General features: G+C 38.8%; 81 protein-coding genes and 17 pseudogenes (1 of these 98 running past the window's edge). 46 read left to right on the top strand and 52 right to left on the bottom strand.

Annotated elements, in window-relative coordinates; genetic code table 11:
• Positions 1-41 precede the first annotated feature (41 nt).
• Positions 42-623 (bottom strand): UpxY family transcription antiterminator, encoded by a 582-nt coding sequence (locus tag JCM17102_RS07045; protein ID WP_025074567.1) that lies wholly within the window; start codon positions 621-623, stop codon positions 42-44.
• A gap of 297 nt (positions 624-920) precedes the next feature.
• Positions 921-1,874 (bottom strand): tyrosine-type DNA invertase cluster 3b, encoded by a 954-nt coding sequence (locus JCM17102_RS07050; protein WP_025074568.1) that lies wholly within the window; start codon positions 1,872-1,874, stop codon positions 921-923.
• Positions 1,875-2,000: 126 nt separating this feature from the next.
• On the opposite strand from JCM17102_RS07050, the gene JCM17102_RS07055 reads away from it, so the two are divergent.
• The 3 genes from JCM17102_RS07055 to JCM17102_RS07065 all read left to right on the top strand — a co-directional run bounded on the left by JCM17102_RS07055 (position 2,001) and on the right by JCM17102_RS07065 (position 3,782).
• Positions 2,001-2,414, top strand: coding sequence for a DUF4119 family protein (locus JCM17102_RS07055; protein WP_025074569.1), 414 nt, complete (start codon positions 2,001-2,003; stop codon positions 2,412-2,414).
• Between the two features lie 221 nt (positions 2,415-2,635).
• A complete protein-coding gene (locus tag JCM17102_RS07060; RefSeq protein WP_025074570.1) occupies positions 2,636-2,980 on the top strand; it encodes an SH3 beta-barrel fold-containing protein in 345 nt (114 codons plus the stop codon).
• Positions 2,981-3,002: 22 nt separating this feature from the next.
• On the top strand, positions 3,003-3,782 hold the full coding sequence (locus tag JCM17102_RS07065; RefSeq protein ID WP_025074571.1) for a DUF4373 domain-containing protein: 780 nt from the start codon (positions 3,003-3,005) through the stop codon (positions 3,780-3,782).
• A gap of 96 nt (positions 3,783-3,878) precedes the next feature.
• On the opposite strand, the gene JCM17102_RS07070 is transcribed toward JCM17102_RS07065, so the two are convergent.
• Entirely contained in the window at positions 3,879-4,850 is a 972-nt protein-coding gene (locus JCM17102_RS07070) for a type I phosphomannose isomerase catalytic subunit (RefSeq protein ID WP_025074572.1), read from the bottom strand.
• 282 nt (positions 4,851-5,132) lie between these two features.
• Here JCM17102_RS07070 and JCM17102_RS07075 point away from each other — a divergent pair, with 282 nt between their 5' ends.
• The 3 genes from JCM17102_RS07075 to galK are packed head-to-tail and all read left to right on the top strand — an operon-like array spanning position 5,133 to position 8,795.
• Positions 5,133-6,230 carry an aldose epimerase family protein gene (locus tag JCM17102_RS07075; protein WP_025074573.1) on the top strand — a complete coding sequence of 366 codons (1,098 nt, stop codon included), beginning with the start codon at positions 5,133-5,135 and terminating at the stop codon, positions 6,228-6,230.
• 52 nt (positions 6,231-6,282) lie between these two features.
• Positions 6,283-7,602 (top strand): MFS transporter, encoded by a 1,320-nt coding sequence (locus JCM17102_RS07080; RefSeq protein WP_025074574.1) that lies wholly within the window; start codon positions 6,283-6,285, stop codon positions 7,600-7,602.
• Between the two features lie 38 nt (positions 7,603-7,640).
• Positions 7,641-8,795 (top strand): galactokinase, encoded by a 1,155-nt coding sequence (galK, locus tag JCM17102_RS07085; protein ID WP_025074575.1) that lies wholly within the window; start codon positions 7,641-7,643, stop codon positions 8,793-8,795.
• Positions 8,796-8,816: 21 nt separating this feature from the next.
• Here galK and JCM17102_RS32605 read toward each other — a convergent pair.
• Both JCM17102_RS32605 and JCM17102_RS07095 read right to left on the bottom strand, forming a co-directional pair.
• A pseudogene (locus JCM17102_RS32605) lies at positions 8,817-9,208 on the bottom strand (transposase); the annotation flags it as partial.
• 69 nt (positions 9,209-9,277) lie between these two features.
• Positions 9,278-10,324 (bottom strand): HEPN domain-containing protein, encoded by a 1,047-nt coding sequence (locus tag JCM17102_RS07095; protein WP_025074577.1) that lies wholly within the window; start codon positions 10,322-10,324, stop codon positions 9,278-9,280.
• 224 nt (positions 10,325-10,548) lie between these two features.
• Here JCM17102_RS07095 and JCM17102_RS07100 point away from each other — a divergent pair, with 224 nt between their 5' ends.
• The 5 genes and pseudogenes from JCM17102_RS07100 (at position 10,549) to rpiB (ending at position 16,158) form a co-directional block, all read left to right on the top strand.
• Positions 10,549-11,685: an aldose epimerase family protein gene (locus JCM17102_RS07100; protein WP_025074578.1), complete on the top strand. Its 1,137-nt coding sequence runs from the start codon at positions 10,549-10,551 to the stop codon at positions 11,683-11,685.
• A 52-nt stretch (positions 11,686-11,737) separates the two neighbouring features.
• Positions 11,738-11,998 (top strand): annotated as a pseudogene (locus tag JCM17102_RS26570) (NrtR DNA-binding winged helix domain-containing protein); the annotation flags it as partial.
• A 10-nt stretch (positions 11,999-12,008) separates the two neighbouring features.
• Positions 12,009-13,553: an alpha-N-arabinofuranosidase gene (locus tag JCM17102_RS07110; protein WP_025074579.1), complete on the top strand. Its 1,545-nt coding sequence runs from the start codon at positions 12,009-12,011 to the stop codon at positions 13,551-13,553.
• Positions 13,554-13,714: 161 nt separating this feature from the next.
• The gene (locus JCM17102_RS07115; RefSeq protein ID WP_025074580.1) at positions 13,715-15,724 is read left to right on the top strand and encodes a transketolase family protein; all 2,010 of its coding nucleotides are present in this window, start codon (positions 13,715-13,717) and stop codon (positions 15,722-15,724) included.
• Positions 15,724-16,158: a ribose 5-phosphate isomerase B gene (gene rpiB, locus JCM17102_RS07120; RefSeq protein WP_025074581.1), complete on the top strand. Its 435-nt coding sequence runs from the start codon at positions 15,724-15,726 to the stop codon at positions 16,156-16,158. Before JCM17102_RS07115 ends, rpiB begins: the two co-directional genes overlap by 1 nt.
• Positions 16,159-16,249: 91 nt before the next feature.
• On the opposite strand, the gene JCM17102_RS32365 is transcribed toward rpiB, so the two are convergent.
• Both JCM17102_RS32365 and JCM17102_RS32370 read right to left on the bottom strand, forming a co-directional pair.
• Complete coding sequence (locus JCM17102_RS32365; RefSeq protein WP_245798487.1) at positions 16,250-18,523, bottom strand: alpha-L-arabinofuranosidase family protein; 2,274 nt, start codon at positions 18,521-18,523, stop codon at positions 16,250-16,252.
• 78 nt (positions 18,524-18,601) lie between these two features.
• Positions 18,602-20,688 (bottom strand): annotated as a pseudogene (locus tag JCM17102_RS32370) (glycoside hydrolase family 127 protein); the annotation flags it as partial.
• A gap of 292 nt (positions 20,689-20,980) precedes the next feature.
• Here JCM17102_RS32370 and JCM17102_RS07135 point away from each other — a divergent pair.
• On the top strand, positions 20,981-21,958 hold the full coding sequence (locus JCM17102_RS07135) for a GntR family transcriptional regulator (protein WP_025074582.1): 978 nt from the start codon (positions 20,981-20,983) through the stop codon (positions 21,956-21,958).
• Between the two features lie 91 nt (positions 21,959-22,049).
• Here JCM17102_RS07135 and JCM17102_RS07140 read toward each other — a convergent pair whose 3' ends face one another.
• The 3 genes and pseudogenes from JCM17102_RS07140 to JCM17102_RS26580 form a co-directional block, all read right to left on the bottom strand.
• Positions 22,050-22,532: a DUF456 domain-containing protein gene (locus JCM17102_RS07140; RefSeq protein ID WP_025074583.1), complete on the bottom strand. Its 483-nt coding sequence runs from the start codon at positions 22,530-22,532 to the stop codon at positions 22,050-22,052.
• A 34-nt stretch (positions 22,533-22,566) separates the two neighbouring features.
• Entirely contained in the window at positions 22,567-24,006 is a 1,440-nt protein-coding gene (locus JCM17102_RS07145; RefSeq protein ID WP_025074584.1) for a vWA domain-containing protein, read from the bottom strand.
• Positions 23,999-25,542: pseudogene (locus JCM17102_RS26580) on the bottom strand (AAA family ATPase). The gene JCM17102_RS07145 and the pseudogene JCM17102_RS26580 overlap by 8 nt, the downstream one beginning before the upstream one ends.
• 380 nt (positions 25,543-25,922) lie before the next feature.
• Between JCM17102_RS26580 and JCM17102_RS07155 the strand changes: the two are divergent.
• The 17 genes and pseudogenes from JCM17102_RS07155 (at position 25,923) to prmA (ending at position 43,340) form a co-directional block, all read left to right on the top strand.
• Entirely contained in the window at positions 25,923-26,807 is an 885-nt protein-coding gene (locus tag JCM17102_RS07155; RefSeq protein ID WP_025074585.1) for a sugar phosphate isomerase/epimerase family protein, read from the top strand.
• Positions 26,808-26,826: 19 nt separating this feature from the next.
• A pseudogene (locus JCM17102_RS26585) lies at positions 26,827-28,081 on the top strand (Gfo/Idh/MocA family oxidoreductase).
• Between the two features lie 23 nt (positions 28,082-28,104).
• A complete protein-coding gene (locus JCM17102_RS07165; protein WP_025074586.1) occupies positions 28,105-31,581 on the top strand; it encodes a DUF1080 domain-containing protein in 3,477 nt (1,158 codons plus the stop codon).
• A 166-nt stretch (positions 31,582-31,747) separates the two neighbouring features.
• Positions 31,748-32,029, top strand: a complete 282-nt coding sequence (locus JCM17102_RS07170; RefSeq protein WP_025074587.1) for a tetratricopeptide repeat protein — start codon at positions 31,748-31,750, stop codon at positions 32,027-32,029.
• A 34-nt stretch (positions 32,030-32,063) separates the two neighbouring features.
• Entirely contained in the window at positions 32,064-32,291 is a 228-nt protein-coding gene (locus JCM17102_RS22525; protein WP_033886607.1) for a 4Fe-4S dicluster domain-containing protein, read from the top strand.
• A gap of 11 nt (positions 32,292-32,302) precedes the next feature.
• On the top strand, positions 32,303-33,385 hold the full coding sequence (locus tag JCM17102_RS07175; protein WP_025074588.1) for a 3-methyl-2-oxobutanoate dehydrogenase subunit VorB: 1,083 nt from the start codon (positions 32,303-32,305) through the stop codon (positions 33,383-33,385).
• 193 nt (positions 33,386-33,578) lie between these two features.
• Positions 33,579-34,343, top strand: a complete 765-nt coding sequence (locus JCM17102_RS07180; protein WP_025074589.1) for a thiamine pyrophosphate-dependent enzyme — start codon at positions 33,579-33,581, stop codon at positions 34,341-34,343.
• A gap of 20 nt (positions 34,344-34,363) precedes the next feature.
• On the top strand, positions 34,364-34,906 hold the full coding sequence (locus JCM17102_RS07185; protein WP_025074590.1) for a 2-oxoacid:ferredoxin oxidoreductase subunit gamma family protein: 543 nt from the start codon (positions 34,364-34,366) through the stop codon (positions 34,904-34,906).
• A gap of 121 nt (positions 34,907-35,027) precedes the next feature.
• Positions 35,028-37,070, top strand: coding sequence for a putative porin (locus JCM17102_RS07190; protein ID WP_025074591.1), 2,043 nt, complete (start codon positions 35,028-35,030; stop codon positions 37,068-37,070).
• Positions 37,071-37,084: 14 nt separating this feature from the next.
• Positions 37,085-37,918 (top strand): transporter substrate-binding domain-containing protein, encoded by an 834-nt coding sequence (locus JCM17102_RS07195; protein ID WP_025074592.1) that lies wholly within the window; start codon positions 37,085-37,087, stop codon positions 37,916-37,918.
• A 96-nt stretch (positions 37,919-38,014) separates the two neighbouring features.
• Positions 38,015-39,001, top strand: coding sequence for a Gfo/Idh/MocA family protein (locus JCM17102_RS07200; protein ID WP_025074593.1), 987 nt, complete (start codon positions 38,015-38,017; stop codon positions 38,999-39,001).
• 300 nt (positions 39,002-39,301) lie between these two features.
• Positions 39,302-39,823 (top strand): GFO_1088 family ECF-type sigma factor, encoded by a 522-nt coding sequence (locus JCM17102_RS07205; RefSeq protein WP_025074594.1) that lies wholly within the window; start codon positions 39,302-39,304, stop codon positions 39,821-39,823.
• Positions 39,820-40,259: pseudogene (locus tag JCM17102_RS26590) on the top strand (PG0215 family putative anti-sigma factor). Before JCM17102_RS07205 ends, JCM17102_RS26590 begins: the two are co-directional and overlap by 4 nt.
• Before the next feature lie 21 nt (positions 40,260-40,280).
• On the top strand, positions 40,281-40,727 hold the full coding sequence (locus JCM17102_RS07215; protein WP_025074595.1) for a DUF6108 family protein: 447 nt from the start codon (positions 40,281-40,283) through the stop codon (positions 40,725-40,727).
• Positions 40,728-40,749: 22 nt separating this feature from the next.
• On the top strand, positions 40,750-41,661 hold the full coding sequence (locus tag JCM17102_RS07220) for an outer membrane beta-barrel protein (protein WP_025074596.1): 912 nt from the start codon (positions 40,750-40,752) through the stop codon (positions 41,659-41,661).
• 101 nt (positions 41,662-41,762) lie between these two features.
• Positions 41,763-42,233, top strand: a complete 471-nt coding sequence (locus tag JCM17102_RS07225) for a nucleoside deaminase (protein WP_025074597.1) — start codon at positions 41,763-41,765, stop codon at positions 42,231-42,233.
• Between the two features lie 255 nt (positions 42,234-42,488).
• Complete coding sequence (gene prmA, locus JCM17102_RS07230; RefSeq protein WP_025074598.1) at positions 42,489-43,340, top strand: 50S ribosomal protein L11 methyltransferase; 852 nt, start codon at positions 42,489-42,491, stop codon at positions 43,338-43,340.
• Between the two features lie 120 nt (positions 43,341-43,460).
• Here prmA and JCM17102_RS07235 read toward each other — a convergent pair whose 3' ends face one another.
• The 11 genes and pseudogenes from JCM17102_RS07235 to JCM17102_RS07280 all read right to left on the bottom strand — a co-directional run bounded on the left by JCM17102_RS07235 (position 43,461) and on the right by JCM17102_RS07280 (position 58,301).
• Entirely contained in the window at positions 43,461-43,967 is a 507-nt protein-coding gene (locus JCM17102_RS07235; protein ID WP_025074599.1) for a flavodoxin, read from the bottom strand.
• A gap of 11 nt (positions 43,968-43,978) precedes the next feature.
• On the bottom strand, positions 43,979-46,012 hold the full coding sequence (locus JCM17102_RS07240) for an alpha-ketoacid dehydrogenase subunit alpha/beta (protein WP_025074600.1): 2,034 nt from the start codon (positions 46,010-46,012) through the stop codon (positions 43,979-43,981).
• A gap of 36 nt (positions 46,013-46,048) precedes the next feature.
• Positions 46,049-47,037: pseudogene (locus tag JCM17102_RS26595) on the bottom strand (dihydrolipoamide acetyltransferase family protein); the annotation flags it as partial.
• Between the two features lie 243 nt (positions 47,038-47,280).
• A pseudogene (locus JCM17102_RS32375) lies at positions 47,281-47,448 on the bottom strand (biotin/lipoyl-containing protein); the annotation flags it as partial.
• An 87-nt stretch (positions 47,449-47,535) separates the two neighbouring features.
• The gene (locus JCM17102_RS07250) at positions 47,536-48,258 is read right to left on the bottom strand and encodes a lipoate--protein ligase family protein (RefSeq protein ID WP_025074601.1); all 723 of its coding nucleotides are present in this window, start codon (positions 48,256-48,258) and stop codon (positions 47,536-47,538) included.
• Positions 48,259-48,304: 46 nt separating this feature from the next.
• A pseudogene (gene lpdA, locus JCM17102_RS26600) lies at positions 48,305-49,650 on the bottom strand (dihydrolipoyl dehydrogenase).
• A gap of 75 nt (positions 49,651-49,725) precedes the next feature.
• Positions 49,726-50,612, bottom strand: a pseudogene (locus tag JCM17102_RS26605) (glycoside hydrolase family 25 protein).
• Between the two features lie 177 nt (positions 50,613-50,789).
• A complete protein-coding gene (locus JCM17102_RS07265) occupies positions 50,790-52,436 on the bottom strand; it encodes a diphosphate--fructose-6-phosphate 1-phosphotransferase (protein ID WP_025074602.1) in 1,647 nt (548 codons plus the stop codon).
• 183 nt (positions 52,437-52,619) lie between these two features.
• On the bottom strand, positions 52,620-53,999 hold the full coding sequence (locus JCM17102_RS07270) for an efflux transporter outer membrane subunit (RefSeq protein WP_025074603.1): 1,380 nt from the start codon (positions 53,997-53,999) through the stop codon (positions 52,620-52,622).
• Positions 53,999-57,085 (bottom strand): efflux RND transporter permease subunit, encoded by a 3,087-nt coding sequence (locus tag JCM17102_RS07275; RefSeq protein WP_033886608.1) that lies wholly within the window; start codon positions 57,083-57,085, stop codon positions 53,999-54,001. Before JCM17102_RS07275 ends, JCM17102_RS07270 begins: the two co-directional genes overlap by 1 nt.
• Before the next feature lie 22 nt (positions 57,086-57,107).
• Entirely contained in the window at positions 57,108-58,301 is a 1,194-nt protein-coding gene (locus JCM17102_RS07280) for an efflux RND transporter periplasmic adaptor subunit (protein WP_025074605.1), read from the bottom strand.
• A 274-nt stretch (positions 58,302-58,575) separates the two neighbouring features.
• Between JCM17102_RS07280 and JCM17102_RS07285 the strand changes: the two genes are divergently transcribed.
• Positions 58,576-60,789, top strand: coding sequence for a patatin-like phospholipase family protein (locus JCM17102_RS07285; protein ID WP_025074606.1), 2,214 nt, complete (start codon positions 58,576-58,578; stop codon positions 60,787-60,789).
• A gap of 207 nt (positions 60,790-60,996) precedes the next feature.
• Here JCM17102_RS07285 and JCM17102_RS32380 read toward each other — a convergent pair.
• The 25 genes and pseudogenes from JCM17102_RS32380 to JCM17102_RS07395 form a co-directional block, all read right to left on the bottom strand.
• Positions 60,997-61,095, bottom strand: a pseudogene (locus tag JCM17102_RS32380) (hypothetical protein); the annotation flags it as partial.
• Between the two features lie 167 nt (positions 61,096-61,262).
• Positions 61,263-61,406 carry a hypothetical protein gene (locus JCM17102_RS30630; RefSeq protein WP_168770333.1) on the bottom strand — a complete coding sequence of 48 codons (144 nt, stop codon included), beginning with the start codon at positions 61,404-61,406 and terminating at the stop codon, positions 61,263-61,265.
• Entirely contained in the window at positions 61,400-61,819 is a 420-nt protein-coding gene (locus JCM17102_RS26610) for a hypothetical protein (protein ID WP_051572828.1), read from the bottom strand. Before JCM17102_RS26610 ends, JCM17102_RS30630 begins: the two co-directional genes overlap by 7 nt.
• A gap of 154 nt (positions 61,820-61,973) precedes the next feature.
• Positions 61,974-62,552, bottom strand: a complete 579-nt coding sequence (locus tag JCM17102_RS07300) for a hypothetical protein (RefSeq protein WP_025074608.1) — start codon at positions 62,550-62,552, stop codon at positions 61,974-61,976.
• Positions 62,553-62,594: 42 nt separating this feature from the next.
• A complete protein-coding gene (locus JCM17102_RS07305; RefSeq protein WP_148302044.1) occupies positions 62,595-62,822 on the bottom strand; it encodes a hypothetical protein in 228 nt (75 codons plus the stop codon).
• Between the two features lie 134 nt (positions 62,823-62,956).
• Complete coding sequence (locus JCM17102_RS07310) at positions 62,957-63,919, bottom strand: hypothetical protein (protein WP_033886609.1); 963 nt, start codon at positions 63,917-63,919, stop codon at positions 62,957-62,959.
• Positions 63,920-64,154: 235 nt separating this feature from the next.
• Positions 64,155-64,553 carry a CHAP domain-containing protein gene (locus JCM17102_RS26615; RefSeq protein WP_081800200.1) on the bottom strand — a complete coding sequence of 133 codons (399 nt, stop codon included), beginning with the start codon at positions 64,551-64,553 and terminating at the stop codon, positions 64,155-64,157.
• Between the two features lie 90 nt (positions 64,554-64,643).
• The gene (locus tag JCM17102_RS07320; protein WP_025074611.1) at positions 64,644-64,979 is read right to left on the bottom strand and encodes a hypothetical protein; all 336 of its coding nucleotides are present in this window, start codon (positions 64,977-64,979) and stop codon (positions 64,644-64,646) included.
• Between the two features lie 32 nt (positions 64,980-65,011).
• Positions 65,012-66,454 (bottom strand): annotated as a pseudogene (locus JCM17102_RS32310) (DUF6734 family protein).
• A gap of 27 nt (positions 66,455-66,481) precedes the next feature.
• On the bottom strand, positions 66,482-67,195 hold the full coding sequence (locus tag JCM17102_RS07330) for a hypothetical protein (RefSeq protein ID WP_025074612.1): 714 nt from the start codon (positions 67,193-67,195) through the stop codon (positions 66,482-66,484).
• 15 nt (positions 67,196-67,210) lie between these two features.
• On the bottom strand, positions 67,211-71,920 hold the full coding sequence (locus JCM17102_RS07335; RefSeq protein WP_025074613.1) for an efflux RND transporter permease subunit: 4,710 nt from the start codon (positions 71,918-71,920) through the stop codon (positions 67,211-67,213).
• Between the two features lie 2 nt (positions 71,921-71,922).
• A complete protein-coding gene (locus JCM17102_RS07340; protein ID WP_025074614.1) occupies positions 71,923-75,033 on the bottom strand; it encodes an efflux RND transporter permease subunit in 3,111 nt (1,036 codons plus the stop codon).
• Positions 75,034-75,080: 47 nt separating this feature from the next.
• Positions 75,081-76,142: an efflux RND transporter periplasmic adaptor subunit gene (locus JCM17102_RS07345; RefSeq protein WP_025074615.1), complete on the bottom strand. Its 1,062-nt coding sequence runs from the start codon at positions 76,140-76,142 to the stop codon at positions 75,081-75,083.
• A 7-nt stretch (positions 76,143-76,149) separates the two neighbouring features.
• Positions 76,150-77,646 carry a TolC family protein gene (locus tag JCM17102_RS07350; RefSeq protein WP_025074616.1) on the bottom strand — a complete coding sequence of 499 codons (1,497 nt, stop codon included), beginning with the start codon at positions 77,644-77,646 and terminating at the stop codon, positions 76,150-76,152.
• Positions 77,647-77,668: 22 nt separating this feature from the next.
• Positions 77,669-80,976: pseudogene (locus JCM17102_RS26625) on the bottom strand (golvesin C-terminal-like domain-containing protein).
• Between the two features lie 15 nt (positions 80,977-80,991).
• A complete protein-coding gene (locus JCM17102_RS07360) occupies positions 80,992-81,885 on the bottom strand; it encodes an ABC transporter ATP-binding protein (RefSeq protein ID WP_025074617.1) in 894 nt (297 codons plus the stop codon).
• Between the two features lie 335 nt (positions 81,886-82,220).
• Positions 82,221-82,517, bottom strand: a complete 297-nt coding sequence (locus tag JCM17102_RS07365; protein WP_025074618.1) for a hypothetical protein — start codon at positions 82,515-82,517, stop codon at positions 82,221-82,223.
• Positions 82,502-83,038, bottom strand: coding sequence for a hypothetical protein (locus tag JCM17102_RS07370; protein WP_148302045.1), 537 nt, complete (start codon positions 83,036-83,038; stop codon positions 82,502-82,504). Before JCM17102_RS07370 ends, JCM17102_RS07365 begins: the two co-directional genes overlap by 16 nt.
• A 5-nt stretch (positions 83,039-83,043) precedes the next feature.
• Positions 83,044-84,288: a radical SAM peptide maturase gene (locus tag JCM17102_RS07375; RefSeq protein ID WP_025074620.1), complete on the bottom strand. Its 1,245-nt coding sequence runs from the start codon at positions 84,286-84,288 to the stop codon at positions 83,044-83,046.
• A 13-nt stretch (positions 84,289-84,301) separates the two neighbouring features.
• Entirely contained in the window at positions 84,302-85,510 is a 1,209-nt protein-coding gene (locus JCM17102_RS07380) for a DUF4934 domain-containing protein (RefSeq protein ID WP_081800201.1), read from the bottom strand.
• A 114-nt stretch (positions 85,511-85,624) separates the two neighbouring features.
• Positions 85,625-85,819, bottom strand: coding sequence for a hypothetical protein (locus JCM17102_RS07385; protein ID WP_025074622.1), 195 nt, complete (start codon positions 85,817-85,819; stop codon positions 85,625-85,627).
• A gap of 128 nt (positions 85,820-85,947) precedes the next feature.
• Complete coding sequence (locus JCM17102_RS26630; RefSeq protein WP_051572829.1) at positions 85,948-87,672, bottom strand: glycosyltransferase; 1,725 nt, start codon at positions 87,670-87,672, stop codon at positions 85,948-85,950.
• Positions 87,673-87,693: 21 nt separating this feature from the next.
• Complete coding sequence (locus JCM17102_RS32385; RefSeq protein ID WP_373278867.1) at positions 87,694-87,852, bottom strand: glycosyltransferase; 159 nt, start codon at positions 87,850-87,852, stop codon at positions 87,694-87,696.
• Complete coding sequence (locus JCM17102_RS28905) at positions 87,776-88,015, bottom strand: glycosyltransferase family 2 protein (protein ID WP_136498352.1); 240 nt, start codon at positions 88,013-88,015, stop codon at positions 87,776-87,778. The genes JCM17102_RS32385 and JCM17102_RS28905 overlap by 77 nt, the downstream gene beginning before the upstream one ends.
• 22 nt (positions 88,016-88,037) lie before the next feature.
• Positions 88,038-88,670, bottom strand: a complete 633-nt coding sequence (locus JCM17102_RS07395; RefSeq protein ID WP_025074623.1) for a glycoside hydrolase family protein — start codon at positions 88,668-88,670, stop codon at positions 88,038-88,040.
• A 252-nt stretch (positions 88,671-88,922) separates the two neighbouring features.
• On the opposite strand from JCM17102_RS07395, the gene JCM17102_RS32390 reads away from it, so the two are divergent.
• Together JCM17102_RS32390 and JCM17102_RS22575 are read left to right on the top strand one after the other, a co-directional pair.
• Positions 88,923-89,039 (top strand): cysteine peptidase family C39 domain-containing protein, encoded by a 117-nt coding sequence (locus JCM17102_RS32390; protein ID WP_373278868.1) that lies wholly within the window; start codon positions 88,923-88,925, stop codon positions 89,037-89,039.
• A pseudogene (locus JCM17102_RS22575) lies at positions 89,015-89,408 on the top strand (peptidase domain-containing ABC transporter); the annotation flags it as partial. The gene JCM17102_RS32390 and the pseudogene JCM17102_RS22575, both read left to right, overlap by 25 nt.
• An 80-nt stretch (positions 89,409-89,488) precedes the next feature.
• Here the strand turns inward: JCM17102_RS22575 and JCM17102_RS07405 are convergent.
• On the bottom strand, positions 89,489-90,685 hold the full coding sequence (locus JCM17102_RS07405) for a DUF3874 domain-containing protein (RefSeq protein WP_373278869.1): 1,197 nt from the start codon (positions 90,683-90,685) through the stop codon (positions 89,489-89,491).
• Positions 90,686-91,048: 363 nt separating this feature from the next.
• Here JCM17102_RS07405 and JCM17102_RS07410 point away from each other — a divergent pair, with 363 nt between their 5' ends.
• The 6 genes and pseudogenes from JCM17102_RS07410 (at position 91,049) to JCM17102_RS07435 (ending at position 98,725) form a co-directional block, all read left to right on the top strand.
• A complete protein-coding gene (locus JCM17102_RS07410) occupies positions 91,049-91,684 on the top strand; it encodes an HU family DNA-binding protein (RefSeq protein WP_025074626.1) in 636 nt (211 codons plus the stop codon).
• Between the two features lie 166 nt (positions 91,685-91,850).
• Positions 91,851-92,120 (top strand): hypothetical protein, encoded by a 270-nt coding sequence (locus tag JCM17102_RS07415; RefSeq protein ID WP_025074627.1) that lies wholly within the window; start codon positions 91,851-91,853, stop codon positions 92,118-92,120.
• An 8-nt stretch (positions 92,121-92,128) separates the two neighbouring features.
• Complete coding sequence (locus JCM17102_RS07420; protein ID WP_025074628.1) at positions 92,129-92,683, top strand: 1-acyl-sn-glycerol-3-phosphate acyltransferase; 555 nt, start codon at positions 92,129-92,131, stop codon at positions 92,681-92,683.
• A gap of 47 nt (positions 92,684-92,730) precedes the next feature.
• Positions 92,731-93,507 carry an amidohydrolase gene (locus JCM17102_RS07425; protein WP_025074629.1) on the top strand — a complete coding sequence of 259 codons (777 nt, stop codon included), beginning with the start codon at positions 92,731-92,733 and terminating at the stop codon, positions 93,505-93,507.
• A 149-nt stretch (positions 93,508-93,656) separates the two neighbouring features.
• Positions 93,657-95,647, top strand: a pseudogene (locus JCM17102_RS26635) (glucosamine-6-phosphate deaminase).
• Between the two features lie 174 nt (positions 95,648-95,821).
• Positions 95,822-98,725, top strand: a complete 2,904-nt coding sequence (locus JCM17102_RS07435) for a golvesin C-terminal-like domain-containing protein (RefSeq protein ID WP_025074630.1) — start codon at positions 95,822-95,824, stop codon at positions 98,723-98,725.
• Positions 98,726-98,873: 148 nt separating this feature from the next.
• On the opposite strand, the gene JCM17102_RS07440 is transcribed toward JCM17102_RS07435, so the two are convergent.
• Together JCM17102_RS07440 and JCM17102_RS07445 are read right to left on the bottom strand one after the other, a co-directional pair.
• Positions 98,874-99,416 (bottom strand): DUF5043 domain-containing protein, encoded by a 543-nt coding sequence (locus JCM17102_RS07440; protein WP_025074631.1) that lies wholly within the window; start codon positions 99,414-99,416, stop codon positions 98,874-98,876.
• A 2-nt stretch (positions 99,417-99,418) separates the two neighbouring features.
• Entirely contained in the window at positions 99,419-100,975 is a 1,557-nt protein-coding gene (locus JCM17102_RS07445; protein WP_025074632.1) for a hypothetical protein, read from the bottom strand.
• A gap of 572 nt (positions 100,976-101,547) precedes the next feature.
• On the opposite strand from JCM17102_RS07445, the gene JCM17102_RS07455 reads away from it, so the two are divergent.
• The 4 genes and pseudogenes from JCM17102_RS07455 (at position 101,548) to JCM17102_RS32655 (ending at position 104,044) form a co-directional block, all read left to right on the top strand.
• On the top strand, positions 101,548-101,865 hold the full coding sequence (locus JCM17102_RS07455) for a DUF8442 family protein (RefSeq protein WP_025074633.1): 318 nt from the start codon (positions 101,548-101,550) through the stop codon (positions 101,863-101,865).
• Positions 101,865-102,092, top strand: coding sequence for a sulfurtransferase TusA family protein (locus JCM17102_RS07460; protein ID WP_025074634.1), 228 nt, complete (start codon positions 101,865-101,867; stop codon positions 102,090-102,092). The genes JCM17102_RS07455 and JCM17102_RS07460 overlap by 1 nt, the downstream gene beginning before the upstream one ends.
• A gap of 81 nt (positions 102,093-102,173) precedes the next feature.
• Positions 102,174-103,688, top strand: a pseudogene (locus JCM17102_RS26640) (YgiQ family radical SAM protein); the annotation flags it as partial.
• Positions 103,689-103,750: 62 nt separating this feature from the next.
• Positions 103,751-104,044: a DUF3362 domain-containing protein gene (locus JCM17102_RS32655; RefSeq protein ID WP_506256219.1), complete on the top strand. Its 294-nt coding sequence runs from the start codon at positions 103,751-103,753 to the stop codon at positions 104,042-104,044.
• A gap of 48 nt (positions 104,045-104,092) precedes the next feature.
• On the opposite strand, the gene mfd is transcribed toward JCM17102_RS32655, so the two are convergent.
• Both mfd and JCM17102_RS07475 read right to left on the bottom strand, forming a co-directional pair.
• Positions 104,093-107,479 (bottom strand): transcription-repair coupling factor, encoded by a 3,387-nt coding sequence (gene mfd / locus JCM17102_RS07470; RefSeq protein ID WP_025074635.1) that lies wholly within the window; start codon positions 107,477-107,479, stop codon positions 104,093-104,095.
• An 89-nt stretch (positions 107,480-107,568) separates the two neighbouring features.
• Positions 107,569-107,814, bottom strand: coding sequence for a hypothetical protein (locus tag JCM17102_RS07475; RefSeq protein ID WP_136498354.1), 246 nt, complete (start codon positions 107,812-107,814; stop codon positions 107,569-107,571).
• Between the two features lie 265 nt (positions 107,815-108,079).
• Between JCM17102_RS07475 and JCM17102_RS07480 the strand changes: the two genes are divergently transcribed.
• The 4 genes from JCM17102_RS07480 (at position 108,080) to JCM17102_RS07495 (ending at position 112,712) form a co-directional block, all read left to right on the top strand.
• Entirely contained in the window at positions 108,080-108,823 is a 744-nt protein-coding gene (locus tag JCM17102_RS07480) for a polyprenol monophosphomannose synthase (RefSeq protein ID WP_025074637.1), read from the top strand.
• Positions 108,820-110,160: a dihydroorotase gene (locus JCM17102_RS07485; RefSeq protein ID WP_025074638.1), complete on the top strand. Its 1,341-nt coding sequence runs from the start codon at positions 108,820-108,822 to the stop codon at positions 110,158-110,160. Before JCM17102_RS07480 ends, JCM17102_RS07485 begins: the two co-directional genes overlap by 4 nt.
• Positions 110,161-110,536: 376 nt before the next feature.
• On the top strand, positions 110,537-111,439 hold the full coding sequence (locus JCM17102_RS07490) for a vitamin B12 dependent-methionine synthase activation domain-containing protein (RefSeq protein WP_025074639.1): 903 nt from the start codon (positions 110,537-110,539) through the stop codon (positions 111,437-111,439).
• A 103-nt stretch (positions 111,440-111,542) separates the two neighbouring features.
• Entirely contained in the window at positions 111,543-112,712 is a 1,170-nt protein-coding gene (locus JCM17102_RS07495; RefSeq protein ID WP_025074640.1) for a metallophosphoesterase, read from the top strand.
• On the opposite strand, the pseudogene JCM17102_RS26645 reads toward JCM17102_RS07495, so the two are convergent.
• A pseudogene (locus JCM17102_RS26645) lies at positions 112,696-115,343 on the bottom strand (AAA family ATPase); it runs 216 nt beyond the window's last position. The gene JCM17102_RS07495 and the pseudogene JCM17102_RS26645 overlap by 17 nt on opposite strands.

The following is a 115,343-nucleotide window of genomic DNA, read 5'->3' on the forward strand; positions in this document are numbered from 1 at the left end:
GGTGATCTATTTTATCCTGTAAAACGACAGTATCCATCTTTTTAAACAGCAGGGGCTTTGACTGATTCCACATAACCGATAGGCATATCTACACAGGCACAGCCCAGCATATCCAAGCGAACGGCAATTTTACTTTTACCATCCATAGTCACAAGTTCACCGACAAGACCGGCCAAAGGACCTTTGATCACACGAACTTCTTCACCGCGAGCCAAAGGAGTGCTGTTCATATGAACGGCTTCCTCTGAATAGTCGAGCATAAAACGGAAACGGGCCATCTGGTCGTCAGGAATGACCGTAGGAGTGCTTTCACCGCGCATCACCATATAGCGGCTGACAGTGGAAAGAGTCAGCACTTCCATGCGTTCTTTGGGGGTGACATGGACAAAGACCATCATGGGAAGAAGAACCGCTTCTACTTTTTTACGACGGTCACTCCATTGATGGATTTCCTGTTGGACAGGAATAAAACTGTCAATCCCCATTTTTCCTAAACGCTCCGCAACTTTCTTTTCATGGTGCATACGAACCATTGCAACGTACCAACGTTTAGGGTGTGCTACGCCTTCCCCTGTCCCATAAATAGGCCCAGCAATCAATGTTTTCTTTTCTAATGAAATCATATTTTTACCCCATATTCATCGTTACTTCTTAGGTAACGGATGAATATGGGGTATCTATAAAAGAGTATTAATCTTTAGTGATCGAGGGTATTCTTTTGAAAACAAAGCATATAACTACTGAACATGAAGATTAGACTATTTCATGTTCAGATATTTATTTGCCATATATTGAGAAGAAAAAGATATTTTTATTTGCTGTCTATATATAATTTTGTCTATCTTTGCGTCGAATTCACATCCGTTACCTAAGAAGTAACAGACATATATTTTCGCTATTTATCAACAACTTACATAATTTTACTTAGTCACAAAATAATTTTTTACGTAAAATAAATTCTTTCTATTAACTTCTGTACGTTCTCTTAATTCAAAACCTTTCAAATAAATCTGTGTTGTTTTAATGGACGTATGCCCCAATGATTCACTTATCATTTCAATCGGGACTCCCCGATATTTTGCTGTAGTAGCCCAAGAATGACGAAGTGTATAGGAAGTAACGGGAGAACGCAGCTGTAATGTACGAGCTAAACTTTTCAAGCAATTATTAAAATTCCGAAGAGCAGACTGATACTCACGATATCCTCTTTGATCTTTCCGTTTTTTGTCACCACGAAGAATTGCAAACAAATAATCCGGACATCCCGAACAAGGAGGCATACGATTACGAAGTCGGCCAATCATATCCTTAGCTGTATCCAATACTTCTACACACATAGGAGTTTTGGTCTTAATACGATTGTAATGGAGAATATTCTGTTCCAACGCCGTTTTCTCAAGATGAGCAAAATCGGCAAAAGACATTCCACAAAACTGAAACATCAAAGCAGCAATAGTCTGAGTACGACGTAAACGTTCTGAACCCGGATCTTTATAAAGCAATCGATGTAACTCAGAGACAGGCAAAGCCTTTTTCTGCCGGACATCAACCCCTGTATAAACATCATGAAACAAGCGGGGAACATAGGGAGCACTCCCCGACTCTACTCCCCGGTTATAAATACTACGGAGCATCCTCATGTAGGTAGAAATCGTATTAGGTTTCAACCCGCATTCATAAAGATATTGCCCATAACAGCGCAACCGTTCCCGGGTTATCTGACTAAAAGACACCCAAGATGTATCACAAAACTTACAGAAAGAATATAGAGCATGCTTATAAACATGCGCAGTCGAAAAGCGACCTTCTTCCTGTAAACGATCGATGTACTGTTGGGCACATCGGCTAAATCCATTTCTGTTCTTCATTTGCATCACTAGTTATTTTATATATATACAATATTTGGCGAAAACAAAGAAGAATACTTTTTTACGTTCAACAAGCGCTCGCTAAATAGAATTATTTTAAAATTAATTAACCATGTTAAAAATTAGCAAATTATGGTAAGTAAAAAATCGTCTCCCAAAGGGACAAAAAAACAAACAAAAATGATTGAAAAAATGGCTAAAAAACGCGTTCAGAAACAGTATAAGAACGAAATCATCAGTAGAGAAGAACTGGAAAATAGAGGAGGATTGGTAGGAAGCAAAATTGAATATTTGAATCTGCATTTGAAAAAGTTCCTCGAAAAACATCTCTACTATCATCATCTCAAAACTTTGAGTGATTTAGCTCTATACATCTACCACGAAAAAAAGCTGTATTATTCAAAACACAACGGATTTAAACTAATGGAATACAGCAGTATACTAACAGAACTTTCTACCTTAAGTAAATCTGAACAAAAGTTATTGAAAGAACAAAAAGAAGAGAGTAAAATGAATACCAAAAAGTACCCAAAAAGGAAACGTTAAAAAATAATTGCGTAAATGAATTGGGAATCATACTTTTGTCGCCGTTTTCAACCGGCTGAAGATCAGAAATAATATCCCTAAAAATAGTGACACTATCAAAATGCGATAGTGTCACTATAATAAAGAGATAGCTACACTATATCAATAAAATAGTGTCACTATCTTGCATGGATATTTTATCCAACAATCAACTTTATTAAAGATTAACAAAACAAGAAATCATGAATAAGAAATTAGACAAAAGTACAATTAGTTTTTTTAAGTCAGTATGGAAAAGACGTATTATGGCTGAAAAAGGAATTTCAGAAAAGGAAGCAGAAAAAATTGTTAAAAAGAACATAGAAGCAGCAGAACGAATGCTTTACGGACATGCAATGATAGCATTCAATAAACAAGACGGAACATTCTGCATGGAGCAAGGCACCCTTATTGGATATGAAAAATTCTTTCATCGCAAGTTTATTCTTACGGCAAAACAGGAATCAATTATCTATTGGAGTGAAGAACAACAGGCATGGAGAAGATTTATGATCGGCAACCTGCTGGATTGGAAACCTATTGTTTAACTTTAAATAAAATAAATTAACTATGAGTATTGATCATAAAGGAATCCCTTATTTCCCAATATACGCTACTTTTTTTGAAGAGGAAGTCATTGAATTGTTAGAAGCTCAATATGGAATACGAGCTTCTTACATCGTCATGAGGTTGCTATGCAAAATTTATAAAGAAGGGTATTATATCTCTTGGGGACAAGAACAAAGCCTTATTTTTATCCGTAAAACTGGAGGAGAAATACATGAAAAGACAATGGATAAGATTATTCAAATATTATTGGAAAAGGAATTTTTCGATAAAGAAAGCTACGAGAAATATGGAATCCTAACTTCAGAACAAATACAAAGGGTTTGGCTGGAAGCTACTGTTCGGCGAAAACGTGATTTCTCTAAATTGCCTTACTTATTACCAAATGGTAATTCCAAAAATTGTAAGCAAAAAGAGGATATGAACAACGAAAATGCAAACAATTCTTCTGTTCAAGTTGAGTTGACTTCGGAAAATGCAGACAATTCCGGACAAACTAAACTAAACAAAACTAAAACACCTACAGAGGAAGAAGAATCAAACAACATTTCGGTGGAAATTCCGGGATATGCATACAATCAAGCCACACACAATTTATCGGGACTACTAGAAAGTATGGAACGGTATAAGGTAACTGTCCGGAAAGAGAAAGAAACGATTCTAATGTTATCAGACTACGGGAAGAAGGGAACACAAGTTTGGAAAATATTCGCTAATACCAACTGGAGCAAGATAGGAGCACCTGGAAAGTATATCATTTCCATATTGGGAGGCAAACATTAACGGTCCGAATAATCTAACACTGAACAAAGAAAGAGGTATTCCCTTTAGTGGTGGAATACCTCTTCTTACTGTTATATAAAAATGTATACTATTTACTTACACGTATGTTTCCAGCAGTTTCACATTTCCACCTACCGGAGTAATCGTTACATCTTGTGTAGTAGCAGGAAACAAAACAGATTCACCTGCATTCACCGTCAATTCGTTACCTTCATTATCTCTTAATTTACAAGATCCTTCCATACAAATAAAAATCACAAAAGAATCAAGCTCAGAATAATCACAATTTATTTCTTCTGTCAGATCATACACAGATGTTGTAAAGTAAGGACATGCAACCAATTCCACTGGTTCGTCTTTCACTGCATCGTATTTTGTACGGTAATCATCCAGTACATCGTAATCGATAGCTTCGCGTGCCAGATCAGTATGAAGTTCACGAGTCTTTCCGTTAGCATCCTTACGATTGAAATCATAAATACGATATGTGATATCAGAAGTTTGCTGAATTTCAGCTATAAACGAACCGGCGCCGATGCTGTGAACACGTCCTGCCGGAAGGAAAAACACATCCCCCGGATGAATTTCATATTCCTGCAACACATCAGTAATCGTGTTATTGAACACACGTTCTTTATATTCTTTAGGAGTAATTTGCTCAGAAAAACCTGAACGTAATTTAGCTCCCTTATCCGCATCTACCACATACCACATTTCTGTTTTACCCATTGAGTTATGGCGTTTCTTTGCCAAATCGTCTGACGGGTGTACCTGAATAGATAGATCCTGTTTGGCATCAATAAACTTGATCAACAAAGGAAACTTGTTACCGAAACGGGCATAGTTCGCTTCGCCTACCAGCTCTTCGCGATACCTTTTCATCATATCGGTTAAAGTTAAACCTTTGTCCGGACCATTGGCCACAACAGATTCATTATTTTCTACGCCGGAAATCTCCCAGCTTTCTCCTACTCCTTTCAAGTCTGAATTCAAATGCTTGAATGGAATAATCTTGTCGCCCCCCCAAAGCGTCTGCTTCAGAATAGGTTCGAATTTTAATGGATACATTTTAGTTTTTCTTGTTATAAACTTAGATTAAATTCGCCTGGATTGTAACAATCCGGGGACAAACATACGAAAAATAGTTCAATTTTAAATAAAAGATGAAATTTAAATTCAATCAAAATCCAGATTATCAATGCGGCCCAAATGAAAATTTTCTTGTCTACTAAAGAAGAGACAGATAATTACGCTAAACTTTCCTAAAAGCCCCTTTAGATTTAGACCGAATAATTTGTGAGTAACAAAGAATTTCCCTTTATTTGCAAGAAATTTTAATTAATACCAAACATGAATAACACATTCCCAACAAAGGGAAATCTATCTGGGCTCAGCCGCGAAGATTTCCAAAAGGATATAAATGATAAGAAAACAGACTTATTTATCCTTAAAAATAAGAAGGGAATGGAAGTAGCCGTAACTAATTACGGATGCGCCATTCTTTCAATTATGGTACCGGATAAAAACGGAAAATATGCTAATGTTATTTTAGGACACGACAGTATCGACCATGTCATCAACAGCCCGGAACCATTCCTCAGTACTACTATCGGACGCTACGGTAATCGTATAGCTAAAGGGAAATTCACCTTATTTGGCGAAGAACATGAACTGACTATCAACAACGGACCTAACTCTTTGCACGGCGGACCTACAGGCTTTCATGCACGTGTATGGGATGCCACTCAAATTAATGAGTGTACCGTACAATTCAATTATCTTTCTGCGGATGGTGAAGAAGGGTTCCCTGGTAATCTGGAAGTAGAAATGACCTATCGATTGGAAGAAGAAGTAAATGCATTGACTATTGAATATCGTGCAACTACCGATAAAGCAACAATAGTAAACTTAACCAGTCACGGATTCTTCAACCTTGCCGGCATTTCCAATCCAACTCCTACTATAAATGATCACCTTGTCACTATTAATGCTGATTTCTATACGCCTATCGACGAAATATCCATCCCAACAGGAGAAATTCTTAAAGTAGAAGGTACGCCGATGGACTTCCGTACGCCACACACCGTAGGCGAACGCATCAACGATAAATTCCAACAGCTTATTTTCGGTGCAGGATATGACCATTGTTATGTGTTGAACAAGAATGAAAACGGTTCGCTCGATCTGGCAGCTGTCTGCAAAGATCCCAAAAGCGGACGAATCATGGAAGTATACACAACAGAAAATGGAGTACAACTTTATACAGGTAATTGGTTAAATGGATTCGAAGGTGCACATGGTGCAACATTCCCTGCCAGAAGTGCAATATGCTTTGAGGCACAATGTTTCCCGGATACTCCAAACATTGCTCACTTCCCATCAGCGACATTACTACCAGGTGATGAATATCAGCAAATAACTGTATACAAGTTTGACGTAGAAGAATAATTTAATAGAAGAATAACTAATCAAATTTATAAACTAATATTTATTTAAAACCATGACACAAGAAAAAAAGAGTTATCTATTGCCAATAGCAATGATGTTCGCCCTCTTCGCTATGATTTCATTCGTTACAGGATTTACTAATCCTCTCGGACTTATTGTAAAAGAACAGTTTAATGCTCCCAACTGGATGACCCAGTTAGGAAATGCAGCCAATTTCATAGCTTATGCATTTATGGGACTTCCGGCTGGTATTATGCTGAAAAGAATTGGTTATAAAAAGACAGCATTAATTGCAGTTGCAGTAGGTTTCGTTGGTGTAGGTATCCAATTCCTTTCAGGACAAATGCCGTTCCAACCAGGTGAATTCGGACCATTTTGGGTGTACCTAACAGGAGCTTTCGTTTCCGGTTTCTCTATGTGTATGTTAAACGCTGTAGTAAACCCGATGTTAAATACATTAGGTGGTGGTGGTAAGAAAGGTAACCAATTAATTCAGTTCGGTGGTTCTTTAAATTCTATTTCAGCAACAATCGTTCCAGTACTAGGAGGTTATTTGATCGGTACCATCAGTCAGGATACAAGAATTAGTGACGCTAATCCAGCTTTATTTATCGCTATGGGTATTTTCGCTGTAGTATTCGTTGTTTTAGCTTCAATGAGCATTCCTGAACCTCACATGGAACACACTGCTGACCACAAAGTGAAAGATGCTTACAGCCCGATGTCTTTCCGTCACTTCGTTCTTGGAACAGTAGCTATCTTTGTATATGTGGGAGTAGAAGTAGGTATTCCTAACTTTGTAAACTTATTCCTTACTACTTCACAAACTGCAGAAGGTGCTCAAGGATTAGGTATTGATACTGCAATCGCAGGATCTATCGTAGGTACATATTGGTTCCTGATGATGATTGGTCGTCTTTGCGGTGGTGCTCTCGGTGCTAAATTCTCCAGTAAAGCTCAAATCACAACTGTTTGTCTGTTCGCATTAGCTTTCTTACTCATCGGTATGTTTGCTCCTACTGAAGCAACAGTAAATATGCCTGTATTCAAATCAGACATTAGTTTTGGAATGGCTGTTGTACCTGTTGGTGTTATGTTTTTCATTCTTTGCGGACTTTGTACTTCTATCATGTGGGGTGGTATTTTCAATCTTGCAGTAGAAGGCCTTGGCAAATATACTGCAATGGCATCCGGTATCTTTATGGTAATGGTTTGCGGTGGTGGTATACTTCCATTGATCCAAGGGGGTGTAGCAGATGCTACAAGTAGTTATATGGCAAGTTTCTGGGTAATCTTCGCAGGTGTCGCCTATATACTGTATTACGCATTGATTGGTTGCAAGAATGTGAACAAAAATATTCCTGTTGAATAATAAATCGATTATTAACGAACTTATAAAATGATTTTATCATGGATATAGAACATGTAAGAAGTCGTTTCATCAAGCATTTTGACGGAACCACAGGGTTTGTATATGCCTCTCCAGGTCGTATTAACTTAATTGGCGAACACACTGACTATAATGGTGGGTTTGTATTCCCGGGAGCTATAGACAAAGGCATGATCGCTGAAATCAAACCAAATGGCACTGACAAAGTAAGAGCTTACTCTATTGACCTTAAAGATTATGTTGAATTTGGTCTGAATGAAGAAGATGCTCCTCGTGCCAGCTGGGCAAGATACATTTTCGGTGTATGCCGTGAAATGATCAAAAGAGGTGTAAATGTAAAAGGATTTAATACAGCTTTTGCCGGTGATGTACCTTTGGGTGCCGGTATGTCTTCTTCTGCTGCTTTAGAAAGCACTTATGCCTTTGCTTTGAACGAATTGTTTGGTGAAAACAAAATTGATAAATTTGAATTGGCAAAAGTAGGACAAGCTACAGAACACAACTACTGCGGTGTAAACTGCGGGATCATGGATCAATTTGCTTCCGTATTCGGTAAAGCCGGTAGCTTGATTCGTTTGGATTGCCGTTCTTTGGAATATCAATATTTCCCATTCCATCCGACTGGTTATCGCCTCGTTTTGCTGGATTCGGTTGTTAAACATGAATTAGCTTCTTCTGCATATAACAAGCGTCGCCAAAGTTGTGAAGCTGCAGTTGCTGCTATCCAGAAAAAACATCCTCATGTAGAATTCTTACGCGACTGTACAATGGAAATGTTGCAGGAAGCAAAAGCTGAGATCAGTGAAGAAGACTATATGCGTGCAGAATATGTGATCGAAGAAATCCAACGTGTACTTGATGTATGTGATGCTTTGGAAAAAGATGATTACGAGACTGTAGGTCAGAAGATGTATGAAACTCACCACGGTATGAGTAAGTTATACGAAGTAAGCTGTGAAGAACTCGATTTCTTAAACGACTGTGCTAAAGAATATGGCGTAACTGGTTCTCGTGTTATGGGCGGTGGCTTCGGAGGTTGCACCATTAACTTGGTGAAAGAAGAATTATACGATAACTTCATTGAAAAAACAAAAGAAGCTTTCAAAGCTAAATTCGGCAGAAGTCCGAAAGTTTATGATGTAGTAATCGGTGACGGTTCTCGCAGATTGGAATAATATATATCAATCTATATGTTTCTAGGAGGGTGTCTGAAAAGGACATCCTCTTACTTTTTTATTTTTTGTCTCTTTTTTGTGATTAATCCAACCAATTATAAAAGTATCGCTCATAAAATTCCATTTTCTACCTTTATCAGTCTTATAATTCATTCCATCCCTCCCTTTCTTAGCCTTTTTCTGCTTGCAGATCATTTTTCCGATGTTAAATGCAATAGCCAATATTCCGAAGTCCATGATAATCTTATCCAGGACTTTATGTCTGAATCTCTTATACCTTTATTCCATTTTAGTTGTCCGAAGACCGCTTCCACCTCCACCGGTCTTTTGCTCCTATGTTCAAATCCTTTTGGTGAAGTGAGCTTCTCGCGTGCCAGTTGCTTATACCACCTTAGTTTATGGTTCGCCCTGAGTCCGAACTTGTGAAAGTTCGGACTTTTACAATAAAAATGAGTTCACTTCATTCGGGCAGCCTCCTAGTATTATATGGCACAATCTTCTTTATCTTCGGGAGCTTTATCTTCAGGACCTTTTTCTTTAGAATCATCCTCCGAATATTCCTGTAAATCATCAGCTGCTATACTAGGTACATCCTTCTTCTTTATAGTTTGATAAATTTCTGTAGACTTTCTATTCTCAGCGTCTTTCTGTGAGTCATAAAAAAGTAGTTGCTCAGAACAAATAGTATAGGTAACCTCCTTCAGAAGCTCCACTCTTTGTAGCATATATGTCAGTTCTTCTTTTGTAACTACATAATCCTTATTATATCGTGACTCGATATAAGCACGACACAGTAAGTCATAACAGTGTTTTTCAAAATCTGTATGATGAAGAAATACACTAGCTATAGCATGAGAATATTTCTTACACTTACTTTCAAGGTCTTTCAATTTATGACTTTTAGGGCGATAATTCACAAAAACAAGTTCTATAGAATAATAAAACCTCTCGCAAGCCTGATGAAGCTGGAAAGCTCCTAATTCATTCATCCCATCTTCTAAAGCAATATAAGCATACTTCATGAATCCAATAGCAAACGGATAACATTTATTGAACTCTTCTGTAGCAATGTCTTTGATCTCTTTATAAGAAAGTTCATGAGGTTTTGTTAGTTTAAACTTCTTATTATCATAAAGTTTAATACCTTCCTTCACTATATCTGTATAAAAGTAACGCTTCTGATCAAGAGCCTTATTGAAACTATTAATATCTTCCACAATAAATTGAGGTGCAGCATGGCGCCTGAAAGCAAATACTTTATGATAACTTTCCACCACCTTTTCTTCCAATTGCCACTCAGTAACACGAGCATTAGCCCCAAAGGTTACGACCAGAATATCCAGATCACTTTGATAGGAAGTATGAACTCCAAATTCTATCTTCTCGTCCCACAACACATACTCTTCTCGGGCATAACTTCCATACAAAATGATCATTACGCACCTTGGGATATGGCGAGTTATAGATTCGACTAAAAAGTTAAGTTCTTCTTGTGTAGATTCAGGTAAATTCTTGATACTTCGTTTCATTCCATCTATTGGTATTTATTCTTTTCTATGCAATATTACTCCTTTTAAATGAAAAATACAACTATGCCAACTATTTTCATCGTTAATTCTATTATTTTGATATTCAACTATTTTTTAACTTTATGCTATATAACATACATCAGTGTATACAATACACTAAACAAAAGTGTTACTTTCACACCAAAAATAAGATAAGTATCTCATTTACATTAAAAAACAGTACCATGAAAACACATTTTATTTTTGTAGCAGTTATTCTATCGATACTATTCGCATGTGATAATAAGCCAGTCGCCAAACTGACCTTATCCGGTCTTGATCCAACAAAATTTCAAACAGAAATAAATAATGCACATACAGCTCTTTATATTTTAAAGAATAAAACTGGCATGGAAGTATGTATTACCAATTTTGGAGGACGTATCGTATCTATTATGGTTCCTGATAAAAGTGGAAAAATGCAGGATGTAGCTTTAGGTCTTGATAACATTGATGATTATATCAATATTCCGAACAATTTCGGTGCTTCTATCGGGCGTTATGCCAACCGCATTGCTCAAGGACGTTTTGTTTTGGATGGAGACACCATACAACTACCACAAAACAAACATGGACATTGCTTGCATGGAGGTCCCAAAGGATGGCAATGTCAAGTATATGATGCCCAACAGATAGATTCTGCTACTTTGGAATTAACTTACTTCTCACCAGATGGCGACGAAAATTTTCCCGGTAATGTTACAGCAAAAGTTATCTACCAACTAACAAATGACAATGCCATTCACATCAACTATAAAGCAACTACAGATAAAAAGACAGTCATTAATATGACTAATCATTCATTTTTCAATCTTTCTGGCGATCCATCAAAAGTTTCTACTAACGACATTTTATATATAAACGCCGATTATTTTACTCCAATTGACAGTACGTCTATGACTACAGGTGAAATTGCTTCTGTAAAAGAAACTCCGATGGACTTTACTATTCCAAAAGTAATCGGTCAAGACATAAATAATGATTTTGTTCAACTAAAGAACGGAAACGGATATGACCATAACTGGGTCTTAAATACCAAAGGGGATATTAACCAAATAGCTGCGAAGCTTACTTCTCCAGAGTCGGGAATCAGTTTAGAAGTATATACAAATGAACCCGGTATCCAAATATACACTGGTAACTTTCTAAACGGAACTGTAACAGGGAAAAAAGGCATTATTTATAATCAACGTACCGCAGTATGTTTGGAAACACAACACTATCCTGACAGTCCTAACAAAAAAGATTGGCCTTCCGTTGTTTTGGAACCAGGACAGACCTATAACAGTGAATGTATTTATAAGTTCTCCGTAGAGAAATAATCGTTATTGGGAAAATTCGGTCAACGAAACAAGATAACTCAATAATAACTTCGAATTAATGAGACAGAAAGCATCAATAAGACCTATCGACTTTAGCTTATTGCCGAAACTTTTTACTTTATCTCAGTTATAAAGTTTGTACGAAGCTATTTATGGCGAACCAATGGATATACAGAATTTCCGTAAACAAATTGCAGAAATGGATTTTATAGAAAAAACTGATGAAATAGATAAAACAAGTTCTAAACGTGGTGCTGCTTTGCATAAGTTCAATAGCAGAACATACCATAAAGATCTAAAATTTAAACTTTAAGAATATTATTATGAGAACAAAATTATTAATCAGCACAGCTTTTCTAGCTGCATCTATATCTCTTTCCGCACAAAAGGAAGCAACCATCACTGTATATATTGATCAAGGTAAAGAAATTATCCCGAAAGAAATATATGGCCAGTTTGCCGAACATCTAGGTTCATGTATCTATGGTGGACTTTGGGTAGGCGAAAATTCAGAGATTCCCAATACCAAAGGATATCGTACAGACGTATTCAATGCGTTAAAAGATTTGGCTGTTCCTGTTCTCCGCTGGCCGGGCGGTTGCTTTGCCGATGAATATCATTGGATGGACGGTATCGGTCCAAAAGAAAATCGTCCCAAAATGGTAAATAACAATTGGGGAGGAACTATTGAAGACAATAGCTTCGGAACACATGAATTTCTAAATCTTTGTGAAATGTTGGGCTGTGAACCATATATTAGTGGAAATGTAGGTAGCGGAACAGTTGAAGAACTTGCCAAATGGGTAGAATACATGACTTCAGAGGGAGATTCCCCAATGGCTAATCTTCGCCGTAAAAACGGTCGTGATAAAGCATGGAAAGTCAAATATCTCGGTGTAGGAAATGAGAGTTGGGGATGCGGTGGTAATATGCGTCCGGAATATTATTCAGATCTGTATCGTCGTTATTCTACTTATTGTCGTAATTACGATGGTAACTATTTATTTAAGATTGCCAGTGGTGCAAGCGATTATGATTACAACTGGACAGAAGTTCTAATGAATCGTGTAGGACACAAAATGCAAGGTCTTTCCCTACATTATTATACTGTAAGCGGGTGGAGTGGTAGCAAAGGAGCTGCAACGAAATTTAATAAAGACGACTATTACTGGACCATGGGTAAGTGTCTTGAAGTAGAGGACGTAATCAAAAAACACTGCGCTATCATGGACAAATATGATAAAAACAAGAGAATTGCACTCATACTTGATGAATGGGGAACATGGTGGGATGAAGAACCGGGAACTACAAGAGGACATCTATACCAACAAAATACATTGCGTGATGCTTTTGTCGCTTCCTTAAGTCTTGATGTATTCCATAAATATACCGACCGTTTGAAGATGGCAAATATAGCGCAAATAGTGAATGTACTTCAATCTATGATACTGACAAAAGATAAAGAGATCGTATTAACTCCTACTTACTATGTTTTCAAAATGTACAAGGTTCATCAGGACGCCACGTATCTGCCACTTGAACTGAATTGTGAAATAATGAATGTACGCGGAAATCGTGTAGTACCTTCCATTAGCGCCACTTCCTCAAAAGATAAAAACGGTATCATTCATCTTTCACTTTCCAATGTAGACACTGACAATGCTCAAGAAGTTACTATTAACTTACCTGATGTAAAGGCTTCAAAAGCAACCGGAGAAATTTTAACTTCTACAAACCTAACTGATTATAATTCTTTTGAAAATCCTAATAATGTCAAATTAGCTCCATTCAAAGAGGTAAAAATCAATAAAGGAGTACTGAAAGTAAAACTACCTGCCAAATCAATTGTTACATTGGAGTTGCACTAGTGTACTAGTAGTACCACGAGGAATCGTTACTATAATCGAAAGAAAAAATCATCAAAAATGGAAACGAAAAGAAAGAAGAAGAAAGCCCTTTCTCATTGCCAATTACAGAGAAAGAGTTATCTTTGCAAAAAATATAAACGGAATTTATTAAATATAAAGATATGAACGATAACAAACTTATGAATCGTGCAGCGGATAACATCCGTATTCTTGCTGCTTCAATGGTTGAAAAAGCCAATTCCGGTCACCCGGGTGGCGCCATGGGTGGTGCTGATTTTGTGAACGTACTCTTCTCTGAATTTTTAGTATACGATCCTGAAAATCCCCGTTGGGAGGGACGTGACCGCTTTTTTCTTGATCCCGGTCATATGTCTCCGATGCTCTATTCTACCCTTGCTTTGACCGGTAAATACACACTGGACGAACTGAAAGAATTTCGTCAATGGGGAAGCCCTACTCCAGGACATCCTGAAGTAGATATCATGCGCGGTGTGGAAAATACTTCAGGTCCGTTAGGACAAGGACATACTTTTGCAGTAGGTGCTGCTATCGCTGCCAAATTCCTGAAAGCTCGTTTTAATGAGGTAATGGATCAAACAGTCTATGCTTATATTTCTGATGGTGGTATACAGGAAGAAATATCGCAAGGTGCCGGACGTATCGCCGGTGCATTGGGATTGGATAATCTGATCATGTTCTATGATGCTAACGATATTCAGCTTTCTACCGAAACAAAAGATGTGACTGTTGAAGATACCGCTATGAAATACGAAGCATGGGGATGGAAAGTGATTAGCATCAATGGTAATGATGTAGATGAAATCCGCATGGCCCTAAAAGAAGCAAAAGCTGAAAAAGAACGTCCGACTCTGATTATTGGTAAAACAGTAATGGGTAAAGGTGCACGTAAAGCCGATGGTAGTAGTTACGAAGCTAATTGCGCTACTCATGGCGCTCCACTTGGCGGTGATGCTTACGTAAATACGATTAAGAATCTGGAGGGTGATCCTACTAATCCATTTGTTATATTCCCGGAAGTTGCCGAGTTATATACAAAACGTGCTACAGAATTAAAGAAAATCATAGCTGAAAAATATGCAATAAAAGCAGCTTGGGCAAACGCAAATCCGGAACTGGCTGCTAAATTGGAAACTTTCTTTGCAGGAAAGGCACCGAAAATAGACTGGACTGTTATAGAACAAAAAGCAGGTGGTGCTACACGTGTTGGTTCAGCAACTGTATTAGGAGCACTTGCCACACAAGTTGAAAATATGATTGTTGCTTCTGCCGACCTTTCAAATTCTGATAAAACAGATGGCTTCTTAAAGAAAACTCATGCCTTCAAAAAAGGTGATTTCAGCGGGGCATTCTTCCAGGCAGGTGTATCCGAATTGACAATGGCTTGTGTTTGTATTGGTATGTCATTACATGGTGGTGTCATTACTGCATGTGGAACATTCTTCGTGTTCTCTGATTATATGAAGCCGGCTATACGTATGGCAGCTTTGATGGAACAACCTGTAAAATTCATCTGGTCACATGACGCCTTCCGTGTAGGTGAAGATGGACCTACTCACGAACCGGTTGAACAGGAAGCTCAAATACGTTTGATGGAGAAACTTAAAAATCATAAAGGTCATAACTCTATGCTGGTACTACGTCCGGCAGATGTAGAAGAAACAACTATTGCATGGAAACTTGCAATGGAGAATGTCTATACTCCGACAGGTTTGATTTTATCCCGTCAAAATATTGCAAACTTACCAGCTGGAACTGATTATGCAGAAGCTGAGAAAGGTGCTTATATTGTTGCAGGTTCAGACGAAAATCCGGATGTTATTCTGGTAGCTTCCGGTTCTGAAGTTTCGACCTTGGTAGCAGGCGCTGAACTTCTACGCAAAGACGGAGTAAAAGTTCGTATTGTTTCGGCTCCATCTGAAGGATTATTCCGTAGTCAGCCTAAAGAATATCAGGAATCAATCCTGCCAACAGGAGCTAAGATTTTTGGTCTGACAGCAGGGCTTCCTGTGACTCTCCAAGGTTTGGTAGGTTGCGACGGTAAGATCTGGGGATTAGATTCATTTGGTTTCTCAGCTCCTTACAAAGTATTGGATGAGAAGCTTGGATTTACTGCCGAGAATGTATATAATCAGGTAAAAACAATGCTCTAATGAAAACAATCGGATTAGCATGTGACCACGCCGGTTACGAATTAAAAGAATATGTTCGCGGATGGCTGGAAGCAAAAGGCTGGGCATATAAAGACTTTGGTACTAATTCAACTGCCAGTGTAGATTATCCGGATTATGCACATCCTTTGGCACTCGCCATAGAGGCAGGAGAATGTTATCCGGGAATTGCTATTTGTGGAAGTGGAAACGGAATCAATATGACTTTAAACAAGCATCAAGGTATTCGTGCCGCTCTCTGCTGGAATGCAGAAATCGCGCATTTAGCCCGTCTGCATAATGACGCCAATATACTTGTAATGCCAGGGCGTTTTATCAGTACAGAGGAAGCAGATATGATTTTGACCGAGTTCTTCTCTACAGATTTTGAAGGAGGTCGTCATCAGAAACGTATCGATAAAATTCCAGTAAAATAAAGCCTACAATTTAAATAAAAAAAGGTTGCAAGTGAATGGAAATAATCCATAACTTGCAACCTTTTTCTACAGATATAGATACCTTATTAAACTACCTCTGATATACTAGAATTGTATACGAATTAGCAGGAAATTCGTATTTCAAGTCTTTTGTATAATAAAGGACTTTCTCTTGCGGTACAATTCTTTCCGGTTGTTCCGGTGTATTTTTATCTTTGAGATCACCAGACAATGTAATAACTTTAATTTTTGAAGGCGAATCAAATCCTTTCAAACAAATATCAGCGGTAATAACATAGTCATGAATATTTGAGACATGAACCACTACTTCTTCCTTCTTTTCATCTGTAGCAGCCGTTACATCCAGTTCTCCGTGAGTTGCGCTAAACACTCTGAAAGGTTTATGATGATTTGAAGCCATCTGCTTAGCATAAAAAGGAGGCATTCCCCAGACCTGTGAAGGGGTAAAGAAGATTTGTCCCTGATTCCAGCCATTATCATTTTGCAGATAAGGTTCCAGCGCATTAGCAGCACAAGTCGTTAATAAAAAGTCTCCCATCCTACGGGCTGCATTCTGAATTGTCACATGCCCTAATGCACGCCGCATATCATGAGTTACTCCGTTTTCTTCAAATAGAGCACATTTCATCTTTGTATTCGGGTCCCATTTCTGAAAATAATCTTTCATCTGCTTCAACTCTCCTTCTACCTGGGATCCCAAAATGTTATCATCAGCCCATGGATGATAATCCCAATAAGCAGCTTTTCCATTGAGTGCATCAAATACCATTTTCATATTTTCCTGTGAATCCGGACGCCACCAAGCTGCAGAAACAAATTCTATATTCGGGTCTTTTGATTTAATAGCATCATAGATACGATTAAAATCCTGAATATATTTCTCATAATCTTTACGAATATCTCCCCATATCACTTCTTCATTGCCAATCTCTATATACTTCACATTGTAGGGTTTAGGATGTCCAGCATCTGCCCGCTTCTTTCCCCACTCGGAAGTTACCGGCCCGTTCAGGTATTCAATCATATCCGCCATATCCTGTGCTGATTCTCCCACATTCACTGCAAAACAAGGTTCAAAACCTGCCGCTTCACAAAGCTGAAGAAATTCTTCAATACCGAATCCGTTGGTGGAATAAGGATACCAATGACCTCTATATTGCGGCCGTTTATCCCTGTCACCAATCATATTTTTGAACTTGTAATCAGGGGCATTAACCATAGTACCTCCATAACGTAAAAATGTCAAACCTTGATTAACCATTGTTTTAGCAATATCATTGCGTAATGGCAAATTATGAAATAGGTCATCCCCAGTACCCATCAGGACCACTTGGTCTATCCAGACTTTACCATTATTCTCTATATAAACAGCCAGACGTGCATTGGTATCCGTAACATTTGAAATGAATTCGAATGGGAACTTTTGCCACTTATCTGTCACTCCTTTCAACTCTTGAATTGCATATTCTTTATTTCCATCTACACTCTGTAGTGCAACTTTCACCACTCCTTTATAGGAGCCTTTCAAATAGAGCCGTCCTTCAAATTTCTGTCCTTCTTTCACAGCAATCCCCCATCCATTAAGCCCCATATTAGCTACTCCCACTTTACCTGAGCCACCATTTTTGCTGATCATCTGTGACCAAGTTGAGTTATAAGCATCTTTATTATCATGTATAAAAACAGCTTTAACATTTCCAGTCTGAATGGGTGTCCAATGAAAACTAACCTCTGGTTGAGGAGTTATATTGAATTTCAATATCTTGTCCATATTCTCAGCCTTCATTCTGACATTACGAAATTTCACATTAGAATTCCATGAACGCAATCCAATTCTACCAGTAGCAAGAATAGGATTGTTTTCATTATGCACAAAAAGGCTTTTATCATTTAGAAAGATTTCCATTCTTCCATCATTCATAACAACCTTCAACCGATTCCATTCAGCAGGATTACAATCTACTTCTATATCACGGATATGGCTAAAATTATTTTCATGTTTTCCAATCACCACTTTCTTCCCGTTGGCTGCAAGACTTATTTCATATCCATTGAAAGCATCAGCACCTTTCGCTTCTTTAGAAACTCGCGTAATTAATCCTGCATTATCCCCTGATGTGTCATCGAATTTAATTTCAGCTTCTACCACACCATTTTTTAATTCAATAGGATTGTAGATAAATTTAGAACCTGCCGCTTTTGTTGCATGAAGTTCTCCATGAGAGGTAGTCCAATTACCATCATATATTGAAAAATCATCAAAAGTAATTCCGGGAGTAGGTTCTTCAAAACTTTCACCGAATATGCGTTGGTTATAAATTCCTCCGTATATTTCATGATTCACATCTTCTATACAAGATCCATAAAGATAAGCAGGGATAGTATTCTCTATTTTTGACGCATCTATCTCAATGAGTTCATCTTTATTAATAGGAATCCAAACTTCATAAGCTCCTTGTTTACGATTTCCCATAGCATAATAAGGAATTGCAGTAAAATTAATCTGTTGTTTCTTATCATCAACGGCCACTCCTTTTATCACATTAACTCCTTCCAAAAGACCTTTTTCAGGTACTAATTCCATAGAACAATTAGTATCAATTCTCAAATGATCCAACCCCGCGTTATCTATTTCCTCCAGACAATATACCACAGGACCTGAAGCCAGAGCTATCTTTCCTTTAAGATCCTTAACCTGCTCGCAGGCAGTAATGATGCGGGGCTGCATAGGTAAATTCAATTCTATTCGGTCCGCTTTTCCCCAATTACGGTTGATCTCAACATAACCATCGACTACTTTCACCTTTTCCAATTTTCCATTGATAGCCAAAGTTATTTGCGAAATCAGATTTGATTGATAAAGTCCATAAGGATTCTCAACTCCCTGTGCCCATCCCGGAACTCTTATTTTCACAGAAAATTTGCCTCTCTTTTCCGGCTGAAGAGTTACATTAATTTTTCCTGTCCAAGGATATCCAGTCTCTTGCTGAACATGGACTGTATTATGATCCAATTCTATCGTAGCTTGGCTGCTAACAAACAGATTAACCATCAATTGATCAGCTTGTTTTGCATAGATGAATCCGGCATTGCCGATACTATTTTCAAGAACATCGGAGGACAACATGGACAAGAATGCCATTCCCAACGAGAATGATTATGCGAATTCAACGGATTTTGATAAGTATATTTATCACCGGAAAGAGAAATCCCTGTTAATACATTATTATATAATACCCGTTCAAACTCATCCATATATTTACCTTCACCTGTCAGCTCATTCATCCGTTGGCTGAAGAAGCCTGCTCCTACCGCAGCACAAGTTTCCAAATAAGCATCAGTAGGAAGGAAATAATCTTCTCCGAATTTCTCATCAAAATGAATAGCACCCACACCACCGGTTATAAACATACGCCGGCCTACCATATTGTCCCACCAATCAGTAGCTGTCTGAATATATTTCGGGGAATGATTTTCCAAAGCAGCAGCAACAACACCCGTAGCTAACAAAGTAGCACGCACCGCATGTCCCTCAATAGTTTTCTGTTCAAAAATAGTAATAGAATCTTGAGCATAATCTCCCCATGAAGGACGAGCATTGTCCCCAAACTGAGGATCTTTATATTTTTGTTCCCGAATCCATTGCTCCGATTTCTCATTTCCCCACTTAACCCACAATGGATAGCCACAATGTTTTCCTCTGTTCTCCATCCAGAAAGTAACCAATTTCCAGTAAGCAGTCTCATCTACCGGAAGGTTAATTTGCTTCTTAATATCAGGATTTTGTTTGAATAACCAATATAATTTAATAACGGCCTCTTCAGGTCCGGAATGTGAAGGAATGATATTCTTTTTTGGAGCAGGCCCCATCAAATCACACATATAATTTGCCAACCGTACTGCTACTTCTAGTAATTTCACTTTTCCTGTAGCCTCATAGTAATGAACACCTGCTTCAATTAGCATACCGGCATTATATACATTATGCTGCCAGCGCAAAAAACCTCCATTCTCTCCCCACCGATATTCCGGTTGCACAAGGTCCGTATAAGTATCTATAAAACCATTGGAATCAATCTTTTGAGCTGCTTCTATGCGGGTTATATATTTATCAATTCTGTCCTCCAGCTTTTTATCAGGATGTTGCATCAGCAAATCAGATACACCTCGAATTGTTTCGTAAACCAGCCCGTTGAACCAAGGAAGACCGGCACTATGCCCTGTACCCTTTCTTCCGGCAGCAACTTCATCGAAATCCATAAAAATATTATTATTATTTTGCTCTTCGGCAGTCTTTAAATGTTTTCCTTCAAACTTATTGAAAACATCAGGGACTGTAACACTATTCCATCGGTTAAATTTCGGAGTCCAAAACGCATCATTAATCTGCACATCCTTAACCGGAATAAACTGAATAGGAGTTTTACCATCATCTTTTGCATAAGATGTTGTAACACTTCCTGCCGCAATTAATGCCATTGAAACAAAACACCAAAGCTTATTTTCCATCCTATATTTTAATTTAGTAGTTATATTATTGTCCCATACAAATTACATATTTCCTTCTTCCATAAGATAACTTTCCTTTCTAATTTCAAGATAACAACACAATATTGGGTCACTCCAATCTCCATAAGATGCGATTATTGTCCTACTGAAAGATCGCTGCAAAGATATGGATAAAAAAACAAATACTGGTACGAACTGGTACGATTATATTTATGTTATAAAACACAGACCAGTTCATACTAGCCAATTACTAAAAAAGCTACCTTTGTGCCGGAAACAAATTATAGAATCAATGAAACTCAATGAATCTAAATATAAACAAGTAGTAAACTATGTGATTGAAGGAATAAACGAAGGAGATTTCCGAAAAGGAGATTGGATTCCTTCCATCAACGAGTTTAGAAAAAAATATAATTTATCACGAGATACTGTTTTTGCCGGAATCAGTGAATTAAAATCCAGAGGAATCATCGATTCTACTCCTGGTGTAGGATATTATATCGCAAGTACAAAACTAACTATAAAACATCGGATTCTACTTTTATTCAATGAGTTCAATGAGTTTAAAGAAGAACTTTATAATTCCTTTATTGAAAACATAGATAAAACTACTACTGTAGAAATTTATTTCCACAATTATAATCGGAAAGTATTTGAAACCCTCGTAAATGATGCAAATGGTAAATATACTTCTTATATATTAATGCCAGGGAAATTCCAGGGATTAGATCCATTATTGCAATCTTTATCCGGAAAAGTATTTCTATTGGATCATTGTCATAACGAACTCAAAGGGAAATATTCGTCTGTAACACAAAATTTCGAGAAAGACACTTACGAAGCATTGAAGTTTGAATTAAAGCATATAGAGAAATACAAGCGGATTTTTATGGTGCAAAGTGAAGCTAAAGAACCTTATGAACGGTATGACGGTTTACAAAGATTCAGCAAGGAACATGGTTTCGAACATAAATATCTGAATAATATAACAGGTAAAAAAATTAAGAATGGAGATCTTTTTATACTTGTAAATGACAGAGATTTAGTAGACGTGTTAAAGCAGGCTAAAAAGCAGGATTTAACTCCTGGTCAGGAATTTGGCATTATATCTTATAATGATACTCCCTTAAAAGAAATTCTTGCAGGTGGAATAACAACCCTATCTACTGATTTCAAGTTAATGGGTAAAACAATGGCCTCACTTATCGGAAAAAAGAGTATTGAGACATACGAAAATCCTTGGATACTTAACATTAGAAAATCCTTGTAAAGTCCAAGAGTAATATAGTGTTTTTATCATTAAATAAGAAAGTGAAATTAAGGCATTATCTGCAATTATTATAAATAATGCCTTAAAAATTCTACATATGGAATACCCCAACAATAAACTGATAACAAAAATATCCGCATACAATCAGTTTCAAGATTGTTCCAAACAGGAAACCGATTAACGAGCCTATACCCGATCTTATTGCCTGATGAAATTCTCGATCTCCCAACAATTCCCCGATCACAGCTCCCAGAAATGGTCCAATAATGATTCCCCACGGAAGAAAAAGTAATCCAACAAAGGTTCCGATAATACAGCCCCAACTTCCCCACTTGCTACCTCCACCATATTTACTACCAAGCATCGGAGTGAAATAATCCAAGACCAACAGAACGCCAACAATCAATAACCATACCAACAATTGAGTAGTAGTATATTGAACCTTATCTGTTGCATGAAGCAGTAACAAACCGACATAAGCTATCGGAAGTCCGGGAAGCATCGGAATGATACAACCAATCAAACCTGTAATCATACATACAGCACTAAATATAATAAGAATAACATCTACCATTTTATTTCCTATTTATTATATAAACAAAATAATATCAATAACGCCTTATCGGAGTATAATTAATCTGATAAATGCGATCAAAAAAAGGAATCCACTCATTCTCAGCAATACCAATCTGCAAACCATAAAAATGTGTATTAGCATTCCGGTATTCTTGAATTTGCCGGGTCAGTTCGGACGAAGAAAGGGGAATTTTAAAATCACTGATCCACAATACATCTGCATTCATATATACTTTATTTGATTGAAGCAATTGAAACATAGCTTTCAACATTTGTGTTGCATCTGTGTCTCCACAAGCTGTAGTAGAAAAGAATTCAAGCAGTCTCGCCCGTTCTTTTCGAATATCAATTGGGGTGATAGACACAGAAAAAGCAATTAAAAAACAATCACGTTTTTGCCTATCGGCTATCTCCAATAGTTTCACCATCAATGAGTAAGCTATCTTTTCCGGTTTCCCGACCATACTTCCGGAAGTATCCAGACAAACGATCATCGGTCCTCTCAATACCGCCGGCTTCACTTCCAATTTTCTGGCAGGTTGCATAATCTCAGATTTATAACGGAAGTTTTGAAGTTTATGGGTAAGGTATTTATAAACAAATAAATCTTCTAACTCAGTATCGGCACAATGGACCAATTCTGTAGGCAACAGTGAGTTTAAATCATTTCCGATTGTAATACCCAATATATCACATTTAGAAGCATGTTCCATTTTATAAATATCCCCTTCTGCCACAGATAACAGCTCTTGACCGTCATCATCAGCAATACGCCCCATTTTATTTGCTACTTTCAGTATCTCCGGAAATTCTCTCTGAATACGTACAATCTTTCGTATCCGTTCAAAATCAATTGTATTCCAAATACCATTCATTAATCCCCATGATTGAAAAAATTCATCCTTCTCTACTTTATTCTTATCCAAATACTCCGGAATATTTTTAAAGTTAGAGCGCATCCTCTGTTCCAGATTATCTTTACGCAGTTCTATTTCTGCCTCCTTTTGTTTCTGATTTTTCTGACGAAAAGCTTCTTTCCAATCATCCACCATTTTCTCCCATAACTTGTCATCAGCATACTTTCCCTCCTGCCCAAACTGCCCTCTGTAGAAACGATGATCAAAGCCATATTCCTGATATACATCATCCAATTGTTTAAGCAGTGCCTGCCAACCATGCCTGCGTCGTTCTATCGACCACTCCAACGCAAGTTCCATTCCCTCCTGCTCCGACTGACTCTTCTGCAAATTATATCTCTCCTTCTCTAAATTCAACTTAATAAATTGAACCATTGTATCATAAAAAATACAAGCACAGATATCATTGTTCAAAACCTGTATTTTTATAATCGGATCATTCATAACAGACAATAAATAGGCATACAACGGTTCCGAGTCTGTTTCTGCACACTCTCCAGTTTTCATGTACTTATCCAATGCCTGGATATAAAAAGCCGAAGTATATCTATTCATCTCCGTACCGCAATTTACGTACATCCACACGTGCCCATGCAATTTCTTTACGGATAGTGGCTATGTATTGATCGATTTCTTTTTTATCTTCTTCTGTCACAAATATATTTTCCCGCAAACCTTTCACTTGCTTATCTATTTTTTATTAACGATCTCCAGTTCTGTTTCATAATCTCTATCTGTTACAGACAGATTTCCCAGCCACAACTGTTGTTGCTCCCCTCTATTAAGTCTCTTCATAGGAAAACGTACGCCATTAATATACAGATGTCTACTATCTCTGAACAACGAAACCCGCTCAGCATTTTGTTCGTCAGGAACACCCGAAAAAGCACGGATAATTGTTCGTTTCGGATTTAAGGGATCGGTGTACATCACTCCTACCGTTGGCGTATCTTTTGTACTATACTCTTTCATATTTTTATAATCCACAATAAAAATATAGGTATTACCAGTACCATGATTTTCCACCTGATAATAAAAATGATCTATAATCAACAAATCGTCATCCCGACGATCTCCTTTTTGCCTGGCCTTCTCTAATGCTTCACGTACACGACTTACCTTCAAATCTGATTTAAGAGATAAAGTGATAGATGAAAGTTCCTTCATATAAGAGACAAACAATGCACGAATCACAATTTGACGGATATTTGTATATTCGTCCGGTTCATTCCACAAACAATGATAAATAGGTAAAATATCAGTTATACGAACTTCGGAACATCCATGTATAAAAGCGGAGGTCTTTAACAAACGAACAATATTTTTCCAACGTCGATCACTTATATACACATTACGGTGAATTTCGGAAGCTTCTATTTTAACTTTATCTAAACATTTACGAATCTCAGTAATACATAACAGAACCTCAGTAGGAACAGTTATCCGACGTATTTCTTTTTGCCACTCCGCATATTCTTCGTCCGAAATCTGCCATTGACATTCCGAATCTTCTAATTCGACATTATCATCCAATAACATTTTATAAAATGTATCTTCCTGCTTTACACAGGTACAAATCACACGAAGCAAAAAACGATCCCACAAAGCTTCCAAACCTTCGCCTTTCGAAGGCAATTCATTGCTAGCGGCAACCAATAATTTTAAAGGCAACTTTAATTCTGAATCTCCATTCCTAAACAACTTTTCATTGATTACTGTCAATAAAGTATTTTGAATAGCCGGACCCGCTTTCCATATTTCGTCCAAAAATACCACATCAGCCACAGGCAAATATCCTTCGACAATACGCTCATACCTATCCGACTCTTTCAACCGACTAATACTTACCGGGCCAAAGATTTCATCAGGTGTGGAAAAGCGAGACATTAAATATTCAAAAGCTTTTGCATTGACAAAAGCTCTTTTCAACCGTCGTGCTACCATAGATTTAGCCACTCCCGGAGGCCCCAACAACAAAATACTTTCACCGGCTAAAGCAGCCAACAAGGACAAGTTTATTTCCGTTTCCTTTTCGTAGACTCCCCGGTTCATTTCAGCCAATAATAACTGTATACGTTCTCTTATTTCCATTTCCTTATATACTAAAATCTAAAATTGCATCAAAGATAACAAAAAGCATATTTATAGCGAGCATTACATAAAACCTATTAGGGCGAAATAAAAATATCTTCAAAAAAATCGATATTACATTAACTTTTTCATTTATTTTATCTCAAACATTACATACTATTAGAAAAAAAAAGAATATCTTTGCAAAATAGAAAAACAACCATATCTACCAGAAACGAAACACTAATACAATGAAAAAGAAAGGACCTTAATTTTTTAGCAGCTATTAGAAGGATTTAGTAAAAACTTTATTTTACTCCTTCGTCGATATCATGGATAACATATATTATTATCCTAATTTTAAAACCATACCTGTGTTAGCCAATTTTAACATTTATACAATGAATAAACGATTTAACTTATTATTGTTAATCATCCTAATTCCCCTTTGCGGAATAAAAGCAGAGAATAAAATCACTATAGGTGTTATTCAATATGATTGGAGTGATATTGATAAAAGCTTCAAAGAACTACATGATTCCGGATTTGGTTCTTGCCAACTCCAATACAGCCAGAAAATGGATAAAAACTTCGCTGAAAAACTAAAGGCTGCCTCTAAAAAACATCAGATTAAAGTTACCACAGTAGTTTCGGTTCCCGGACATTGTGTTTGGAATTTCAAGGAAGGTCCCTCAACAATCGGTTTAGTCCCTGAAAATGGGCGTGAAGAAAAACTAGCAGTTTATCGCAAAATGATTGATTTTTGCGTAATGGCAGACATACCAGCCATGCACTCTCATTTTGGTTTTATCCCGGAAGATTTAGCTTCTGAGCAATACAAAAGTTTTATTGAAGTAATGAAAGGATTGGCAAATTACGCTAAAGAACGTAATGTCATGATCTATTTTGAAACAGGACAGGAAACCCCAATTACATTGATTCGTGCGATTAAAGACATAGGTACAGGAAATCTTTTTATCAATTGCGACCTAGCTAATTTATTAATGTACGGAAAAGCAAATTCACTTGATGCTGTAAAATTATTCGGTAGTTTGATTAAAGAATTTCATGCAAAGGACGGAAAATATCCTGATCCGAATAATCCTTATGTATTAGGCAAAGAAGTAAATATACCCGAAGGAGATGTCAATTTTCCAGCTGTAATTGAAGAATTGAAGAAACAAAACTTCCAGGGAGCTTTAACCATTGAGTGTGAGTTAGGGGATAGCAATCGAGATTATGTAATTAAGACTCGTAAATATTTGCAGGCACTATTAGATAAATAATCATATAAATTTTATTACTATGGGAATGGACAGAAGAAACTTCTTAAAAACTGTCGGAGGACTAGCTCTTTTCACAATTGTACCACGTCACGTATTGGGACACGGTTATATTGCTCCAAGTGATCAATTGACCAAAGGTATTATTGGTGTTGGAGGCATGGGTAGAGGTCATGTAAACTATGAAGGCACACGCTTGGTTGCCGTATGTGATGTTGATAAAAAGCATCTTGAACTAGGCAAAAAACTAGTAAAAGATCAGATTGCTGCTTATCATGATTTTCGTGATTTGATCTTAGATCCTAATGTGGACATCGTTCACATTGCAACTCCTCCTCATTGGCATGGAATCATGTCAGTAGAAGCTGCAAAAGCCGGAAAAGATATTTGGTGTGAGAAACCAATGACACGTACAATCGGTGAAGGTAAACGTGTAATGGAAGCAGTAGAACAATACGGACGTATGTTCCGTCTGAACACTTGGTTCCGTTTCAAAGATCCTTCTACGGATTGGGAACACCGGTGAAGCCTTTAAAGAAATTAGTACAGAGCGGTATGTTAGGATGGCCATTGAAAGTGACAATCAGCAAGCATACAGGTTTTGATTGGAAATTCTACTGGGTAGGTAAAGAATATCTAGAGCCACAACAGATACCAGCTGAACTAGATTATGATATGTGGCTGGGCCCGGCTCCTTATAAGCCTTACAATGCTCACCGTGTTCATCAGAATTTCCGCGGATATTGGGACTATGATAGTGGTGGTTTAGGTGATATGGGACAACACTATATCGACCTGTACAATATATATTAGGTAAAGATGACACCAGCCCGGTGAAAGTAGAAGTAGATGCTCCTCAACAACATCCGGATGCAGTCGGGGTTTGGCGTTCGATTACTTATACTTATGACGATGGCTGTCAGATTGTACTTTGGGGTGGAGACTTTGGTGATCCGAACACTCCATATATTGCAGGTCCTAATGGTAATGTATATAAGAATTTCGTATGTGACATACCTGATTGGGAAAAGAAACTTGCTGATTACCCAGAGCCTGAGCCACAGATTTCAACTTTCCTTGAGAGTGTTAAATCCCGTCAGCCGTTTGCATTGAACGAACGAAACGGATTCCGTTCGGCAACAATAGTCAATATGGGAGCCGCTGCTCTTCGTTTAAACAGAACGTTAAACTTTGATCCTGTAAAACTTGAGTTTGTGGATGACGAAGCAGCTAACCGTTTGTTGGATCAACCGTCGAGAGCGCCGTGGAATATTTAGGTCATTCAAAAAATTGAAAACACATGAAGAAAGTATATATATCGATAGCAACTTTGTTATTATGCGGAAGCATGCTAATGGCACAATCGCCAGCCAACCGTACGGCAAAAACTACCGTAGCCGATGTGTTGGTTCAAATGCCAGCAGCTAAACAAGCAGAGTACAATAAACTAATTAAAGAACTGAGTTCTACTGGTGAAGAGGGCGTTTTGATGTTAATAGACAGAATCAATCCGCCGGGCAAAGGTAGTAACTCAAATGTGGATTATGCTTTAAGTGGTTTAAGCCATTATGTTATGGCAAAAGGGGAAGAAAAGGCACGTCTGACCATCGCTAATGCATATCTGAAAGCCTTGGATAAAGCAAGTGAACGTGAGAAAAAAGCTTTTATCATTCGCCAACTTCAAATTCTAGGAAAAGATGAATGTGTGGATGTTCTTGCCACTTATCTCAACGATGAGTCATTAAGCAGTCCTGCCGCATGTGCACTAGCTTCTATTGGCAGTCCTAAAGCAGGAGCAATTCTAACTACTGCTTTAAAAAGCCGTAGCGGTTCACCAAAAACGCAAAAGAATATTATCCAGGCAATTGGAGATGTGCAGGTTACAGAGGCAGAAGATATTCTACTTACATTGTTAGAAACTTCCAACCCGGAAATACAAACTGAATTATTGTATGCATTAAGCCAGATAGGAAGTCTGAAATCATTGAATGCATTGGCAAACGCCGCAGCGAAAGATGGATATACAATGACTAAAGAAGGAGCCAACGAGGCTTATATTATATTATTAAACCGCCTGATCGAGCAAGGACATCTAAAAGAGGTAACGAAAGCTGCCAAAAAATTACAAAAAGATGCAGCTAAAGCAGGTAAGGAACAAACAAGCGAAGCAGCACTACAGACTCTCCTACACGCCGAATTAGCCAAAGGACAGAGCGACAATGCAAATGCTACCAAGTTAATTCTAACTGCAATGAAGAGTCCAAGTAGGAATTATCGGAACGCTGCTTTAAATTACGCTTCCCACTACGCAGATAAGAATTTATATATTGAGCTGGCAAAAGCAATGGAAAAGGCGAAGCCTGAAGTGAAAGTAGATATTCTGAGCTGGATAGGACGTGAAGCAAAAAAAACATCTAAGCATGAAACCATCCAGAATCTAGAGATTCGTTCTGGGCTTCCTCTCCAACAGGTCTTATTGAAACAAATAGCCAATACAAACTTTGATGTAAAACAAGCTGCTGTATGGGCATTAGTTAAAATGGGTAATCCTGCAAGTATTCCTTCTATTGCAGCATTATTGAAGGATAACGACAAGCAAATCGTATTATTAGGACAAGATGCTTTAGTTGCTTTCCCTGGAAATATTAATGACGCAGTAGCAGAAATTATCCCCTCTTCCACTGACGCTGGTAAAATTGCCGGAATTGAATTATTGTCTATGCGTAAAGCTAGCAATAACTTAAACACAGTATTAGAACAAATACAATCCGGTTCTCCCGAAGTTAAAAAAGTAGCTTATGCAACACTGAAAGATGTAGTAAGCAATAAAGACATTGACACCATGTGTAAAATGTTGGAAAGTGCCGATGTACAAACAGTTCCTGCTATGCAGCGTGCTGTGATTTCTGCAATTTCTTCATTACCGGTAAAGGAACAGGTTAAGACTGTGAATAGCCGTATGTCACAAGCGGGTGATAAACAATATCTTTACTATCTAGTACTATCTTCCACTGGTCAGTCAGAAGTATTGGCAACCATTGTGAAAGGTTTCCACTCTAACACAGGTGTTAAACAGGACGCTGCATTTGAAGCTCTTTTGAACTGGAAAGACAGCCAAGTGGCTGATGAATTGTATAATATCTGTAAGCAGAATCCATCTTCCAAATTCTTCGAACCAGGACTTAAAACGTACATAAAATTAGTATCTAATCCTGCATTCACAGGTGAAAGACGCTTGTTAAGCCTACGCAAGGCAATGGAAATTGCTCAAACAGATGCACAGAAAAAAGCAATTCTGCAACAGATCGAAAAGACTGATACATTCCTTGGAATGCTGTATGCAGGCGAATTCCTTGATCAGAAACCTGTACAGCAAGCAGCAGCCAATGCTGTCATGAACATTGCTTTAGGTAACAAAGAATATATAGGAACCAATGTCCGCGATTTACTAAATAAAGTATTGGAAGTATTGGACAATCCGGATGCACGTTATCAAAAAGAGGCTATCAAGAAGCATTTAGCTGAAATGCCTCAAGGTGAAGGTTTCGTATCTATCTTCAATGGCAAAGACCTGACCGGTTGGAAAGGATTGGTAGAAAATCCAATTGTCCGGGCTAAAATGAAACCTGCTCAATTGGCAGAGGCCCAGAAAAAAGCCGATGAAGCTATGCGCAGAGACTGGAAAGTAGAAAATGGGCTATTAGCATTTGTAGGCAAAGGCTTTGATAATCTGTGTACGGAAAAACAATATGGTGACTTTGAAATGTACGTAGACTGGATGCTTGATCCGGCAGGTCCCGAAGCAGATGCCGGCATCTATTTGCGTGGCACTCCTCAAGTACAAATCTGGGATACTTCCCGTACAAATGTAGGTGCCCAAGTAGGTTCTGGTGGCTTATATAACAACCAGGTGAACAAGAGTAAACCGTCCAAAGTTGCAGACAATAAGTTGGGAGAATGGAACAGTTTCTATATTAAGATGGTGGGCGACCGTGTAACAGTAATTCTAAATGGAGAAAAGGTAGTAGATGATGTAATCCTCGAAAACTACTGGGATCGTAAATCACCAATTTTCCCAATAGAACAAATTGAATTACAAGCACATGGAAGCAAGGTATATTACCGAAACATTTATATAAAAGAGCTGGAACGTAAAGAACCATTCAAACTTTCCGCAGAGGAAGTGAAAGAAGGTTTCAAGATATTATTTGACGGTACCAATATGCATGAATGGACCGGAAATACAGTAGACTATACATTGGAAGATAATTGTATTTCCCTGAACCCAAGTAAAAGCTTCGGTGGTAATCTGTATACAAAGGATGAATATGACAATTTTGTCTTCCGCTTCGAATTCCAATTGACTCCCGGTGCTAACAATGGTGTTGGTATACGTACTCCAATGAAAGGAGACGCTGCTTATGTAGGAATGGAAATTCAGATATTGGATTGCGAACATCCTATCTATAAGGACATCACTCCTTTGCAACATCATGGCTCTGTATATGGTATTATTCCGGCAAAGCCTGATCATCATGGTATATTCAAACCTGTCGGCGAATGGAATGTGGAAGAAATTGTAGCAAACGGTGACAACATCCGCGTAACAGTGAATGGTGTTGTTATCACAGAAGGTAATATTCGCGAAGCTACTAAGAACGGTACAGCCGATCATAAGAAACATCCGGGACTATTCAACAAAAAAGGACATATCGGTTTCTTAGGACATGGTTCTCCAGTCAAGTTTAGAAATATCCGTATTAAAGAGTTGAAATAAGCATTATTCTTATTCCATAGTTTAGTTGTTGCAGCATAAGCATTCATTTGCTTATGCTGCATTTTTATTCCAATAAAAACAAAAGGGTGCAAATTTCCGAGTTTATTTGCCATCTTTATTCAAATAAAAGCTATCTTTGCGAGTCAGAATCCCGAAATAAGAAAAAATGGAGCAAATAGATATTTTAAAAGAGCTTATTAATCGGGGAGATGTGGATAAAGCAATAGAGCAATTGAATCAACTCCTCCAAGATATTTCTGTCGAACCAAAGAAAGATGCTCTTTACTATTTACTGGGAAATGCCTACCGAAAAAAGGGAGATTGGAAACAGGCTTTGGATAACTACCAACACGCCATCGATCTTAACCCCGAAAGTCCTGCCGTACAAGCTCGAAAGATGGCGATAGATATCCTGAACTTCTATCACAAAGATATGTACAATCAATAATCGAAATAAAGGTAACGTAATAAAGTTAAAGAATATGGCAAAAATCAAAGGAGCAATCCTAGTCGATACAGAGCGTTGTAAAGGGTGCAACCTATGTGTAGTAGCGTGTCCGCTCGATGTAATCTCCCTCAATAAAGAGGTGAATATGAAAGGCTATAACTATGCCTTCCAAGTGAAAGAAGATACCTGTAACGGCTGTAGTTCTTGTGCGACAGTTTGTCCGGACGGATGTATCTCAGTGTATAAAGTTAAATGTGAATAAAAGAAACGAATATGGCAGAAGAAGTAGTATTAATGAAAGGTAACGAAGCCATTGCTCATGCAGCTATCCGTTGTGGTGCGGATGGGTACTTCGGTTATCCTATTACTCCCCAATCGGAAGTGTTGGAAACACTTGCCGAACTGAAACCCTGGGAAACCACTGGCATGGTAGTACTTCAGGCAGAAAGTGAAGTAGCAGCTATCAATATGGTATATGGAGGTGCAGGAAGCGGAAAAATGGTCATGACCTCCTCATCCAGCCCGGGTGTAAGTTTGAAACAAGAAGGTATTTCTTATCTTGCAGGTGCGGAACTCCCCTGTTTGATTGTAAACGTAATGCGTGGGGGTCCCGGTTTGGGAACGATCCAGCCAAGTCAGGCTGACTATTTCCAGACTGTAAAAGGGGGTGGTCATGGTGACTATAAATTAATCGCCTTTGCTCCAGCGTCTGTACAAGAGATGGCAGATTTCGTTAGTTTGGGTTTTGAACTGGCCTTCAAATACCGTAACCCTGCTATCATTCTTGCCGACGGAGTTATCGGACAAATGATGGAAAAAGTAGTTCTTCCTGCTCAAAAGCAACGTCGTACAGAAGCTGAAGTAATCGAACAATGTCCTTGGGCTTCTACTGGAAAAACAAAAGATCGGAAACCGAACATCATTACTTCTCTCGAACTGAAACCAGAAGCAATGGAGATCAACAATCTCCGTTTCCAAGCTAAATATCGTGAAATTGAAGAAAACGAAGTGCGTTTTGAAGAAATCAACTGCGAAGATGCAGAATTTCTGATTATTGCATTTGGTTCAATGGCACGTATTGGTCAGAAAGCAATGGAAATTGCACGTGAAAAAGGTATTAAAGTAGGTATTTTACGTCCTATTACTTTATGGCCTTTCCCAACTAAGGCGATTGCAGCTTATGCCGATAAAGTAAAAGGTATGCTCGTAACGGAACTGAATGCAGGACAGATGATTGAAGATGTCCGTCTGGCAGTAAACGGTAAAATCAACGTTGAACATTTCGGACGTCTCGGCGGTATTGTTCCCGATCCGGACGAGATCGTAGAAGCACTGGTAGAAAAACTAATTAAATAACGAAACGATGAATCCCGATAAGATAAGAAACGTTCTAAACATCGTCTTTATTATTCTGGCTATAGCATCTGTAATTATCTACTTTGTAGCGAGAGACGACTTTAAATTATTTATCTACGTATGCGGTACTGCTGTGTTCGTTAAGATAATGGAGTTTTTTATACGGTTCACCAACAGATAAGGAGAAGAAGTTATGACTAAAGAAGAAATAATCAAGCCCGAGAATCTGGTTTATAAGAAACCGACTCTGATGAACAATAATTCCATGCACTACTGCCCAGGTTGTAGTCATGGTGTAGTACATAAACTCGTTGCCGAAGTAATTGAGGAAATGGGTATGGAAGATAAGACCATCGGTATCTCACCGGTAGGATGCGCAGTCTTCATCTACAATTATCTGGATATCGACTGGCAAGAAGCAGCTCATGGACGTGCTCCCGCAGTAGCCACAGCTATCAAACGATTATGGCCCGATCGTCTCGTATTCACTTACCAAGGTGATGGTGATTTGGCTTGTATCGGTACTGCCGAAACAATTCACGCACTGAATAGAGGTGAAAATATTACTATTATCTTTATCAATAATGCCATCTACGGTATGACCGGCGGCCAGATGGCACCTACAACATTAGTTGGCATGAAAAGTTCAACTTGTCCTTACGGACGTGATGTAGCGTTGCATGGATACCCACTAAAAATTACAGAAATTGCAGCTCAATTGGAAGGCACAGCCTACGTTACCCGTCAGTCCGTACACACAGTTCCTGCCATCCGTAAAGCGAAAAAAGCGATTCGTAAGGCTTTTGAAAATTCTATGAGTGGTAAAGGATCTAACCTTGTAGAAATTGTATCTACTTGCAGCTCCGGTTGGAAAATGACTCCGGAAAAGGCGAATAAATGGATGGAAGAAAACATGTTCCCATTCTATCCTCTAGGTGATTTAAAAGATAAAGAATAACGCTAAAAGTCAGCAGAACAATGAAAGAAGAAATTATTATAGCAGGATTCGGTGGACAAGGCGTATTGTCTATGGGTAAGATTTTGGCTTATTCCGGACTGATGGAAGGTAAGGAAGTAAGCTGGATGCCGGCATACGGTCCTGAGCAACGTGGTGGAACAGCCAACGTAACTGTAATTGTAAGTGATGACAAGATCTCATCACCTATTTTAAGTAAATATGATGCAGCTATCATCCTGAACCAACCTTCACTTGAGAAATTTGAGAATAAAGTAAAACCGGGTGGTATCCTTATATACGATGGATACGGAATCATTAACCCTCCTACACGCAAAGATATCAAGGTATACCGCATTGACGCTATGGATGCAGCCAACGAAATGAACAATGCCAAAGCATTTAATATGATCGTACTTGGCGGTTTGCTAAAACTTCTTCCTATGGTCACATTAGACAATGTCATCAAAGGTCTGAAGAAAACACTTCCGGAACGTCATCACCACTTGATTCCGATGAATGAAGCAGCGATCAAGAAAGGCATGGAACTTATCCGCGAAGCTTGATCAAAGAATAATAGATCTTGGATAATTGATAATTATTAGCTACGCAAACTGCGGATGCAACATAATTTTCAATTATCCATTATCATTAAATCAATTAAAGTAAGTATCTTTGCCTCCAATTATGAGACGAATTTTACTTATATATATATTACTTTTCGTTATAGGCTTGACTACTGCCCATGCGCAGTTCAATCAAGGTAACCGACAATATGACGAAAACGGTCGTGACCAATATGGTAATCAGATTGACCCCGCCATGCTTCCTGATAAGCTAGATAGTGCAAACGTAGAGGTACAAGGATTACCACCTACACTCTATATGTGGCGTATCAAAAATGAATTGGGTGACCGAGTCATGATTCCGGCAGATACCGCTTTTCATCACTTCCAAAACTCCAATCTCACAGAAGGACTTACAGGTCATTATAATTATTTAGCCAATATGGGTTCCCCCCGTTTATCCCGTATCTTCTTTGACCGCCGTTATCCGGAGCCAACGATTTTCATGGAACCCTTCTCAAGCTTTTTTATTCGTCCCACAGAATTTAATTTTACGAACAGTAATGTACCCTATACTAATCTGACGTATCATAAAGCAGGTAATAAGGTAAATGGAGAAGAACGCTTTAACTCATATTTCTCTGTAAATGTAAATAAGAAACTAGCTTTCGGATTTAATATTGATTATTTATATGGACGAGGATATTATAATAATCAGGGGACTTCATACTTCAACGCTGCTTTCTTTGGCAGTTATATCAGCGACCGTTATCAGATACAAGCTATATACAGCAATAACTACTTGAAAACGAATGAGAATGGAGGTATCACAGACGATCGTTATATTACTGCACCCGAAGATATAGCAAATGGAGTCAGGAAATATGAATCAATAAACATACCAACCGTACTGGATGCCAGTGCAAATCGTAATCATAATTTTTATGTCTTCATGACTCAGCGTTACAACTTGGGATTCCGGCGTGATATTCCTAAGGCTGAGAACGACACGACACCTACCAAACAAGAATTTGTACCGGTTACAAGTTTTATACATACCTTTCAAGTGGAGCGGTCAAGACATACTTTCCGTTCAAAAGACAACGTCAAAGACTATTACCAAAATACATATTTAAATCCCGAAGATCCGATTGTAAAAGATAGCACGATTTATGTAGGGGTAAAAAATACAGTAGGTATTGCATTGCTGGAAGGCTTTAATAAATATGCCAAAGCCGGTCTGACTGCATTTGCTTCGCATAAGTTGAGTAAATACTCATTGATGAACCTGGAAGGTTTGAAATCTGATCATTACAACGAAAACGAAATCTTCGTGGGTGGTGAACTATCCAAACGAGAAGGTAATATTCTACACTACCATGCAATTGGTGAAGTGGGACTTGCAGGAACAGCAATCGGTCAATTCAATGTAAAAGGAGATATTGATCTGAACTTCCCATTGTGGAAAGATACGGTAGGTCTGGTAGTTCGTGGAGAAGTCAGCAATCGGATGGCACCATTTTATATGCGTCATTATCATTCTAAACATTTCTGGTGGGATGATGATATGGCAAAAGAATTCCATACTCGAGTAGAAGGCGAATTAAACATTGCCCGTTGGAGAACTCGCCTAAATGTTGGTGTCGAGAATATTAAAAACTATACTTATTTCAACCAACAAGCATTGCCCGCCCAAAAGAGCGGAAGCCTGCAAGTACTCTCAGCCCGTTTCAATCAAGACTTCAAATTAGGTATCTTTCACTTGGATAATGAGATTGTCTGGCAGAAATCCAGTGACCAGGATGTACTTCCTTTACCTGATTTCTCGTTATATCATAACTTCTATATGCAGTTTAAACTGGCAAAAAAGGTACTTAGTGTAGAATTGGGTGCTGATGTACGTTACTTTACTAAATATTTTGCACCGGCATATATGCCTGCTACTGAACAGTTCTATCTGCAACCGGACGATGATCGTGTAAAGATCGGTGGTTATCCAATCGTGAATGTATATGCCAACTTGCACTTGAAACGTACCCGTTTCTATGTAATGATGTATCATGTAAACCAAGGTATAAGCAAACCGGACTATTTCTTAGCCCCCCACTACCCGATCAATCCACGTGTGCTTAAATTCGGTCTTTCATGGAATTTCTATGATTAATACTTGCATAGGTTATGGAATCAAAAGTGAAATCGAAAGTCCACAAATATTTATTGCCGGTAATAACCATATCGGCAATCATTTTCGCTTTTCGCTACTGTAGCAAACAAGAAACAGCTATAGGGCATCCCCGTGATTATGACGCCATTGTAAAAGAAGGAGTTTTGCGCGTAGCTACCGAATACAATTCCATTAGTTTCTATGTAGACGGAGATACCGTTTCCGGTTTCAACTACGAACTAATACAAGCCTTTGCACACAACAAAGGACTGAAAGCTGAGATTACCCCCGAAATGAGTTTTGATGAACGTCTGAAAGGACTCAGTGAGGGACGTTACGATGTAATAGCTCACGGAATATTAGCTACCAGTGAATTTAAGGATTCTCTCCTGCTGACCTCTCCTATCATTCTCAATAAACAAATACTTGTACAACGGAAAGAAGTTGGAGAAAATGACTCAATTTACATCAAAAATCAACTGGATCTGGCAGGTCGTACCCTCCATGTAGTAAAAGGCTCTCCCTCCATCCTTCGTATTCGTAACCTCGGAAATGAAATTGGAGATACCATCTACATTAAAGAAATTGAGAAATATGGGCCGGAACAACTCATCTCTATGGTTGCCCATGGAGATATAGATTACGTGGTCTGTGACGAAAGCATTGCCGAAGCAGTTATCGATTCATTACCACAGATAGATATTAATACGGATATCAGTTTTACTCAGTTTTACTCCTGGGCCGTTAGCAAACAATCTCCTGTATTGTTGGATAGTCTGAACACTTGGCTGGATAAATTCCAGAAAGGAAAAGAGTATCAAGAAATCTATCGTAAATACTACAAATAATAATTCTACACAGCTTAAAAGCAATTAATAAAGTTGCTCTTAATAAAAAATAGCCCTATCTTTGTCTTTTCGGATGTAAAAATAGAATAGGTATTTATGAGCGAAAAGATTATCAAGTGGGGCTTCATTGGCTGCGGAGAAGTAACGAAGACTAAAAGTGGTCCGGCTTTTCAGAAAGTAGCCCATTCAGAAGTTGTAGCCGTAATGAGTCGTGACAACACTAAAGCCAAAACTTATGCAAAAGAAAGAGGTATCAAAAAATGGTATGACGATGCACAGGAACTGATTGATGATCCTGAAGTTACTGCGATATATATTGCAACTCCCCCTTCTTCACACGCTACTTACGCCATTATGGCCATGAAAGCCGGTAAACCGGCCTATATTGAAAAGCCGATGGCACAAACATACGAAGAATGTACCCGTATTAACCGTATTTCACAAGAGACAGGTGTGCCCTGTTTTGTTGCTTATTATCGCCGGTATCTCCCGTATTTTCAGAAAGTTAAAGAGTTGGTAGAAAATGGTTCTATCGGTAATGTTATCAATGTACAAATTCGTTTTGCACAACCTCCACGTGATTTGGATTACAATCGTGATAATCTTCCATGGCGTGTACAAGCGGATATTGCCGGAGGCGGATATTTTTATGATCTTGCTCCCCACCAGATAGATTTATTACAGGATATGTTCGGTTGTATTCTTGAAGCAAGCGGATATAAGAGCAACCGGGGAGGACTTTATCCGGCGGAAGATACCCTAAGTGCTTGCTTCCAGTTTGATAACGGATTGGTGGGTAGTGGCTCCTGGTGTTTTGTAGCACACGATTCAGCCCGTGAAGACCGCATCGAGATTATAGGAGATAAAGGAATGATTTGTTTCTCCGTATTTACGTATGCCCCAATAGCTCTGCATACCGAACGCGGACGTGAAGAATTCTGTATCGATAACCCGGAACATGTGCAACAGCCGCTTATTCAGGCTGTAGTCGATCATCTGCTTGGCAAGTCCACATGCTCCTGCGACGGAAATAGTGCAACATTAACCAACTGGGTGATGGACAAAATTCTCGGGAAACTTTAAAAGTAGATTTGGAAAGTATCCTTCCTATAAAACTAACTGAAAATAGTATATCTTGTAGATATGGATTGTGCGAATTAAAGAATTAAATTTATATCATTTCGCACTATCCATATCTAAATAATTTATTTATAATAAACTATTTATAATCAGAGTCAATCAAATTGTTTTCCCTGAAACAACATTCTGATTATCGAGTAATCTTACAGTCCTCCTGACTAACAACAAATAATTCTATATAGAAATTAAAAAGTCATCTTTTCGATGTCACGTTTTTCATTTTCCTACGTCTTATCTGTGTAAATGGAACTCAATCAATTTAAAATAAAAGTATTACCACTCCGTGACAAACTACTAAACTATGCACGGAAAATGACAGATAATCCTTCAGATGCCGAGGATGCTGTACAAGAAGTGATGCTCAAATTGTGGAATCTACGCCAGAAACTTGAAGAATATCGAAGTATCGAAGCTGTAGCCATGACAATGACTCATCATCTTTGTATGGATATGTGGCGTACCCAGCGACTGAATAATCTCCCGCTTGAGGGGTTACAACTATCTGCCACTGTTGCTAGTCCGGAGTGTCTACTAGAAGAGAAAGACGAGTTCAGACTAATGAAAGAGATTATTGATTGTCTGCCTACACTTCAACGTACCATTATTCGGATGAAAGACATCGAAGAATACGAAACGGAAGAGATTGCAGAAATAACAGGATGTACTGCGGAAGCCATTCGTAGTAATCTGTCAAGAGGCCGAAAAAAGATAAGAGAAATCTATTTGCAAACCATACAGGAACGTAAAAGGAGGAATGAAGCATGAAAGACATAGAAATGCTGTTAAATAAATATTTTGAAGGAGAAACGACCAGTGAAGAGGAACGCGAGTTACGCCATTTCTTTACCGGAGGTCTTGTACCGGATCACCTTCAAGTATATCGCCCGATGTTTTCATACTTCGAAACTGAGCATACAAAGTTCTCCGAACCGATAGTAGAGACTTTTCCCCTCAGAAAGAAGACTAAAACACGCAGGAAATATATCACTTACAGTTCAGGAATAGCAGCAGTCATATTGCTATTGCTAGGTATAACGGGAACCTTCAGAGAACTAGCTCCCTCACCGACAAATTATGTATCATTGACGGAAAAAGATATACAGATGCTGCTTTCGTACGCAAGCAGGCAGTAGCTGCTTTTCGTGAAGTCAGCCTAAGTGAAGAAGATGTTTTCAATACCTTATTTGAAGATGAAGAATAATATATAAAGCATAAGAATATGATGAATAGAATCATTCGTACCACATTTATTACTCTGCTCCTTATGTCTGCTGCATCTGCTGTCGCCCAACAGGGGTTACAGATTGCGACTGTCTTCCAGAAGTACGGTAAAGAGAAAGGAGTAACTATGGTTGAATTATCCAACGAAATGCTTGAAACTTACCAGATGAACCTCTACAAAAGTCTTGTATTCAAAGATGCAGAAAAGGCATTACCTACCATCCTGCGTTGTCTGGAAGCCGACAAAAAGAAAGCTAAGAAAGTAAAGGAAGTTGTCTCCGGCGGAAAAATACAATCGGGATACTACCAACTTCCTCAGATCAAAGAAGACATAAACCGTTTCATCCTTTTTAAAACAGGAAAGAAAGGGGCAGCCACTCTTATTTACATAGAAGGTGAACTAGATGCCGATGATCTGATTACGATGCTATTTATGAAGAAAGAATAAATTCTTTACAATTATAAACGATATGAAAAACCTATTATTACTGCTATTGATGGTTCCTATAAGCCTTCTAGCACAAAACGAGAACACTTCCCAAGATACTACTTTCTACGCTAAGGGACGGAAGATAGTTATCAAAGAACAAGGTGACAAGATAAAAGTGAAACTTTACGAAAAGTCTTCTAATGGAGACAGCCTGGTAAATAACACACAAATTTTTGAAGGAGTTTATCTGAACGGACGAAGTACAGAAAACCGCACTATTCTGGATGCTCTCCCCTTTTCTAATAAACGAAAAAAAAGGAATACGTTCTCTCCGCATCTTTGTGGTCTTTATTTCGGTTACCTGATGGTATCCAATGATTTCGGGACATTCAATCCTTCTAATCAAGTCAGTCTCAACACCAGTCACTCATGGGAAATTGGTGCTAATTTGTTCACCACTTCTCATGCATTCGGTCCGACCAAGAATTGGGGATTTGCCTTCGGACTAGGATGGGGATATCGCAGTATGCGTCTGGATGGCGATTATGCATTTCGTGACATTGACGGAATAACGCAAGTAGTATCCGGTTCTCTCGAACCTGCCGATGGAATATCTACCGAATATAGTAAAAGTCGGCTACGTTATTTCTACTTCCGCATTCCTCTTTCTATTGAATGGCAAACTAGATTAAGCAACAGAAGGTCTGTCTTTTTCTCTGTCGGTCCGGAAGCTGAAATCCGTCATGGATTCAGATCCAAAGGAAAGATCAACGGCAAGAAAGAAACATTTGATAAAGGATTGCACGGACGTCCTGTAGGAATCAATCTGTTGGCGCAAGCCGGATACGGAAATTTGGGAGTTTATACACGCTACACCACTTATGGAATCTTCGAAAAAGGAAAAGGTCCTGAATTGTATCCCTTCTCTTTTGGATTGAGTTGGTATTGGTAAAAGGATTAAAAGCATGAATACCTGATAGGAATATCGTTAGTTTTATCTATATTTGTAGGAAAAATGTAGCAAATAAATAAAACTAACGATATTTTTGTATGATGACTAAAGAAGAACTTATGCGGAAAGCTATTGAGCTTTCCAAAGAGAACGTTGCTAACGGAGGAGGTCCTTTCGGTGCCGTCATAGCAACAAAAGAAGGTGAAATTATCGCTACCGGTGTCAATCGTGTAACGGCATCCTGCGATCCTACTGCGCATGCAGAAGTTAGTGCTATCCGCGCAGCAGCTACCGAACTTGGAACTTTCAACCTTAGCGGTTACGAAATATATACTTCCTGCGAACCTTGCCCGATGTGTCTAGGTGCTATTTACTGGGCACGACTGGATAAAATGTATTATGCTAACAATAAAACGGATGCTAAAAATATCGGCTTTGATGATTCCTTTATATATGATGAACTAGAGCTGAAACCTGCAGACAGAAAACTTCCTTCAGAAGTGTTACTACACAACGAGGCTATCAAGGCTTTTGAAGAATGGAGTGCAAAGGAAGATAAGGTGGAATATTAAAAGGGAAAGGATTGGAAACATAAACAAAAACTATTACTAACGAATTTCAAAAAAGTTCAAATCACTAGCAAATAATTTAATAATTATTTCATGTAGCATCTCAAAACATCTCTTTAGAAAGAAAAATCTGCATGAAACGAATCTTCATATATATCAGACTGAAGATATCTGTTGCACAATGAATCATAGATAAAATGTTAGGGATTTCCTCATTTTTCGGTTATATTTGCACTTAATTTAGATTAGATAATAATTATGAAATACTTTGAGTTTACATTTACCACTCTCCCTTGCACTGATACAATGAATGATATATTGGCTGCCTTTCTAGGGGAAGTTGGTTTTGAAAGTTTTGTAGAATGTGAAGGAGGATTGACTGCTTATATCCAACAAGCTTTATATGACGAATCAACTTTGAAGAGTGCAATTGCTGAATTTCCATTGTCGGATACAAAAATTACCTATACATATACAGAAGCAGAAGATAAAGATTGGAACGAAGAATGGGAAAAGAATTTCTTCCAGCCAATTGTTATTGGTGACCGTTGTGTGATTCATAGTACATTCCATCAGGATATTCCCCCAGCAGAGTATGACATTGTCATCAATCCCCAAATGGCTTTTGGTACAGGACATCATGAAACAACAAGTCTTATCATCAGCGAATTATTGGAAAGTGACCTGAAAGGAAAATCATTACTTGATATGGGGTGTGGAACATCTATTCTAACAATACTCGCACGTATGCGGGGAGCACAACCTTGTACTGCTATCGACATCGATGAATGGTGTGTTCGCAACTCTATCGAAAATATAGAACTGAACCATGTAGATGATATTGCCGTTTCACAAGGAGATGCTTCTTCACTGAACGGGCTAGGTCCTTTCGACGTTGTTATCGCTAACATCAACAGAAATATTCTGTTGAACGATATGAAACAATATGTTGCTTGTATGCAATTGGGATCGGAATTGTTGATGAGCGGGTTTTACGTTGATGACATTCCGGTTATCCGAGCAGAAGCAGAAAAGAACGGATTGAAGTTCGTTAGCCAGAAAGAAAAGAATCGCTGGGCAGCAGTAAAGTTTATTTATCCTGTCGGATAAATTCAGATACTGACTCTAATGACTCTTCAAAAAATAAAACTCCCTACCATTAATCGACCATTTTATATTTAAATAGGATAATTAATAGTAGGGATAATTTATATAAAACGATATGTGGTTTCACTTAAACTCTTCTTTGATCTGCACACACCACTCTTTTATCCTTTTTTCCGCTTGTTCAGATTGATTATCCAAATCAATCACCAAGCCACACCATTTACTATCGCGCAACGCACGAGAACGTTCGAAAGTATATCCTTCGGGAGAGGTACACCCCACAAGAATAGCACCGTCACCTTCAAAAACTTCAGCTAACAAACCGATACCATCAGCAAAATTCTCTGGATAACGCACTTGGTCACCTAAGCCAAAAATAGCAACCTTCTTTCCTTTCAGGTCCATCGTACGCAACTCCGGTATCAATTCATCCCAATAAGTCGGGAGTTCTCCGTCATACCAAGTGGATGCACCTACTATAAAACGATCGTAAGCAGAAAAGTCATTCTGCCAAGCTTGCTCAATAGGTACTACGTCTATCTTGTCTTTCCCAAACTCTTTCTCAATCTTCTCGGCTACCCAGGATGTCTTTTCTGTTTTGGTAGCATAAAATAAACCTATCTTTTTCATAATTCACAGAGTTAATATTCTAATAACTTTTTAGCAGCTTCATATATTTTCGCCTCATCCGGCAAAATGGCTTTCTCCAGAAGTGGATTGAATCCTACAGGAGTAAAGGTAGAACCAACACGTTGAACCGGTCCATCTAAGTAATGAAACATCTCGGAGCCAATCATTGCAGCCAGCTCAGCACCAAAACCGGCAAAGACTTTGTCTTCATGAACAACCAATGCCTTACTTGTCTTTTTCACTGATTCGAAAATAGCTTCTTTATCCAATGGCATTAACGAACGAATGTCTATGACTTCTACTTTCCATCCACATTCCTTTTCCAATAGTTCCGCAGCGTGTAAACAGAAATGTGTCGTATTACCATAAGTAATAATACTCAGATCAGTTCCTTCGCGGCGAATACGAGCTTTACCAAAAGGTACCTCAAAGTCTTCGGGAACAACAGTTGCAGCCTCTACCGAATTATATAATGCTTTGGGTTCCAGGAACAAAGTAAATCCTTTAGAACGTATACTGGTTCGAAGTAACCCGGCAGCATCATCCGCATAACAGGGACAGACTATGCGTGCACCCGGAAGGGTGGTTAACGCTCCTTCTATGTTCTGAGAATGGTATAATCCTCCACCAATATAACCTCCGGAAGCCAATCTCAGGGTAATATTCGGAGCAAACTTTCCATTACTGCGCCAATACTCATGTGTACATTCTACGTATTGTTCTACAGCCGGCCAGAAATAGTCAGCAAATTCCGCTCCCTCTATAACGACATGAATCTTTGGATCAAACCGACACATTCCGTTGGCTGTACCAACAATGTAATCTTCAGCAATCGGCGCACTGAATACACGTGCATCTCCAAATTCCTGTTGCATTCCCTTGGTTACATTAAATACACCGCCTTTATCCTTGTTAGCTACATCCTGCCCCCAGATAAATGTATTCGGATTTCTTCGGAATTCCGTTTTCAGCGTTTCGTTAATGGCATTCACCATAAAGGTTTTCTCCCCTTCTTCGTTGTGAGTACCGTCTTTGTATTTTTCAGGCTGATAAGGTTCCGGGGTTACGAAGTCATAAATGCTTTTTGGGTCCGGATCGGGTGCAGCCAGTGCTTTCCGGTTAGCGGCAGCAAGTTCTTTCTTTGCTGCTGCCTCTATTTGTTGCAATTCCTCTTCTGTCAGACGTTTATAACGAAGTAACATTCTACGGAATTTTGCCAAAGGATCGGCGTCTTTTACATACTCCAACTCATTCTCATCCCGGTAGAGAGTATGTTTATCCGAATTGGAATGGGAACCGATACGAACACAGTTTGCTTGTACAATAACTGGATTACGGGTATTGATAGCGTGTTCACGTGCTTCGGTCATTGCATTCATAGAGTCGAAAACGTCTTTACCATTACAGTAGATGATTTTCAAGTTTTTAAAACCGGAAAAATTTTCAGCGACTTTACGATTAGCTGTTTGCTCCGATTTCGGTACAGAAATACCATATCCGTTATCCTGAATAACAAAAATGACAGGAAGCTGTTCGAGACTGGCACCATTGATAGCTTCATAAACAAAACCTTCGGAAGTGGCAGATTCACCATGGGAAGTAATAGCAACTCCTTTATGTCCGTAATAGACCATGGCTCTAGCTACACCTACTGCATGAAGATCATGTGTTCCGGTAGCCGATGAGATATTTTCGATATGCCATTCCGGTTTGGCAAAATGGTTCGACATATGTCGTCCCCCACTACCCGGATCGGTTGCTTTGGATATTCCGTTCAGAATAATTTCTTCTGCAGTCATTCCAGCAGAAAGAACAGTCAGCATATCTCTGTAATAAGGGAACAGAAAATCTTCGCCGAGTGTGAACACCTGTCCGATAGCTAGCTGAATACCATCGTGACCTGCATAAGGTGCATGGTAAGACCAGCCCAGAGATTGTAGCAAATAGGATGGAGCCTTTTCATCCAAGGCACGCCCTAATGTCATCAGATGATACCACTTTTTCAAGGTTTCCACATCTGTAGTCTTTATATCATACTTTTTCATAGTTAATGAGTTCTTTATGAATGAAACAATTAGTTATCAGCCTTTCCAGTTTTCCAGATAGTCTGCTATAAAATGCAGGAAGTTACCTCCCAACATACCGTCTACCACCCGATGGTCATAGGATAAAGATAAATACATCTTATGGCGAATAGCAATTGTGTCTCCTTCCGGTGTTTCAACAACAGCCGGTTTCTTTTCGATGTATCCTACTCCTAATATGGCAACCTGTGGTTGATTGATAATCGGAGTACCAAACAAGCTTTTGAACGTACCGAAGTTGGTAATGGTAAATGTACCTCCATCAATATCTTCCGGCATTAGTTTATTATCGCGTGCTTGATGGCCAAAGAATCAATAGCAACAGCTAATCCATTTAAATTCAAACGATCTGCATCATGTACTACAGGAACAATCAGATTTCCATCATTTAAGGAAACAGCAATACCAACATTGATATGTTTCTTAAAAAGGATATTATATCCATCAACTGATACGTTTACTTGAGGATAGGCTGCTAAAGCTTTAGCTACGGCTTCGGTAATTGCAGGCATATAAGTTAATTTCACTCCCTCACGACGGAAAAATGCATCTTTATTCTTATCACGCCAACGTACCAATTTGGTAACATCTACTTCGACTATATTGGTTACATGAGGAGAAACTTTTTTAGACATAACCATATGATCGGCAATGATCCGGCGAACACGATCCATTTCTTTCACTTCTACCCCCGGTATATTAGATGTCGTTGATGTAGTTTGTTTCGGTGCAGCAACCGAGGCAGTTGTAGCTGAAGACGCTGAAGCAGAAGAGGCTGGCTTAACAGAAGATACAGAGGTAGCGGCAGCAGAAATTTTAGAGGTATTTGATAGACCTCGTTTCTTCTTGTCTATATAATCTTTTATATCTTTTTTACTCAACCGGCCTTCATAGCCTGTTCCTTGTATCGTATCTAATTCTTCTTTGGGAATATTGGCTTCTCTGGCTAATTGAATCACTACAGGAGAATACCAACGTTCTTCTGTCACAACAATAGGATTTAACTCCTGAGGCTGATCTTTTGGTTCAGTAGGTTGGCTTTCTGATTCTATTGACGTTTTTGTTCCATTCACATCAGATATAGTGTTCATTGAAGGATTAGCTTCTTCTTTTCCTGTGTTTTCGCTCGCAGTAGTTTCTTCCGAAGATTCTTCTCCATCCAGATCGACAACAGCAACCACAGTTCCCACTGCTACCGTATCTCCCTCTTTGTATAAGATTTCCACAACTTTTCCAGCAACCGGAGAAGGAATCTCCGCACTTACTTTAGCGGTATTTACTTCAAACAGGATATCATCCTCCTGAATCGTATCCCCTACTTTTACAGACCAGGAAACAATCGTTCCTTCTGTTATACTCTCGCCTAACTTAGGCATTTTTATTTCGAATCTTGACATAAACAATAATTTTATTATTCAACTATGATACTGTAGAACAAGCCGCTGAAAAAGAAAGTTTTAAGTTAAAGTATTTTTAACCGGATGTCAGCGACTGAATACCCAATCTTCTTGCATATATTTACTTTCACGAAGTTGCCCAATCGCTTCTAATTCCTCTTTGCTGAAAATACTTTCCGTTTCTCCCCGACTGAAATATTGAAAAACAATCTCCTTGAAACTATCAACAGTTTCTGTAAAGTTACTATTACGTATATTGGTAACTTCGCTTCTGACCGAAGACATAGCATATTTAATTTGAGAAGTATTAGTTATATTTTCTTCCTGTGGATTCAGAACTCTATTTAAAATATCGAGGTCAGTGTCATAAAGTAATGTACAATGATACAGTACCCTATTTTTATAGACACATTGTGCACTCCCCGATATTTTTAGTTTATTCAGATAAATTCCCAGACGTTCATCTCCCTGAGCATTTAAACCCAATGAGGCTAGAAAATCTAATGTCTGTTGTAGATATACGGTAAAATCGGGAATACGGGAAACGGTTTCTATAAAAGTCAGATTAACATTTCCCAAGTCATGATATACTGTTCCTCCACCTGAAAAACGTCTTGCTATTTGAATCTGTTGTTGTTTTGCCCAATTACAATCAATCTCTGCACAGGCTCGCTGATGTCTCCCCAATACCACAGAAGAAGTATCCTGCCAAAGCATAAACACGTCATCAGTACTTTGCTTCAACAGATATTCTTCCGCAGCCAAATGAAAGTAAATGTCTGCAAATGGACTATAAATATAACGGGACATAAATACAGATTATTATATTTGTAATATTGAAAACAGAGACTAAACTTTATGAGAACAATACCTCATGATAAATCTCTCCTACTGTAGGATGTGGAAATACACTCTTCTGAAATTCCTCTACTGTATATCCTTTTTGGATAGCAATACCTGCTATTACAATTAACTCTGATGCCGGATTTCCCAACATATGACATCCAATAATGCGCCCAAACTCATCCTGAATCAGCTTACAGATTCCTGTTCCATGCTCATTCTCTGCTACAAAACGACCGGAATATACCATTGGAAGTTTCATTACTCGATAAGAAATACCTTGTTTTATAAGTTCTTCTTCTGTTTTACCCACTCCTGCAACTTCAGGATTGGTATAGACAACTCCCGGAATACAGTCATAATTCATCCGGTCATCTATTCCCAAAATATGATTAATAGCTACTTCAGCTTCACGAATGGCTGTATGTGCTAAAAGAGAATATCCTGTAATATCTCCACAAGCATATATTCTAGGATGAGAAGTTTGTAGATGTTCATCAACTTGTACTCCATTTCTGTGAAGTTCAACAGAAAGTTTATCTAATCCAACATTAGCTATGTTTGCCTTACGTCCCACACTAAGGAGAATCTTCTCTGCTTCTATTGTAGAGGTCTTCCCTCCTTTCTCAATAACAACGCCAGTAGGTTTTACCTCCACGACTTTAGTATTCAGATAAAAAGTAACTCCACGCTTTGCATATTCCGAGCGAAGCATAGCACTTGTCTCCTTATCCATAGCACCCAAGATCTCAGGCATCATTTCTACTACAGAGACCTTCACTCCCATACTATTAAAGAAAGAAGCGAATTCCATACCTATAACTCCACCACCAATAATCACCAAACTCTCTGGAAGTTCTTTAATTTCTAACGCTTCTCTGGAAGTCCAATATTTAATATCAGATAATCCCAGAATTGGAGGTATGACTGTATCAGATCCGGTACATACCAGAAGATATTTCACCTGATAAATTTCTCCGTCACAAGAAATGCGAATCAACCCGTCTTTTTCTCCTTCTATATAAGCTTCTTTTTCCACTATCGTCACTCCATAAGAATTAACCGTCATCTTCACCCCACTCGTCAGCATTTTCACTGTCTTATCTTTACGATTCATTATTTTAGTTAAATCAAAAGAAGGAGTATCGGAAGAAATTCCATATTTAGGAGCATTCTTAATACTATCCAGTATCTTTGCAGAATAGAGCAAAGTCTTAGTCGGAATACATCCTTCATTGAGACAGACTCCACCTATCGCTTTTTTCTCGAAAAGAACAGCCTTCAACCATTTGCACCAGCCCGCTCAGCAGCCGTGTAGCCAGCAGGACCACCACCAATAATAGCTATATCAAAATTCATAATCGTACTTATTTATTAATAATACGATTATAACAAATAAAAGAAGAAGTTAGTTTTTGGAGAGAAGAAGTATAACTATTTAATCGTCATCTTTTTAAGTTCTTCCAACGTTCCGTTGAATACATTTAGATCTACATTCACTGGAATACCGGAGACGCTTCCTACATCAGTATGTTGCCAAAAGTCCCATTTACCTTGATATTTCACAGAATCAACGTAATAATGGGCAATCCAATAAGGATATGTATTAAAAATAGAATCGTTCAAGTATTTGGTTTTAAATTTATAAGAGGTATATAAAATAGGTTTCACTCCATAATGAGATTCCACACGGTCCAGCCAACGCTTAATACCTTTTTGCAATTCCTTTTTTTCCTTGCTTCCGCTTACTTCGACATCAAGTACTGGAGGAAGGTCACCTGAATCTAATTTTACCGTACGGATAAAAAAGTCAGCTTGTTTGAGTGCATCTGTATTGGGAATATAAAAATGATAAGCTCCACGTATAAATCCATGATCACGTGCATCAGCAAAATTGGCTTCAAAGGTATCATCACCATGATCTCCTCCTTCTGTCGCTTCATGAAAACAAAATGCAAAGGAAAATCCGTATCTTTATTTTGCAACAATTTGCTCCAATCTATTTTTCCTTGATAATGGGAAATGTCAATACCATGAACATCATATCCGCAGGGAATACATACTCCATATTCTTTACGGCCATGACAAGTCTGCCAACGATAAGTATAGGGACGGACAAAGAAATAATAGAAAATAATGGAAAAACAAACAATAATAATTACTGCCAACACATTTCGAAGCCAATTTGACATTGGACGGTTATGCTTACTTTCTACCTTCCGGAAAGTACGGGAAGTTTTAGAAGAAACTCTCTTTTTTTTAGTGGAAGAAACAGGTTTCCTCTTTTGAACAACAGAAACAGGATTATTACGTGAAGGCATTATTTCTTTAACGGCAAATAATTTTAGGAATTAGATTAAAAGCCTTATGATATATTACTTAGACGCGGATTTACGAGGATAATACGGATTCTAAAAAATCTACATTTATCCGCGTTATCCGCGTCTAAGTGGTTCTTCATGGGAACTGCTTTTCACCACAGTCCCCCTGAAACAAATTTATTTTCCTTGTTCCAACTGTAAAGTCTTAGTTGGCTCGTCACATACTTCTGTCGGACCAAAATACTGAATCGGCCCTGGATATACATAATCAGTTTCAGTAGCCCAACGATCACGTTGTGAAGCGAATGCTTTGAAAGGAGCACCATCCAGTTTCACTAAAGCTTTCTGAATAACCGGTTTCATTTCGCCATGACGACGTTCCATGTTCATCATCATTGTAATAGGCACACCACCTGCAATCCATTCAGCAGCAGGAGCAGTTGTGTTACGTACAGATGACATGTAACCAGTTTTACCATTAGCAATCAACATGGAAGCTGTGTAACCTAAAGAGTAACAATAGTCAGCATCGAAGTTTGACGGAGCAGCGCAACGTCCTTCATAACCGAAGAAGTGATGTTGAGCAGCAAACTTACCAACATATTTACCTTCTTCTTTCCAAGTAGCTAATTTAGTAGCTACCATTTCAGACAACAGTTTTTCTGTTTCAATCAACGATACCTGAACGTTTCCATGTGGGTCACGATCTAAAGACAACTGGCGAGCTACACCTTCTGGCAGACTTGCATAAATTGCAGAGTTTTCCGGAGTCAGCTTACTGATAATATAATCACGTTGGTGAGATTTCTTAATGTGAGAGAATTCTTCAGCATTAGTTGCCAAGAAGTCATTCAGCTCAGAAATCAGACGTTTCATTGCCGGAATGAATTCAACCAATCCTTCAGGAATCAAAACAGTACCGAAGTTATGTCCCTGCGCAGCACGATCAGCTACAACTTTAGCAATGTATGTTACTACATCATCCAAAGACATATCTTTAGTTTCTACTTCTTCAGAAATGATACATACGTTAGGTTGTACTTGCAAAGCACATTCCAATGCGATATGAGAAGCCGAACGACCCATCAATTTGATGAAATGCCAGTATTTACGTGCAGAGTTACAGTCACGTTGAATGTTACCAATTACTTCTGCATAAGTTTTACAAGCTGTATCAAAGCCGAAAGATGTTTCAATCATATCATTCTTCAAGTCACCGTCAATAGTCTTAGGACAGCCGATTACCTGTACGCCATATTTCTTAGCAGCATAATATTCAGCCAGCACACAAGCATTTGTGTTAGAGTCATCACCACCGATAATAACCAGTGCTTTGATACCCAACTCCTTGATGATTTCAAAACCTTTTTCAAACTGACTTTCTGATTCCAATTTAGTACGGCCAGAACCAATTATATCGAAACCACCTGTATTACGATATTCATCAATGATATCTGCAGTCAGTTCCATGTAATTATGATCAACCAAACCACCAGGGCCTAAAATGAAACCATACAATTTATTTTCCGAATTCAACTTTTTGATACCGTCAAACAAACCTGAAATTACATTGTGTCCACCAGGAGCCTGTCCACCTGAAAGGATAACACCTACATTCATTGCAGGAAGTTTCACAGCTTCTCCTGCTTCAAATGTAATCAACGGCATTCCATAAGTGTTAGGGAATAAAGCTTTAATAGCTTCCTGATCTGCCACAGACTGAGTAGCTGCGCCTTCTACAGCTTTTACAGCTCCAGATGCCAAGGCTTTCGGAAGTTTGGGCTGGTAAGCAGCCCTTGCGATTTGCAATGCACTTTTAGTCATTTTCTTTATTTTTATTAAAGGTGTTAGTAAGTTTCTTGCTAAACTTGAAAAGCGTTGCAAATTTCGCATTTTTTTCTGGAATACAAAAGAAGCAAAGAAACTTTTATATCTGTAAATTCGCGATTGACAGAACTCTGTTCTATAATTCGGGATATCCAACGAATGTTATTACACAACCTTTCATCAATTATTTACTCTCCATCCTCCACCAAGAGCCTTATAAAGTTGAACAATAGCAATCAATTCATCACGAATGGCATTGCTCAAACCAATTTGAGCGTCAAAATATCCACGTTGAGCATCTAATACATCCAGATAATTAGTAAATCCATTGATATACTGTAACTGTGCCAAATCCATGTAACTCTTTGCCGAATGTTCCAGATTAGCCCGAAGAGCATATACCTCCTTTATCTTATTAAAGTTTACGATCGCATTACGGGTTTCTTTAAAAGCTGTCAGTACAGCCTTCTCATAATTATGTACCTCTGCTTCATAAGCAGCTTTCTTTGCTTTCAAAGCTGCACGATTCTTTCCCCATCCGAATATAGGCGTGAGTAAGGCTCCTTCCATGACTGTATAAGGAGATTTTAAAAGATCCGAAAGAGAAGTACTTTCCGTTCCAAAACCTCCAGTCAGTGCTAAACGTGGAAACATATTTGTATAAGCTACCCCGACTTTAGCATTCGCCGCAATCAGTTTTTGCTCTGCCTGACGAATATCCGGGCGACGTTCCAATAAAGCAGAAGGTAATCCCACCGGAAGTGTTTCCGGAATATTAAATCCCTGAAGCAAATGTGAACGGACAATTCTGTTAGGATATTCACCGGCAAGAAAAGCAATATCGTTTTCTTTCAAAGAGATTTTACGTTCTAAATCCGGCACTAGAGTAGCAGTACGTGCCAACTCAACTTGTGCCTGACGATATGGAATTTCAGAAGTCAATCCACCATTATAACGGATACGAGCAAGACGTATTCCTTCTTCACGAGCTTTCAACGTTTGTTTTACGATGTCAAGTTCTGTATCTAAAGCAACCAATTCATAATACGCTTGAGCCACTTCAGCAACAATTGTCATTCGAAGAGCCTGTTGCGCCTCCACTGATTGTAAATATTCAGCTACACTCGCTGATCGTGCCCAACGTAAATTCCCCCAAAGATCAATTTCCCATGAAACCAGAAACTGAGCTTCAAATGTATCAGCTTTCTTGAAAGCATCTCCACCATGATTTTCTAATTCACGTTCTGCAGTCACTTTTCCTTTTATATCAGGAAGCAATGCTGCCGTAGATATTCGCTTCTGAGCTGCCATCTCTTTCACACGAGCAGCAGCAATCAACATATCTTTATTATGTTCTAATGCACGATCTATCAAATTACAGAGAGTTGTATCCGTATAAATTTCTCTCCAATCCCGTTCACCAAAACTAACGGTGTCCTGATTCTGTTCCAGACTATCGGGTAAACAAAGATCTGGACGAACATAGTTTTTCCCAACTTTACAGGAAGTCATGATTACAGCAAATAATAGAAGGGCAATATATAGATCTTTTCGTTTCATTATTTCTTATGTTTTAAAAGTTTCGACTTTGTTTTATATACCATTACAAAGAAGAAAGGTACAAGAATAATACCAAATACAATGGCAAATATCATTCCGAAAAACACACCTGTACCAATCGCCTGTCGACTGGCAGCACCAGGTCCGCTTGCCAATACCATCGGAAGCATTCCAAGTACGAAAGCTAATGAAGTCATCAGAATCGGACGGAAACGTAAGCGAGCTGCATAGATGGCCGACTGTATCAAATCTTCTCCTTTATCTACCTGTACTTTGGCAAACTCCACAATTAAGATCGCATTTTTAGCCGCAAGTCCAATCAACATCACTAATCCAATCTGAAAATAGACATCGTTTTCCAAACCACAGACCCAAACTCCGAGATAAGCTCCTAAAGCAGCTACCGGCAAAGATAGTAGTACTGCAATAGGTACTGTCCAACTTTCGTACTGTGCAGCGAGAAACAAGAAGACAAACAGAAAGACCAATGCCATAACCATACCAGTCTGACCTCCAGCTTTTTTTTCCTGATAAGACAATCCACTCCATTCCAAACCGATATTATCAGGAAGATGATCACGAACAATCTGCTCCATTATTTCCATCGCTTGTCCTGAACTATATCCTTGTGCAGCAGCACCTCTAATAACAGCTGTAGTAAACATATTGAAACGCTTAATACTACCAGGCCCTGTAGTGTATGATGCATTTCCTAAAGAAGTCAGTGGTACCATTGCTCCATTAGATGCTTTCACAAAAAATAGATTGATATTATCTTTATGTTCACGATAAGGGGCTTCTGCCTGAATGTAGACTTTATATATACGATTGAACATATTAAAGTCATTCACATATACCGAACCGGTATAAGCCTTCATCGTAGAAAATACATCAGCTAAAGGTACTCCCAACATTTTTACTTTATCCCGATCGACATCAAAGTAAAGTTGAGGAATTTCCGATTGTAAAGAAGAAGACAATCCCGTCAGTTCTTTACGTTTAGAGGCATAATACATCAGAGTATCGGCCGCATCCACCAAATTATCGAAAGTAGCTTCACCACGAGCCTCCAATTGCATTTCGAACCCTCCGGAACTACCTAATCCCGGAATAACAGGAGGCGTAGACAAATATACCTTGCATTCCGGATATTCTTTAAGATGTTTCTCTACCGTATCCATAATCTTTTCAATAGTAGTACTTTTTCTATCCTCCCAAGGTTTTAGAATCACAGTTAATTCGGCACGCCCCTGATTACTTCCCACACGTGGACTACTACCTGTTACATTCTGAATATATTCGATATATGGATTCTTTTCCAGATAGGCTATTGCACGATCAGTTACAGCACGAGTACGTTCCAATGTAGCTCCTTCGGGCAATTCTAATTCTATCTTAAAATAACCCTGATCTTCTACTGGCAAAAAACTAGTAGGAATAATCCTGTGAATAAGTAGAATAGCAATCAACACCATTCCAAAAGCACTTAATATCCGACGTGGATGTTTGATTGTACGTGTCACAGCAGACACATATTTATTACTGCCAATTCCCAACCATTCATTGATTTTTCTGAAAATGATATTTTTTTTCTTTCCATTATCCGGCTTCAAAATCAAAGAGCACATAACGGGACTCAGAGTTAAAGCTACAATAGTAGAAATAAGTACAGATACCACAATCGTCACTGTAAATTGACGATATAATTGTCCGGTAATTCCACTCAGGAAACTAACTGGAACAAATACCGCTGCCAACACCAGTGAAGTAGCAATCAATGCACTTGATAATCCGGTCATCGCTTTTTTTGTTGCTTCATAGGGACTCAATTTTTCCGTTTCCATGATATGTTCTACCCCTTCTACCACAACAATCGCATCATCCACTACAATACCGATAGCAAGGATCAATCCTAGCAATGTCAAAATATTCAATGAAAAACCAAATATCAACATAAAACCAAAGGTACCGATTAATGAAATGGGTACTGCTACAACCGGTATCAGAGTTGCACGCCAACTCTGCAAAGACAGATATACGACCAATACTACCAGTACTAATGCTTCAAATAGGGTTTTGTATACCTCATGAATAGATTCTGATATATATGTCGTCATATCAAACGGAATCTCGTAACTTAATCCTTCAGGGAAATTCTTACTGATTTCATCCATTGCTTCTTTCACATTCCTTGCAACTTCCATAGCATTCGCACCCGGTAACATATAAATTCCAAGTACTGCAGCATTCTCACCATTAATACCACTTTCCGTACTATACGAAGAAGCTTCCAATGAGACATGTGCCACGTCTTTTAATCGGATGATAGAACCATTAGCATTGGCACGTACCACAATATCTTCAAACTGTCCTACAGTAGAAAGACGTCCCTGAGTAGTAATAGGAATAGTTATATCCAAACCTTCTACAGGTTGTTGCCCCAATACACCGGCAGCAGATTCACGATTCTGATCCTTCAAGGCGTTTTGTAAATCTTGTACAGTTAATCCAAAGTTTGCCAACTTATCAGGTTGAGCCCAGATTTGCATAGCATAATAACGACTACCAATATTTGAAACACGCCCTACTCCAGGAACTCGGCGAATCACATCAAGCACATTAATAGTCGCAAAGTTACTCAAATAAATTTCGTCAAACTTAGGATCGGTAGAAGTCAAACACAAAGTCATTAACTGGCTAGGTGCCTGTTTCTCCACAGAAATACCATTTTGGATAACTTCTGCCGGAAGACGGGATTCTGCCAGTTTCACACGATTCTGTATTTCCACTGCAGCTAAATCCGGATCAGCGGAAACATCAAAAGTGACTGTTGCCGAAAACCCTCCGGAATTGGAACTGCTAGATTCCATATAAAGCATGCCAGGAGTACCATTGATTTCCTGCTCAATCGGAGTTGCCACAGCCTGTGAAACAGTCAACGCACTAGCACCCGGGTAAGAAGCACTAATCTTTACCACCGGCGGCGTAATCTGTGGATACTGATCCACCGGAAGCATGGTCAAACCAATGATTCCGACAATCACAATAACGATGGAAATTACTGCTGAAAAAACAGGTCTATCTATAAAAAATGATAACTTTCATAAATCATTCTTCTTTGGCATTAATCATTATTTCCTCTTCCGACTCACCGAATCTTACTTTCATTCCAGGAGTCAACTTATGGAAACCTTCTACTACAACCAATTCGCCTACGGCCAGTCCTCTTTCTACTACCACTCTATTTCCTACTTCAGGACCTAATTCTATAAAACGCTTCTCCACCGTATCATCTTTACGCACCGTATAAATATATGCTCCGCCTTTCTCAATCGTAATAGCTTTCATCGGTACTACAATTGCACCTTCACGTACATCTAACAAAAGTTTTACTTTGGTAAATTGTCCAGGTAATAATACTTGTTTAGGATTGGGCATTTCCGCACGTACAGAAAAGGTACCAGTCTGAGGATCTACCTGCGGTTCAGCAAAGTCTACAAATCCTTTATATGGATATACGGTATTATCAGCCAGAGTAATAGTAATATTTGGCTGCCAGGAACGAGTTGAATCCTTTTGTCCTAAATTAATATTACGTTCCTTACTTTTCAAATAGTCTAATGCTGTCATACTAAAGTCTACTAATACCGTGTCACTCTTAACAATGGTAGCGAGCAAAGATTTACCTCCTGGCCCTACTAATGTTCCCAAATCCACATTTCTTTCACTAATATGACCGGATAACGGAGAACGAACTACTGTATACCCTAATTCAAGTTCGGCCTGAGCCAAATCAGCCTCACTCATGGCTACCGTTGCAACAGCACTTTCATAGGCTGCTTCTGCATTGTCCAAGTCAAGCTGACTGGCTGCGTTCTGTTCTACCAATGGACGAATACGTTTCAAATCACGTTCCGCTTTCAATGCCTGCGCTTCGTCTTTCTTCAACTGAGCTCTCGCCTTATCAGCTTTTGCACGATACTGATCTTGATTGATAACAAACAATACTTGGTTTTTATTCACGTAAGTACCTTCTGCAAAAAGCATATTCTCCAAATAACCTTCCACACGAGCACGTACTTCTACAAATTGTTGGGCACGAATACGTCCTACATACTCTCCAAAGATTTCTACATCATCTTTTACAGCTGGCTCCAATATTACTGTTGGAATCTCCGGTTCTACTTTCTGAGGGCGGGTCAGTATCCAATATGTTGCTAACACGCAAACCATACAAATAATAGCAGCAATGGTTCTTATTCTACTCAGTTTCAACTCTCGTTTCGAAAAAAATAATCTCATATCGAATCAATTATTTAAATTAACTTATGTTTGTCTACTCTGCATTTTACAAATTTCATTCCATTTTCTTCGCAAAACATTTATTCTTTGATAATCAACATATTGCAAAAATGACATACTATACACAAAAATGTGGAATTGCTTTAAAAATGTAGAATTAATCCACAATTACGACTTTTGGAACATTTTTTCTGATTTACATTTTAACAACTAAACAAATTATCTCCTACATTTGTATTGTATATGATGGTCATTAATTTTAAACCGTGTTATAATGAAAAAACAACTATTTTCCATATTGGTTTTATTAATCGGTTTATTAATTCCTTTTTCTGTTCATGCTCAGCAACAACGAAAAAAGGTGGGTGTAGTGCTAAGTGGTGGTGGTGCAAAGGGAGTAGCCCACATAAAAGCACTAAAAGTCATCGAAGAAGCAGGAATTCCCATTGATTATATAGTAGGTACTAGTATGGGATCCATAGTAGGCGGACTTTATGCAATCGGATATACTCCGGAACAGTTGGACAGTATGGTACGAAAACAAAACTGGACTTTTCTTTTAAGTGACCGTATCAAACGTAGTTCCATGTCGCTAACAGATCGCGAGCGTTCTGAAAAATATATTGTCTCTATTCCATTTACTAAGAATCCAAAAGAAATTGCCGGTGGGCTTATAAAAGGACAAAACCTTGCCAATCTATTCTCCGATTTAACGGTAGGTTATCATGATTCCATCAGTTTCAATAAATTACCCATTCCTTTTGCCTGCGTATCAGCAAACGTTGTTAATGGAGACCAAGTCGTGTTCCGTGAAGGAGTGCTTTCAACTGCTATGCGTGCAAGTATGGCTATTCCCGGAGTATTTACTCCGGTACGAATAGATAGTATGGTACTTGTTGATGGTGGAATCGTCAATAACTATCCGGCAGATGTCGCCAAAGCTATGGGTGCCGATATAATTATCGGAGTGGATGTGCAGAATGTTCTGAAAAGTGCTAACAATCTCAACAGTGTTCCTGAAATCCTTGGACAAATTATTGATCTGACATGTCAAACCAATCATGAAAAGAATGTAGACCTAACAGATACTTATATTCGTGTGAATGTAGACGGATATTCTTCAGCCAGTTTCACACCGGCAGCTATTGATTCTCTGATGCAACGCGGAGAAGAAGCAGCACGGGCACAATGGGATTCCCTGATTGCTCTAAAAAAGAAGATCGGGATTTCAGACGATTATGTTCCCAAACAGCACGGTCCCTATTCCTCTCTCTCAAACTCCCGCACAATCTTCGTGACAAAAATCTCTTTCACCGGCGTTGAAACAAAGGATAAGAAATGGCTGATGAAAAAATGTAATCTAAAGGAAGACAGTGATATCACTACCCAACAAATAGAACAAGCTCTATTCCAGTTACGGGGTAGTCAATCCTATTCCAGTGCCAGCTACAAACTGATGCATACTTCTGAAGGATATCATCTGACTTTCATGCTTGAAGAAAAATATGAAAAAAGAATCAACCTTGGAATCCGCTTCGATTCGGAAGAGATAGCTTCTCTGTTAGTCAATGGCACCGCAGATATTAAGACTCATATACCTTCCCGGCTCTCTCTTACTGGACGATTGGGTAAACGGTATGCCGCGCGGATCGATTATACCCTTGAACCTATGCAACAACGTAACTTCAATTTTTCATATATGTTTCAGTATAATGATATCAACATATATGATAAAGGTGACCGCGCCTATAACCTAACTTACAAATACCATCTGGCAGAATTTGGTTTTTCAGACGTTTGGTATAAGAATTTCCGATTCGGACTCGGTTTCCGCTTCGAATATTATAAATACAAAGACTTCTTGTTTAAAAAACCTGAGTTGGCCGATTTAGATATTGAATCAGAACATTTCTTGAGCTACTTTGCTCAAGTCCACTACAATACATATGATAAGGGATATTTTCCTTCTAAAGGAAGTGATTTCAGTGCCTCCTATTCACTCTATACAGATAATATGGCACAATATAATGAACATGCGCCATTCTCTGCATTAAAAGGCTCTTGGGCTAGCGTTATCCCCGTTACGCGCCGGTTTTCTATCATTCCTTCCATCTATGGACGTATATTGATAGGGAAAGATTTTCCTTATCCGATACAAAATGCAATCGGCGGCGAAGTATATGGCCTGTATATTCCCCAGCAATTGCCTTTTGCAGGAATTACGAATATAGAGTTAATGAATAACTCTATTATGATTGCCTCAGTAAAATTTCGCCAACGAATGGGAAGTATTCATTATCTCACCCTGACTGGCAATTATGGATTAACAGAAAGCAACTTCTTCGATATTCTAAGAGGCAAGCAACTGTATGGAATCAGTGCGGGATATGGTATGGACAGCATCTTCGGTCCGTTGGAAATCACATTTGGATATTCCAATCGAACCGATAAAGGAAGCTGTTATGTAAATCTGGGATATTATTTTTAACTTAGGTTTTGGAAATACGCGCAGTGTGGATTCGCTCACTGTGCGGTCAGTTGCCGCTTCCCAGTTTGCTTTGGCTACACGCAGGCTCTGCCTGTCGTTTTCGATGGCTTTGCGTACAGAAGTCTCGTCCGAGGCTGTCAGCGAAGGTTTGCGGTGTTGTACAATTTTAGTCTTCAGGCCTAATACACCACCCGCCTCGAATCGTTTTTGCAAATCGTACACAGAAGCTGCTGTACAACCCAGTATTGAGGATATTTCTTCGTTGCTTCTTCCTGTACTCTTCAATAAAATGTCTTGGCAGCACATACGAAACTGGGGCTTGGAACCGTTTCGGTACCCATCCTCTAAAGATAACCGTTCTTCTTCGGCCAATGATATGGCCTGTATCTTTTTGATAATCTGGATGTTTGAAGTTATACAATTATAAAGGTACAATATAAAGCATAAAACTCAAAATTAAATTAGTGAATTACTTAATCAATAAATTCCTTCACCTTCTCGCTGGCATCCCGAAGCTTATCTATTCCTTTCTCTATCTTCTCTATCTCGCAGCCGATGCGTTCAAAAGAAGAGACTATCACAGAATCAAGACGCTCCGGTGAAGTCACTTTCAACAAACAGCTGTTGTATTCATCCTACAAAGCACGGCTCGAAGCAAGATTCTTTGCAATAGACCCCCATTCATCCAGATAGCCAGTTCGTAACTCTCGTTCAGGTTTTTCAAGATAGAGGTTTTCTCTTCTTCAACCGGAGCCAACAACGATTTCTTGTAAGACAAATATTCTGTCATACAGCTTTGAGTCAGCATCTTTATCAGCTCCATCTTGTTCACTAAACTGTCGGTACATACCACCTCATCCCAAAGTTCCACAATAACAGGCTGTTGAAACAGTTCCTCTACATACCGGGTATACCAGACGTTGTCTATATAGGCTACCACATTCTTCTCTTTCTCCTGATAGGCTTTCTCCACAATACTGTTAGTGGCTTGTTGCAGCACATAAAGCTGCTCTTCCAGTTGTACCGACATTCCTACAGCAGCCTTAGGAACACTGACACAGGAAGCGAAAGCAAACAGAAAAAATCATGACAAGAAAGAAATTCCCATTTATCCGATGCCATTTATCCGAAATACAACAATTTATCATAAGCATAGCATTTATTTATACAAGTAACATCTACCCTCAATTCATCATCTTCTTTATCCAATCCGCAGCCTCCGGAAACATCTTGTCGAGGTCGATATCAACTACCATAAAACGATTGTTAGCACCTTCAAAGCCAACATAATAACAATGCGTCCCACGAAGAATACTACCCTCCGAAGAAGGCAAATGGCTCTCTATATCTATCTCGTCATTCAATGCAGATAAAGGCAAAACACTAAAATAAATATCACCTGAAATCTTGTAAGAATATTGAACGTCTCCGAAACTGGTCAGAAAGAACTGTCCTCCAAGTACATTCGCAAACAAATGCATATCCCGAAAAATCCCTTTATAATATATAATCTCCATATTTTTATCAGGCATCGGCAAGTAAGGCATAGAGTGCATCATTTTCATACAATATTCCCGCTTCATCTCGTCCGTCCATACCAACTCTCCCTGATAGTTGAAGAAACTTACTTTAAACTGACGTATTTCCCAATTATGTATATAATTGAACTTTTTATCTCTGAATCCCTTGTCTCTAACTACAAAATAGTTCCGGTGCACCACTTCCTCGTCTATATCGTTCGTTGCCAGCTTCACACGACGCACATCACCTATTCCATCCTTACTCAGGATAATAAGTTCATGCGTCTAATCGTGCACAAGATAAAAGCTATCCCCACGCAAGCGAAACAGGGCACACTTGGTATGTGTGTCAGATACTTTGCGACGCCATTGCAGAGTAGTTCCTTTAAAGCAAAAGACGCTGAGCGGGTTGCCTCCGGCAAAATAGAATGTACCTTTGCCGTCAGTATCAAAACCGGAAAGATACAATTTATTATTCTTAGGATTATAACGGTAATCTACTGAGTCAGGCACATTTCTAAACTTGAAATCCCAGTAACTCAAGAAGGGGTAATTCTCGTTTACACGCTGCGCTGATAACGGTGCAAACGTAAGAAACGATAAAGACAATAGTAAAAAAGATTTCTTTTTCATAATGGCAGTTTTTGTTACTCTATCGGCAAGAAAGATTCAAACTCTTTGTTGTAAATATCGTTAATATAATATTCATCTTCCTGTTTCACAACATTAATAAGAATCGTATCACCTGTTACACCAACTTGAAATGCATCCGGTTTATCGGTAGGATGTACCCAAACATTATTACGATACGGAAATTCAAAATCGTGCCGTCCTATTAATGCATCATATTCAGGATAACCATCATTTCTGCTTAATTCCTCCATTTTGTTAAAACGAAACAAAGCATTGGGAGTTAAATACTCCGCACGGATAACAGCCAATTCCTGCAACAGATTCTCGGATAGCGTGCTATGTTTCAATGTATAAAAATCATAGAAGCTCTTCACAAAATCGAGCGGTTCATTACGGTCCACTTTAGGAAATGTATCGCCACTGTACCACAAGCTATCGCCAAACTGTTGCCCGAGCGACTCCGGTGTGATGTATCCCACACGATATTCCCCGTCCTCCTTTACCACTCTCACAGGGATTTCTTTTGTTCCCTCGTAAGGTGTTCCTCTACTATATGCATAATGCACCATATACCAACTATTCCCCAAAGGCTCTATTTTTAACGTTTCACACGAGTCTTCCGGAATATCCTGTGCGCGAATTACCATGCTTGCACCCGCATCCCAAGTCATTCTCCATATCTTACTTCTCATTGCCTTCGTAAAATACTTGGCATAATCTTTTTTAAGTTCTTTCTCCTTTCTTATAATAGGTTTAAGTTCAGTTGCATAAAATTCTTTCAACATACTCACGGCTTCTGAATCTACATTCTCAACCGTATCTTTCAATGATTGCTGAAACAAATCCTCTTGGTTTTCAACAACCACAGAAATATTTTTCTTTACACCTATATCAGCCTTATCTACTTTATTATGCTTACCACAAGATACACATATCAATAAAAGCTGAATACATATAAAAACTTCAAACTTATACATATTAATTTAAGAAACTGTTTTGATTTTCTACATTGTTTTTACTCTAGAACTGCTAGGATTTTCATTCCTATTTTGAGCGACTTTCCGGTGCTGTTTCCCGATTTTCTTCGTCAGATAGACCGTTATCTTCCTCATCAAACCAAAAAATATCCCGCGAAAATGCATCTCAAAACAACGAATGATAAAATCAAAACAGTTTCTAATACTGGCGCCAAATTGTATAATTCTGTGCCTCTCAATAGGACTGCCCTCCAAACATATCTCTCTGCACAAAGTCCGAAATCCATTGAGTTCCACTATACATTGCAATATGTCCATAAGGATGCCCTTCTGTTGCTTCATGAACAACTATATCTCCTTTACGGGGTTCGTAATTATCATTAGAAACCTTATGAAATCCACGACTTTCTAAATACGTATCATAATCACAAGCTGATGCCGGTCTACCATCTGTAGAAAAGCCACCAGCTTCAAGTGCCTGCCTCACGTACATCGCGCAACTTCCTACAGAAGAAGAATGAGCATTAGAAATCAAATAATCTACAGCAGCATCAATATTAAATAAACTGCCACTATATCCTATCCACAAGAACTCTCCCAAGAACCATAACTCATAAAACGAGGCTGCCGCCATCCTTCGCCACAGACATAAACTTCTGATTTTAGAAGATTCCGATTATCTAAATCTAAAAAAAGATCTAAAGGCATACAACAATCCGGTCCACTACCTAAATCCCCCAAGATCTATTTCTACACAACCACCTGAACCACAGCCTGTAATTATAGGACTTGGAGCTGTATATCCCCAACCGCAGACATAGACTGATGATGTTAATTCTCCTTTTAAGCAAAGTTCCCAATAACGCTGCTCCGACATACAATTTTCCGGACTACTACCATCACCAGTCCCCCTTGACACCCCACAACCACTACTATTACCACACGAGCCACAACTACCACATCCACATCCGCAACCGCAGCTACCATAACTATAATTCTGCGCATCCGGAGAAAGGTGTTTAATCTCTTTCAATTTTGGTTTTTTATTTTCAGTCTTCATAATCTTAAATTTTTAATATTTAAAAGCTATTATTATTTCTCTGATTCCAGTTTTACATAAACAATGCCATTATAACACAGATATTCCAACTCGGCAAGCATCGAACGGTAGACACCTTCACCGTTGTCACGGATTTCCGGAGAAAGGGTAGAGCATAATTCAGCAAGCAATACTTCAAAACTCATCTCATTCTCTAACAAAGCCAAGATGTTATATCCCCAATCGCTCAGCAATGCTTCCCGGTATCCCTCACCCAACAAGCAAGGCACACACACCACATCCGCGTTTCTGCCGCAGCGTTCGCGGCTGACACGTTCCTTAAGCAGGTGTTTTGCCAAACCAGGCCAATGGGAAGGAATTTCGAAAACGGATGCGTAAGGATTCTTACCTACCTTGCAAACCGCCTGTTGCTCACGGTTGGCATTGATAAAGTGGGAATAAGAGGAAAGGCGGTGCTTCCAATCATACAGCGTTTCGTTAGGCAATTCCTTCCACTCGGTTATGCGGTCGCACAGATAATCCTGATACAACGCAATACATTGCTGGACAGTCATGTCCGGAAGTTCCTGCTTGATACCTCCCAGACGCTTGTTGTTCTGCGGAAAGAGTTCCACAATCCGACGGTAGTAATCAGGATAACGGTCGAGCAATGTCCTGCCAAGCAGTTCGCAGGCGCGCTGGTTGCGTTTGTGTCCGCCCAGCAGATGCAGGAACTTGACATCATCGAAACGGTAGAAATCGCAAAAGCGGTGATAATCGTAACCATTGTCCGGCACTACATATCCCAGCACACTTGCCACCTCTTTTCCACGCTCTTCGGCAAGGGCTGCAAACAGTGTCTATTCGAAAAGCAGGTTGTTGTTCACACCCAGATTCCGACTATGATAATCGAGTAAACCGTTATCCTCGATAAACCGAAAAGCAATCCGGCAATACTCCTGTATAAATTCAAGGTCGTTTCCACCCAAGAAACCGGCATTGTACGAAGGAATGAGATCACGCTCCAACACCTTGTGCAGAAATTCCGGCATCCGGTAATTTCTTCGCAACAGGTCGTTCATCATGTTTTTGTAATATTGAGTTCCCATTTCCATATTTTGGGCTATCAATCCACCGGACTCGATAGAAACATCCAAACGATGGGGAAGATACACGTCTCCGTCCACATGGATAAACGGTTCCGCTTGCAACGAATAAGTAAGCATTTTGGAATAAGCCCAATGGATGTCCGGACACCGCAAGTCGTCATATTGCACCACTACTTCCGTATAAGGAAGTTGCAGCAACTCGATAAAGACCTTATACCCATTGCTATCCGTATAAAGCACTACATTATCATAGCTTTTACGAAGACTCAGGCAACTTAATGCCCACGACATCAGATGATACTGCGGATGAGGCCATCCGAATCCATTCTCCAACAGCGATTTGTTCGCTGTCCAGAACGTTTGTGTTATTTTCAGATTTGTTCTTATGAGTGTTTTTGTTTTTAGATTTGCTTACTACACAAATTTTTCCCTTTTCTGTAAATTCAGCAAGCCAATCATCGCCCAAATTAAACTAGCAGAAAAAAGAAATATACGATTTTTAATGAGGACACTTTCCCATATCATCGGATGAAAACCTTCAGGCATACCAAATGGATTCAACATAACATTCCAAAAAGAACGATCCATACCATTCATTTTACTAATAAAGATTAGCGCAATACCTATGATAATCATTAGTACAGCTGTCCCATTTCCACTTCGCGTAATAGTAGAAAGCATAAAAGCCATATTACCGAAAAAAAGAACCGGAAACATCAACTGTAAAGACATGCCAAGAGGATTGACCGGATACAATAAAATGATAGCTATATATGAAAAAACAATTAAAATAGCAAAAATAGCTACATATATCATAAGTAGCCGCACCCCCCAAACTTTATATTTATAATCCGGAATACCAAAAAGGATTTCCAGTATCCGACTATCTTCGTCATTTTGGATACCGAACACAGCCGGGTAGAAAATAAGCAATATACATGGAAATAAAAGAATACTATAGATAAGCCCTTCATTAATCTCTTCTCGTTTCCATGCATTTTGAAACATAAAAAAGGCAAAAAAGATAAATGCAGCCAAAAGAAACCAGATAAATTTTCCAGCAAATATAATCTTCAAATTATATTTTACTACTTTGGGCAACAGCTGTATGATTTGATTCAATGTCATATCCTTCTTTTTATTTTAATTCATATTCTTCAACAGACAGAGATAAGCGTCTTCTAGATTAGCTTCCACTTCTACAGCTCCTTCGTATGGTTGTTCAATAGAAAGATAACGTACAAGAATAGTGTCATCTTGTTGAATATGATGTATAACCAATGATTTATCCAACACTTTTTCAAATTCTGTCTTATCAATATTAAACTGCCATACTTTACCATTAGCCATTTCCACCATATCCGAAGGATTACCGAAATACTTTAGTTCTCCTTTATTAATTACTACCACCTGATTACAGGAACTGGATATATCTTCGATAATATGAGTAGAGAAAATGACAACACGATCTTTACTCAATTCGACCAATAAATTACGGAAGCGTATACGCTCACGTGGATCAAGTCCTGCCGTAGGCTCATCTACAACCAGAATGCGTGGTAAATGGAGCAAGATAAGCGCAATACCAATACGTTGCTTCATACCACCTGAGAATGAACCGATTTTTTCGTCTTTCCGTTCATACATATGTACTGCTTTCAACACATAATCCAAACGTTCATTACGCAATTTCCCATCGACTATCCCCTTCAATATAGCCTGATAATCAAGAAATTCCCATGATGTCATATTTTCGTAAGTGCCAAATTCCTGCGGCAGAAACCCTATCAAGCTTTGCAATTCTTCCCGGTAAATACGAGTATCTAACCCATTGATCCAAATACTTCCATAGCTTTGTTCGAATATACCGCAAATTACGCGCATCAAGGTTGATTTTCCGGCTCCATTCGGTCCTAACAGTCCAAACATACCTGTTTGAATCTCAAATGATACTCCACGCAATGCCTTGAAAGGTTTGCGCCGTTTTCCAAGCAAAGGAACACTCTTCACCACACGGAAATAGGATCGTCGAAATCCAGCAAAACGCCCGGTTATACGCTCAATATTCACATTATGATCATATAAATATTGAGAAGTAACATAAATGGCAATACCTATAAACCATAATAGTCCAATCATAATCACCAGACCATTATTATCCATTTTTCTAAATAGTCCAAACAAAATTAGGGGTGGGAGACTCCAGAATATCACACGATTGAATATTTTTACCCATTTACTATCCTCGTAACGATAATATAAATAAGAACGCACTTTCCGCCACAAATACAAAACAGATGCATATATTGCAAATGAGAAAAAGAATATCCAGAGTCTATTCTGAATAAAGAAATAAGTAAAATAAATGCTGAATACAAGAATTCCCAATTGCCATAATAAATTCACAAAATCCTTCAACGAATGATATTCATTATTCAGCCCCAAACGCTTACGAATTTGCAATCCACTGTTCCACTGACGACTGATACGCCCCGGCCAATCATAGATTTTAACCAAATTCCGAACAGAAATATGTATCTCGTCATTCGGATCAATAACCTTCGATTTAGCCCGTCGGAGACTAGTCTGCGCAAAGTAAGTCATACCAGGGATACCCGCAATCAATGCTACTAAATAAACTGATTGCCAAAGCATTCCATCAGCATACAACCAAATACCGATTATACCGATTATAAAAAGAATGAAATGAGTAATCCATATCTTACGGGATAAAGAACGATACCACTGAAGTACATTTTCTAACCCCATACATACAGTAGGGATCAAAATCAGTGTCAATAAAGCAGAGAATAAGAGCCCCCCGATTACTGTAATGGCAAATGGTGCACCGATAGCTCCTGCATATTCTGTATCTCCCATAGCCAACGGAAGCATAGCAGCTATCGTTGTAATAGAGGTAATCAGAATCGGACGGATACGGGACATACCAGCAGTCATCAACGCTCTGTTACGACGATATCCCCTTGAACGCAAAATATTAGAATAGTCTATTAATATGATTCCGTTATTAACAACCACCCCCAGCAAAATCAGGAATCCAGTTAATGTATTCGCATTCATCAAACTATTACCCGAGAGGAGCAGTGCCAACAAAGAACCGATAGCAGCCAATGGGATTGTAAAAAGCAAAACAAAAGGCGTCACCATAGATTCAAAAACAGATGCTAGGATCATAAAGATCAAGATAAAAGCTGCTAAAATGAGAAACTTAAAATCTCCGAATTCATCTTCTTCATGAAATACTTGCACAGCTACTCCGGCAGGAAGGTTGTAACCAGCAATCAACTGGTCGATATCAGACCGATAGCCTTCCAACAAATCTTTGGAAGATTGAACATCCCTTGGGAAGTTATAATATACTTCGATTTGTTTATCCTGATTAACACGTATAATACGGGAGCGTCCTCTACCATAATTAAGCGTTGATATATCTTCCAGATTATGTATACCACCATTAGCATTCTCTATTTGAACAGCACGTAAATCATCTACAGTTCTTTCTTTTTGAGCCTTTTCTTTTGCTTCCTCTTCGGTTTCTTCCTCCGGTATTTCGTCACGAATGATAATATCATAAGTCTCATCTCCCACTTTAAAAGTAGCCTCGGAAGAAAATTCGCGATTAAGCGACGCTAAACCTGAAGTAATATTGTTACGGTTTATATCATAAGTGGTCAGCAAAATCGGATCAAAATTCAAATTTATTTCTGCCTGCCGGGGAGTGAACGAGACACGAGTACCTTGTACAAAATCTTGTCCATCCAATAAGTAACGTATCTCTTCGGCTACCATCTGCATCGTTTCAAAATCCGATCCACGGATAACTACCCGTTCACGATTGTCACCAATACCCAATAAACGCATAAAACCACCGAGACTACTTAGAGCAGAATTATCCCCTCCCCCTCCCATAGGGTCGGAAACATATATTTCAGCACCGTTCATGTTCGAAACCTTACTCTGTACATCCGACTTAATATCCGCTATTTTCCGCTTAGCTATCTTCTGGTAATCCTTCTGCAAAACAAGTGTAAGAGTTGCCTCTTTATCCCGAACACGACAGATCAAATCTTTTTTTTCGGGCACATCAGCCAAACGCTCCTCCAATACTCTTACCATTTTATCCGTATTTTCAAGCGTACTTCCGGTATGCATCATTACACTGATATCAAACCGATCCGATTCTACTTCTTTCATCTGCTGCACACTTAATGTCAAAGACAAAATTAGCGTCGTAAAAAGCAAAATTACAGCTCCAAATATAGTGACTCCCGGATTACGCATACAGGTTTTCAATAAAACCAAATAAATCTGCATCGGACGTTGCACAATCGATACCTTTTCATAAATGATACTATTTCCGTTTTTCTTTCTCAAAATAAGATAAGTAACCATCGGAATGAAAAGTAAAGCCACAAATAAAGAGATAGTCAGAGTGGAAATAATAGATACTCCGATATGATGTCCAATCAATTTAATCAAAAAATTATCAGAAAAGACAAATGGCAAAAATACTGTAATCGTTGTCAGCGTAGCCGCTACAATAGAACGCCACACTTCTTTCGTTCCCTGTGTAACCGAACGTTCTGGTGTACAGCCACTTCCCGATAAGCGATAAATATTCTCGAGTACCACCACACTATTATCCAACAACATTCCGATTGCCAACGCCATTCCTACCAATGTAAGGCTATTAATAGTAATACCTGAAGCATAAAAGAAATTGAAAGCCGTATAAACAGAAATTGGAATAGAAAGCGCAATAAAGAATACCAACCGCATATTCTTCAAGAAAAGCCAAAGAATAAATACCGCCAATAATCCACCCACTAAGGCCAAATTAATGATTTGATTGATGTTATTCTCCATTGTTTCCGCCTTATTCTCTTGAACTACTATTTCCAAATCGAGCGGGATAAGTTTCTCATTGAGCGTATCTACCACATCGGATACACGATGGGAAAGTTCAATCAAGTTAGCCTGTGAGTCATTAATCAAGGAAACCGAAACTGCCTCTTTCCCATTGACACGACTATAAGTGGTTTCATCTTTCAAATCAAAAAATATGGTCGCCACGTCTTTCAACAGAATAGGACCAGGAGCTACCACAATATTCTCCAACTCAGATACTTCCGTATACATTGCATTGACATGGACAAAATTCTTACTGTCCGGTTCATCGGCAAAACCAACAAATGTTTTTTCCTGCGTATTTTGCGAAAGAAGATTGCTAATTCTTGAAGGTGTCAGGTTCAGTGCTTTACATGTCTCCGTATTGAGACGCACTTCAATGGCCTTCTGTCGTCCACCATATACATTGACAGAAGCAACTCCATCAATATTCTCCAGATCGGGAAGAATATTCTCGTCCACTAAATTTCTTACTCTGTCAGTTCCACCGGAACCACGCACCTGAAGTACCATAAAGTTATTGCTCATCTGAGCAATATCAACTTTTTGCACCTGTACGGTAAAACCACTAGGAAAAGAGGCGGCAATTTCATTCACCTTTTCCTGCAATTTTAAAGAGGTCATCTTAAAGTTGACATTCTTTTTAAAGCCAATTTGTATGCTGGACTGTCTCCTGTCAATTCTAGATTGCAGCTTGTCTACTCCTCCTATCGCACTTACAGCTCCCTCAAGCGGAATAATTACTTCCGATTCTACATATGAAGGATCCATATCTTGCTGCGACGACACCTGAATAAACAATACCGGAAGTTCCGCATTAGGCAATAACTCCACCGGAAGCTGTTTATATGACACATAGCCTAATAGACTAAGCGCAATAAACAACATACAAATCGTAATTCTCCTATTTAGTAAAAAGTTCATCTTTAGCTATTTTTAGTTCGGTGACTTATGCGTCTTTTAAGTTTTTCCAAGACATAATATACACAAGGGATAACCATCAAACTCATCAAGGTGGAAGTAATTAAACCTCCAATCACAGCAATAGCCATTGGGGAACGCAGAGAAGCACCTTCACCAAAATCGAATGTCATTGGGAGCATTGCCAAAACGGTAGTCAGCGTAGTCATAATGATGGGGCGGATACGTTGTTGTCCTGCTTCTACAATGGCATCGGTCAATTCCATTCCTGCCTGGCTGAGCTGATTGATACGGTCTACTAAAATGATAGAGTTATTAACAGCAATACCTCCCAGCATCACAATACCAATAACTCCCATCATGTTAATGGTCGTTCCTGTGATGAAGAAAAGTAAGATAGCACCTACCACCGCCAATGGAATTGTCAGCAAAATCGTGAAAGGATGCAACAATGATTCGAACTGAGAAGCCATCACCATATAAACTAGTACGACAGAAAGTATCAAAGCAAACAATAAGCTATTCATAGACTCTTGCCGCTTCTCTTCTTCTCCGGTAACCGTGATGGTATAATTAGCAGGCAGATCAATTCCCTTAACCGTTTGACGTACTTCCTCCGCCACCTTATCCAATGATTTACTGGCATCCATATTTGCCATTACTTTACCAATACGGCTTTGATTACGGCGTAATATCTCTTTAGGAGCTTGTCCATGAGTAATTGTAGCTATTTCCTGCAATAAAAATTCCTGCGTACCACTTTTGATAACAAGCGATCCGAGAGAACTCAAAGGTATGTCAGGAACTTTAATTACGATATCACGCATTTCACCACGATATTCCATTTTACCAACTTCCTTACCACTTAATTGCTGCTTTAACTGTTCAATTACCGTAGCAACACTCAAGTTATTAATGCCGGCTATGGTACGGTTGATGGAAATCACGACTTCCGGAGCACCATCTTCAATAGAAGTACTTACATCGTAGATTCCATTTACTCCGAGCATTTTTTCTTTTACTTCCTCAGTAATTACCGCTATCTCATCCAGTTCCTCTCCTTTAACTTCCACAACAATCGGAGCTCCTTCACTACCTAAAAGCGAACTCAGAGAATTTTCATCCTGTCGGATCGTTACTTCCAAACCATCGGGATTCTTCGCAGACTCAACAAATTGAGCTATAACTTTTTCCGAAGAAAGAGTACACTCAGGAGATAGTTTTACTTTCATCATTGCCGTATTCTCTCCTTCAAAAATAGCATTTTCAGATCCACTTCCTTCTCCGACATGACTATATATTGTACATAACGAATCACTTCCAACAATAGCATATAGCAATTCTTCCAAATTACCAACAGCCGCAGAAGTACGCTCCATTTGTGTACCTTCTGGCATTTTAACGACAGCAGTAAAAGCCTTACTCTCAGCCCGCGGCATAAATTCGGTTCCAATGAATGGAGTCAGTAACCCCGTCACAACAAGTAATAATACTGCCACTCCAATCACCCACCAACGATGCCATACCAATTTACGAAGTATTTTACTATATCCCGTCATACGGATTGATTTCACCTCTTCCATTTTCACTTTCTTACCGGAAAGTTGAATATATAGCATCGGAATCACCAAAATAGCTACAAATAAAGAAGATAAAAGCGAAAAAGTAACCGTCCAAGCCTGATCCTTAAACAATTCTCCCGAAGCTCCGTGAAGATAAACTATCGGGAGAAATACTACGATAGTCGTCAAGGTAGAAGCAATCACCGCATTGGCAACTTCCGCCGTTCCGGTAATAGCAGCATCCTTAACACTCAGTCCCTTCTCCTGATTTCGAAATATACTTTCGATAACCACAATAGCATTGTCCACCAACATACCCGCTCCAAGAGCAAGTCCACCCAATGTCATAATGTTCAGTGTAAGTCCATTGAAGAACATCAGATTGAAAGTAGCCACAATCGAGATGGGAATAGCAAGACTGACAATTAATGTTGTTCCCATTCGACGAAGGAATATGAACAATACAACAATTGCAAGAACTACACCCAATAAAGCACTGCTTTTCACTTCTCCGATCGCACTCTTTATAAACGTACCTTGATTGGAGATTACCTGAAAATGATAACCGGGAAGCGCATTCTCTATCACAGCTAATTTACGAGTCACCTCATCCACCACTTTCACCGTGTTAAAACGCATCTCCTTATAAATAGACAAGCCAATGCTACGCTGACCATTTATACGTACGATATTCTCCGGACGAGCATTCATAAACTGCACAGTTGCTATCTCTTTCAAGAAGATAGGAGCTTTATTAGCATCAGTTGTTTCGGAAGAATTGTTTCCGGAAGTTCCCTGTTGCTGAACCGGCTTATACCCAACAATCAAATCCTCAAAATCAGCTTCCGTTGTGAACAAACTCGAACTTTTCACCAAATACTGCAAACCCAATTCACTGACTTGTCCCCCGGATATACTCTGGTTGTTGGATTCGATACGGGAAGCAACATCTTCTATTTTCAATTGAAATGCGTTTAGCTTATAAGGATCTGTTTGAATGGTCAACGTACTCACTTCTTCCCCCGAAAGAGTTACTTCAGCAACACCTTCCAAACGGATCAGCTCATTACGGATATAGCTTTCGGCTATTTTCCGCAATTCCGCCATATCTGTAATACTCTGATGAGACATACCTACCAGAACTACCGGTGATAGATTCGCATCATGCTGGGTAATCTTCAATTCAGTGATATCTTTGTTTTGAGCGAACGGATTCATTGCCTTCTGCAAATCGAGGAAAGCTTCATCCATATCCTTTGTCCAAGTATATTCTACAGTAATACGGGCCGTCCCTGCCTTTATCACGGAAGAAACCTGTGTAACGTCACTCTGCCGGATAGCCATAGCCTCCATGTTTTTTACAAATTGTTTTTCGATTTCTTCAGGTGGACGTTCTCCAGCCTTCAGCTCGATAAACAAGCGGGGATTGTTCAGATCGGGCAATAAGTCTACACTCAATTGATCGTATGATACTTTTCCCAACAACAAGAGGGCAAATACAACCATACAAATTGTAACCGGATTGCCTACTGCAAATTTGATTATATTTTTCATACGTGTTTCCTATTTTCGAGAGGTGTGTTTATCATCAGACTAATGATTTACTTTTGAATCTTTACTTTTGCGTTTTCTTTCAATGTTTCAAAACCTCTCACTACCAGATTATCGTTTACATTCAGACCGGATACAACTTCAATGTTGTATTCATCCTCCAGTCCAGTTTCCAAATTACGTATCTTTGCAGTATTTTTCTCAACTATATATACATATTTCCGACGACGGTTAGACAGAATCACATCTTTGGAAATAATAATAGAACTATCGGCTCTATCTACCACAATATCTGCTTTAGCAAACATACCCGGACGCAGTTTCAGTTGATCGTTATCAATCAGGACTTTTCCCTTAAAAGTACGCGTTTCCGTACTAATTGCCGGAGATAATTCGCTGATTTTCCCTTTTAGTGTATCACCAGGTATGGTATAATGAGTGACATATACCGGTTGTGATTCTTTAACATAGCGAATACTGCTTTCCGGCAGATTAATATCCATATACATTTTGTCATAAGCCATTAAACCTACCATTGGTTTACCTTGTTCGACCTTACTATCAGATGTATAATGAGGTAAATCAACAATAACACCATCAAACGGAGCTATTACTTTCATTTTCTCCAGATTGAGCTGAGCATTATCATAATCGTAACGTGCACTGGTTACTTTTACTTCCGAATTCCGCATCTCACCTACGGTAACCCCTCCTTTTTCATAAAGAGCTTTTTGCTTGGTTTCTTCTTGTTCAGCTATTTCGAGGCTTAACTTCTTAGCATCAATAGCAATTCCATTTTCATACTCTCTATCTTCCAGTTTTATAATCAGTTGCCCTTTACTCACTCGGTCACCCATTTTAAAAGGTTTCCCAGTCTTCGGATTGTTCTGAAGTTTATAACTCCCGCTCATTTCTGAATTCAAAGTCACCCCATAAGTAGGCTGTACTGTCCCTGTTGTATTTATTAATTTACTGATCGAACCTTTTTTCAATTCGATGACAGATACCGGAGTAGCAATATCATTAGGTGCATTTTGTGGCCTTTCACCACAGCTAGTTAATGATATAGTTGCTAATAAAGTAGATGCAATTAAAATGTGATACTGTTTCATGGCCTGCTTATTTTTTATCGATCATATCTTTCATTGGAACAATAGGACTATTTGTATCAAAGTCATACAATGAAAGAATTTTGAGGTTAAGTAATTCTATTCTATAATTAATCAATGATTGCGTATAAGCGATTTTCTGATTTGAAAGCTGAGTTTGGAATTGGCTCATTTCCATACCGGTAATATCTCCTTCACGGTATCTGGTCTGATTTAAATCATATGTCAATTGAGCGTTTTTCACATTTTGCTCAGCAATCTTAATTTGTGTCCGAAGATTTTCGAGACTACGCCATACCTGACGGATATTTAGTTCAATATCCACTTTCTCTTCGTGAAACTCAAGCTCATTGATCTGTTGAGCTATCTGCTGTGCTTTAATTCTTGCTTTTTTCTCACCCCAATCAAAGATAGGAACAGAAAAGCTAACTGAGACACGCGGATTTTGCGTCGGATTATCAAACATCTTATTCAAATTCTTATTATCACCAGTCAGTCCGAAAGATACAGATATATCTCCTTTAAATTCATTCATAGCCTTTGTCTTGATCATATCAAATTCAAGTTCCTTGGTTTTTATCTCACGCTGACGAAGTTCAAGGCGTGAACCTAGACCATGCGTAATAGCTTGCTCTAAATTAACTTGAATCGGTTTAATATCAACTTCAGCAAACACAAGAATGTCTTCATCCAGATTCATTCCCAGTGTCTGTTTAAGTTTGTCTTTTGCATTCTCCAGACTAACCTGTCTTTCATCTACAGACGAACGTGCCGTAGCAAGATTCAATTCAGCTTGATAAAGCTCATCTTTGGCAGCTAAATCAGCTTCCACCTTATTTTTTTTAATTTCATAACTTTGCTGGACATTAACCAATTCTTCACGACTGATTTCCAGATTACTTTGTGCCATATAAACTGCATAAAACTGATCAGTAATACTTTTCTCCGTATTCAGACGTTGCAAAGCATAACTAATATTGGCATTTTCGTAATCATACTCAATCTGCTTCAATTCCATCTTCCGCTTGTTATAAGTGAAAATAGGCTGGCTTAATTGTAGATAAAGATTATTACTAAATACTTGACTATTATCTTTTTTATCATCTCGAATTGAACTATTGTCCTGCCAACCAAATTTATTAATTAAAGAGATAGTACCATCCGTCCATAGAATAGGCTGATCAATCTTGAAGGTTCCATTAGTATTAAAAGTTTCACCTGTATACCATTTCGAATTATAATTATCGAAAGACCTGTCTTTACTATAACTCACCGGCATTAAATCCAATGAGAACTTCGATTTCAAAGAAGCTTTCTGAGCTAACAGATTCTGTTTATACCTCTCCAAATTCATATGAGAACTACGAAGAGAAGGACTGTTCTCCTGTGCAATCTCCATTGCCTTGTCAATCGTCAAGGGGATTTGCCCTTGCGATGGCAAGGCAAGTCCCATAAAAATTACGATAGACAAAAGCATCCTTTTTAATAGTTGTAAGTCACTTTGCATATAATTTGCTGTTTTTTAATAATTATCGTTTTACTATTTTCACGGCATCTGCTGTGACAGATCTCAGTTTACACTCATCTGTCAGCACCACATGAATCGTGTCGGAATTGATAAAGTAGGTTCCGACTTGCTCCCATCCCTCATTGGCTTTTCTCAGATTAATATAAGCATCCTCCACACCGTCATCGTACATTACTTTAAAGTGATATTCTCCCCGGGCACGATCATTCCACCGCAATTCATTATCTTTGAACACATGATAGTATAGATCATACTGACCGGATTCCGGCACAGGAACTTTCCATGTAGCAGTCTGACTACCATTTCCACTTTTAATCACATAAGCCGATCGAACATATTTCCCATAATAACGGTCATTGGTAGTAGCTGTCCATTGCAAGGGTGGACGCCACCAAGGTATACCGGTATATTTAAAGGATGTATCTTCTACCTCATCCAGCCATTTAGGTAAAAGTCCCACAACGGCAGGAGTGGAAAGTGCAAAAAGAGTAGAATCTTCGTTATCCACAATGACTTCTCCCGGCAATTCAAACGAAGATTCCGGCAATGTATATATACTATCTTTGACTATTCTATTTTGCTCTTGTCTGACGTTACCGATGGCTTGATCAATCACATTAGGAAGATTTCCGGAAACCATCGTATTAACTTCAACTCTACGTATCTGTTCTTCCCATACTGATACAAACTCTTTACTTGTGTGGGCAGGCATCTCTACCTTCTTACTTGCTCTAGGATCTTCCACAGCTTGGTTCCACCAGTCATTCTGACGAATATTGATATGAATAATTCCATCATAATCCGAGTTATTACTAATCAACATTTTCAAAACAAAAAATTCCTCCCCACCTCTATTGACAACTTTTGTCAGTTCAGGAGTCCCTATAGAATAAAAAGGCAACGGAGTCGCTTCTTCCCACTCTTTCAAAAATGAGCGGATATCCGCTTTACTTATATTTCCCAGTGTGTCAAGCATATTCTCGAACTTTATATTCAGGAACGTATTGCGTTTCAGCAATGAATACAGTGAATCCCTAAAAGCTTCTACACCTATATTTATCTCAGGAACGGCAAAAAGGCGACTTGCCTCCAATCCAACGATATTATTTTGTAAATCACGTAGTTCAACATCGGACAATAATTCTTTGAATGTATGCTTTTCCAACAATAAAATGGCTTTTTCATTATTACTGATACCATTAATTTCGCGCTCCCATCCCCTATTCTCCGATTTTTTCTGGAGATATAACTCGATGACCCGATTGGCTACCGGCCATTCAGAAGAAAATATATTATAACGGAAATTGTAAATTTGTGGAAAAAGAAAGTAAGGATTTGCTTCCGTCGAAAGGTTAGTTCTCCCCCTGCTACCTAATGAAAAGTTGTAATTACCTTCCGATCGCATGAACGTCCAGCCAAAATTATTAAAAGTACGCATCTGAGCTTCCACTTCACCGATTTCGCGATCGCTGTATTTTGACCAACGTATATGATTCTTCACTTCTTTTTTCACATCCAAATTCAACAAAGCCCCTTTTTCAGGCAACAATACCATTTCAGGCTGTACAGTTTCCTGAGCTTGGGACCAAGCATGTTCATAGCTGGCAAACTGTACGGGTATTTCAACAATGGAAAATCTTTTGAAAGGATATTCCAACTTATATTCCCGCCCTAATTGTTCTTTAAAGTTACGTATAAGTGAAGGAATTGTATCTTGAATGGAATCGAATGCCGCAGTAAAATAGTCATGATCCTCTATATGCCAGATACTATACAACACACTGTCCGAATAGACACTTTTCTGCTGATAGTTTCCTATAATCAATGATATTGTTTGAGATGGAAAATCTCCTTTAAATGTATACACGCCTTGTTCATCACTCTTTCCTTCGCCTTGAGATAGAGGGATCAATCCCGGAAGAGGTTTTACTTTCAAATGATAATTACTAAAATAGGTTTGTTGCCAATCCGGACTTTTGTCGCTATAACTTGTTCCCGCACGAGGATACCAATAAGTTTCAGGAGTCAACAACAAATAATCTTTTGTTTGGAAACTATACTGCTTGTCAATATTAAACAGGAACTTCTTTCTAGAAGCCTGCAACATTTCAGGAGGAATATCCAGATAGCAAAAAGAGTTGTCTATTTGTCCATTATACTTAAATATAACGGTAGCAGTATCTCCTTTTGCTATATTTGTACCAAAGTCCACTAATACAATTTGTCTGTCGCGCTTAAATTCGAGCGGTTGTTCACCCGAAAGAACGGAATGAATATTTAAACCCGGATTCAGACAAAATGTAAATACGTCAGATGATTTCAAAGCTATTCCCTTCATTGTAACTTCCGACGAAAATCCGTCAGGATACTGTTCTATCGAAAGATCATACTGATAAATAGCCATTTTAGGTGTATCAACATATTGATTATTAATATTCGTATATATAGTCCGTATGTTACCTTGATATAAAATCGAATGTATATGCCAATAACCAAATGTGAAACTCAATAAAATGATACCGATAGAAAGAAACAGCCATGAGTAATTACTCCTTGACGAATTAGGCAATCGCCGGAAGAGACAAATGGTAGCAAAGATAAAAGCCAATCCGGCAGACAAATAGATAGCCCGGTGATTCAAGATCACCCCCAAATTAGAAAAACCGACAATAGTCGATTTTACTAATGGAAGCTATAAGCCATATAATCAAAAAGATAATAAAACTTATCTTCAATATAGAATACGGTCAATCCGATATAACCTAATAATATGACAAATGTCAATGCTTGATTTTTCAGCACTAGCATTAAGAAAATAGACAGACCTATAATAAAGACAAGGGTAGGCACACTGATCAAAAAGAAATAAATGATGTATGCCATCCAGTCTACCTCCCCAGATGTCAGGTTAAAAGCTATTGTAATACCGATAACAATCAGGTTCAAAATCAAAAAGACCCGTAAGTTCCCCCAAATCTTACCAATAACATATTCTGCGTTACTTAAAGGACGGACATAAAAAACTTCTGATGTATCCAGTTTTTTGTCTCTTTTCAGAAAATCAGAAGCCAGAAAGATGGCAATAACCGCCTGCCCTGTATTCAACAACAATAAAATTAAATAAGGTATATTCGAGGGTATGGAAGTAGCAATCCAAAGTTCTCCCATATCTTCGGATACGAACAACATGAAATTTAAAAAACTAATGATTCCTACGGCAAGTACCGTAAACACCCTAAAGAACCAACTTCTTATTAATAATTTACTTTCATATTTTGCTACCGATTGTATATTAGATATAAAAGTCATAACAGCATATCATGTTTAGTCATTTGTCCAAAGGTTTAATTGATTCTCCATATAATATACATAGGCATGTTCCAAATTTGGGGGAAATGGTTCAGCTTCGTATCCTTCCACTTTATCTGTAACTACTTGTACCTCCCACCCCGTTCCTGACGGAATAGTAGAGATTACCGGATATTTTTTATCAATATCATGCAACTGGTCACCATTAGCTTTAATTCTCCATACCTTACCCTCTGCTATCTTCAGCATTTCTTGCGGAGAACCATTAAAAGAAACTTGTCCCCGGTTCATCAACGCCATATCATTACAGGTACTTGAAATATCACCTACAATATGAGTTGACAAGATAATAGTCACATCATTCTCACTGACTTCAGATAAAAGATTACGGAAACGAATACGCTCTTCCGGGTCAAGTCCGGTAGTAGGTTCATCTACAATAATTACTTTGGGATGGTGTATCAAAGCTTGCGCAATTCCTAAACGACGTTTCATACCTCCCGATAATTTATTGGCATATCGTTCACGAACATCGAACAGTCCTACGTTTTCGAGCATTTCATCCACTGCTTGCTTTCTCTGTCTGCTATGGGTCATTCCGGACAGACGTGCCGCATAATCAAGAAATTCATACGTCTTATACTTAGCAAAAAAACGGAAATCCTGAGGGAGATACCCTAAAATACCACGGATCTCTTTCCTATCTTTCATTAAATCATATCCACAAATTTCAACTTGCCCGGAAGTAGGTTCCATAAGAGCTACAAGGATACGCATTAAAGTCGATTTGCCGGCACCGTTAGGTCCTAATAGTCCGAACATCCCTGAAGGGATTTCCAAATTCACATCTTTCAATGCATGGTTTCCGTTAGGATATATTTTATTGAGGTTTTTAATAGTAATACTCATGACGTGTTTGTTGTCCTATGTTGTAATGGCCGCTAAAGATAGACTTTATTTACATAACACAGGCAACAAACACGATGATTAACATACATTAACAACGCAATAACCTTTCAAGCCCTTTGGTTCTGCACCCAATTCATAATCACAAACACTAATGTCCGAAATAGAATTCCGAAACGTTTTTAATTATTTTTTAATCTTTGTGCAAAGATTCGGTTTACCAATCACCCGTTCGTAATTAGAAGGCGATGGGCACAACCACTGATAGACACACTCACAGCAGGGTTCTTCATTACGAATATGTAACCATGCGTTCCCTTCTGTCAATTCCCGATACACTAGATCATGGGAGAATTGTCAATCATACCTATCGATTTATCGTTCAGATTAGCATACACCTTACCATCCGGTTCTATATACAGCTTACCAAAGTCAGCAATATTGAGTGTCTGACGTATAAAGGAATGCGAGATTCGGATTGCCTGCCTGTCTGCCCACACTTTCACTTGTGGCAATGCATGCAACGCATCTTCAACAGTGACATAAAGCATTACCGGACAGATCGTCTGCAATGCCTCCACCTCTTCTGCCAACTGAGGAATAGCGAACAGATTGCCCACTAGCGAGATTTCCAAAAGATACGGCGACTGCCGGGCATTCCGGGCAAAATGCACGACCCGCATCCGTCTGCAACAGTTTCAGTTGCCGACGGATATATTAATTGCCTATGCAGCCATTCGTCTCCGGACGCGCTCCCATTCAGATAAAACACAATATTGTGTAAATTCTGTATCACACTCCCATCAGTGCCTTGCCGATGTAACCACTCATAATACTGCACTCCGTCTTGCAATTTCAGCACAGGTTTCAGTGACACAGGGCAATTATTAACGTCATCATTCTCCACCAATTTACCGCATTCTTTGTCTACCACTTGCCGAATCCACTCGTTCACCTCCGGCTGTCGCAACGTCTCTTCTGTTAGCTCCACCCGATACAGATTGTCGATATCATTTATCCACTCTGTCAATAACCGCAACGCTCCCACATTCTTAAAAGAGACCTGTGCGTGACTGACTGCATGATACAGTAATCCTTCCTCTCCTTTCAACCACATAAAGGTATTCGGAGATAAAACTAACCAATATTTCTTCATTGTATTCATCCTCTTACAGATACTTCTTTCAATATTCTTCTATAAAGTTCCGGATGCTGATCTAAATAGACTAAGCTACGTGCATCCGCCTGTTTTATCTGCCCATCCGAACAATAACTGCGACATAAGCTTGTCGCCTCGTGTATGTCATCTATCTGGTAAACGCATTGAACACAAGCCTTCCGATGACCACAACTTTTACACTGACGCGCATAACGAGACACATAATCGTTATGCTGTTGTGCAGCCTTTTCTAAATCCAGTTCCACACCGCTATCGGTTACCTGCCCTAAAGCAAATTCATGATTAATGCGTTCGCACTGCAAAATCTTACCTTTCACCGTTACAAACATCTTTTTGGAGAAAGGTGTACAAGTTCCGGATGTGATTTCGCTTGACTGATTAATTGGAAAAAGTAATTCATTATATGAAATGAACACATTTTCTGACCTTTGATAAATATAATCCAATAATTGTCTCGTTTCCGGATTCCGAATAAATAATTCATTTTTAAAAGCTTCACAGTTGGATGCTTCTTGAATACTTTCCGAATAATTCCGATAAGTTTGAAAGAAGTTTTCTAATTTATCTTTACGAATCCCTGATCCATTCAGGGGAGAAATGATAGGTTCCTTTCTAAATGTACCTTTTATGAAACTATATATGGATTCAACTGAGTTTTTATTGTGAAGTACAGAATTAAACATCACATATTCCTTAAAATACTCAGGATATCTCTCTCGCAAAAGACAAACATTAGAATACACACGATCAAATGAGTCATGTCCAGCTACATCTACTCGATACCCTTGTCCCTCTTTATTTCCGTCAAGGCTAATCAAAAGATTGAACTTTTTCTCCACCAAAAAATCCATATATCTATCTAATAACATTGCATTAGTCGTCATATTATAACGAAAAACTTTACCCACAGGCTTTAAACTTTCAATGTACGCAATTACCTCCTGAATAAAAGGGACATTAAGCAGAGGTTCCCCACCATAAAAGCCGACTAAAATAGGTTGAACTATATTTTCACATTGGTTTTTGCTCCACAATGAATAAAGATAATCTATAATCAATTTAGCCCTTTGAAAAGGAAACTTCAGATTCTCACGTTCATCATACCCTTCATACAAATCTGCATAACCACAATATTTGCAACGAAGATTACACATATCTGTTACCTCAAAAACCAACTGAAATAAATGATTCAAGTTGTACCTGATATTATCTGCTGAGACTTTCATATTAAATTTAAAATTATTGTTTAAACCTAGCGACCATCATCACTGAGTTTGCTTCTTCATCCAAACTTTCCGCAATCTTTTTCAATTCCCCTTTCAAAGAACCTTGTTCAAGAAGCCATTTCAAATAATCGACAGCAAAAAGAGTCACAAACATATTATCCGGTACCTCTGAAACATCATATGAATCAGTACGTAATTTTGATATTTTATCAGATATATATAACGTTGCTTCAGATATTTCTTGCGTTTCTCTATCACAAAACAATAAACGATTAGGATGCTCAACCAAGGTTTTGTGATCATAATCCACCTCCTTTTTTTGAACTTCCAACAACAGATAACGGTCGGTGCAAAATTTAACCGAATGTAAATCCACCAGATTTTCCTCCATATCCCTATTCTTAAAAATAGCCACTGGAATCAATACATTATTTACATAATGATATACTGTATCCAACGAAGGATCTGCAATAATGAAACCATCTTTTGTCTTTAACATAGGATCCATATAAAGTGAAGTAAGCATAATCTCACCTGTTTTCTCATCACGGAACTTTACATCATCACAAATACGCTTTTTTATCGTAATAGGAACCGGACGCATAGCTCCAGTCTGTCTATCAATAAAATAATAGGGATTCTGTTCAACAATATCACTTTTACCATCAAATTTTCCATGCCATGACCATTTACTGTACCCTATCAAATTCTTATCATCATAAACATACAAATGTCTAAGCCACACCTGTTTTGGCAATCTTATTCTCCGTTTAAAATTTCCGGAAAAATCATATACCAATATGCGAGAAAGAAAGAATCTATCATAAACATACAATTCCTTTTGAGTGTAATCAACTGTGAATAAACTTAATCTATTATATTCTTCTCCACTTTGCCCGCAACAACGCTTAAAACCACCCAAGTAACTTCCTTTTTTATTGAAAAAAAACAGTTTTGATTGAAAATTATCACCCGCAATTATTATATCAGTGGACAGACTCATTTCAAAGTTAGGATGCATCACTGAACTGTCATTAGTTTCCAACGGAATATAAGTAATTTCCGCTATATCATTCAATACAATATCTTTCTTTGGATATTCCTTTTTGACATCTATCTCTATCAACTCATTGGATAACGATTGAGAAGAAGGACCAGTACATGAGAGTAATAGCGTCAAAAGAATAATTCCTAATATGCTCATATTTATTGATCTATACATATTTACTTGCTTTTAAACTATGAAGGTATGAATCTACATACCCTCATAGCCGACATCAATTTTTCCCTATACATTTAATTATAAACATGCTACATTAGGGATAATTACTAACAATTAATAATAAGAGTAACCTGTAGTCTTGTTACTTTGTCCTATCACACCTACTTCATCAAAATCCAGTCCAATCATATTGGATCCTTCATAATAGTAACTTTCTGAAGTAGCATACCCTGTGCACGCACAACTACCTGCACAAGGACAAAGCTTCTCGCCTCCTCCACGAAGCAGACTCTGTTCTTTCTTCGTCATCTCAGCTTGGCTGAGATTTTACAACGAAATCTTACTCAATTTCATAAACAATAAAATTTTAATTAATAATAGGAATTAACCGCACAACTCATCCGCACGGTATTATTATAAAAGAAAATATAATAACCTTATAAAGCATTGACACTGTGATAAACCGTTCCTATCCGTTCTCGAAAATCCTCCAACGAGTAACAGTTAAGCATCCGTTCTCTGCCAACTTCTAAGTTACCTAGTGAATATTTTCCAGACAACAATGCCTCTAAAGCAACCTGTAACGACTCTACCCTATGCACATTGTCGAAGCGAAACATTGTTCCAAATGCACCGTCTGCCACAATCTCTCGCAATCCGGTAGTTTGATGCACCAACACCGGAAGTTTATTCATCATCATCTCTACCGCTACGTAGCCGAACTCCTCGTGAATAGAAGGTACAATACCAAACTCAGCAATAGCATATAATTCAAACAGTTGTGTTTTAGGAATGAAACCGGTAAAAGTCACCTGCGACCAGAACGGATTGGCCTTCTCCAAACAACCCATAATATTTCCACTGCCTGCCACAATGAGTCTGAACTGTGGGAACAAGTTGCGAATTCTTCCGAAAGCCTCCACAAGCTCAGTCACCCCTTTCACAGGTGCCAGCCGACCGGCAAAAATAATCAACCGTTCCTGCTTACCGAAGCCATATTTTACACGCAATGCATCACGTTCCTCGTGGCTACGTTCAACGTAAGTGTCCTGCAAACCGTTGGGAATAAAGGCTAGTTGTGTCTCCGGAATTCCATACAAATCCCGCAACATGTCGTAAGAATGACGGGCTATGGCAATGATTTTGTCACAACAATCAGTCATGAATTTTTTTTCAGCCTCAAATCGACTAACAATTATTTTTTGCCACTGTGTCTTGGGCTCCACCAAAATTCGCTCCATCTGTTGCCGATCGCCCAACAGACTGAAACTCCACTCCGTATAGTGTAAGGTAAACAATATTTTAGCCTGAATTCTCTCTCGAAACAACTTTGCCAGCCCATAATGATTAGTAAAATTAAAATGGCAATACACTGTCCGCTTGGTCGGAATGCGCGAAGCTATATAATAGAATACATTTCGATAATACTGATTTTCTTTACTCTTTGTCCATCCGGTTTGAAATTCATAAGGAATAGGTATGTCATAAGTGGCAATGCCATTTTCGTATCTCCACTTTACATTCTGTTGCTGATGAGCATAGAGAATAACCACATGGACATCCCACATATCACGGTCAAAACAGTTTGCAAGCTGGTTAACATATGTTCCTACTCCATATTGGTTTCCCGTACTTTCGCCAGAAATGATCAACAAACAATGACGTGTAGAAGCAGCTAATGCCTGTTCATAGACCCGCTGTGACTGATTTCGTAAATCTTCAACAAGCGAACGGTAAGCCTGCTTCACTTCTTCTACCAACTGGTCGTCGATAAACGACTCCAATTTCTCAGCAATAAAGTATAACGATGCCGCCCGTTCACGAAAACGTTCCATCACATGCATCATCGAAGCATCGTGCAAACGATAGAAATAAAAATCATTTGGATAGTATGTCACACGTTCAGCAGCATAAAAAGCATAGGGAGTGAAAAATTCATCATCATGGGTAGTTCCCTCAAAATGCAATCCATTATTTTCGATCAACGAACGACGATACAGACTGCTGTAAGTCATCGGAATGTATTCGCCATTCTCTATTAACCGACAGAAACACTCTTTGCCACTGAACACCTCCGTCTGAGTGGGAAATGTATACGAACGGTCTCCCATCCGGAAAGAGGTACCATCTTCATCACAGTAACATACGCTACCGATTACCATATCCGCATGACAAACTTCCGCTCAACGGTAAAGCTGTTCGAATGCATCAGGTGCCACTGTATCGTCACTATCCACGATGCCAACATAAACGCCCTTTGCCGCTTCAAGCAAAGCATTTCGTGTAGGTGAAACCTCGATGAGGTAAATGTAATAATCGAATACGAGCATCCATTGCCGCATGACGTTCAATATGTTGCAATGTGGCATCAGTAGAACCGTCATCTGCCACAATAATTTCGACCTCGTCCAATGTCTGCTGCCGAACAGAAATCAAACATTCATCGATGTAAGCCTCCACATTATAAGCAGGTATCAAAATACTAACTTTTATGGTTTTGTTCATGTGTTCTTCAAGCAAATAATTATTACGTGTTTTGATATGTTTCAAGTAAAGGTATGCCACGTTTCCAATTGTAGACTTCGGCTATGGCAGCTTCTTGCCGCCACCAGTCCACCACCCGTTTCCACACTTTCTCCGGTATATAGTCTTCCGATTGCCAATCAACACCTGTTCTTTGGCATGCATTTTTCAGATCCTCCAAATAATCGGTATCAAAAGGTAATTCGTTCGACTCTCTTCGCGGAGAATCAAGACGAGCTCGTACGTAAGACACAATCCCTTCCAATCCATGTTCAAATGAAGTATCTGCCGTGCGTCTCAAATCACGCTCCATTACTTTGCCGTCTATTTCTTTTAGAATCTCATCAGTGTCTCCCTCCACAAAGCCCTGCCGCCTCATATATTCCACTGCCCATCCAATGCCACAAAAACCGTCGGCAAAATCAACAGCTAGATCAAAAGGCAGATGCAAACAAATATCTTCCAATAATTCTCCGGCAAAATCTTCATAAAAACGATTGTGAAGAAGACGTGAACAATGAAAAAAGAAGAGAGAGAGCCCCATCCTTCCATTCAACAGACTTTGATCAGTACTAAAACTTCCATTTAATATTTGGTTGTCTATGATTTCTTTTAATTTTCTAGACAGTGTTTTCATTAATATTGATATTATGATTACTCATTGCAATATTAAAGCAAATTATTTAAAAATAAAAGCTATTTTTTAAATTTAATCAAAATTAACAACCACATTTACCCAAACAAGCTAACCATGAGCTCAATATAAAATTATATTATTTATAAGATGCTTCCATATATAAAGTTCACACCAATGATAGATTTCTGCTAAAAGCCACTCCTACGATTAAACTTATACTATAACCAAAATCACTTTGTAATCTGTTACAAGATACGAAAAAAGGAAGGATATCAGTTTTACATTGCCGACCCCGCTTCACAATTGGTAACCTATCCTCAAAAGGAATTCGAAAAATGTTGGTTTTCCATCAAAGAGGACGGGACCTAGTCTCTTTTCTAGCTGCCCAACCGGTAGTTTGCGGTGAAATGACATTAGGGATGATGATGTCAATGACTTATATTATCAGACAGTTAAACGGTCCAATAGGTGCTTTCATTGGATTTGCTCAACCGTTCCAGGATGATTTTAGCATCCTGGAACGGTTGAACGAAATACACGAGAAAGAAGACAAAGAGCAAAACATTGTCCTAAAACAAGCAACACTGCCCGAACAACAAGGATATACATATCGAAAGACTATATTTTAGTTACGACGGTGCAGAACACGATTATGTGCTTGAAGACATTAAAGTGGCCATACCGGAACACAAAGTAACTGTTATCGTGGGAACAAGTGGAAACGGAAAAACCAAGCTTTCCCTTCACCCTTCACACCCACTTCCAATAAGGCGACAGAGGGTGAAGACTCCCTCTTCACCCTCCACTTCACCACCATTTCAGACCGATACCACCCGATATACATTTCCCCATTTCGTATGTTTACGATCTATCCCCACTGCAACCAATATCTGCGCTAAAGCAATCGGATTGGCTCCACGCATCGCAGCCGGGTTCTTTTTTCTCAATATCTGAAAAATATCGGCGGCAGAAAGAAGATCACATTCCTCCTCCCTACCCGCTGCACGGAAACAGGTACGAAGAACATCTTCTACCGGACTTTGACGATAAAATGATAAATTACTTTGATTTAACTCTTGCTCTTCTTCGTTTGTAAACCAATACCGCCTACCTGACAATAGTTCCTCCTTCAGTTGTGCATAAATCTGTGCATGTTCAATGCCATCACAATCAATAGGACGCTCCACCTCTACACAAATAAACCGGCGGCTACCGGTAGGATCAGTCAGCAAATCCATCCGGTTGGATGTGCCGATAAAAGAAGCAATGCGTGGCAAGGAACGATAGTTTTTCTGGTAGGCTTTACATAAGCTTAACGATGACATCTGCATCAGATTTTTCAATAACGGCATCTTCGTGGCAGCGTACTTATCAAATTCATCCAGATTCAGAAGCCCCATCTCCGCCAATCTCCGTTCCACATTTCCACGGCTAGTCAAATCTACCTTATCCATATAGTAACGTTGGAGTTCCGCAGGAAGCAAAGACTTGCAAAATGTAGATTTCTGAAACCCCTGCTCCTTACTGACAAGCAAAGGGGCTACGCTGTTGGCATGAGCACCCGTAATACCAAGCCACTGTGCTGTCATCCCCAACATCCAGGTATGGAATTCTTTCTTCCACAAACCGTTGGCAGAAACCCGTTGTGCCAAAGCTTCCAGCCGATCAGTACCATCCCATGCAGGCAATTCGTCTAAATATAGTTTAAACGGATGATATTCAGCAATACGGGTAGAATAGACACAACGCAAAAGGTCACGATCCCAACAAGCAATTCCGGCTTCATGAGCTTCCAGACACATGGTATTCAAGACACGCTGATTGATCGGCCTGAATATTTCCTCCAAACGTATCAACGGGCGGTACTCTGTTTCTTCAGTCAATACATTATAACGAAAGTCATAGCGGGATCTTAAGAAAAGCCCCACACTTTCGGTTAGTACTTTTGTTTTCAAAGATGCATTCTCTGAACTTCTTTCCTTGTGTCCTTCCTTTTTCCGGAAAAGACGCCCCATTAGCTTTTGCCAAATAACAAACAATACATTTCTCCTTTTCATCTTCCTCTGTTTTTAATCATTAACGGCTGCGAATATACTGTCACAAATAGACGATCTGCAACTTTTCAACAGATTCATTTTCAGAATAATGAACTTAGCATTTTATCCCATCATTTCTTGTTTATCTTCTAATTAAACCTTATCTTTGATGCGGATATTTATTACTTATCACAGTTGTGATAAGTATGTATCATAACTGTGATAAAAACGTATCACAAAAATGATAAATGCTTATCACAGTAATGATAAGTAAGGAATATCAGGAACAAAATCAACAAATATCCCATAGATAACCAACAAACATCTAAATGAAAAAAGAAGATGGCAGTACAATTTGAATTATATAAAACTCCCATGCCGGAGGAAAAGAAAAACAAAGTGCGATATCATGCACGCCCGGTCAGTTATGAAACAGTGGATACCGAAGACCTGATTTACCGTATCCACAGCCGTTGCTCGTTGAGCCCGTCGGACGTAATAGCCACCCTGGAAGAACTGAAATATGAAGTGGCACAATGCCTCAAAGAAGGGAAGAAAGTGCATATCGACGGATTGGGATATTTACAAATAACCCTTTCATGTGAAGAGGAGATACGGGATCCCAAAGCCAAACGAGTGCATAAAGTAAAATTAAAATCAGTCAAGTTCAAAGCCGACAAAGAACTAAAAGCTGAGCTTTCGGACATACACTTTCAACGTTCGAAATACAAGCCCCATTCCGCCGAACTGTCTCCTATAGAAATAGACATGAAACTAACGGAATATTTTGCAGACAACCAGATTATCACCCGGAAAGACTTTCAACAGCTCTGCCGGATGACACAAATTACGGCATACCGGCATATCAAAAGACTGATTGCAGAAAAGAAACTCCAAAATTTAGGTACTACCCACCACCCCATTTACACACCGGTACCAGGTAATTACAGGGTGTCCGCAGCCATAAAATACAGATGAAGGAACAACCCTTCACCCGCTCTCTACCTAATATAAAGGATACAGGAAAAAGGTGAAGAGTTGAATGGCTTTTTGAACATTTTACTTTATTTATTCGTCAGAATCAAAGAAAGTCTCTATCTTTACACAAATTATTTTCTATTATTCACTACTAAATGTAAATATTATGGCAAGTAGAAGAGAGCTCAAGAAAAACGTAAATTATATCGCTGGAGAATTATTCACCGAATGTTTGATCAACAGCATGTTTATCCCTGGTACCGACAAGGCTAAGGCCGATGAGGTGATGGCGGATATTCTGAAAATACAGGATGAATTTATCAGCCGCATCAGTCATACCGAGCCAGGAAATGTGAAAGGTTTTTACAAGAAATTCAGAGCAGATTTTAATGCAAAAACGGACGAGATTATTGACGCTATCGGAAAATTGAACTAAAAGACAGAATGAAGAAAGCCATTTATAGCTTTATCTATTACCGCCTTTTAGGTTGGAAGACAAACGTTACAGTTCCTAATTACGATAAATGTGTAGTCTGTGCCGCACCACATACAACGAATTTAGATTTATTTATTGGAAAACTGTTTTATGGAGCTGTTGGCCGTAAAACTAGTTTTATGATGAAAAAAGAATGGTTCTTTTTCCCACTAGGGCTTCTTTTTAAGGCAGTAGGCGGGATTCCTGTAGACCGTGGACGAAAGACTTCATTGGTAGACCAAATGGCACAACGTTTTGCCGAAAGCAAAAAGTTTCATTTGGCTATCACACCCGAAGGAACTCGTAAGGCAAATCCGAATTGGAAAAAAGGATTTTATTATATCGCTCTCAAAGCGCAAGTACCCATCGTATTGATCGGTATTGACTATGAGAAGAAAACCATTTCATCAACGAAAGCAATCATGCCATCGGGAGACATTAATAAAGATATGAAGGAAATTAAACTCTATTTCAAAGATTTCAAAGGGAAACATCCTGAAAATTTTGCACTTGGAGAGATATAATTTCGCTATGGAAAACTTTGAAGGGAAATTACTAATAAACCAATGGCATGGATTCCATTCGAATTTCTATCATACAAACCACTATCGTTTGGGAAAATAAAGAGGAAAATCTCCGTTTGCTCCACGAGAAACTGCAAAGTCTCTGTGGAACAACGGAGATTGTTGTTTTACCGGAGATGTTTTCCACAGGATTCAGCATGCAAAGCGAGCTTCTGGCTGAGCCTATTACCGGTACTACTATAATTAGCCTCAAACAATGGGCCTCTCTATATCAGGTAGCTATCTGCGGCAGTTACATAGCAGAAGACAAAGGACACTTTTACAACCGGGCTTTTTTTCTTACTCCCGAAGGAGAAGAATATTATTATGATAAGCACCATTTATTCCGTATGGGACAAGAGAGTGAACATTTTTCCGCCGGAAATAAACGACTTATAATTCCTTATTTAGGATGGAATATTTGTCTGCTTGTATGTTATGACTTACGTTTCCCGGTATGGAGCCGGAACGTGAATAACGAATACGATTTACTGATATATGTAGCAAACTGGCCGATCCCCCGTCGTCTGGCTTGGGATGTATTGCTGCGTGCGCGGGCATTGGAAAATCAATGTTATGTATGCGGTGTCAATAGAATAGGTACAGACGGATATCATCTTCATTATAATGGAGGCAGTGTCGTTTATTCAGCTCTTGGTGAAGAAATTACTTCGCTTCCTGACGGACAGGACGACAGCACTACCGTTACCATCAATCTAACAACTCTTCAGAGATTCAGAAAAAAATTTCCAGTCTGGAAAGATGCAGACTTGTTCCAACTATGAATCTTAATAAAACAAATGTTAAAAACGAATTATTACAGCAACAATACCTAAAAGTTGGTAGTTAATTATATAGACTTCTTTTGTATCTTTGTCGTTAGAAAAATGCACTCGTAAGGACTTTAATCTTACATAACTTAATTAACAACTTTATGAAAACAAATCTTAGTTCTCAAATCACTCTCCATCGGGTCTCCCCCAGATACTACAGACCGGAGAATGCATTTGAAAAATCAGTATTGACAAGACTCGAGAAAATCCCCACAGATATTTATGAATCTGTAGAGGAAGGTGCCAACTACATTGCTTGTGAAATTGCACAAACCATCCGCGAAAAACAAAAAGCCGGACGCTTCTGCGTTTTGGCACTCCCCGGAGGTAATTCCCCCAGCCACGTTTATTCGGAACTTATCCGTATGCACAAAGAAGAAGGTCTTAGCTTCCGCAATGTTATTGTGTTTAATATGTACGAATATTATCCATTAACTACTGATGCGATCAATAGCAACCTTAACGCTTTGAAGGAAATGTTGCTGGATCATGTGGATATTGATAAACAGAATATATTCTCCCCAGACGGTACTATTGCCAAAGACACTATCTTTGAATATTGTCGCTTGTACGAACAACGAATCGAAAGTTTCGGAGGTATTGATATTGCATTATTAGGTATCGGTCGTGTTGGTAACATCGCATTCAACGAACCGGGTTCACGTCTGAACTCCAATACTCGTTTGATCTTGTTGGATAATGCGTCACGCAACGAAGCATCCAAAATTTTCGGAACGATGGAAAATACCCCAATCAGCTCCATCACAATGGGTGTATCAACCATTCTCGGTGCAAAGAAAATATTCTTGTTGGCATGGGGTGAAGATAAAGCCGCAATGATAAAAGAATGCGTGGAAGGCACTATCACCGATACCATTCCGGCATCTTATCTTCAGACTCACAACAATGCACATGTAGCTATCGACCTTTCGGCTGCCATGAACCTGACACGTATCCAACGTCCATGGTTAGTGACTTCTTGCGAATGGAATGATAAGCTTATTCGTAGTGCTATTGTATGGTTATGCCAACTGACAGGAAAGCCGATTCTAAAACTGACTAACAAAGATTACAATGAAAACGGTCTGAGTGAACTTCTGGCTCTCTTCGGTTCTGCCTACAATGTAAATATCAAGATATTCAACGATCTGCAACATACTATCACCGGGTGGCCGGGTGGTAAGCCGAATGCTGACGACACCTATCGTCCGGAACGTGCAAAACCATTTCCAAAGCGCGTTGTTGTTTTCTCTCCGCACCCTGATGACGACGTTATCTCTATGGGAGGAACCATACGCCGTTTGGTTGAGCAAAAACATGAGGTACATATTGCTTATGAAACTTCGGGTAACATTGCAGTAGGTGACGAAGAAGTTGTTCGTTTCCTTCATTTCATCAATGGATTCAACCAGATTTTCAATAATAGCGAAGATCAGGTTATTAATGAAAAATATATAGAAATCCGCAAATTCTTGAAAGAGAAAAAAGACGGGGATATAGACAGCCGGGATATCTTGACTATCAAAGGTTGATTCGTCGTGGAGAAGCACGTACCGCTTGTTCTTACAATAATATCCCGTTGGATCGTTGTCACTTCCTGGATTTGCCATTTTACGAAACCGGTAAGATTCAAAAGAATCCGATTAGTGAGGCAGACGTAGAAATTGTACGCAATCTGTTGCGTGAGGTAAAGCCTCATCAGATCTTCGTAGCAGGCGACTTAGCCGATCCGCATGGAACTCATCGTGTATGTACGGACGCTGTACTTGCAGCTATCGATCTTGAAAAAGAAGAGAACGCCAAATGGTTGAAAGACTGTCGTATCTGGATGTATCGTGGTGCTTGGGCTGAATGGGAAATTGAAAACATTGAAATGGCTGTGCCTATCAGTCCGGAAGAACTTCGTGCAAAACGTAATTCTATCCTGAAACACCAGTCGCAAATGGAAAGTGCTCCATTCCTTGGTAATGACGAACGTCTGTTCTGGCAACGTAGTGAAGACCGTAACCGTGGTACAGCTACTTTGTATGACCGTTTAGGATTGGCTTCCTACGAAGCTATGGAAGCATTTGTAGAATACATTCCACTATAAGATGTATTAAAAAAATAGAAGAGTGAGGAGTTCTATACTTCTCACTCTTTTTTTGTTTATTTTTGCAGAGAAGTTCACTATGGATTAGCACTGATTAAACTATTCAGTGTAAATCCAAGAAATGGATTCAGAGTCTAATGAAGATAGCTATAGTGAGAACCTAAAAATTGAATGATGAAAAAAATAATAGTACTTGTCTTATGCCTGACAATGGGTGTAAATTTCCTTTTTGCACAGGACATTGAAAGAAATGTAAAAGAGCGGCTTACAAATTATTTCAATACATACACCACTACAACGAAAATCAGTACTCCCAAACTGAATAGTTTTGATATCGACTACGATCACAAGACAATGAATATCTATGTTTCAGAAAGTTTTGCCTATCAACCATTTACACCTGAAGCCGTAGAATTAATATATAATCAGGTGATAGCACTTCTGCCCGGTCCCGTACATTATTATAAAATCACAATTTATGCCGATGGTAAGCCGATTGAAGAGTTAGTCCCTAATCTTTACCGCAAGAAGAAAGATAAAGAGCGGATGTCTCTGGATATTGAATACAAAGGTGCTCCCTGGGTGAAAAACGATTCACGTCCTTACGAGATCTCCCGCGGACTGCAAGACCGGCATATTGGATTATGGCAAAGTCATGGAAGTTATTTCAAAAACGACAAAGGTGAATGGGGGTGGCAACGCCCCCGATTGTTCTGCACGACGGAGGACCAATTCACACAGTCTTTCATTCTTCCTTATGTCATCCCGATGTTAGAAAATGCCGGAGCCATTGTTTATACTCCCCGCGAACGGGATACACAAAAGAATGAGATCATTGTAGATAATGATACCCCCAACGCTTCTCTCTATCTGGAAGTTGGAAGTAAAAAAGCTCGCTGGACACCTGCACCTGTGAATGGCTTTGCACAAAAGAAAGCTATTTATCAAGATGGGGAGAACCCTTTTGTCACAGGGACATGCCGAATAATCGAAACAGAAAAAAAGAAAAAGAAAAATAAAGACCAAGCATTTGCCGAATGGGTTCCTACCCTACCGGAAACTGGGAAATATGCAGTGTATGTCTCATACCAAACATTACCCAACAGTGTGAGTGATGCCAAATATCTTGTATTTCATAATGGAGGAGTCACAGAATTTAAAGTGAATCAAAAGATAGGTGGTGGTACTTGGGTATATCTTGGTACTTTCGATTTTGATAAAGGCAACAACGACTATGGTATGGTCATACTCAGCAATGAGAGTAACGAACATGGCGTAGTTTGTGCCGATGCAGTTCGTTTCGGAGGGGGAATGGGGAATATCTCTCGTGGAGGAAGTATTAGCGGTCTTCCCCGTTATCTGGAAGGAGCACGATATTCAGCGCAGTGGTCAGGAATGCCTTATGATGTTTATGCCGGATACAAAGGAAAGAATGATTATTCGGATGACATCAACGTACGTTCTAATACAATCAACTATCTTTCAGGAGGTTCTGTCTATAATCCAAGTCAGCAGGGGCTGGGTGTTCCTTTGGAAATGACAATGGCACTACATAGTGATGCCGGATGCAGTAAAACAGATGAAATTATTGGCTCTCTCGGTATTTATACAACTGATTTTAATAATGGGAAGCTAAATAATGGTGTGGATAGATATGCTTCACGTGACTTAGCAGATATTTTGCTGACTCAGATTCAAAAAGATATTCATGCCAATTACAATCTTCCATGGACACGCCGTAGTATGTGGAACCGTAACTACAGTGAAACACGACTTCCTGCCAATCCGTCTACTATTATCGAACTGCTCTCCCATCAAAACTTTGCAGATCTACAATTAGGACATGATCCGAATTTCAAGTTCACAGTGGGACGTGCCATTTATAAAGGTGTACTACAATTCCTGAGCAGCCAACATGGCAACGAATACGTAGTGCAACCCCTACCCGTAAGTAACTTTGCAGTCCGTTTCGGAAAAAAGAAAAACACATTGGAACTCTCTTGGAAAGGAGAATACGATCCTCAGGAACCAACAGCTCGTCCTAAAGATTATATCGTTTACACACGTATCGGATACGGAGGTTTTGACAACGGAACATTAGTCAGCAAGCCGTCCTACACAATGAAAATAGAACCGGGACTCGTATATTCGTTCAAGGTAACAGCTGTAAATAAAGGTGGCGAGAGTTTTCCTTCTGAGATCTTATCAGCTTACAAAGCTAAACGTGAACGTGAAAGAATATTGATTGTCAATGGATTCGACAGAATCAGCGGTCCGGCTATTGTCAATACTCCCGATGAAGCGGGCTTTGATTTAAACCAAGATCCGGGTGTTCCTTACCTTTATAATATCTCTTTATGTGGAGCACAGATCGGATTCGATCGCAAACAAGCAGGCAAAGAAGGTCCCGGTAGTCTGGGGCACAGCGGCAATGAGTTGGAAGGGATGAAAATAGCTGGAAATACGTTTGATTATCCTTTTATTCATGGAAAGGCTATTCAAGCAGCAGGAAAGTATAGCTTTGTTTCCTGCAGTGATGAAGCAGTTGAGAATGGTATCATATCTTTAGAAGATTATCCGATTGTAGATTATATTCTGGGACTTGAAAAAGAGTCTCCGACAGATAAAGCCTATTATAAAACATTCTCTTCTCCGATGCAACGAGCTATTACAAGCTACTGTCAATCAGGAGGTAATCTGTTTGTCAGTGGTGCTTATGTAGGAAGTGATATGAGCGGAACACAGGGGAATCGGGAATTTACAGAGAAAATACTAAAATATGGCTTTCAAGGGAGTCTGACAGATAAGACTTCGGGACAAATTAACGGAATGGGACGTACTGTAACCATTCCACGTCTACCGAATGAAAACAGTTATGCTGTTAGCACACCGGATTGTATTGTACCAATAGCACCTGCCTTCCCAGTATTTGTATATACATCCGGAAATCAGAGTGCAGGTATCGCTTATGAAGGAGATTATAAAACTTTTGTTTTAGGATTCCCATTCGAGAGTATTCAGTCGGAGGTCGATAGAGCTACTATCATGGCAGGAATATTAAAGTTTTTATCACATTAATTATGGCATTAAACAAGATTATGATTCTTCCTATAATTCATAATTTTAGGGGAGTCTCCTGTCATAGTCCATTTATGAGAATATTATTCCCACACCCCATCTATTAATACTCAACAGAACAGTATTGACATGTTATTTTTAAAACAGTTTACTCCGGTACCAGATGATTCCAACAGAATAAATAATTTAATCTCCGACCTTCAGCAGTAGGAACCAGACGCAATTTCTGTTTGATTCCTACTTCAATCTTACGATAAACAGAGACAGGAACAGTAGCATACGGATTGAATGTGACAAATTCAAAATCAACATCTTCAATCACACCTGTTTCTGAGTTTGCATACAGAACCAATATAAAAAAATTATCCTTTATCCTGCGTTTCTCTTCTGTAGAAAAAGCGTTATTTATTATAGAATCACATTGATGGGAAAATTCATCACTGATTTCTTCATATATATCAGGAGTATCATAATCAGCAATATATTGTTTACCGGTATCTTTATATATCATCTGTTTATATATCCACTTACTGGATTTATTATAAAGAGTTACAGTTCCTGATTCTTCAACATCACATTGATAAGTGTATCCATTCTCATAGAAAGTTTTGGTTTCTGTATAATAATTAGTCTGAGCTAAAACTGATTCCATACAGAATAACATACTTGCAAACAATATTACAGCTTTCATAATCAACAATTTGTAGTTAATACTTTTATATTTTTAAAACTTATGCTTCCGATTCTATCATAGTCTATAGAATATCTATTTAAAGGATATCCGTTAGCTTGCAAAGTTGGAATTACACGATTTAGAAGTACATTCTCCAATTTAGAATTACTAATTCCTGGCAATAAATTTCCTTTTCCATCCAGAAACATATTCAATCTAACTATTTCCGTCCAGCGAGCATTGACTGTATCTCTTTTCTTCCATTTATTATTCTTCACCTGATATTCCGGGAGACTACTTTGATAAAGATACTGTGCATAATGAGTTTCAATCTCCATATTTAATTTTGCCCCCATCATGCTTTCATAAGATTCATTGTATGCTTGATATGCATGTAACATCTCATGCAAAAAATCTCCACTAACCACATTGATGTTCAACCTAATTCCACCATCTAAACTAAACGAACTGTTTCCACTGTCTATGAATTGAATAGAAAGTGTTTTTCCGCCAAGCACCTCTTTCAATTCATTATATAAAGCGTTACCCATACAATTCATTCTAATCTTTTCAATCATTCGTTCCAATACCACCCAATTTTGCTCAGTCATATTCGAATTACGAAATATTTTTTTAGCCAAAGGAGCGACAATATCTTCTGAGCTACCACTTCCTGTTCCACTAGTCCCTCCTGTCCCACTACTACCTCCTCCAGTACTACCTCCATCACCACCTACCGGTATATAGTAAATATGGAAAAGATATTGGAAACTGATATCATATCCAAGAAAAGATATTTCCCGCCGAACTTCTTCTGTAAAATGTTTCATAAAATCCCCAGGAGAATTTCCTGTCTGAGACATAAGAATAGAAAAACAAATTCTTCCATATTCAATACCACCGAACTCATATAACCTAATATTATGCTGTGCAAGCACATATTTCATTGTTTGATATACTCTATCAGGAGAAAGAGCAGACACAACGATTTCATTTCCTTCTATAGTACTAAAACTTTCAAGTTGATACTCAATATTAAAAGCTACAACTTCTTTATAAGAATTTCTTGTTGCCACTTCTTGTAATGAAGAAGATTCTTCCGGTAAAAGCATTACATATTTATTTTCCAACTTATCTGCAAATTCCACCAATGCCGGATTCACTTCCAAATGCTTATTCTTCAATTCTTTGAAAGGAATGGAATATAAAAAACGTTTTGCTACATCTACATCATTATTCAAATGATAAGCATCCATTTTGATAGGGGTACCTAATGGAGTATCTATATAAACTCTATCCTTGACTGCTGTTTTAAATGGATAATAAATAGCTCCCTCTACTTTATTCTCTTTGCCGTATGGAATAAAATAGTACACCCCATAATCTGCATTACTCATCATTTGAACATATTCATACAAAGGTTCTTGTCCCGATGAGAGCATGGTTGCAAATTGCTCATAAGCTCCTGCTTGATTCTGCAACTGTTTCAGAAAAAAAATTCCATAATGATTCCTCACTTCTGATATTGGTAATAATACATCGAAATGATCATCTCCATATTCACAACTATTGAACATAAAGTTTATCCAAACAACAGAAAAAAAAGAAAAAGTATTCGTTTTTTCATATGCAAATTATATTAAGACTCCCTACTATCAAAACGTTAAACATACTCTTTAAGGAATAACACCAGTAAGCTAGCCTATGACTAACAAACGACATGCTCTTTGACGCTATTTTATATCACGGAGGTCGCATAAATTAAATATTAATAGCTAACAATTACAAATATATGTTTTTCAGCTTATAAACACAAATATTATTGTAAAAAAATTAGTTTGAGCAATCTTTTATTTGTTTAATAATCACATTACTATCATATCACAAATAGTTTATGTAAATTATGCCGATATATCCAGCCATTCCATTATGAAAGATTTTTATCAACACGATCAGTTTCATTGGAATCGCCATGATCGTATTGCCTATGGTATCATCCATTCCGTATTCATGACGCCTTATGCAAAAATAAACGTAATTTTTAGATCACTTTTTCCACATTCACCAAAAATATCCAGATTTTTTTAATCCCTTTTTCATTTTAAATTCTATCTTTGCTCCTAGTAATAACCTTTAAAACTAGAAAACAATGTATACTATACAAGCAAATCCCAGCGGAACACGCAGCATAGAAGTATCTAATGAAAATCTGAGAACTATCGAAAAGTATGCTTTGTTCCGCCATCTTATCGACAGTAATGGTATTGTAGATGAAGACGTATTGGATAAACTAAAACTTAATGTCCGTTCCCTGATAGCCAGTCAAGAAGAAGACAGTAGAGATCTGCTAGACCTTTGTATCGATGTTATTTATCATAATAACATGAAAGCATTCGGCCTGCAACAGTTGATTAAGCTCTACCTCACTTGGCTTACTTCTCAGGATACGGAAGAAGAGGAGGAATAATGACTACTGTAGACACTTGCCAAACAACGGCTTATAGTCCATTGATTCCGGCAATCAAAGCGATTTGTGATGCTTCTCCCGGTGAGATGCTCGAAATTATCATGAACAATGCCGAAGCCTTTCAGGATTTGAAAGAATACTTATCCGAACAAGGAACCGGATTTCGGGAGATTTATGACGGAGAACAGATGACATTACAGTTTACAATCAACAAGAAGTTCTTTTAAATCTTCCTAATGATTGATGTTAAACATCCCAATGAATAAAAAAATCATTGGGATGTTTTTTATTATGACTATCTTTGTAGCATGAAAGAATATCGATTGACTGATTGGTTACCGACTACCAAAAAAGAAGTGGAACTTCGCGGATGGAATGAGTTGGATGTTATTATCCTCAGTGGTGATGCATATGTGGATCATCCTTCTTTCGGAGCTGCCGTTATCGGACGTATCCTTGAAGCCGAAGGCTTGAAAGTTGCTATCATCCCCCAACCTAACTGGCGTGATGATCTACGTGACTTCAAGAAACTGGGACGTCCACGTTTATTTTTCGGTATCTCCGGTGGTTGCATGGATTCCATGGTCAATAAATATACTGCTAACAAGCGCCTGCGCAGTGAAGATGCTTACACTCCCGACGGACGACCAGACATGCGTCCGGAGTATCCTTCCATTGTTTATAGTCAGATTTTAAAAAGACTTTATCCGGATGCCCCTGTCATTTTAGGAGGCATTGAAGCCAGTATGAGACGGCTGAGTCATTATGACTATTGGCAGGACAAAATACAAAAAAGTATTTTGTGTGATAGTAATGCTGACTTACTGGTATATGGAATGGGAGAAAAGCCTTTGGTAGATTTAGTAAGACAGATGAAATGTCTACTTTCCGAAGATGAAACTCCTTTGACTAGTAAAGACCTTAAAAAGATAGTAAAAAACACTCCTCAGGTAGCCTATCTCTGTCGTGCTACGGAATGGACACCTGCATCAGATGATATTCAACTCTATTCACATGAAGAATGTCTGGCTGATAAAAAGAAGCAAGCCAGCAATTTCCGACATATTGAAGAGGAGTCTAACAAATATGCAGCTTCCCGTATCACACAGGCTGTAGACAATAAAATCGTAGTTGTCAATCCACCCTATCCTCCGATGAGTCAGGAAGAACTTGACCATTCGTTTGATCTTCCTTATACCCGTTTGCCTCATCCTAAATATAAAGGAAAGCGGATTCCGGCTTACGATATGATCAAGTTTTCAATAAACATTCACCGGGGGTGTTTTGGTGGCTGTGCATTCTGCACTATTTCCGCACATCAAGGAAAGTTTATAGTCAGTCGTAGTAAAGAGTCCATTCTGAAAGAAATAAAAGAGGTAATGCAATTACCGGATTTTAAAGGATATCTGAGTGATTTGGGTGGTCCGTCTGCTAATATGTATCAGATGAAAGGTAAAGATGAAGCAGTCTGCAAGAAGTGTAAACGTCCTTCATGTATTCATCCCAAAGTATGTCCGAATCTAAATTCAGATCATCGACCTTTATTAGATATATACAAAGCAGTAGACACTTTGCCCGGTATCAAGAAGTCATTTATCGGTAGCGGAGTACGTTATGACCTACTTCTCCATCAGAGTAAAGACGCTGAAACTAATAAGAGTACTGCCGAATATACTCGTGAACTGATCATTAACCACGTTAGCGGGCGATTAAAGGTTGCCCCTGAACATACCAGTGACCGGGTATTGTCGATTATGCGCAAACCATCTTTTAGTCAATTTGAAACATTCAAAAAGATATTCGACCGTATCAACAGAGAAGAAAATTTGCGCCAACAGCTCATTCCTTATTTCATATCCTCCCATCCAGGTGCAAAGAAGAAGATATGGCGGAACTCGCTGTAATCACCAAGCAACTGGATTTTCATTTGGAGCAGGTACAGGACTTTACTCCGACTCCAATGACAGTCGCCACCGAAGCATGGTATACAGGATTTCACCCATACACTTTAGAACCAGTATTCAGTGCCAAAACTCAACGGGAAAAATTAGCGCAACGTCAATTTTTCTTCTGGTATAAACCGGAAGAACGGAAAAATATAATCAATGAACTCCGGCGTATCGGACGACAAGATTTGATAGATAAATTATACGGAAAGAAGCCTGGAAATAAACGCTGAAATTACTTTTAGACATATTCCATTTCCAGGCTATGATATTATATCTTATTATGACGGATTGACTGTAGAAGAACTTGGCAACGCCACAATCTCCTTCAATACACTAACCGCAGTTTCCACATTACACACATCTTTAATCAACATACTCCGTTTTCCATTTTGTTCTCTCAAATCACAACGGCGAGTATATTTCATCATATAATCAATAGCCTTGCCGAAAGCCTGACTTTGATAGAACGGACTATCAGGGTTGGACACAAAGAAAAGCGTCATACGCCCACCCTTCAAGAATATTTTTTCTGCTCCCAATCGTGCCGCCAACCGACGAAGAGGAACAATTCGAAGCAACTCTTCTGTTTCCGGAGGAACAGGACCGAAACGGTCTTCCAAACGGGAGCGGAAAGCTTCCACTTCTGTATCCAGCGTTAATCCGTCCAGTTCACGATAGAGCAACATACGCTCGCTACTTCCCGTTACATAATTTGCCGGCAACAACAATTCAAGATCACTTTCTATCTGACATTCATCCACAAACTGCTCACCACTGATTTGTCCTTCTCCCTTAATTTCATCTGCATACAGATCGGCAAACTCATCGTTCTTTAGTTCATGAACAGCTTCGGATAGGATTTTTTGGTAAGTCTCATATCCCAAGTCAGCGATAAAGCCACTTTGTTCGGCCCCAAGCAGATTTCCGGCTCCACGTATATCCAAGTCTTGCATAGCAATATGAATTCCACTACCCAAATCACTGAAGTTTTCAATTGCCTGCAAACGCCGTTTGCCCTCCGTTGTCAAGCTGCCTAACGGCGGAGCCAACAGATAACAAAAAGCTTTCTTATTGCTTCGTCCTACACGCCCTCGCATCTGGTGAAGATCACTCAATCCAAAATTCTGAGCCTGATTAATGATAATAGTATTAGCATTCGGAATATCAATTCCACTTTCGATAATAGTCGTCGCTAACAATACATCATAATCGTAATTGACAAAATCAAATATAATCTGTTCCAACTGAGCAGGTTCCATCTGTCCGTGACCGATAGCTACACGACAATCAGGGATATGATGTTCGATCATTGCTTTTAATTCCGACAAATTCGCAATTCGATTATTGACGAAGAATACTTGTCCGTTACGGCTCATTTCAAAGTTAATTGCGTCCGTAATGACTTCTTCATTAAACGTATGTACTTCCGTTTGAATCGGATAACGGTTGGGCGGCGGAGTAGAAATCACACTCAAGTCACGTGCTCCCATCAAAGAAAATTGGAGTGTACGGGGAATAGGAGTAGCCGTCATGGTCAGTGTATCCACATTCACTTTCAGTTGACGCAGTTTTTCTTTAACGGAAACTCCAAACTTCTGTTCCTCATCGATAATCAGCAATCCCAGATCTTTAAAATGGACATCTTTTCCTAAAATGCGATGAGTTCCAATCAGGATATTCACTTCTCCTTCCTTCAAGCCATTCAGCACAGCTTTTACTTGAGTTGCCGTACGTGCACGACTCAAATAATCCACGCGGCAAGGTAAATCTTTCAAACGCTCACGAAATGTTTGAAAATGCTGATAAGCAAGAACAGTAGTCGGGACCAAAACAGCCACTTGTTTATTGTCGGTTACAGCTTTAAAAGCAGCACGAATTGCCACCTCTGTCTTTCCAAAACCTACGTCTCCACAAATCAAACGATCCATTGGGCGGTCTCCTTCCATATCTGCTTTCACATCGGCAGTCGCTTTACTCTGATCAGGGGTATCTTCATAAATAAACGAAGCTTCCAATTCCCGTTGCAAAAAACTGTCAGGACTATAAGAGAACCCCTTTTCTTGACGACGTTGGGAATAGAGCTTGATCAGGTCACGAGCAATATCTTTAATTTTACTCTTGGTACGCTCCTTTAGCTTTTCCCATGCACCGGTTCCCAACTTATTCAGTCGGGGAGCTTCTCCATCTTTTCCTTTATATTTGGAAACTTTATGCAAAGAATGAATAGAAACAAAGACCACATCTTCGTTTTGGAAAACCAACTTCAAGACCTCTTGTGTGGTATCTCCATTCGGAATACGCACCAACCCTGAAAAGCGTCCGATACCATGATCAGTATGTACAACATAATCACCCGGAGTAAATTGATTCAATTCTTTCAGCGAAAGAGCCACTTTTCCGGAACGGGCTTTATCGCTTTTCAGATTATATTTATGGAAACGGTCGAACAACTGGTGATCAGTGAAAATACAAAGACGCAATGTACGATCAACAAATCCTTCGTGGAGCGTACGTACTACCGGTGTAAATTGTATTTTATCTCCCCTATCCTCAAATATCGCTTTAATGCGGTCAGTTTGCTTCACACTGTCACTACAGATATAGAGTGAATATCCCTTCTCCAAATAATCTTTGAAAGAAGAAGCTACCAGATCAAAATTCTTATGGAAGATAGGTTGTGCTGAAGTCTCAAACATCACGCTAGCATTCGGTGTTCCTGTCGGCTTATTACCAAACTCCATCCGGCGGAAATCAAGAGCACGCAATGTAAATTCACTACCGTCTATCAATTTGCCTTCTAAAGTGATTCCTCCATTTTCTTCCGCTTCCTGTACAGCAATTGCTTGTGGAGTAAGCGCTTCGTCATGTACTGCCTGAATACGTTCACGCAACCAAAGGAAGTCACGCATAGCCAGAACAGTATCTTTCGTAAGAAAGTCAAGGAAGGAAGTAGTTACATCACCTGTCACTGCCAAATCCGGGACAATTACTATCCCTTCTTTCTTTTCGTGTGAAAGTTGTGATTCGACTTTAAACGTACGGATACTCTCGACCTCATCTCCGAAAAAGTCGATACGATAGGGATATTCGGAAGCAAAAGAAAATACGTCGATAATGCTACCACGGACAGCATACTGTCCAGGTTCATAAACGTAGTCTACATATTCAAAACCATAACTATGCAGAATGTCAGTTACAAAGGTCAGATCTACTTTCTCTCCGAGATTTAGTTTAAGGGTTTTGTCACTCAATTCCTTTCGCGATACTACTTTCTCTGCTAACGCATCAGGGTAAGTAACAATACACAAGCCCTTTTCTCCTTTTTGCAAACGACTTAGAACTTCGGTGCGCAAAATCTCGTTAGCAGCATCTTTTTGTCCGTACTTAATAGAACGGCGAAATGAAGAAGGGAAAAACAATACACTTTCTGCTCCCAATACCTGTGTCAGGTCATGATAGAAATATCCTGCTTCTTCCAGATCACTCAGAATAAAGACAAAAGGACAAATATCTTGTTTTACCAAAACGGATGAGAACAAGGATGTAGCGGAAGCACACAATCCACCACAATATATGGTCTGAATCGAAGTATCCTTTAATAAACGCTTAAGAACGGCCGTATTAGGATGAACGGCATATTGTTGTTGTAACTCGGTTATTGTCATATCTAAAAAATTACTCTGCAAAAGTACGAATTTTACATGAATCTATCTCACACGAAATGTGCAGATTATGCATACCATATAAAACTAAGTCAGTGAAAACTGAACAAATAAAGTCTGTTTTCACAGCCATTTATCCTTTTCAAAGTTATATTTTTATCAATATATCCAAATTGACCCGCTTCTATAAAGAGACGATCTACAATCCATAGGATATAAAAAATTCCCTTCCCAATCAAGGATGGTAAGATAGTATATTTACTAATTCCATAATTCATGCAAATCATATTTTCATCTCCTTTCTTTGCAGGTTCTAGATTTTCTTGATAACTTGCCACTGTATTTCTTCTAAATCCGTACAATACATAATTATTTGAAGCTTGGTAACTAAAAACAATCATTTCGAAGGAAAGAAGAAACATTTTTTTTTAGTTTAAACCAATAAAATTAAACAGGCTCTCAAACTCTACTAAATAATATACATTAGAATAAAAAAGGAACCTTTTTACAGATATCTCCCAATATCATCGCGTTAAATTATCCTTAGTTCATTCATAACTAAAGGAAAAGAACTATTTTTGTTTTAAAATTTATAGTATTTATATGCAAACATCGGATAGCATCGTAATTATCCCTACTTACAATGAGCGGGAAAACATAGAGAATATCATTCGTGCCGTTTTCGGACTTTCCAAGATATTTCACATTTTAGTCATAGAAGACGGTTCGCCAGACGGAACGGCAACCATCGTAAAAACTCTGCAACAAGAATTTCCCGAACGCCTTTTTATGATCGAGCGCAAAGGAAAATTAGGATTGGGGACCGCTTATATTACCGGTTTTAAGTGGGCTTTAGAACATGCTTACGAATATATCTTCGAAATGGATGCCGATTTCAGCCACAATCCCAATGATCTTCCCCGTTTATACAAGGCTTGTTCGGAAGAAGGAGGAGATGTATCTATCGGTTCACGCTACGTAAGCGGGGTAAATGTGGTCAATTGGCCAATGGGACGGGTATTGATGTCTTATTTTGCATCCAAATATGTACGCTTCATTACAGGCATTCCGGTACATGATACTACGGCGGGATTCGTTTGTTATCGTCGCCAAGTGCTCGAAACGATTGACCTGGACAATATCCGTTTCAAAGGATATGCTTTCCAGATAGAGATGAAGTTTACCGCTTATAAGTGTGGATTTAAAATCATTGAAGTCCCTGTTATTTTCATCAATAGAGAGTTAGGGACTTCGAAGATGAATAGTAGTATTTTTGGTGAAGCCATATTTGGTGTGATTAAGTTAAAAGTTAATAGTTGGTTCCATAAATTCCCACAAAAGAAATGAAACGTACTCTGATTGAAAATGCCGTTATAATTAACGAAGGAAGAAATGTATTAGGTTCTCTGGTCATCGAAGACGATAAGATTGCTGAAATATTGGTAGGCGACCAAAAAACGATTGTTCCTTGTGATGAAATTATTGATGCAACCGGATGCTATCTTCTCCCGGGTGCTATCGACGAGCACGTCCATTTCCGCGATCCGGGGCTGACACATAAGGCAGATATTACCACTGAAAGTCGTGCAGCAGCAGCAGGAGGCGTTACTTCCATCATGGACATGCCAAATACGAATCCGCAAACTACAACTTTAGAAGCTTTGAATGAGAAATTCATACTGCTAGCGGAAAAGTCTGCAGTCAATTATTCCTGTTATTTTGGGGCTACCAACAATAACTACACTCAATTTGATCAATTGGACAAACACCGGGTTTGTGGTGTAAAGTTGTTCATGGGGTCCAGTACAGGTAATATGCTGGTAGACCGATTGGCTAGTTTGCGTAATATCTTTGGAGGTACTGATTTGTTGATTGCCGCCCATTGTGAGGACCAAGGAATTATCAAAGAAAATACAGATAAATATAAGAAAGAATACGGAGACGATGTTCCTTTAGAATTGCATCCTGTCATCCGCTCGGAAGAAGCTTGTTACCATTCTTCTGAATTGGCAGTACAATTAGCAAAGGAAGCAAATGCACGTTTACATATCATGCACATTTCTACTGCCAAAGAACTAAGCCTCTTTGAAAAAACTCCTTTAGTACAAAAGAGAATTACTGCGGAAGCCTGTGTATCTCATTTGCTCTTTACGGAAGATGATTACCAGACTTTGGGCGCACGTATCAAATGTAATCCGGCCATCAAAACAGCCAAAGATAGGAAAGCATTGCAAGAAGCCGTTAATAGTGGTTTGATTGATGCTATTGCTACCGACCACGCTCCGCATTTATTGAGTGAGAAAGAAGGAGGAGCTCTCAAAGCCATGTCCGGTATGCCGATGATACAGTTCTCACTGGTGAGTATGTTGGAGTTTGTGGATAAAGGAATCTTTACTATCGAAAAGGTAGTTGAGAAAATGTGTCATGCTCCTGCACAAATGTATGAGATACAAAAACGTGGATTTATCCGGAAAGGTTATTTCGCTGATCTTGTCCTAGTACGACCTGGAAGTGAATGGACTGTTACCAATGACTGCATTCTGAGTAAATGCAAATGGAGCCCACTGGAAGGACATACTTTCAATTGGAAAGTTGAAAAAACTTTTGTAAACGGACATCTGTTATACAGCAATGGAATTATTGATGAAGAGTATCGCGGACAAGAACTATTTTTTGAAAGATAAATAGCTTTTGAGTGTTTCATATAGATGAACACTCTGTTTCATATAGCGAAACAAAGTGTTTCATGCCTTGAAACAAATAGTTTCACCCTATTAAACTAAGTGTTTCAGCCATTGAAACCATAAGTCCCAAACCTTGAAACTAATATCCCGATTCGTTCATTTCAATAATATCATTATAGATCTCCCAATTTCCGGTGATAGGTGATAGATCGGGTGATAGGTTATTTATCAACCTATCACCACTTGAAACACCGATGAACAAATAGATTCAGAACATTGGTGATAGTTGATAGAGAAAATGCAGTTTTTTCCTATGTAGAAGAAGAATTGGAATGAAACGAATAAATCAGTCTTAACTCGTTTAATACAGTAGTTTATGATATTATCTTATAAAATACATGATGTTGCCCCCTACATTAATTGGATTTACTTTTTCCATGCCTGGGGATTCCAACCACGTTATGCAGCCATTGCCAACATTCACGGTTGTGACGTATGCCGGGCCTCTTGGCTGACAACTTTTCCAGAGGAAGAGCGAAACAAAGCTTCAGAAGCCATGCAACTGTTCAAAGAAGCAAACCGGATGCTCGATATGCTCGATGCAGACTATGAAGTAAAAACAATCTTCAAACTCTGCAAAACTAATTCAGACGGAGATAATCTGGTGATCGAGAAAGAAGAAAATCAAACAATTATTTTCCCACTACTCCGCCAACAATCTCCTAAACGAGACGGTAGTCCTTTCATCTGTCTGAGCGATTTCATCCGTCCTCTATCCACCGGTATTCCGGACACAATGGGTGTTTTTGCTTCCTGTATTGACGCGGACATGGAAGGATTATACGAACAAGATCCTTATAAACATCTACTCGTTCAAACTCTTTCAGACCGTTTGGCAGAAGCTGCCACAGAAAAAATGCACGAATATGTACGTAAAGAATTCTGGGGATATGCCAAAGATGAGAATCTGACAATACCTGACTTATTGATAGAGAACTATCAAGGCATCCGTCCTGCCGTAGGTTATCCCTCCCTTCCCGATCAATCAGTCAATTTCTTGTTGGACGAAATTCTGGATATGAAACAAATAGGAATCAGTCTCACTGAGAATGGGGCTATGCATCCTCATTCTTCAGTTTGCGGCCTTATGTTTGCACATCCCGCCTCCGAATATTTCTCTGTAGGGAAAATTGGAGAAGACCAACTCGAAGACTATGCACGAAGACGAAAGAAAAGTATTGAAGAAATGCGCAAATTCCTGGCTGCCAATTTGCAATAGTCAAGAGTTAGCTCATAATTTACTTTTTTTCGCATAACTAAAACCTAAATTAAATACATTCTACACAGAATGAGAGAATAAATAATTCTCAAATACGCGGAATATGCTACAACGTTTATTTATCTTTTTATTAATCTTTCTGATTCTACCTGACATCTATCTGTATTTCAGATTTATAGTCAAGCTAACGACTAAATGCTGGTTACGCATTCTTTATTGGTTTCCATGTATCTTGCTGACTATGGGAATTACTTATCTGGGATATTTTGCCAAAAATATACAAGCTGAGCAACAGTTCCAGTTAGTAATCGGCTGGTTCTCCATTTTCTTTTTTCTATTTACAGCTCCTAAATTGATACTAGCCCTATGTACACTGGTTGGAGTACCTTTTCATAAATGGCTACGCTGGCCCCGAACTCCATTTATATGTACCGGACTGACATTAGGACTTATCTCTATCATCATTATTATTTATGGTTCTTTTATCGGACGTACACAATTTGATGTCAAAGAAGTCACTTACACTTCTTCCCGTTTGCCACAAGCATTTGACGGATATCGCATTGTTCAATTATCCGACATTCATATCGGAAGCTGGCATGGAAATGTTTCTGCTATTCAGAAGCTAGTCGATCTGGTGAATCAGCAACACCCCGACTTGATAGTCTTTACCGGGGATTTGGTTAATCACCGTACAGTTGAATTGGATGGCTTTCAGGAAATACTAACCGGATTAAAAGCGAAAGATGGAGTTTACTCCGTATTGGGAAATCACGATTACGGTCCTTATTATCATTGGAAAGATAAGCATGCAGAAGCAGAAAATCTGTCAGACCTCAAACAAAGGCAAGCAGCAATGGGATGGAAATTATTAAATAATGAACATGATGTTCTGAAACAAGGTAACGACAGCATTGCACTTATAGGAGTTGAGAACGAAGGCGAACCTCCTTTTTCCCAACATGGTGATTTAACCAAAGCAATGCGAGGTACTGAAGGCATGTTCCAGATTTTGCTGAGCCATAACCCGACACATTGGAGAAGAGAAGTACTTCCTCAATCGAATGTAGACTTAATGTTAGCCGGACATACGCATGGCATGCAAATGAAACTGGGGAATTACTCTCCTGCTTCCTATATCTATCCGGAATGGTGCGGAATGTATTTGGAAAAGACACGAGGATTGTATGTAAATTTAGGAATCGGATACGTCGGATTGCCTTTCCGTTTCGGTGCCTGGCCGGAAATAACGGTGCTTACCCTACGACGGTAAGCACACTTTTTCCATTGACTTTCTTGTGCACCTGTACTTGAACAGAAATACGTTCACTCATTTCTTGTACGTGAGAAATGACTCCGATCTTCCGCCCTTGCATCTGCAATTGTTCCAATGCTTCCATTGCTGTCCGTAGGCTATCTGCATCGAGCGAACCGAATCCTTCGTCAATAAAGAGTGATTCTACTCTCAGGTTATTGCTCGATAAGGAAGACAATCCTAAAGCCAACGCAAGAGAAATCAAAAACGACTCTCCTCCGGAAAGCGAATAAACTGTCCGGACTTCATCACACATATCGCAATCAATTACCTGAAGTGCTAAAGTATTCGGTACTTGCTGTAATTTATATCGTTTAGATAAATAAGATAAATGCCGGTTAGCATGAAACAGCAATAAATCTAAGGTATAGCTTTGTGCAATTACTTTAAACTTCGCACCGTCAGCACTGCCTATCAGTTTATTCAGTTTTGCCCAGCGTTCAGCTTTCAGTTGTTTTTCCGCCAGTTCTTTTGCTATTTGTTCAGCAGTTACTTTGTTTTTTGCTTGTTGCAGTAACCTTGCTGTAACAGAAGCCAAGTTACTCTCAGTATTCGAATTTTCATTCTGTTGCTTTGCAATAGTTTCCGGCAACTGATCGGGAAATTCGATATGTTTTTGTTGCTCCTGCAATTCCTTTATTACGATAGAAAGTTGTTTCTTCTCTCCTTGTAAGCCGGCAAGACGATTCTGTGCCGTCTCCACCTCTTTCCGGCTTTTTTCCAAAGCTGCATTCAGTTCCTTCTCTCTTCTGATAACGGCAGCTTCCGCCTCGTCCACACTCTTTCCCTTTAATAACTGTGATCTTTCCAACCGAAGTTCTTCCAATGCTTTTGCAATTATATCGAACCTACCCTGTTCAGTAGTAACAGCAGTTTCCAAAATAGCCAACTGCTCTTTGGCAGAAACAGCTTTCTGGATCGCCAAACGGTAACGAGAGACATTCTCATGTAAAGCTGTACAATGAGTGCGCATCTGTTTAATCTCTTCATCATTCCGTTGCCATTCTGCGTAAAGATTACCATATTCAAGAATTCGTTCAGCCAGCTCCTTCAACTGATTCTTTATCTGCTCCTCATTCCCACCTTTCGGATTTTCTTGTTGCAAAGCTGCTAATTGTGTTTTTAATTGCTCTTCCACACGTTTCAAATGAGCTAAATCCCGTTGCAAAGCAATGTTCCGGTTATTGATTTGTTGATAAGTTGCAACCGTCGCATTATATTCCTGTTCCATACTTCGGAAAAGAGTATCTACCACTTCTTGCTCCTGATGATATGGATGCGTTGTACTACCACAAACCGGACATGCCTCTCCTTCCTGTAACTGTTGCCGCAAAGCTTTTACATCCTTCCCTACTGCCATACGAGCATTTTCATAAAGGCGTTGAATTGTTTTTAAAGCAACCTCCTGTTCAGCCAATTGTTGTGCACAGACAATAGTCTCTTTATCCAACTTCCCTATATCCTGTTTGGTTTTCATTTCAGTTTCAGTCAGTTGCCGTATATTCTGTAGCCGTACTAATTCATTTTTCAGCTTACTTTGAGTATCTACCAGCGACGGATAGCCGAAAGCATTTAATCGGTTCTGGCATTCCTCATGCACTTTCAGACGGTTCTCCAATAAATCTTCTTCCTTTTGGAGAATCTCTCTACTTGCTCCAATTCCAAAGTCTCTCCTTTCGCATGGTTCAATAAAAGATTCATCGAATGATATGACATTTGTAACTGACTTGTAGCAGATTGAACTACCTTTCCATATTCTGTTACCCGTAGGCGTGCATCCTGCAATATCTTTTGCGACTGGGCATAGCCGGTTTGTTGCGATTGAATCTGTATATCCAATTGACGAGCTTTCTTCAAATCTGGTTGTATCGCCTCCCACTGTGTTTTAAAATGAATCAATCCCTCCTCCTGCAATTGCAACGATCTTTGCAAAGCCACTATTTTCTCTTGTCCGGACTGTTCTTCTTCCTCTTTTTTCTTCCATAGCTCCTCTTGTGTTTTCAGTGAACGAACTATATTTAATTGAGTATTCAAGTCTCTTAACAAGTTAATTCCTGCATCACGTCTATCTGTCAATTGCTCCTTCTCTTTTTGTAAGGCGAGGAGTTCGTCTTCAGGCATTAATTCAATCACACTCATCCTACTATGAATGAGAGCCACTTCCTCCTGTGCAGCCTTATTCTTCGCAAAAACTTCCTGCGAAATTCTGGAATAAATACTTGTACCTGTAAGCTTTTCAAGCAATTCAGCTTTTGCCGTACCTCTGGATTTCAAGAAAGTTGCAAAATCATTCTGAGCCAATAATACCGTCCGGGTAAATTGCTCATAAGTCAATCCTACCAACTCTACCAACTGGGCCAACAGTTCTTTTTTAGTGCCCTGATATTCTTGATCCGTATCCAAGTCCTTCACCTCCAACACCTGTGGCTGCAAAGAACCATTCGATTTAGATCTAGTCCGCCTAACCGACCAACGAGAGCGATACCGATGTCCGTCCACTCCTTGAAAATCAACTTCCGCATATCCTTCTCCCGTTCCCCGACGAAGTAAGTTCCTTACATCAGACTGGTTAATCTGATTATCTCCCAC

The sequence above is a fragment of the Bacteroides faecichinchillae JCM 17102 genome (assembly GCF_000614145.1).
In the GTDB taxonomy this organism is placed as follows: Bacteria; Bacteroidota; Bacteroidia; order Bacteroidales; family Bacteroidaceae; genus Bacteroides; species Bacteroides faecichinchillae.

Excerpts from the sequence above, each read along its gene's own strand:
- JCM17102_RS07045 (WP_025074567.1), bottom strand. The coding sequence starts at position 623 with ATGATTTCATTAGAAAAGAAAACATTGATTGCTGGGCCTATTTATGGG.
- JCM17102_RS07050 (WP_025074568.1), bottom strand. The coding sequence starts at position 1,874 with ATGCAAATGAAGAACAGAAATGGATTTAGCCGATGTGCCCAACAGTAC.
- JCM17102_RS07055 (WP_025074569.1), top strand. The coding sequence starts at position 2,001 with ATGGTAAGTAAAAAATCGTCTCCCAAAGGGACAAAAAAACAAACAAAA.
- JCM17102_RS07060 (WP_025074570.1), top strand. The coding sequence starts at position 2,636 with ATGAATAAGAAATTAGACAAAAGTACAATTAGTTTTTTTAAGTCAGTA.
- JCM17102_RS07065 (WP_025074571.1), top strand. The coding sequence starts at position 3,003 with ATGAGTATTGATCATAAAGGAATCCCTTATTTCCCAATATACGCTACT.
- JCM17102_RS07070 (WP_025074572.1), bottom strand. The coding sequence starts at position 4,850 with ATGTATCCATTAAAATTCGAACCTATTCTGAAGCAGACGCTTTGGGGG.
- JCM17102_RS07075 (WP_025074573.1), top strand. The coding sequence starts at position 5,133 with ATGAATAACACATTCCCAACAAAGGGAAATCTATCTGGGCTCAGCCGC.
- JCM17102_RS07080 (WP_025074574.1), top strand. The coding sequence starts at position 6,283 with ATGACACAAGAAAAAAAGAGTTATCTATTGCCAATAGCAATGATGTTC.
- galK (WP_025074575.1), top strand. The coding sequence starts at position 7,641 with ATGGATATAGAACATGTAAGAAGTCGTTTCATCAAGCATTTTGACGGA.
- JCM17102_RS07095 (WP_025074577.1), bottom strand. The coding sequence starts at position 10,324 with ATGAAACGAAGTATCAAGAATTTACCTGAATCTACACAAGAAGAACTT.
- JCM17102_RS07100 (WP_025074578.1), top strand. The coding sequence starts at position 10,549 with ATGAAAACACATTTTATTTTTGTAGCAGTTATTCTATCGATACTATTC.
- JCM17102_RS07110 (WP_025074579.1), top strand. The coding sequence starts at position 12,009 with ATGAGAACAAAATTATTAATCAGCACAGCTTTTCTAGCTGCATCTATA.
- JCM17102_RS07115 (WP_025074580.1), top strand. The coding sequence starts at position 13,715 with ATGAACGATAACAAACTTATGAATCGTGCAGCGGATAACATCCGTATT.
- rpiB (WP_025074581.1), top strand. The coding sequence starts at position 15,724 with ATGAAAACAATCGGATTAGCATGTGACCACGCCGGTTACGAATTAAAA.
- JCM17102_RS07135 (WP_025074582.1), top strand. The coding sequence starts at position 20,981 with ATGAAACTCAATGAATCTAAATATAAACAAGTAGTAAACTATGTGATT.
- JCM17102_RS07140 (WP_025074583.1), bottom strand. The coding sequence starts at position 22,532 with ATGGTAGATGTTATTCTTATTATATTTAGTGCTGTATGTATGATTACA.
- JCM17102_RS07145 (WP_025074584.1), bottom strand. The coding sequence starts at position 24,006 with ATGAATAGATATACTTCGGCTTTTTATATCCAGGCATTGGATAAGTAC.
- JCM17102_RS07155 (WP_025074585.1), top strand. The coding sequence starts at position 25,923 with ATGAATAAACGATTTAACTTATTATTGTTAATCATCCTAATTCCCCTT.
- JCM17102_RS07165 (WP_025074586.1), top strand. The coding sequence starts at position 28,105 with ATGAAGAAAGTATATATATCGATAGCAACTTTGTTATTATGCGGAAGC.
- JCM17102_RS07170 (WP_025074587.1), top strand. The coding sequence starts at position 31,748 with ATGGAGCAAATAGATATTTTAAAAGAGCTTATTAATCGGGGAGATGTG.
- JCM17102_RS22525 (WP_033886607.1), top strand. The coding sequence starts at position 32,064 with ATGGCAAAAATCAAAGGAGCAATCCTAGTCGATACAGAGCGTTGTAAA.
- JCM17102_RS07175 (WP_025074588.1), top strand. The coding sequence starts at position 32,303 with ATGGCAGAAGAAGTAGTATTAATGAAAGGTAACGAAGCCATTGCTCAT.
- JCM17102_RS07180 (WP_025074589.1), top strand. The coding sequence starts at position 33,579 with ATGACTAAAGAAGAAATAATCAAGCCCGAGAATCTGGTTTATAAGAAA.
- JCM17102_RS07185 (WP_025074590.1), top strand. The coding sequence starts at position 34,364 with ATGAAAGAAGAAATTATTATAGCAGGATTCGGTGGACAAGGCGTATTG.
- JCM17102_RS07190 (WP_025074591.1), top strand. The coding sequence starts at position 35,028 with ATGAGACGAATTTTACTTATATATATATTACTTTTCGTTATAGGCTTG.
- JCM17102_RS07195 (WP_025074592.1), top strand. The coding sequence starts at position 37,085 with ATGGAATCAAAAGTGAAATCGAAAGTCCACAAATATTTATTGCCGGTA.
- JCM17102_RS07200 (WP_025074593.1), top strand. The coding sequence starts at position 38,015 with ATGAGCGAAAAGATTATCAAGTGGGGCTTCATTGGCTGCGGAGAAGTA.
- JCM17102_RS07205 (WP_025074594.1), top strand. The coding sequence starts at position 39,302 with ATGGAACTCAATCAATTTAAAATAAAAGTATTACCACTCCGTGACAAA.
- JCM17102_RS07215 (WP_025074595.1), top strand. The coding sequence starts at position 40,281 with ATGAATAGAATCATTCGTACCACATTTATTACTCTGCTCCTTATGTCT.
- JCM17102_RS07220 (WP_025074596.1), top strand. The coding sequence starts at position 40,750 with ATGAAAAACCTATTATTACTGCTATTGATGGTTCCTATAAGCCTTCTA.
- JCM17102_RS07225 (WP_025074597.1), top strand. The coding sequence starts at position 41,763 with ATGACTAAAGAAGAACTTATGCGGAAAGCTATTGAGCTTTCCAAAGAG.
- prmA (WP_025074598.1), top strand. The coding sequence starts at position 42,489 with ATGAAATACTTTGAGTTTACATTTACCACTCTCCCTTGCACTGATACA.
- JCM17102_RS07235 (WP_025074599.1), bottom strand. The coding sequence starts at position 43,967 with ATGAAAAAGATAGGTTTATTTTATGCTACCAAAACAGAAAAGACATCC.
- JCM17102_RS07240 (WP_025074600.1), bottom strand. The coding sequence starts at position 46,012 with ATGAAAAAGTATGATATAAAGACTACAGATGTGGAAACCTTGAAAAAG.
- JCM17102_RS07250 (WP_025074601.1), bottom strand. The coding sequence starts at position 48,258 with ATGTCCCGTTATATTTATAGTCCATTTGCAGACATTTACTTTCATTTG.
- JCM17102_RS07265 (WP_025074602.1), bottom strand. The coding sequence starts at position 52,436 with ATGACTAAAAGTGCATTGCAAATCGCAAGGGCTGCTTACCAGCCCAAA.
- JCM17102_RS07270 (WP_025074603.1), bottom strand. The coding sequence starts at position 53,999 with ATGAAACGAAAAGATCTATATATTGCCCTTCTATTATTTGCTGTAATC.
- JCM17102_RS07280 (WP_025074605.1), bottom strand. The coding sequence starts at position 58,301 with ATGAGATTATTTTTTTCGAAACGAGAGTTGAAACTGAGTAGAATAAGA.
- JCM17102_RS07285 (WP_025074606.1), top strand. The coding sequence starts at position 58,576 with ATGAAAAAACAACTATTTTCCATATTGGTTTTATTAATCGGTTTATTA.
- JCM17102_RS26610 (WP_051572828.1), bottom strand. The coding sequence starts at position 61,819 with ATGTCGGTACAACTGGAAGAGCAGCTTTATGTGCTGCAACAAGCCACT.
- JCM17102_RS07310 (WP_033886609.1), bottom strand. The coding sequence starts at position 63,919 with ATGTATAAGTTTGAAGTTTTTATATGTATTCAGCTTTTATTGATATGT.
- JCM17102_RS26615 (WP_081800200.1), bottom strand. The coding sequence starts at position 64,553 with ATGGCGGCAGCCTCGTTTTATGAGTTATGGTTCTTGGGAGAGTTCTTG.
- JCM17102_RS07320 (WP_025074611.1), bottom strand. The coding sequence starts at position 64,979 with ATGAAGACTGAAAATAAAAAACCAAAATTGAAAGAGATTAAACACCTT.
- JCM17102_RS07330 (WP_025074612.1), bottom strand. The coding sequence starts at position 67,195 with ATGACATTGAATCAAATCATACAGCTGTTGCCCAAAGTAGTAAAATAT.
- JCM17102_RS07335 (WP_025074613.1), bottom strand. The coding sequence starts at position 71,920 with ATGAACTTTTTACTAAATAGGAGAATTACGATTTGTATGTTGTTTATT.
- JCM17102_RS07340 (WP_025074614.1), bottom strand. The coding sequence starts at position 75,033 with ATGAAAAATATAATCAAATTTGCAGTAGGCAATCCGGTTACAATTTGT.
- JCM17102_RS07345 (WP_025074615.1), bottom strand. The coding sequence starts at position 76,142 with ATGAAACAGTATCACATTTTAATTGCATCTACTTTATTAGCAACTATA.
- JCM17102_RS07350 (WP_025074616.1), bottom strand. The coding sequence starts at position 77,646 with ATGCAAAGTGACTTACAACTATTAAAAAGGATGCTTTTGTCTATCGTA.
- JCM17102_RS07360 (WP_025074617.1), bottom strand. The coding sequence starts at position 81,885 with ATGAGTATTACTATTAAAAACCTCAATAAAATATATCCTAACGGAAAC.
- JCM17102_RS07370 (WP_148302045.1), bottom strand. The coding sequence starts at position 83,038 with ATGAAGAAATATTGGTTAGTTTTATCTCCGAATACCTTTATGTGGTTG.
- JCM17102_RS07375 (WP_025074620.1), bottom strand. The coding sequence starts at position 84,288 with ATGAAAGTCTCAGCAGATAATATCAGGTACAACTTGAATCATTTATTT.
- JCM17102_RS07380 (WP_081800201.1), bottom strand. The coding sequence starts at position 85,510 with ATGTATAGATCAATAAATATGAGCATATTAGGAATTATTCTTTTGACG.
- JCM17102_RS07385 (WP_025074622.1), bottom strand. The coding sequence starts at position 85,819 with ATGACGAAGAAAGAACAGAGTCTGCTTCGTGGAGGAGGCGAGAAGCTT.
- JCM17102_RS26630 (WP_051572829.1), bottom strand. The coding sequence starts at position 87,672 with ATGGTAATCGGTAGCGTATGTTACTGTGATGAAGATGGTACCTCTTTC.
- JCM17102_RS32385 (WP_373278867.1), bottom strand. The coding sequence starts at position 87,852 with ATGCGGCAATGGATGCTCGTATTCGATTATTACATTTACCTCATCGAG.
- JCM17102_RS28905 (WP_136498352.1), bottom strand. The coding sequence starts at position 88,015 with ATGAACAAAACCATAAAAGTTAGTATTTTGATACCTGCTTATAATGTG.
- JCM17102_RS07395 (WP_025074623.1), bottom strand. The coding sequence starts at position 88,670 with ATGAAAACACTGTCTAGAAAATTAAAAGAAATCATAGACAACCAAATA.
- JCM17102_RS07405 (WP_373278869.1), bottom strand. The coding sequence starts at position 90,685 with ATGGGGCGTCTTTTCCGGAAAAAGGAAGGACACAAGGAAAGAAGTTCA.
- JCM17102_RS07410 (WP_025074626.1), top strand. The coding sequence starts at position 91,049 with ATGGCAGTACAATTTGAATTATATAAAACTCCCATGCCGGAGGAAAAG.
- JCM17102_RS07415 (WP_025074627.1), top strand. The coding sequence starts at position 91,851 with ATGGCAAGTAGAAGAGAGCTCAAGAAAAACGTAAATTATATCGCTGGA.
- JCM17102_RS07420 (WP_025074628.1), top strand. The coding sequence starts at position 92,129 with ATGAAGAAAGCCATTTATAGCTTTATCTATTACCGCCTTTTAGGTTGG.
- JCM17102_RS07425 (WP_025074629.1), top strand. The coding sequence starts at position 92,731 with ATGGATTCCATTCGAATTTCTATCATACAAACCACTATCGTTTGGGAA.
- JCM17102_RS07435 (WP_025074630.1), top strand. The coding sequence starts at position 95,822 with ATGAAAAAAATAATAGTACTTGTCTTATGCCTGACAATGGGTGTAAAT.
- JCM17102_RS07440 (WP_025074631.1), bottom strand. The coding sequence starts at position 99,416 with ATGAAAGCTGTAATATTGTTTGCAAGTATGTTATTCTGTATGGAATCA.
- JCM17102_RS07445 (WP_025074632.1), bottom strand. The coding sequence starts at position 100,975 with ATGTTCAATAGTTGTGAATATGGAGATGATCATTTCGATGTATTATTA.
- JCM17102_RS07455 (WP_025074633.1), top strand. The coding sequence starts at position 101,548 with ATGTATACTATACAAGCAAATCCCAGCGGAACACGCAGCATAGAAGTA.
- JCM17102_RS07460 (WP_025074634.1), top strand. The coding sequence starts at position 101,865 with ATGACTACTGTAGACACTTGCCAAACAACGGCTTATAGTCCATTGATT.
- JCM17102_RS32655 (WP_506256219.1), top strand. The coding sequence starts at position 103,751 with ATGGCGGAACTCGCTGTAATCACCAAGCAACTGGATTTTCATTTGGAG.
- mfd (WP_025074635.1), bottom strand. The coding sequence starts at position 107,479 with ATGACAATAACCGAGTTACAACAACAATATGCCGTTCATCCTAATACG.
- JCM17102_RS07480 (WP_025074637.1), top strand. The coding sequence starts at position 108,080 with ATGCAAACATCGGATAGCATCGTAATTATCCCTACTTACAATGAGCGG.
- JCM17102_RS07485 (WP_025074638.1), top strand. The coding sequence starts at position 108,820 with ATGAAACGTACTCTGATTGAAAATGCCGTTATAATTAACGAAGGAAGA.
- JCM17102_RS07490 (WP_025074639.1), top strand. The coding sequence starts at position 110,537 with ATGATATTATCTTATAAAATACATGATGTTGCCCCCTACATTAATTGG.
- JCM17102_RS07495 (WP_025074640.1), top strand. The coding sequence starts at position 111,543 with ATGCTACAACGTTTATTTATCTTTTTATTAATCTTTCTGATTCTACCT.